Raw genomic sequence first — 111,632 nt, 5'->3', positions numbered from 1 at the left:
GCTGTGGGAAAAGCGCGTGGAACTACCTGACGAGGAGGCGCCCCTGCGCGGCGAGGAAGCCTGCTACTGGCTGCGGGCGCCGCGCTGAGCGAGGATCAGCCGGCGCGGAAGATCAGGTGTTCTTCCCAGTCGTCCTCGGCTACCGAGCCCTCGGCGAGCATGCGGCCGGACTGGGAGATGCGCTCGTGGTGCACGGCATCGGGATCGCCGCAGACCAGGTGATGCCACAGCGGCAGGTCCTTGCCCTCGGAGACCAGGCGATAGCCGCAGGTCGGCGGCAGCCACTGGAACTCGTTGGCCTGGGCCGGCGTGAGCTGGATGCAATCGGGCACCGTTGCACGGCGGTTGGCGTAGTCGGTGCAGCGGCAGGTCTTCAGGTCCAGCAGCTTGCAGGCGATGCGCGTGTAGTAGACGCTGCCGTCGTCCTCGTCTTCCAGCTTCTGCAGGCAGCACAGGCCGCACCCGTCGCACAGCGATTCCCACTCGTCCTGATCGAGCTGGTCGAGGGTCTTGCGTTTCCAGAAGGGTTCGACTTTGGCGGCCATTTTTTGTACAGGGGCTGTTTCACGGGGCGCAAAGTCTAAGCCCGCGGAGCCTCAAGGCCAAGCGCAGGCGACCATTGACCGCGAGGTGCTTGCCAGAGCGTGCCGCGCTGGTTAGTTTGAGCGCCCCACGGGCCCGGTCCACCCGCTCCCCGCAAGAGCCATGCGACCCGCCAGCGGCCCGCCGCCGCGCCGCCCGTTCCCACCGCGATGCCCGGCCGTCCACGGCACCATCGGCATGTCCCAAGCAATCAAGGAGCCACCATGAGCGCCAATCCCCGCGTTGCCGAGCACCCCATCGACCCGCAGTTCATCAATCGCTGGTCGCCCCGCGCCTTCAGCGGCGAAGCCATTCCCGAGACCACCCTGCTGAGCTTCATCGAAGCGGCGCGCTGGGCGCCCTCCTCGTTCAATTCGCAGCCCTGGCGCTTCCTCTACGCGCGCCGCGATACGCCGAACTGGCAGCGCTACCTGAACCTGCTGGGCGAATTCAACCGTGGCTGGGCGCAGAACGCCTCGGCCCTGGTGGTCGTGCTGTCCAAGACCACTTTCGCTCCGCCCGGCTCGACCGAAGAGAAACCGGCGCTCTGGCACAGCTTCGACACCGGCTCGGCCTGGGGCTACCTGGCGCTGCAGGCGAGTCTGGCCGGCTGGCACACCCACGGCATGGCCGGCTTCGACCGCGATCTGGCGCGCAGCGAACTGAAAGTGCCGGCGGACCACGAAATCCATGCGGTGATCGCCATCGGCAAACTGGGCGACAAATCGATCCTCTCCGAGAGCCTGCAAGCCCGCGAAGTGCCCAATGCCCGCCGCCCGCTGGCGGAAATTGTCGCCGAGGGCGATTTCTCGCTCTGATTGGCTTTGCTGTAGGAGCGAGCTTGCTCGCGAACTAGCACATAACGGTGCCATGCGGTTCGCGAGCAAGCTCGCTCCGACTAGAGCCAAAGAAAAAGGCCCCGAATGGGGCCTTTTTCATGTCCGCAGCGATCAGTAACCGCGCGCGAAATCCACTTCGCCGCGCATTTCCTGGCCCGCCCAGAAGCGCGCGAGATTGTCGCGGAACAGATCGATCAGCGGCCCCGGCAGCGTCGGCGCGGCGGTATGCCCGGTGAGCAGCAGGCGCGGCGTGTGCCAGAACGCATGCTGCGGTGGCAGCGGTTCTTCGCGGCAGACATCGATCACCGCGCCGGCGATCTGGTTGCCCTCCAGCGCCGACACCAGGTCAGCATCGACCACCGAGGTGCCGCGCCCGGCATTGATGAACAGCGCAGTCGGCTTCATCCGGCTGAACAGCGGCAGGTTGTAGATATCGCGGGTGTGCTCGGTATCGGGCAGCAGGTTCACCACGTAGTCGGCGGTCTGCAGCAGGCGCGGCAGGTCTTCAATAGCGCCCACCCGGCTGAACGGCAGCAGCGGCCGCGGATTCTTCGCCACGCCCACCAACTCCACACCGAACGGCGCCAGCATGTGCGCCACCGCCTGGCCGATCTCGCCGGTCCCGACGATCAGCACCTGGCGGCCATTGAGCGTGCCGGGCAGGCGGTCATCCCACTGCACGCCGACCTGGCTGGCCAGGCGGCCGAGCATCTGCCGCTCATGGGCAAGCAGATAGGTGAGCAGGTATTCGGTCATGACCTGGCCGAAGATACCTACGGCGCGGGTCAGCGCGTAGTCCTTGGGCAGGTCGTCCGCCAGCAGCGGGGTGATGCCCGCCCAGCTGGACTGGATCCACACAGGGTGTACGCCCTGGCGCAGCAGTTGCGCGGCGAAATCGGGTTGGGCGAGCCAGACGGGGCACTCGGCGGCGGCTTCGAGGAGCTTGTCCGGCTTGTCGCCGGAAACCACCGTAATCCGCGGTTCCGCCGCCATGATCAGGGCGGCGTAGAGGGCATGGTCACGATCGAGAACGAGCAGGCGCATGATTCAGGCCCTTCGCTTGGATCGGTGGAACGTTTCCGGCTGGCGCATCTGGACTCGCTTGAGGAGAGCTTCCCATGGGTATCGGTACTAGTTCGAGGGAAGACAGGAGGCTATAGACACAGCCAGAGGCCAAGCGTTCCGTTCCGTTGAACCCTTTTTCTCTCCGCATAATGCGCTCAAGCCGCGAACTTGCACAGTGCCAGCACTGTACCCGTCCACGGCTCGAGGGGCGTTGCGCGCGAGCGAGCGAGGGATCAGAGCGGATCGTTCATCCGCAGCAGTTCCTCGGGCAGGTGCTCGATGTACTCCTCTTCGGCCGGAGGCATCTGCAGGTGGTAGCCCTGCTTCTCGATGTTTTCCAGGACCTTGTTGATGTCCTCGCGGGCCAGCTGGCGCTCAGGGCTGAGGACCAGGTCGAAGGTGTGCTGCGGCGGGCCGAACGCGGCGATCAGCCCCTCGGGCACGCGGGTCAGCGCCTCGCGCTTGTCGACGTACAGGTACATCTCGTTCTTGCGCGGACTCTTGTAGATGGAGCAGATGCGTTTCATGGTTTGTCTTCCGCGTTATTCATGGGACTGGACGGCGAGGCTGTCCAGCAGGGCCTGGCCCATCAGCTCGCGGCGCCAGCCCTGCAGCGATTCGGGCAGTTGGTAGGGGCCGCTCGGCCAGCCGGTCTTGAGCAGCGCTTCGAGGACCTTCTTGCGCAGCATCAGCTCGGGGGCCATGTTCAGGCGCTCGGCCTCCTTCTGGCCGACTTCGCGCAGTTGCTTGAGCACCGGCGTGACCTCGCGCGGCAGCGGTTCGGGCAGCGTTTCGGGACGATCGGCCTCCGGCAGCTTCGCCGCATGGGCGATCAGTGCGATCAGGGTATCGCCATCCTGGCGCACGGTGCGCGGGTGCATGTCGTCGATGCGCGCCAGGGCGACCTTGTCGGTGGGCTGGAAGCGCGCCAGCGGCCACAGGGTGTGCTCGCGCAGCACGTGGTTGCGCGGCTTGTTGCGCAACCGCGCCTGTTCCTCACGCCAGACGCACAGCTCGCGCAGCACGGCCAGTTGCTGGCGATTGAGCTTCCACGCCAGCTTCACGTCGAGGTAGGCGTCCTGCGGGTCGCTGACGCGGGTCTGGTTGGCGGTCAGGTCCGCACCATCGGCCAGCAGCCACTGCAGCTTCTCGTCGCTCAAGCGCGGCGCCAGCTTCACGTAGACCTCGGCCAGGTGCTGCACGTCCTCGGCGGCGTAGCGCACCTGCATCTCGGTCAGCGGCCGCTGCAGCCAGTCGGAGCGGGTCTCGTCCTTGGGCAGGTCGATGCCGAGGATCTCCAGGACCAGCTTGGAGTAGCCCATCGAGTGCGGCATGCCCAGGTAGGCGGCGGCCAGCTGGGTGTCGAACAGCGGCTGCGGCAGGCTGCCGGTCAGGCGCAGGAAGACCTCCAGGTCCTCGCCGCAGGCATGGAACACCTTGACCACCAGCGGCGACTCCAGCACGGCGGCGAACGGCGACCAGTCACGGATCAGCAGCGGGTCGATCAGCCAAACGCCACTGCCGTCGCCCACCTGCACCAGGCCGGCTCCGGGGTAGAAGGTATCGACACGCATGAACTCGGTATCGAGCGCGAGGTACGGCAGTTCTTTCCAGTCCTGGCACTTGTTCGCCAGGCTGGCATCGTCGCGAATCCACTGAATATCGAGAGCGGTCACGAACATCTCCTTCGTTTCGGTGCGCGCATTATATAGAGATGCATGATGTGCGAGCATTCCACTCGGCCATCGGTCTGTGTCGCACCTCGTGCAGCGACTAGGCTGGGCCCGCCCCATAACAACAATAAGGCAACTCCCCATGAAAAAGCTGTTCGGGCTGGTCGTCCTGCTGGTCGCCGCCCTCGCCATCTACCTGGCGCTCACCCCCAGCCCCATCGATCCGCTGGCCTGGACACCGCCCGAGGCCCCACCGATGACCGGCGTGATGGAGCCCAACGACACCCTGATGAAGGCCGAACTGATTGCCCAGGGGCAGATAGTCGGGCCGGAAGACACCGCCGTGGACAGCCAGGGGCGCCTTTTCGCCGGCCTGGCGGATGGCCGCATCGTGCGCATAGGCGCGGACGGCAAAGCGCAAACCTTCGTCGAAACCGGGGGCCGGCCGCTGGGGCTGGCGTTCGATAAAACCGGAAACCTGATCGTCGCCGACGCCTGGAAGGGCCTGCTGGAGGTCGATCCGCAGGGGAAGATCCGCGTATTGACCGATTCCGCTGATGGCATTCCCTTCGCCTTCACCGACGACTTGGACATTGCCAGCGACGGACGCATCTATTTCAGCGACGCCTCCAGCCGCTTCCACCAGCCGGACTACCTGCTCGACCTGCTCGAAGCCCGTCCTCACGGACGCCTGCTGCGCTATGACCCGGCCAGCGGCAAGACCGAAACCCTGCTCAAGGACCTGTACTTCGCCAACGGTGTGGCGCTGTCGCAGAACGAGGACTTCGTGCTGGTCAACGAAACCTATCGCTACCGCATCACCCGTTACTGGCTCAAGGGCGAGAAAGCCGAACAGCACGAGGTGTTCATCGACAACCTGCCGGGGTTGCCGGACAACCTCGCCAGCGATCGCAAGGGCACTTTCTGGGTCGCCTTGCCGACGCCGCGCAAGGCCGACGCCGACCTGATCCAGCAACTGCCCTGGCTCAAGCGCCAGCTGACCAAGCTGCCGCGCGCCTTCCTGCCCAAGCCGGTGCCCTATGGCCTGGTGATCGCGGTGAACGAGAAGGGAGAGATAGTTCGCAGCCTGCATGACACCAGCGGCCAGCACCTGCGCATGGTCACTTCGGCCAAACCGGTGAATGGCGCGCTCTACCTGGGCAGCCTGGAGAACGACCGTATCGGACGTCTCCAGATCCAGTGACGCCTCAGGCCGGCGTCTGCTCCTCGCGGGCAGGCGCCCGGACAGGCGCGGCAGCGGGCTCCAGCAGCGCCTGCATACGCCCGCGCACCTCTGCCATCAGGGCATCCACGCCCGCCTCGGCGAACTCGGTGGAATCGATCGGCGCGCCGACGTGCACTTCCACCGGCATACCGAGGTTCAGCTTCAGGCCACCGGCCGGCAGCAACTGCTGGATGCCACGGATGGCCACCGGGACGATGACCGCGTCGGTCTGCTGTGCCAGGCGGAAGCAGCCCTTCTTGAACGGCTGCAACCGGCCGTCCTTGGAGCGCGTACCCTCGGGCGCGGCCCAGAGCACGATGCCGCTTTCCATCATCTCCCGCGCCTTGGCCAGGTCGGCCATGGCCTGGTGGCGGTTGTGCCGGTCGATGGACGGGAACTCCGCCGCGCGCATCGCCGCGCCCCAGACCGGCACGGCGAACAGCTCCTTCTTCGCCAGCATGCGGATCGAGCCGGGCATGGTCACGAAGATCGCCGGGATGTCGTAGAAGCTGGAGTGGGTGCAGAGGATCATGTAGCGGCGGCCATCGCCGAAATCCGGCACCTCGCCATGGCGGCTCAAGCGCGCGCCGGTCAGGCGCAGCAGGCTGCCCGACCAGTCGCGGGTGAAACCGTCGACCTTGCTGCGGCGCAGCCGGCCGATGGCGCCGAGCGCCAGCACACGGACGCTGTAGCCCAGAGTGATCAGTACGGTCGCCAGTCCCACCAGGGCGACGCGCAGCGGGCCGGCCTTGCGCGGCTCCGATTGCAGGTTGTGCATTTTCGCCAACTCCCCACCGACAGTAACTTGTTCGCGATACAAGCCTTATGATGCGTCAAAGCCCCGTCACGACACAGGAATGCGCCCATGACCCATGCCCGCCTGCTCACGCCCGAGCAACTGGCCGCCCGCCTCGATGACCCGAATCTTGTCCTGCTCGACTGCCGCTTCTCCCTCGACGATCCCGCCTTCGGGGCACGCAGCTACCAGGAAAACCACATTCCCGGCGCCCACTTCGCCGACCTCAACAAGGACCTTTCCGCGCCCGTCGTCCCCGGCGTGACCGGCCGTCACCCGCTGCCCGACCCGCAACAGTTGCTGGAGCGCCTGCGCACCTGGGGGCTGAACGCGGAAAGCGAAGTGGTGCTCTACGACGACGGCCCCGGCGCCTTCGCCGCCCGTGCCTGGTGGCTGCTGCTGTGGCTGGGCAAGCGCGAGGGCGTCTACCTGCTCGACGGCGGCCTCGCCGCCTGGCGCGCCGCCGGCCTGCGCCTGACCACCGCCGAAACACCCGTGCGCCCCGGCGACTTCCAGGGCAAGCCGGACAACAGCCTGCTGATCGACGCCGCCACCCTCGGCAAGCGCCTGGGCGAACCCGACCTGCCGCTGGTGGACGCCCGCGGACTGCCGCGCTTCCGCGGTGAAGTCGAGCCCATCGACCCGGTTGCCGGCCACATCCCCGGCGCCCAGTGCGCGGCCTTTACCGACAACCTCGGCAGCGACGGCCGCTTCCTGCGTCCGGAGCACCTGCACCAGCGCTTCGCCAGCCTGCTGCGCGGCCGCCCGGCGCAAGACCTGGTGGCCTACTGCGGCTCTGGCGTCACCGCCTGCCACAACCTGTTCGCCATGAGCCTGGCCGGCTATCCCCTGGGCCGCCTGTACGCAGGCTCCTGGAGCGAATGGATCACCGATGCGCGGCGCCCGGTGGCCAAGGGCGACTGACCCGCCATCGCGCAGCGAAAACGGAAAGCAGGTCACGCCATACGCTTGCGTTCCTATGGATAGGTAAACGGGCATGCGGCAGACTCATGCCCATTTTTCAAAGGAGTGAAATCATGACCACCCGCCTTCGCCACACCCTGCTTGCCAGCGCGCTGCTGTGCCTGTGGGCCGCAACACCGATCCAGGCCGCCACCCTGGAGGCCACGCCCTGCGCCATCGCCGACCAGTGGTCCGACCTCTACGGTGACGAACTGGTGGCAGCGGCCAACGCCGGCCACGCCACCGCCCAGTACAGCCTCGGCCTGGAATACGACGCCGGCAGCGACGAGCTTGAGCAGAACTACGAGCAGGCCGCGTACTGGTACCAGAAGGCCGCCGAACAGGGGCACGCCTGCGCCCAGTACAACCTGGGCAACGCCTACGACAGCGGCGACGGCGTGGAGCAGAACGCGGAGAAGGCCGTGTACTGGTACCAGAAGGCGGTCGACCAGGGGGACAAGGACGCCGAATACAACCTGGCGATCATGTACGAGAACGGCACCGGGGTGACCCGCAGCTACAAGAAGGCCTTCGCGCTGTACAGGAAGTCCGCCGAACAGGGCGACGTGGATGCCCAGTTCGCCGTGGCCGAGGGCTACGCCAAGGGCCGTGGAGTGGCGAAGAACCCCGCGCAGGCCCGTCTCTGGTACCAGCGCGCCGCCGAGCAGGGGCACGAGGAGGCCGAGGAGAAACTCGAGGCGATGCCCGAGTTACCGCCCAGCATCTAATTGCCGGACGGAATATGGATTATTCCCGCGCCATCAAAACAATTTAAAAACAGGCCTTTACAGCACAATTATCGCACTACACTTCAAATCGAGCGGCTAAGTCCGCTTCCGGCGGGGCCAGGAAAATCACTAGAAGCTGCCAAGTCGCCCCGCCCCGCCGGTCACCGAGGACGAGGATGTCATGGGAATTGCTGCCAACGACCTGTGCCACTACGTAATCCGACCCACCTTGCTGTACCTGGGGCGGCACAGTGTCGCGGCGGAAGCGCTGCTGCTGGGGGCAGCAGCCTGTCAATCGGCGCTGGGGAGTGCGCTGGGCGACAGCCATGGCCACGGGCTGTACCGCATCGGTGAAAGCCGTCACCAGACCCTCTGGGACTGCTATCTGGCCTGCGACCCGGAGTTGGCCAGCCGGGTTCGCGGGCTGGCCAGTCAGCACGCCTTCCTCGACGCCCCGCACCTGGAGCTCACGGTCAATCTGCGCTACAGCACCGCCATCGCCTGGATGATGGTCGAGGCCGAGCACATCCCCCTGCCCCATGCCGACGATCCCCTGGGCCTGGCCCGGGTATGGCGTCGCGTATTCCATCCCCACGGACGCCTGCACGATTTCGTCGACGCCTGGCACAGCTACGTCGGAAATCTCAGTCAGGTGGCCTGAGCGGAGCCTTAAGTCCTCGAATGACCAATCGGTCAGATTTTTTTGCTTTCCGCGACGAACGGCGACGATGCCGATAGAACGCTTGTTTGAGCTTTAAAGCCCAAACTAGAGCGTTTTCCAGGCACTACCCAAGACTTTCGAATCTTGATAGCGTGCGCGCCGATCAACACAGGAGTTGCTCTTACAATGAAAACAACATGGCTCAAGACCACGCTCGCTCTGACCATTAGCGCCGCCTCTGCCCAGGCCCTGGCCAACGGCATCGCCATCAACGAGCAGAGCGCCAGCGGCGCCGGTACCGCCTACGCAGGCCGTGCATCCTCCGCACTCGACGCCAGCACCATCTACGGCAACCCGGCCGGCATGTCCAAGCTCAAGCGCACCGAAATCAGCGGCGGTCTCGCCGTTGTCTCGGCCAAGGACGACATCAGCCAGGCCCACAGCGCCGCCACCGGTACCAACAAGGGCGACTCCGTCCCGCTGGCTGCCGTGCCCTTCGGCTACATTGCCACCCCGCTGGACGACAAGGTCAGCGTCGGCCTGGGCATCTACGTGCCCTACGGCATCATCAACGACTACGAAGGCAGCTTCCAGGGCCGCTACCATGGCTCCTACAGCAAGGTCCAGGTGATCACCGTCCAGCCGACCATCAGCTACAAGTTCAACGACATGGTGTCCGTCGGCTTCGGTCCGACCTTCAACCGTATCGACGGCAAGCTGGAGAACAACCTGGCCACCAAGGGCCTGTTGGGCGCCAAGGACGACACCGAGATCAGCATCAAGGGCGACGATACCGCCGCTGGCTTCAACGTCGGCGTGCTGTTCACCCCGACCGAGATGACCTCCCTGGGCGCGACCTACCACTCCAAGGTCAAGTACGAACTGGAAGGCCACACCACCGTATCCGGCTCCCCGATGGGCCTGTTCGACAAGCGCATGGATGCCAGCCTGGACATCACCCTGCCCGAGTCCGTGGACCTGTCGATCACCCAGAAGCTGGATGACCGCTGGACCGTCTACGGCGGCACCACCTGGACACGCTGGAGCCGTCTGGGGTCCATCGTGGTACAGAACGAGAACCCGCCGCTGCCGAACTTCGCCACCATCGGTGAAGACCTCAGCTGGCACGACACCTGGTCGGCCGCCATCGGTACCTCCTACCAGTACAACGACCAGTGGGTGCTGCGTACCGGCTTCGCCTACGACCCGTCGCCGACCACCAACGAGCACCGCAACGTTCGTATCCCGGTGGGCGATCGGAAGATCTTCACCCTGGGTGCCGGTTACTCGCCGAACGCCGACATGACCTTCGACTTCGCCTACGCCTACCTGTGGGAATCCACCGCCGGCGTGAACCAGCCCAATGGCGAGAGCCTGGCCGGCGTGCAACTGCAGCCTGCCTACAGCGCCAAGTACGACAACAGCGCCCACGGCCTGACCGCGCAGATGACCTATCGCTTCTGATAGCGGCATCGACGTAGCATGAAAAAGCCGGGCAAATGCCCGGCTTTTTCATGGCGGCACCGCCGCGATTGGCGCATCACACCGCCTCGTCAGGCTGGGCGTGCTCGCGGCAGAGCAACTCGCCTTCGCGGGGCTCCAGTCGCTCACCGGTCAGCCCGCAGAGCGAGCCCTCGTCCAGCTTCTGGTGGAAACGGCAGGTGCGGCACAGGCCGAAGCCCGGCACATTCTCCTGATGCTGTATGCTCGCCAGCAGCTCGCGCAGCAGCGAGGCCAGCAATTCGCTGCGTTCGCCCAGCGCTTCTTCCGCGCGGCTCAGAAAAGCCGGCGGCACCAACGCCTCGATCAGCCCCCGCCCCGCCTCAGTCAGCTCCAGATGTACGCTGCGGCGATCCTGCGCGTCCGGGCGCTTTTCGATCAGCCCCTTGGCCTCCAGCGCCTTCAGCGACTGCGACACCGTCCCCTTGGTCAGCCCGAGGAAGTCCGTGACCGCCAGCGGCGTATTCGAATAGCGGTTGCAGCGCGCCAGGTAGTTCAGCGCACTCAGCTGGATCGGCTGCAGGTCGGCCATCAGCGGCTGCTCACGGGCCCAGGCCCGCATCAGGCTGGCGATGCGCTCGAGATAGTCGTACAGGGTCGTATCGGTCATGGGCAATCCTCCCGATAGATAGTATCGATCAAAAACCAGTTTGACAGAAGTCGAACTTCACTTGCAGACTGAAGTGGTATCGACTCGACACATAACTACTCAGGAGAAGAGTCATGAGCAAAACGGTCTACTACCACGCCGGCTGCCCCGTGTGCGTCGAGGCTGAACGCGCGCTGCTGCCGTTGCTGAACCGGGAAGTGGAAGTGGTGCACCTGGGCGAGCAATCGCCTCGCATCGCCGAAGCCGAGGCCGCCGGGGTGAAATCGGTGCCCGCGTTGGTGGTCGATGGGCAGGTGCTGCACCTGAACTTCGGCGCCGCCCTCGTTGACCTGAAGTAAGGCAAGGCGGCATGAGCGACTACCAGCCGCTGCACTGCGATCTCCATGACTTCCTGGAGATCGCCTGCCTGTACCGTTATTGGCTGCGTATCGAGTTGCGTGAAGGCCTGGTGTTCGACGCCCAGGCCTTCACCACCCACACGCGGCGAAACGCGAACGGGGAGCTGGAGGAGTTTCTGGAAGTGCGGGTGGACGACGCCAGCCGGGAGCTCCGGCTGGACCGTCTGCACGCCGTCACACCGCTGGCGGCGCAGGCGCTATTCGGGAGGGTGGAACTGGGCCCGGCCTGACTCCAGGCCGGGACGACCTCACCACATGAGGTCGTCGGGCACCACGTAATCCTTGTACGGATCGTCCTCGTCCGGCTCGCCACTGGGCTCGTTGAGCAGCACGATACGGCGCTCGTCGCGCTCCTTGATGCGCAGCGCGGCGTCACGCGGGACGATGTCGTAGCGACCGTCGTAGCTGACGATGGCCAGGCTGCCGCGACTGAGCTTGTCGCGGATCATATCGTTCACCGCAATGCGCTTGACCTTTTTCGCGTCGACGAAATTGTAGTAGTCCTCGGTATCCAGCTTCGGAAGACGGGTACCTTCGATCAGTTGTTTGATCTGGGCAGTTCTGGCTTTCTTGTCAGCCTTTTCCTGCTGCTGGCGATTCAGCTCGGCATCACGGGCCTGCTTCTCGGCCTGGGCCTGCAGGGCAGCCTGACGCTGGCTGTCATCCTTCTCCGCCTGGCCCTTGTGCTCCAGGCGTTGCTGCTTCTGCTTCTGCTTGCCGGCCTGCTTGGCCTGCTTCTCGCTGACCAGCCCGGCTTTCAGCAACTGGTCACGTAACGACATGCTCATTCGATAAGACTCTCGACAATCCTTGATTGACGCGGGACAGCTTTACTGATGGCACAAGGCTCCGCGCTCGCGCTCACTGGGGGTATAATCCTCGTGCCTGAGCGTGCGCTGCGCAAGTGCCCAGCTCGATTTCACTCATCCAGGGCTCCCATGATCAAGCTGATTGTTCTCGCGATCCTTGCCATATTCCTCGTCGCCATCCTCTACGTGCACTTGCGCGGCAAGGTGCGACTGCCCTTCCTGCGCCAGGTCGTGAACCACTCCGCCTGGTTCGCCCCGTACAACTCGCTGATGTACCTGAACTCGAGCGTACCGTCCAAGCCCTACCTGGACCGCGAGCGCTTCCCCGAGCTCGACAGGTTGCGCGACAACTGGCAGATGATCCGCGAGGAGGCCGAGAAGCTCTTCGACGAGGGCTACATCCGCGATGCCCTGAACAACAACGAGGCCGGTTTCGGCTCCTTCTTCAAGAAGGGTTGGACCCGCTTCTACCTGACCTGGTACGACGGCCCCCTGCCCTCCGCCCTGCAGCTGTGCCCGAAGACCGTGGAGCTGGTGAGCAGCATTCCCAACGTCAAAGGCGCGATGTTCACCCGCCTGCCGCCGCGCAGCCACCTGAACAAGCACCGCGACCCCTACGCCGGCTCGCTGCGCTATCACCTGGGCCTCGCCACGCCCAACTCCGACGAGTGCCGCATCTTCGTCGACGGCCAGCCCTATGCCTGGCGCGATGGCCACGACGTGATGTTCGATGAGACCTTCGTGCACTGGGTGAAGAACGAGACCGACGAGTCGCGCCTGATCCTCTTCTGCGACATCGAGCGCCCGCTCAAGTCGTCGCTGCTGACCCGCATCAACCGCCGCGTCAGCGCCTTCCTCGGCCGCGCCACCGCGCCGCAGAACGTCGAAGGCGAGCGCGTCGGCGGGATCAACCAAGCCTACTCGGTACTGATTCGCCTCGGCGATGCAGTGGGTAGCAAGGTGAAGGTATTCAAGCGCTCCTATCCGAAGGCATACCGCATCGGCCGGCCGGTGCTGGCGGTGGTGCTGCTGGCGCTGATCCTGCGCTGGCTGTTCGGCTGACCGGATCTATGTAGGAGCGAGCTTGCTCGCGAACCGCATGATACGCCGCTGCCGGAAACTCTGTTCGCGAGCAAGCTCGCTCCTACAGGAAAAGCAAAAAGCCCCGCAATCGCGGGGCTTTTTCATGGGCGCCAATTCAATGGTGGCAGCACTTATCCGCAGCTGATCGGATTCTTCTCGTCGCGCTTGGCGGCGCCCCAGAGTTCGTCCATCTCTTCCAGACTGGTGCCTTCGAGGCTGCGGCCCTGGTCGCGCAGGGCCGTCTCGATGTAGCGGAAACGCCGCTCGAACTTGGCGTTGGCCGCGCGCAGGGCGGTTTCCGGGTCGACCTTGAGCTTGCGCGCCAGGTTGACCACCACGAACAGCAGGTCGCCCACCTCTTCCTCCTGGGCCTCGGTGTCGCCGCCAGCCATGGCTTCGAGCACCTCGTCCAGTTCCTCGCGCACCTTGTCCACCACCGGCAGGGCGTCGGCCCAGTCGAAGCCGACCTGGGAAGCACGCTTCTGCAGTTTGTTGGCGCGGCTCAGCGCCGGCAGGGCGTGGGGCACGTCGTCCAGCAGGGACAGCTGCACCGGTTCGGCAGCCTTGGCGGCGCGCTCCTCGGCCTTGAGCTCTTCCCAGCGCTGCTTGACCGCAGCTTCCTCCAGCTTCGCCGGGTCCGGCTTGCCGTAGAGGTCGCCGTCGGGGAACACATGGGGATGGCGGCGGACCAGTTTGCGGGTGATGCCATCGACCACCGCGTCGAACTCGAAGCGCCCCTCTTCCCGCGCCAACTGCGCGTAGTAGACGACCTGGAACAGCAGGTCGCCCAGCTCCTCGCGCAGATGGTCGAAGTCACCGCGCTCGATGGCATCGGCAACCTCGTAGGCCTCCTCGAGGGTGTAGGGAACGATGGTCGCGTAGCTCTGCTTCAGGTCCCAGGGGCAGCCGTGCTGCGGGTCGCGCAGACGGGCCATCAGGTGCAGCAGGTCGTCGAGCTTATACATCCTTGCCACCCGCGCGGTCGCGGCGCGCCTCGATGATGTTGGGCAACTGCGAGACACGCGCCAGCAGTCGTCCCAGCGCGTCGAGGCCGGGGATCTCGATGGTCAGGCGCATCACGGCGGTGTTGTCTTCCTTGTCCGAGCGGGTGTTCACCGCCAGCACGTTGATGCGCTCGTTGAGCAGCACCTGGGAGACGTCGCGCAGCAGGCCGGAACGGTCGTAGGCACGGATGACGATATCCACCGGATAGGTCTGCACCGGCACCGGCCCCCAGCTCACCTGGATGATCCGTTCCGGCTCGCGGCCGGCCAGTTGCAGCGCGGTGGCGCAATCCTGGCGGTGGATGGTCACGCCGCGGCCCAGGGTGATGTAGCCGACGATCGGGTCGCCCGGCAGCGGCTGGCAGCAGCCGGCCATCTGCGTGAGCAGGTTGCCGACGCCCTGGATCTGGATGTCGCCGCGCTTGCCGTGGCCGATCTTGCTCGGCTTGCGCGGAATCAGTTCGAGCTGCTCGGTGCCGCGCTCGGGCTCCACCAGCTGCTGCGCGTAGTTGACCACATGGGCCAGGCGCAGGTCGCCGGCGCCCAGGGCGGCGAACAGGTCTTCGCCGGTCTTGTAGTTGGCCTTCTCGGCGAGCTTCTCGAAGTCCACCGGCGGCAGCGCCAGGCGACCCAGCTCGCGTTCGAGCATGGCCTTGCCGGCGGCAACGTTCTGGTCGCGCGCCTGCAGCTTGAACCAGTGGACGATCTTCGCCCGCGCCCGCGAGGTGGTGACGTAGCCGAGGTTCTGGTTCAGCCAGTCACGGCTCGGCCCGCTCTGCTTGCCGGTGATGATTTCTACCTGCTCGCCGGTCTGCAGGCTGTAGTTCAGCGGCACGATGCGACCGTTGATCTTGGCGCCACGGCAGTTGTGACCGACTTCGGTGTGCACACGGTAGGCGAAGTCCAGCGGGGTCGAGCCCTTGGGCAGGTCGATGGCGTGGCCGTCGGGGGTGAAGACGTAAACCCGGTCAGGCTCGATATCCACCCGCAGCTGCTCGGCCAGGCCACCGATGTCGCCCAGCTCCTCGTGCCACTCGAGCACCTGGCGCAGCCAGGAAATCTTCTCTTCGTAGTGGTTGGAGCTGGCCTTGACGTCGGTGCCCTTGTAGCGCCAGTGCGCGCACACGCCCAGTTCGGCTTCCTCGTGCATGGCGTGGGTGCGAATCTGCACTTCCAGCACCTTGCCCTCGGGGCCGATCACCGCGGTGTGCAGCGAGCGGTAGCCATTTTCCTTGGGGTTGGCAATGTAGTCGTCAAATTCCTTGGGGATGTGCCGCCAGAGGGTGTGCACGATGCCCAGCGCGGTGTAGCAGTCGCGCATTTCCGGCACCAGCACGCGCACGGCGCGCACGTCGTAGATCTGGCTGAAGTCCAGGCCCTTGCGCTGCATCTTCCGCCAGATGGAATAGATGTGCTTGGCGCGCCCGGAGAGATCCGCCTTGATGCCGGTGGCGGCCAGGGCGTCCTTGAGCTGCTGCATCACGGTGGCGATGTATTGCTCGCGGTCCAGCCGGCGCTCGTGCAGCAGCTTGGCGATCTGCTTGTACTGGTCGGGTTCCAGGTAGCGGAAGGACAGGTCCTCCAGCTCCCACTTGATGTGGCCGATGCCCAGGCGGTGGGCCAGCGGCGCATAGATATCGAACACCTCGCGGGCGACGCGATGGCGCTTTTCCTCGTCGGCGTTCTTCACCGCGCGGATCGCACAGGTACGCTCGGCCAGCTTGATCAGGGCGACGCGCACGTCATCGACCATGGCCACCAGCATCTTGCGCAGGTTCTCGATCTGCGCCTGGGTGCCGAGCACCAGCGACTGCCGAGGGTTGAGACTGGTGCTGATCGCCGCCATGCGCAGCACGCCCTCGATCAGCTTGGCGACCACCGAGCCGAAGCGCTGCTGGACGTCTTCCAGCTTGACCTTGCCCTCGCGCACGCCACGGTAGATCACCGCGGCGACCAGGGATTCCTGGTCGAGCTTGAGGTCCGCCAGGATCTCGGCGATCTCCAGGCCCGTCTGGAAGCTGGAGGTGCCGTCCGCCCAGGAGTTATCGGCCTTGCTGACCGCCTTGTTTTCCACCTCGCGGGCGAATTCGCAGGCTTCCAGCAGGACCTTGCGATCCAGGACCGGGACCAGGGTCTGGACATGGTCCAGCCAGGCCTCGAGGTTGATGCTGCCGTCAGTGTTGACCGGCTGGTGCGCTCTCACCTGTACCATCGTGTCTACCCTTCCCCACGGTGCCCCACGGTGCACCGCTCACAGCGCCGGCCTTTCTTCTTGCTCGGGCCGGTCGGATTGCGCAGGCCGTCCTAGCCTGCCTCGAACAAAGCCATGGCCTCCACATGCGCCGTCTGCGGGAACATGTCGAGGATGCCGGCGCGCCTCAGGCGATAGCCCTGCCGGGCCAGTTCGCCTGCATCGCGCGCCAGGGTCGCCGGGTTGCAGGACACATAAAGTACCCGCTCGGCGCCCAGTGAACGCATTTCCCGTGCCGCCTCGAAGGCTCCGTCGCGCGGAGGGTCGAGCAGCACAGCGGTGAAATCCTCCGCCGCCCAGGGGGCGCCGGCAAGCGGTTTCGCAAGGTCCGCCTGATGGAACTGAGTATTCGCAAGACCGTTGGCCCGGGCATTGGCTGCGGCGCGATCGACCATCGCCTGCACGCCCTCCACCCCGACCACTTCACGCACCTGGCGCGCCAGCGGCAGGGCGAAGTTGCCCAGGCCGCAGAACAGGTCGAGCACGCGCTCATCGGCCGCCGGCTTCAGCCAGTCCAGCGCTTGGACGACCATGGCCTCGTTGACCGGCGCGTTCACCTGAACGAAGTCGCCGGGACGGTAGGCCAGGGTCAGATCCCAGGTATCGAGCCGGAAGCCGAGGTCGGCGTTCCCGGAGTGCGGCGTCGGTTCCCCGTCGCCCTGCAACCACAACTGCACTTCGCGTGCCGAACAGAATTCCAGCAGTCGCGCCAGGTCGCCATCGGACAAAGGTTCGATATGCCGCAGCAGCAACGCACTGGCAGTGCCGTGGAACAGCTCGACGTGACCGAGGGCCTGCGGCTTGGAAAAGCCGCGCAGCAGTTCCGGCAGCTCACGGGCCAGGGATTGCAGTTCGGGCACCAGCACCAGGCAGTCGTCGAAGGCGACGATGGCCTGACTGGCGGCGGCGCGGAAGCCGACCTCCAGGCGCTTGGCCTTGACGTCCCAGCGCACGGCGAGGCGAGCGCGGCGGCGATAGCCAAACTCCGGCCCCACCAGCGGCGCGGCCCACTCTTCCGGGGTCAAGCCGGAGAAGCGTTCCAGTTGCTCGGCGAGGGTGCGCTGCTTGAGCGCCAACTGATCGGCGTGGGGCAGGTGCTGCAGGCTGCAGCCACCGCAGACGCCGGCCACCGGGCAGGGTGGATTGCGACGATTTTCGGCGGCCGTGAACACGCGCTCGCAGCGTGCCTCGACGACCTTGCTGCGTGCGGAAAGCACGCGGGCCTCCACCGACTCGCCCGGCAGTGCACCGGCGACGAACCAGGTCTGGCCATCCTGATGGGCAATGCCGCGGCCGTCATGGGCCAGGCGCTCGATAGTCAGGCGCTGCTTCTTGCCCACCGGTACCGCAGGGCTCCGCGCTCCGCCGCTGGGCTGGAAACGCAGGCCGGTTCTGTGTTTGGCCATGTCAGTGGGGATCGAACACGCCCGAGGACAGATAGCGGTCGCCACGGTCGCAGATGATCGCCACCAGGGTCGCGTTTTCCAGCTCGCGGGACAGGCGCAGCATGGCCGCCACCGCACCACCGGAGGAGACGCCGCAGAAGATGCCCTCTTCACGGGCCAGGCGGCGCATCACGTCTTCGGCTTCGCTCTGCTGCATGTCGACTACGCGGTCGACGCGGGTCGAGTCGAAGATCTTCGGCAGGTATTCCTGCGGCCAGCGGCGGATGCCGGGGATGGCCGAGCCTTCCATCGGCTGCAGGCCGACGATCTGCACGTTCGGGTTCTGCTCCTTGAGGTAGCGCGACACGCCCATGATGGTGCCGGTGGTGCCCATGGAGCTGACGAAATGGGTGATCTCACCGCCGGTCTGCTGCCAGATTTCCGGGCCGGTGGAATCGTAGTGAGCGATCGGGTTGTCACCATTGGCGAACTGGTCGAGCACCTTGCCCTTGCCTTCGCGCTGCATCTGGTCGGCGAGGTCGCGGGCGCCTTCCATGCCCTGTTCCTTGGTTACCAGGATCAGCTGGGCGCCGTAAGCGGTCATGGCGGCCTTGCGTTCGGCGGTGGAGTTGTCCGGCATGATCAGGATCATGCGGTAACCCTTGATCGCCGCCGCCATCGCCAGGGCGATACCGGTGTTGCCGGAAGTGGCTTCGATCAGCGTGTCGCCGGGCTTGATGTCGCCGCGCAGCTCGGCTCGGGTGATCATCGACAGCGCCGGGCGATCCTTCACTGAACCCGCGGGGTTGTTGCCCTCGAGCTTCACCAGCAGAGTGTTGGAAGTATTCCCGGGCATGCGTTGCAGGCGCACCAGCGGGGTATTGCCGACGCAATCGGCGATAGTCGGATACTGCACGGTCATGGAGGCACTCGGATCTGAAACCAGGCCACCTATGATAACGGCAAACCGCGGCGCGCCATACGAAGTTTCCTAACAAGCCGTGTGCAATTGTTCAGAGGCCACCAGCCGCGGGCAATCGCAGATGCACGCGCAACCCCGCCGAGCCACGGTCCGCCCAGAGTTCGCCGCCCTGCATGCGCACCGAACTGCGGGCGATGCTCAGGCCCAGGCCGAAGCCTTCCTCGCTGCGCGCGGCGGACAGACGGGTGAAGGGCAGGAGGATGCGTTCGAGATCGGCCTCGGGCACGCCGGGGCCGTCATCTTCGAGCCACAGGTGCCAGCCCTGGCCCTCACGGTAACCGTCCAGACGAATGCAGCCGCCTGGTGGCGAGTGCCGGATTGCATTGCGCAGCAGGTTTTCCAGCGCCCGCGCCAGACCATTGAGATGGCCGCGCACGCGACACCCGGCCGGCACCTCATAATGAAAGCGCTCCGGCCCCCAGCCCGCTTCGAAGCGGGCGTCGTCCACCAGCAACTCCCAAAGCGATTGCAGGTCGATGTCCTCCTGCTCCAGGTGTGGTCGCTCGGTATCCAGCCAGGCCAGTTCCAGGGAATCGGCGACCAGCCGCTGCATCACCTCCACCTCGCGTTCGACCCGCTGGCGCAGGGCCGCTTCGCTGATCGGGCTGTCGCCCGCCACCCGCAGGCGGCTGAGTGGGGTGCGCAATTCGTGGGAGAGGTCACGCAGCAACTGGCGCTGGAAGCCCACATGGCTGCGCAGGCGCTCCGCCATATGGTCCAGCGCACGGCCCAGCTCGCCCAGTTCGTCGCGGCGCGCGCTGAGTTCGGGGCCGGCCACCGAGCCCAGGTCATCGGCCTGCAAGGCGTTGGCGTGCTCACGCAAGCGCGCCAGTGGGCGCACCAGGGAGCGGTAGAGCAAGGCACACAGCAGCAGCGCCAGCACGACCGGCACCAGGCCGTGGGTCAGCGACTGGTGCATGAGCGTGAAACCGCCGGGCAGGTAGCGCGCCGGCAATTGCAGCACCAGGCGCCCCGCTGCCGGTTCTCCGGGGAACGGAATGCCGATGTAGGGCAGATGCACGGAGCGCGAGCTCGCCGGCCAGTCCAGGCCCCGCTGGAAGGTCAGGTGCGAGACTTCTTCCAGGGTCAGTGGGCCGCTGCCCAGGGCCTGCAGCCGCGCGTCGACCACCGTCATCCAGCTCGCTTCGCGCTGGCGCATCCCCTCCAGCCAGGCATCGACCCCAGCGGCACCGCCCGCGCGCCAGGCCTGCTCCGCCTCGCGAGCGTAGCCACCGAGCACCTCCCGGGCCTCGGTGGACAGGTAGTAGCTTTGCCGCTCGACCTGCTTGCCCCAGGACCAGGACAGCCAGATCAGCAACAGGCAGAACGCCACCAGCGCGACCGCCAGCCTCCAGAACAGCGAGTGACGTCCGGGGACCTCAGCCATCGCCATCGCGGAACACGTAGCCCTTGCCCCACACCGTCTGCAACTGGTGGCGCAGATAGCCGATGACCTGCAGCTTGCGGCGCAGGTGGCTGACATGCATGTCCAGGGCTCGGTCGTGCGGCGTGAAGGCGCGATGCAGGACATGCTGGTAAAGGAAGGCCTTGCTAAGGATCTCGCCCGGGCTGACGAGGAAGGTCTCCAGCAGGCGGAACTCGGTGGCGGTCAGCCCCGCCCAGCAGCCATCGAGGCTGGCGTCGGCCTTTTCGCCATCCAGTTGCAGGCCGTCACTGCTGTCCACGGGCGCCTGCAGGCCGCGCTCCAGCGCCACCCGGCGCAACACCGCATCGACCCGCACGCTCAGCTCGGCCAGGCTGAAAGGCTTGGGCAGGTAATCGTCGGCGCCCTGGGAAAAGCCGGCGATGCGGTCCTGCTCGGCCCCCAGGGCGGACATCAGGATCACCGGCACCGAACGCTCGCGGCGCAGCCTGCGCAGGATATCCAGGCCGCCGATGCCGGGCAGCAGGATGTCCATCAGCACCAGGTCGTAATCGCCAGCGCACGCCTCTGCCAGGCCGGCGTCGCCATCCCGGCACCAGGTGACGTCGAAGCCCCGCTCGCTCAAGTGGGAAGACAGGTGGGCGCCCAGGGTCGGGTCGTCCTCGATGGTCAGCAGGCGCAGCCCCGAGGAGGAAAATGCGTTCATATCAAATAAGAGTGATTAGCAATTGCGCTCAGTATTCCCGATTCCGCGCAATCTCGGCAAGGCAAAGGCCCCTCCCGCAGGCCTGAACCGCTACACTGCCGGGGAAAACCGCACCGGAGGAATCGCGTGTTCAAGGATCTCGGCATCAAGGGACGTGTACTGCTGCTCACCCTGCTGCCCACCAGCCTGCTGGCGCTGGTATTGGGCGGTTATTTCACCTGGGTGCAGTTGTCGGACATGCGCGCCCAGCTGATCGAGCGCGGCCAGCTGATCGCCGAGCAACTGGCGCCGCTTTCCGCCCCGGCGCTGGCGCAGAACAACACCGAGCTGCTGTCGCGCATCGCCACCGAGGCGCTCGACCAGCCAGACGTCCGCGCCGTCACCTTCCTCAATCCCGAGCGGGAACGCCTGGTCCATGCCGGGCCGAGCATCCTCACCCCCATGCCCAGCGGCGACGGCTCGCACCTGAGCATGACCAGCAACCTCGATACCACCCACTTCCTCCTCCCGGTACTGGGCCGGCACCGCAGCCTGTCCGGCGAGCTCTACGGCGACGGCGACAAGCTGCTCGGCTGGGTGGAACTGGAGCTGTCGCACCACGGCACCCTGCTGCGCGGCTACCGCAGTCTGTTCACCAGCCTGCTGCTGATCATCACCGGCCTGGTGGTCACGGCCCTTCTCGCCCTGCGCATGAGCCGCGCGATCAACGCCCCGCTGGGGCAGATCGCCCAGGGCGTGGCGCAGCTCAAGGAAGGCCGCCTGGAAACCCGCCTGCCGGCGCTGGGCAGCCATGAACTGGACGAGCTGGCCGGCGGCATCAACCGCATGGCCGAGGCCCTGCAGAGCGCCCAGGAGGAGATGCAGCACAACATCGACCAGGCCACCGAGGACGTGCGGCAGAACCTGGAAACCATCGAGATCCAGAACATCGAACTGGACCTGGCGCGCAAGGAAGCCCTGGAGGCGAGCCGGATCAAGTCCGAGTTCCTCGCCAACATGAGCCATGAGATCCGCACCCCGCTCAATGGCATCCTCGGCTTCACCAACCTGCTGCAGAAGAGCGAGCTGACCTCGCGCCAGCAGGACTACCTCGGCACCATCCACAAGTCCGCCGAAAGCCTGCTGGGGATCATCAACGAGATCCTCGACTTCTCGAAGATCGAGGCCGGCAAGCTGGTGCTGGAGAACATCCCCTTCAACCTGCGCGAACTGATCCAGGACACCCTGACCATCCTCGCCCCCGCCGCCCACGAAAAGCAGCTGGAGCTGGTCAGCCTGATCTACCGCGACACCCCGCTGCAGCTGGTGGGCGACCCGCAACGCCTGAAGCAGGTGCTGACCAACCTGGTGAGCAACGCCATCAAGTTCACCCACGAAGGCAGCATCGCCGTGCGCGCCATGCTCGAAGACGAGAGCGACGACCGCGCGCAACTGCGCATCAGCGTGCAGGACACCGGCGTCGGCCTCACCGACGCGGACCTGCGCGCGCTGTTCCAGGCGTTCAGCCAGGCCGACAACTCGCTGTCGCGCCAGGCTGGCGGCACGGGGCTTGGGCTGGTCATCTCCAAGCGCCTGATCGAGCAGATGGGCGGCGAGATCGGCGTGGACAGCAGCTCCGGCGAGGGCTCCGAATTCTGGATCAGCCTCAACCTTCCCAAGGCCCGCGACGACGGCGACGACCTGCTGCCGGCGCTGGCGGGCGGGCAGCGCGTGGCGCTCTACGAACCCCATGAACTGACCCGTACCGCCCTGCACCATCAACTCGAAGACTGCGGCCTGGAAGTCAACGAATTCCCGGACCTTGCGGCGCTGGAGCGGGCGCTGGCGGTCGATCCGCAGGGCAAGCCGGCGATCGGCCTGGCCCTGCTCGGCGTGACCTCCGCCACCCACCCGCCGGAACTGCTGCGGCAGTCCATCCGCGAACTCGAACAGCACGGCTGCAAGAGCCTGGTGCTCTGCCCGACCATCGAGCAGGCGCACTACAACGCGGTGCTGCCCGAGTCCCAGGTGCAGAGCAAGCCGGCCTGCACCCGTAAGCTGCAGCAGGCGCTGAACGAGCTGCTGCACCTGCGTCCGACGCGCAAGGAAAAGATCGCCAATGGCGTGCTGGAGCGTGCACCGCACCTGCTGTGCGTCGACGACAACCCGGCCAACCTGCTGCTGGTGAAGACCCTGCTCAATGACCTGGGCGCCCAAGTGATCGCCGTCGACAGCGGACTGGCCGCCGTGGAAGCGGTGCAGCGCGAGCGCTTCGACCTGGTGTTCATGGACGTGCAGATGCCCGGCATGGACGGCCGCCAGGCCACCGATGCGATCCGCCAATGGGAAGCCGACCGCGAAGTCAGCCCGGTGCCGATCATCGCCCTCACCGCCCACGCCCTGGCCAATGAGAAGCGCGCCCTGCTGCAAGGCGGCATGGACGACTACCTGACCAAACCCATCGACGAGCGCCAGCTGGCCCAGGTGCTGCTGAAATGGACCGGCATGCGACTGGGTGCGCCAAGCATGGAGCCGCACAGCGTCGAATCGGGCCTGAGCACGCTGAGCGTGCTCGACCCCGCCGAGGGCCTGCGCCTGGCCGCCGGCAAGGCGGAACTGGCCGCCGACATGCTGGGCATGCTGCTCGCCTCGCTGTCCGCCGACCGCCAGGTGATCCGCCAGGCCCGCGAGCGCAACGACCGCAACACCCTGCTCGAACGCATCCACCGCCTGCACGGCGCCACCCGCTACTGCGGCGTGCCCATGCTGCGCGCTGCCTGCCAGCGCGCGGAGACGCTGCTCAAGCAGAACGACCCGGACGCCCCCACGGCCCTGAACGAACTCGACAAGGCCATGGCCGAACTGGCCAGGGCCACGGAAAACCGCGAGGCCGAGGCCAGCGCGGCGCTGCCGCAAGACATGCACTGAGACCGCGAGACCATGCGCATCATTCTGTTCAGCAACCAGCCCTACGACCACGACAGTTTCCTCGCGGCCAACCGCAACCACGGCTTCGACCTGCACTTCCAGCAGGCGCAGCTGCGCCTGGACACCGTAGCCCTGGCCAACGGCTTCGACGTGGTCTGCCCCTTCGTCAACGACGACCTGTCGCGATCGGTGCTGGAGCGACTGGCCGCCGGCGGAACCCGGCTGATCGCCCTGCGCTCGGCCGGCTACAACCATGTCGACCTCAAGGCCGCCCACACCCTGGGGCTGTCCGTAGTGCGGGTTCCGGCCTATTCGCCCTACGCGGTGGCCGAACATGCCGTGGGATTGGTCCTTGCGCTGTGTCGGCAACTGCACCGTGCCTACAACCGCACCCGCGACGGTGACTTCTCGCTGCATGGCCTGACCGGCTTCGACCTGCACGGCCGCACCGTCGGCATCATCGGCAGCGGCCAGATCGGCGAAGTCTTCGCCCGCATCATGAGCGGCTTCGGCTGCCACCTCCTCGCCTACGACCCTTACCCCAATCGCGCCATCGAGGCCCTGGGCGGCCGCTTCGTCGAGCTGGACGAACTGCTCGCCCAGTCCGACATCCTCAGCCTGCACTGCCCGCTCAACGACGCCACCCGGCACCTGATCAACCCGCGCAGCCTGCAGCAGATGAAGCGCGGCGCCATGCTGATCAATACCGGACGCGGTGCGCTGGTGGACACCCCGGCGCTGATCGAAGCGCTCAAGAGCGGCCAACTTGGCTACCTCGGCCTGGACGTCTATGAAGAAGAAGCCGACATCTTCTTCGCCGACCGCTCCGACCTGCCGCTGCAGGACGACGTACTGGCGCGCCTGCTGACCTTCCCCAACGTCATCATCACCGCCCACCAGGGGTTCCTGACCCGCGAGGCGCTGGCCGCCATCGCCGAAACCACGCTGGACAACATCGGTGCCTGGCAGGCGGGCAAGCCCGTCAACCTGGTCGAAGGTTGATCAGTTGACGCTCGCATCCGAGCGCCGCGCCGCCTAGAATGCCGCGCTTTCCCGGAGGACCCATGGCCCAGCACGATTTCCGCTACACCCTGCTCAACCCGCAATTCACCCTCAACGAGTGCCGCGCGCTGACTCCGGGCCGCTATCAGGTCACCGGCGTCGGCGGCTCGATCCAGGCCGGCGACACCCTGCTGGTCAGCCTCAAGGGCAGCAAGAGCCTGAGCATGAACCTGGAAGTGGAAAAGGTCCGCCACCTGATCAACCCGCCGGGACAGTGGATGGCCGTAGCCAAGGGACCGGTGTTCCGTGAACTGGCCATCCACGAATGGACGGTCAGCTGTGACGGTTGCGCAGCTACACTGGAATTCGAATTCGCCGTTGACGCCAGCCTCGGCAAGGCCGCCCAGCAGCCTGCCGCCGAAGCGCGCATCGGCGAACTGGGTTGGGCGAAAGTCGGCACCCGCCATCTCTGCCCGGACTGTCAGAGCAAGGAGATCGCATGAAAGCCCTGATCGCCGGCGCCTGCATGGCGCTGGCCCTGGCTGGCTGCGCCAGCAAGCCGGTACCTGAATCCGATCAGACCTACCGCATCGAATGGATCGGCGAACGTCCGCTGATCGACTACAGCCACGTCACCCTGACCCTGGACGGCAACGGTCGCGCCTATGGCAGCGCCGGCTGCAACCACTGGTTCGCCAGCTACACGCTGGAGGGCGACAAGCTGACCTTCGGCCATCCCGGCTCCACCCGGAAGATGTGCGCCGAGGGGCTGATGGAGCAGGAACAGCACTTCCTCAAGATGCTCGGCGAAATCCAGCGTTGGGATATCACCGACGAAGGCGAACTGCGCCTGTGGCCGGCTTCCGGCCGCGCCATGCGCATGTGGGCCGAAGGCTGAGAGAGCCTGGCTGCCGTTTCGTCGTGGGCCACACCGAAACGGCAGCAATCCCTGGAACAGGCGGCCCCTAGAACAGGCTGAGCTGCTCGTGCGCCCCGCGCAGGTCGACCAGACGCACCCCCACGCCGATCAGGCGCACCGCCTTGTTGCCGCGCTGGAACGCCTGCCCCAGTAGCAGCCGGTAGCTTTCCAGGTCCCGCGCCGCACCGGCCTGCTCCAGGGTGGTCTGGGTGAAGTCGTGGAATTTCAGCTTGATGAAGGGCTTGCCCGGCCGGTAGCTGGCATCCAGGCGGGTCATGCGTCGCTCCAGCTCGCCCAGCAGTGACGGCAACTCTTCCTGGCACGCGGCAAGATCAGGCAGATCCTGGTCGAAGGTGTTCTCCACGCTGATCGACTGGCGCCGGCTGTCCACCTGCACCGGACGCTCGTCGATCCCCCGCGACAGCCCCCAGAGGCGCTCGCCGAAACTGCCGAACTCCTTCGCCAGTCGGATTCGCGACCAGTCGCGCAGGTCCGCGCAGGTGCGAATGCCCAGGCGCGAGAGCTTTTCCGCCGTAACCTTGCCCACACCGTGCAGCTTCTTCACCGGCAGTTCGGCGACGAAGCCGTCCACCTCGTCCGGCGTCACCACGAACAGGCCATTGGGCTTGCGCCAGTCGCTGGCGATCTTGGCGATGAACTTGTTCGGCGCCACACCGGCCGACACCGTGATGTGCAGGGTCTCCCAGACGCGGCGGCGAATCTCCTGGGCGATCCGCGTGGCGCTGCCGCCACAGTGCTCGCTGTCGCTGACGTCCAGGTAGGCCTCGTCCAGCGACAATGGCTCGATCTGTTCGGTGTAGTCACGGAAGATCGCGTGGATCTCGCGGGAGGTCTCGCGGTACACGTCCATGCGCGGGCGAACGATGGTCAGGTCGGGGCACAGCTTCACCGCCGTGCGCATCGCCATCGCCGAATGCAGGCCATAGGCGCGCGCCTCATAGTTGCAGGTGGCAACCACTCCGCGCTTGTCCGGCGAACCACCCACGGCCAGCGGCTTGCCCACCAGGCTTGGGTCGTCGCGCATTTCGATGGCGGCATAGAAGCAGTCGCAATCGATGTGGATGATCTTTCGTTGCCGCATAGTGCCTGCTAGCCGAACGCGTTTGCCGTCTCGATGAAATACAATTTTTCATGATACAGGCTTCAGAGCAGGTCCAACGCCACCGTTCGCCATGCCTGCAGGAGTGCCTCCCGGTCATGAGCCTCTAGAATCTCCGGCGCCCCCACCGCCATGACGGCCTGCATGACCGCATCCGATGCGCCCTCCCATTTCGGGACAAGTACCTCCATGTGCTCACTGGGATTCTCGTCGTCGGGAACCAGGTGAAATGCGGCCTCGCCTTCCAGCGCTCGCGCCCGCGACTGGAGCAGATCCGTCGCCAATGACAAGCCCCCATGGACCGGTGAGCGCATTTGCCCATTACGTCCCGGAGCCGCAATGACACCCGTCCAGTCTCCGTCGGGCATATCGGCCCAGCGCGACCAGCCACGCCCGTATGCCTCCCATCCCCCTGATGAGCGGGCCTGAGCCAAGGTCTCCGCTTCCGACGCCGACAGCCGGACGACTCGATCCAGAATGCCGAGCACAGCATCACCGTGGGCCCCGAACAAATCAGCCAACGGTAGTTGCTCGACCAGTTCGATGACTTTCGCACGCCGATAACCCGGCTCGGCTATCAACCCCGACATGTCCCCAGGCTCGACGACACGCACACGCCACAGCTCTCCAGGCCATTTTCTTGCCGTCACGATTATCGACGTGATCGAGCCGTCGACCACTAACCACGGCGGGGTGATGGCCGCCTCAACCCTCGCCCCCTGCCGGATCACCTCCGACTCCATGGCGGGATAGAAGTACCAATACCCCTCGTAATGACCTGTCATCTTTGCGCTCCCTGGGACTCGTCCGGCTGCTCCACACGCCAGAAGTGATTGGAACAGGACCTGCAGGATTAACCAACCCAGGCATTGCCAGGCGCTACGGAATCCACCTCAGCCATTACCAGCAAGAATGTTCCCGCTCACTAACCATCTGATTGGAAATGATTTTTTCGGTCCTTTTAATTGACACGGCAGTCAGCCTGCGTAGAATGGCGGCCGCGGGATGGAGCAGTCTGGTAGCTCGTCGGGCTCATAACCCGAAGGTCGTAGGTTCAAATCCTGCTCCCGCAACCAGACACCGTGAAAAGGCCACTCTTCGGAGTGGCCTTTTTCGTTTGCGCGCGATTTAAATTATTGATCAAACACGAAATATCGATTGACAAGACCTTTTGCCCGCGTAGAATGGCCGCCGCGGGATGGAGCAGTCTGGTAGCTCGTCGGGCTCATAACCCGAAGGTCGTAGGTTCAAATCCTGCTCCCGCAACCAGACATCGTGAAAAGGCCACTCTTCGGAGTGGCCTTTTTCGTTTGCGTGTGAATTTAAATTATTGATCAAAAACGAAATTTTGATTGACAACAGCTTTCATCCTCGTAGAATGGACGCCGCGGGATGGAGCAGTCTGGTAGCTCGTCGGGCTCATAACCCGAAGGTCGTAGGTTCAAATCCTGCTCCCGCAACCAGACATCAAGAAGAAAGCCACTCTTAGGAGTGGCTTTTTTCGTTGCGCCCGAGAAACTGCTTCAGCAAATCGTCGCCCCCAGGAAGAAATCCTCCCGAGGGACTTGGGAAATCGCGCTACTGCCCCTACTCTGTCGCGCAAATTCGATGAGGTGCCCGATGAGCGCCAACCCTGCCACACCAGACAGCCCCGCAGCCGGCGAGCAGCCGCAGCGCAGCGGGCTTCTGCACTGGATCAACGCCAATCGCCAGCCGATCGGCCTGGGCGTCACCTTGCTGCTGTTCAGCCTTGCGCTGATCGCCTGTTACCACCTGCTGCGTGACCTCGACGCCTATTCCCTGCACGACGCAATTCTCGACGTCCCCACAGCCTCGCTGGCCGGCGCCTTCGCCGCCACCGTTGCTGGCTTCATCACCCTGCTGGGCTACGAATGGTCGGCCACCCGCTTCGCCGGGGTGAGGCTGTCCCCTTCGGCGCTGCTCACCGGCGGCTTCTCGGCCTTCGCCATCGGCAATGCCGTGGGGCTGTCGATGCTCTCGGGCGGATCGGTGCGCTATCGCCTGTATGCCCGCCAGGGCCTGGGCGCCGCCGAAGTCGCGCGGATGACCCTGTTCGCCAGCCTGTCCCTGGGCTGTGCCCTACCGATACTGGCCGCGCTGGCCGCCCTCAGCGACCTGTCCGACGCCTCCCTGGCCCTGCACCTGCCGAGCTGGCTGGTCACGGTGCTCGCCCTGGGCATCATCGCCTTCTGCATCCTGCTGGTAGTCGGCATCGAACGCCGCCGCCTGCCGGACCAACCGTCCCCGGACAGCCACCTGGTGCGCATCGGTCGCCGCACCGTGCGCCTGCCCGGCCTGCGCCTGTCGCTGCTGCAACTGTTGATCACCGCGCTGGACGTCGCCTGCGCCGCCACCGTGCTTTATCTGCTGCTGCCGGAAGCCCCGCCCTTCGGCGCCTTCCTGCTGGTCTACCTGATCGCCCTGGCGGCCGGCGTGCTCAGTCACGTCCCCGGTGGCGTGGGGGTTTTCGAGGCCGTGCTGCTGGCGGCCTTCGCCGGACAGCTGGGCGCCGCGCCCCTGGCCGCCGCCCTGCTGCTGTACCGCCTGATCTATGTGGTGTTGCCACTGATCGTCGCCTGCCTGCTGCTGTTGTTCCTCGAGGCCCGCCGAGTCCTGGTAGCCAAGCAAGCGGTACGCATCACTTCCGGCTTCGCCGCGCAGATTCTCTCGCTGCTGGTGTTCATCTCCGGCGTCGTGCTGCTGTTCTCCGGCGCCACGCCCTCCATCGACACCCGCCTGGAGGAAATCGGCTTCCTGGTGCCGCACCGCCTCATCGATGCCTCGCACCTGGCCGCCAGCCTGATCGGCGTGCTCTGCCTGCTGCTCGCCTACGGCCTGCGCCGTCGCCTGTCCGCGGCCTGGGCCTTGACGCTCGGCCTGCTGATTGCCGGCGCCGCGCTCTCGCTGCTCAAGGGCTTCGACTGGGAAGAAGCACTGATCCTGAGCTTCACCGCCGCGCTGCTGGTGGTCTTCCGCAGCGCCTTCTACCGCCGCAGCCGCCTGATGGACCTGCCCTTCTCGCCGCTGTATCTGGGGGCCGCCGCCTGCGTCATCGGTGCGTCGATCTGGCTGCTGCTGTTCGCCTACCAGGACGTGCCCTACGATCAGGAACTCTGGTGGCAGTTCGCCCTGGACGCCGACGCTCCGCGCGGCCTGCGCGCCGCCCTGGGCAGTTGCCTGCTGCTGGCCGCGCTGGCGCTGTACTGGCTGCTGCGCACCGAGCCGCCGGCGATCCTCGAACCCAGCCGCGAAGAACTGGACACCGCCGCGGGCATCCTCGCCAACTCGTCTCAACCGGACGGCGGCCTGGCCCTCTCCGGCGACAAGGCGCTGCTGTTCCACGAAGGCAACGACGCCTTCCTGATGTACGCCCGCCGTGGCCGCAGCCTGGTAGCGCTGTTCGACCCGGTGGGCCCGGCGCAGTCCCGCGCCGAGCTGATCTGGCAATTCCGCGACCTCTGCGACCTGCACCACGCGCGCCCGGTGTTCTACCAGGTGCGGGCGGAGAACCTGCCGCTGTACATGGACATCGGCCTGACCGCCCTCAAGCTCGGCGAAGAGGCGCGGGTCGACCTGCGCCGCTTCGACCTGGAGAACAAGGGCAAGGAAATGAAGGACCTGCGCTACACCTGGAACCGGGGTCAGCGCGACGGCCTGAGCCTGGAGTTCCACGAACCGGGTCAGGCGCCGATGGAAGAGCTGCGGGCGATCTCCGACGCCTGGCTGGGCGGCAAGAACGTCCGCGAGAAGGGCTTTTCCCTGGGCCGCTTCACCCCCGAGTACCTGAGTTACTTCCGCATCGTGGTGATCCGCCACGAAGGCCGCGCCGTGGCCTTCGCCAACCTGCTGGAAACCGGCAGCAAGGAGCTGGCGAGCATCGACCTGATGCGCATGGTGCCCGACGCACCGAAGCTGACCATGGAGTTCCTCATGCTCGGCCTGATCCTGCATTACAAGGAAAGCGGGCACACCCGCTTCAGCCTGGGCATGGTGCCGCTCGCCGGCCTGCAGCCGCGCCGTGGCGCGCCGCTGACCCAGCGCCTGGGCGCCCTGGTCTTCCGCCGGGGCGAGCAGTTCTACAACTTCCAGGGGCTGCGCCGCTTCAAGGACAAGTTCCAGCCCGACTGGGAGCCCCGTTACCTGGCCGTGCCCGCCGGACTGGATCCGCTGGTGGCCCTGGCCGATACCGCCGCGCTGATCGCCGGCGGACTGAGTGGATTGGTGAAACGCTGAAATGTTGAAACGTCGCTGGCGGCACCTGCTCGCCCTGCTCCTCCTGGTCATCATCGCTGCAGGCCTGCTGCTGTGGAGCCGCCCCGCCTCCCAGGCGTCCCTGGAACACCGCCAGTTGTCCGACGGCAGCGCCGTCAGCCTGGCCATCCCCGCCAAGCAACCCACCGCACGCGTCCTGCTGGCGGTACAGCCGGACCAGAAACTGGACGACGGCCAGTTGCTGGCCCTGGCCCACGACAGCGGCGCCCGCGTGGTGCAGTTCGTCTTCCCGGACAAGGACTGCGCCGCCCAGCAACAGCGCATCCAGGCCGCCGGCGAGCTGCTGGACGGCCAGCCAACCCTGGTCGCCGGAATCGGCCCGGGCGGCGCCTACGCCTGGCGCTGGCTCGCCGGGCAGAGCGACGACAAGGCCCGCGCCCTGTCGGTCGACTTCTCCCTGGAAAAGCTCGACTGCGCCGCCACGCCCCTGCCGCAGAGCGCGGCCCACGGCCACTGGCTGGCCGCCTGGAACGACAACCCGGATGATCCCAGTGCACGCTTCGCCCGTGGCCTGAAGAACGCCGAGACAGTGATCGCCGACTACGACACGCCGCTGCCCAAGGTCCTCGCCGACCAGTTGCACCACCTGCTGCAAGGCGGCAACGACAACGTGCCGGTGGTCGAGGTCCCCGCCGCCAAACCGTCGGAAACCGTCACCCTGTTCTATTCCGGTGACGGTGGCTGGCGCGATCTGGACCGCGACGTCGCCGCACAGATGGCCGAACTGGGCTATCCAGTGGTGGGCGTCGACGCCCTGCGCTATTTCTGGGAGCACAAGACCCCCGAGCAGAGCGCCGCCGACCTCGCCGTGCTGATGCAGCACTACCGACAGAAATGGGGTGCCAAGCACTTCGTGCTGGCCGGCTACTCCTTCGGCGCCGACGTGCTGCCGGCGATCTACAATCGCCTGCCGGCCGACGCCAAGAAGGATGTCAGCGCGGTGATCCTGCTGGCCTTCGCCCGCAGCGGCAGCTTCGAGATCGAAGTACAGGGCTGGCTGGGCAAGGCCGGCCAGGAAGCCGCCACCGGCCCGGAAATGGCCCGTCTGCCGGGCCCCAAGGTGCTCTGTGTGTACGGCATAGAGGAAAAGGACGAGAGCGGCTGCACCCAGCCGCAATCGGTCGGGGAAAACCTCCAGCTCCCCGGCGGCCACCACTTCGACGAGAACTATCCAGCCCTCGCCAAGCGCCTGGTCGACGCCATCCGCTCCCGCCAGGCGGCCGACAACGAAGGTTGATCCCCATCAAAGGGCCGCACAACGCGGCCCTTTCTTCATGGGCCAGGGGCTGCTTCAGACTGGCTTAAGGCTCTATGCTCACACTGTCAGCCCCGTTGTAGAGCGGGGCCCGCGAAGCCACACAAGGAACCGTCATGAGCCTGACAAAGAAACCCTCCCGTTACGGAAGCCTGTCGATCGCCATGCACTGGCTCATGCTGCTGCTGATTGCGGCGGTGTATGCCAGCATGGAACTGCGCGGGAACTTCCCGAAGGGCAGCGAAGCCCGTGAGCTGCTCAAGCACTGGCACTTCGTGCTTGGCCTCAGCGTCTTCGTGCTGGTCTGGCTGCGCCTGATCGGCCGCTTCATCTACCCGACCCCGCCCATCCTTCCCGCTCCGCCGAGCTGGCAGATGAAGCTGGCCAAGCTGATGCACGTAGCGCTCTACGTCCTGATGATCGGCCTGCCCCTGGCCGGCTGGGTGATTCTCAGCGCCGCCGACAAGCCCGTCCCCTTCTGGGGCATGGAGCTGCCGCACCTGGTGGAGAAGAATCCGGACCTGGCCAAGCAGGTCAGGGAATGGCACGAGACCATCGCCGTGCTGGGCTACTGGCTGATCGGCCTGCACGCCCTGGCCGCGTTGTTCCACCACTACATCAGCCGCGACAACACCCTGGTGCGCATGTTGCCGGGCAAGGGTGAGGCGCGACCGGAATAACGCGGCGCCCCGTAGGAGCAGGCCTTGCCCGCGAATCGCGCCCATGGGGCGCTCCTACAGGTTGAGTCTGGCGTGTTCTCGTAGGAGCGGAGCTTCTCCGCGATCACCGCGATAGCGGTGCCCTCTGATGTCGGCCTATCGGCCGGATCGCGGACAAGGTCCGCTCCTACATAAAGACACCCAAAGAAAAAGCGCGCCATCGGCGCGCTTTTTCGTACTGCGGAACCTCAGATTTCCACCTGCGTCCCCAGCTCGATCACCCGGTTCAACGGCAGGTTGAAGTAGCGCAGGTTGCCGTTGGCGTTCTTCAGCAGGAAGGCGAACAGCCCCTCGCGCCAGCGCGCCATGCCGATCAGCTTGGACGGAATCACCGTCTCGCGGCTGAGGAAGTAGGTGGTGCGCATCGGGCTGAAGTCCAGCTCGTTGAGGTGGCAGAGCTTGAGCGCCAGCGGAATGTCCGGGTCTTCCATGAAGCCGAAGTGCAGCACCACGCGGAAGAAGCCTTCGCCGTAGGCGTCGACCTCGAAGCGGCGGTCCGGGCTGACGCGCGGACTGTCTTCGTTGACCACGGTGAGCAGCACCACCTGCTCATGCAGCACCTGGTTGTGCAGCAGGTTGTGCAACAGCGCATGGGGTACCGCGTCGGAGCGCGCGGTGAGGAACACGGCGGTGCCCTGCACACGGTGCGGCGGCTGCGAACGAATGCTGGAGATGAACAGCGGCAGTGGCAGCGAACCTTCGTCGAGGCGGTCCACCAGCAGCTGGCGGCCCCGCTTCCAGGTGGTCATCAGGATGAACAGGCCGATACCGGCGATCACCGGGAAGGCACCGCCCTGGACCACCTTGGGCAGGTTGGCGGCGAAGAACAGGCTGTCCACCAGCAGCATCATCAGGAAGAACGGAATGGCCAGCCACAGCGGCCACTTCCACAGCAGCCAGATCACCACGCCCATCAGCAGGGTCGTCATCAGCATGGTGCCGGTCACCGCCACGCCATAGGCGGAAGCCAGGGCAGCGGAGGACTCAAAGCCCAGCACCAGCAGCACCACGCCGACCATCAGCGCCCAGTTCACCATGCCGATGTAGATCTGCCCCTGCTCATGGCTGGAAGTGTGCTGGATCACCATGCGCGGCACGTAACCCAGCTGGATGGCCTGGCGGGTCAGGGAGAAGGCGCCGGAAATCACCGCCTGGGAGGCGATCACCGTGGCCAGGGTGGACAGCGCCACCATCGGCAGCAGCGCCCAGCCCGGCGCGGTCAGGTAGAAGGGGTTACGGGCGGCCTCGGCGTTGACCAGGATGGTCGCGCCCTGGCCGAAGTAGTTGAGCACCAGCGCCGGCAGCACCAGGGCGAACCAGGCGCGGGCGATAGGCTTGCGGCCGAAGTGGCCCATGTCCGCGTACAGCGCCTCGGCGCCGGTCAGCGCCAGCACGGTGGCACCGAGGATCGCCACGCCGATGCCGGGGTGAGAGATGAAGAAGTTCAGTGCCCAGCCCGGGTTCATCGCCTTGAGCACTTCGGGCTGCTGCGACACGCCATAGGCACCCAGCGCCGCCAGGGCGAGGAACCACGCCACCATCACCGGACCGAACAGGATGCCGATACGCGCCGTGCCATGCTTCTGGATCAGGAACAGGCCGACCAGCACGATCAGCGACAGCGGCACCACCCAGTGCTCCAGGCCATCGAAGGCGATTTCCAGACCCTCGACGGCCGAGAGCACCGAAATCGCCGGGGTGATCATGCTGTCGCCGTAGAACAGCGCGGCACCGATCAGGCCAGCCACCACCACCATCGCCTGCATCCGCCGGCGACCGGTGGCGGCGCGACGGGCCAGGGCCGACAGCGCCATCACCCCGCCCTCGCCCTGGTTGTCGGCGCGCAGTACGAAGATCACGTACTTGATCGACACCACCCAGATCAGCGACCAGAAGATCAGCGACAGCACGCCGAGCACGCCGTCGTGGTTTGGCTGCACGCCATAGCCGCCGACGAACACCTCCTTGAGGGTGTACAACGGGCTGGTGCCGATATCGCCGTAGCAAACGCCCACGGCACCGACCATCAGGCCGATCGCGGAGCTGGAATGGGGCTGTTCATGCTCAACGGTGCCGGCGCTTGCATCGGACATGTAACAAAATTCCTCAAAAAAATTCGGCGCATCCTGCTCCGACCCTTTCGTCGATGCAAGAGCCGGTCGCATTCGATTTGAAAGACTATAGAGCCTGTTGCCCACAATTACCGGCTGGCCGGCGTTATCAGGGGCCTGCGACAGCTTGTCCCAGGGAGACTGGTCAAGCGCGCGGGCTGCCGCTAGAATTGCGCACTTTTTGATCAGAGGCGCCACCAGCGCGCCCTTCGAGGTTAGCCGCACATGTCCACCGCCACACCCAAAGTAGGTTTCGTCTCGCTCGGATGCCCGAAAGCGACCGTCGATTCCGAACGCATCCTCACCCAGCTGCGCATGGAAGGGTACGAAATCGTCCCCACCTACCAGGACGCAGACGTGGTGGTGGTGAACACCTGTGGCTTCATCGATAGCGCCAAGGCCGAATCCCTGGACGCCATCGGCGAGGCCATCGCCGAGAACGGCAAGGTGATCGTCACCGGCTGCATGGGCGTGGCTGAAGACAGCATCCGCGACGTGCACCCCAGCGTGCTGGCCGTGACCGGCCCGCAACAATACGAGCAGGTGGTCAACGCCGTCCACGAGGTGATCCCGCCCAAGGCCGAGCACAACCCGCTGATCGACCTGGTGCCGCCGCAGGGCATCAAGCTGACCCCGCGCCACTACGCCTACCTGAAGATTTCCGAAGGCTGCAACCACAGCTGCAGCTTCTGCATCATCCCGTCGATGCGCGGCAAGCTGGTCAGCCGTCCGGTGGGCGACGTGCTCAGCGAAGCCCAACGCCTGGTCAAGGCCGGCGTGAAAGAGCTGCTGGTCATCTCCCAGGACACCAGCGCCTACGGGGTGGACCTGAAGTACAAGATGGACTTCTGGGACGGCCAGCCGGTGAAGACCCGCATGCTGGAGCTGTGCCAGGCGCTCTCCTCCATGGGCGTGTGGGTGCGCTTGCACTACGTCTACCCGTACCCCAACGTCGACGACGTGATCCCGCTGATGGCCGAGGGCAAGCTGCTGCCCTACCTCGACATCCCCTTCCAGCACGCCAGCCCGAAAGTGCTCAAGTCCATGAAGCGCCCCGCCTTCGAGGACAAGACCCTGGCGCGCATCAAGAAGTGGCGCGAGATCTGCCCCGAGCTGACCATCCGCTCCACCTTCATCGTCGGCTTCCCCGGCGAGACCGAGGAAGACTTCCAGTACCTGCTGGACTGGCTGACCGAAGCCCAGCTCGACCGCGTCGGCTGCTTCCAGTACTCCCCGGTGGAAGGCGCCCCGGCCAACGACCTGGGCCTGGACGCAGTGCCCGACGACGTCAAGCAGGACCGTTGGGAGCGCTTCATGGCGCACCAGCAGGCGATCTCCGCCGCGCGCCTGCAGTTGAAGATCGGCAAGGAAATCGAAGTCCTGATCGACGAAGTGGATGACGAAGGCGCCGTAGGCCGCTCCTTCGCCGACGCCCCGGAAATCGACGGCGCCGTGTACATCGACACCTTCGATGTGAAGCCGGGCGACAAGGTGCGCGTGCGCATCACCGACGCCGACGAATACGACCTCTGGGCCGAACTGGTCTGATCCGCAAAAGCCCCGCCGATGCGGGGCTTTTCATTTCTGCTGATGGAAAGCTCATGACCAACAACGACGTACTGCGCAGCCTGCGCTACCTGCTCGACATCCGCGACGCCCAGGTCGCCGAGATCACCGCGCTGGCTGGCTTCAATCTCAGCGCCGAGGATGTCGGTGCCTTCCTCGCCCGCGACGACGAGCCGGACTTCAAGCCGTGCAGCGACCGCGTGCTGGCGCACTTCCTCGATGGCCTGATCGTCCATCGCCGTGGCCGCGACGAATCGCGCCCGCTGCCGCCGGTGGAACTGCCGCTGACCAACAACATCACCCTGAAGAAACTGCGTGTGGCCTTCGAACTGCGCGACGACGACATCCTCGCGATCCTCGACAGCGTGGACTTCATCGTCACCAAGACGGAGCTGGGCGCGCTGTTCCGCAAGCCCGGCCACAACAACTACCGGCCCTGCGGCGACCAGCTGCTGCGCAACTTCCTCAAGGGCCTGACCCAGCGCCAGCAGCGCTGAGGCCACCGTGCTCTATCGCCTGGCCGCCGATGCCGTAGTGCTGCTGCACCTGGGGTTCATCCTCTTCGTGCTGCTCGGCGGCCTGCTGGTGCTGCGCTGGCCGCGCCTCGCCTGGCTGCACCTGCCGGCGGCGGCCTGGGGCATGGCGGTGGAATTCCTCCACCTCTATTGCCCGCTCACGCCACTGGAGAACCACTTCCGCGCCCTGGCCGGCGATAACGACTACGACGGCGGCTTCATCGAGCACTACTTGATCCCGCTGATCTATCCCGCCGGCTTGACCGAGGCGACCCAGGTCATCCTCGGCTTGGCGGTGCTGGCGATCAATCTGCCGCCTTACCTGCTGCTGGCTCGGCGACTACTGCGCCCGCACTGACCGCGGATGGCAGATAGGCCAGGCTGATGTCCCCGGTCTTGTGTGCCAGGCGCTGGCCATTGTTCGGCCCGGACTCGATGACGCGGTGATCCGTCGCCAGCCACGCCAGCGGACGCTCGCCGTGTGACGAAGCCTGGGTGATGATCAGGGTCCGCGCCGGGTCCCACTCCTCGCCGGTGCGCTGGCGCAGCCAGGCGAACAGCGCGGCGCTGTCGCCCTGCGGATATCCCGAGCGCACGAAGTGGAACGGATGGGCCTGGGGCGAACCGCGCTTTTCCAGGTACATCGGCAGCCGCGCGTCGTGTTCGCCCAGGATCAGCACCCGCCACTGCGACCAGGGCGCCGTCCGCTCAGCCTGGCTGCGTACGTCGCTGGCGAACCCCGGAACCCCGCCCCCGCCATTGCTCCACGGGTAAGCCACGCCCAGCACCAGCAGCATCACCACGGCCGCCACACCGAGCGCACGCGGCCAGATACGCCCCAGCCCGGCGAGCGCGCGCCGATGGCGGGACTCCACCACCCACCAGGCCGCGAGCAACTGGGCGAATGGCACCAGCGGCAGCACGTAGTAGCTGCGCCGGCTGCCGCTGGCGGTGAAGAACGCGAACAGCAGCGCCAGGGCCCAGACCAGCCAGCGCGCATTGGGCTCCAATTGTTTCCAGTGGCGCCCGGCATACCACAGCCCGATGATCCACAACGGAGCCCAGGGCAAGGTGTAGACCGGTAGGTAAAGCAGGTAGGTATAGATCGGCCCCTCGTGGTCGAAGGGCTGGAAGAAGCGCACCACGTTCTCGCGGAACACCAGGGCAAGGCCGCTCTCGCCGTAGGTGGGCTGGCCGTACAGGTGCGACAGCACGAAAGGAATCGCGTACACGCCGCCAGCGACCAGCAGCGCCGCCACCAGACGCAGGTTGAGGTGCCGCCGCCAGCGCCCGGCGCTGAAGAGGTGCGGCAGCAGCATCAGCACCGGCAGGACGAATCCGATCAATCCCTTGCACAGCGAGGTCAGCGTCAGGATCAGGCAGAACCCCAGGTAGCGCGAGAACCGCGTATCCTCCGGCCCGCGCCAGTACCAGGCGAGCGCCGCCAGCACGCCGAATACCGTCAGCATGTCCGCCGTCGCCACCCGCGCCCAGAACAGGAAGTAGAAAGTGGTCGCCATCAGCCAACCGGCCAGCAGACCGGTGCCCTTGCGCAGCAGATGCTCGCCCAGCCACCAGACCAGCCAGACGCTGCCCAGCCCGGCGAGCACGCTGCTGGCCCGCAGCGTCCAATGATTGAGGCCGAACAGGCTGGCCGGGGCGGTGATCAACCAGTAGGACAACAGCGGCTTGTCGTAGTAAGGCGAACCGCTCAGGTAAGGATCGAGATAGTCCCCCGACTGCAGCATCTGCAGCACGATATCCGCCCAGCGCACCTCCGGCCCCCAGACCTCGCGGCTACCCAGCCCGCACATCAGCAGCACCGTCGAAACGCCCATGAGCCACGCCAACGCCTTGCGCTCTCTGCTCCACCCCTGCATCACCCGGACCCCAGCCACTCGAATATCCGTGGACACTAGGGCAGCAGACGTTATGCGCCGGTTAAGAAAGCGCAGTGCGGGTGTGATGCGTCGCCATTTGCGTTCTCGATAGTGCTCGGAGGCCCTCGGCAATCCCGCTACGGTGAGGCGAATTTCGCAGCCAGGAGAGGCTCATGCACCGCTATTTTTCCCTCGAAGGCAAGACCGCGCTGGTCACTGGCGGTACTCGCGGCATAGGCCGGATGATCGCCCAGGGCCTGCTCGAAGCCGGCGCCAAGGTCATGATCTGCGCCCGCGACGGAGCCGCCTGCACCGAGACCGCCGCCGAGCTGTCGCAGTACGGCGAGTGCATCGGCCTGCCCGCCAACCTCGCCACCGAAGAAGGCGCTCGCGCCCTGGCTGCCGAGCTGAACGAGCACCTGGACCACCTCGACATCCTGGTGAACAATGCCGGCACCACCTGGGGCGCGCCGCTGGAGAGCTACCCTGCCTCGGGCTGGGAAAAGGTCATGCAGCTCAACGTCACCGCCGTGTTCAGCTGCATCCAGCAGTTGCTGCCGTTGCTGAAGAAAGGCGGCAGCGCGCAGAACCCGGCGCGGGTGATCAACATCGGCTCGGTGGCCGGCGTCACGTCCCACGGCGAGAACGCCTACGCCTACGGCCCGAGCAAGGCGGCACTGCACCAGTTGTCACGCATGCTGGCGCGCGAGCTGGTGGGCGACCACATCAACGTCAACGTCATCGCCCCCGGCCGCTTCCCCAGCAAGATGACCCGCCACATCGCCAACGACGAGCAGGCCATGGCCGAGGATACCGCCGTGATACCGATGCGCCGCTGGGGCCGCGAGGAGGAAATGTCCGCCCTGGCCATCAGCCTGGCGAGCGCCGCCGGCGCCTACATGACCGGCAACATCATCCCCATCGACGGCGGCTTCCACCTCGGATAAGCGCCGAATCGGGTACCATGGCGGCCCCTGCAACAGCTTGTGCCGCCATGTCCCACACCGTCTCGCCCATCGGCCACCTCCGCTCCTGCTTCAAGGAGAAGTTCGCCATCCCGCGCCAGCCGCAACTGGCCCCGGCCGCGACCGGCGTGCTGGAGCTGCTGCCGCCGTTCGACACGGGCGATACGGTGGAAGGCCTGGAGCAGATCAGCCACGTCTGGCTGCTGTTCCTCTTCCACCAGGCGCTGGAAGACAAGCCGAGACTGAAGGTGCGCCCGCCTCGCCTGGGCGGCAACCGCTCGCTGGGCGTGTTCGCCACCCGTGCCACCCACCGTCCCAACGGCATCGGCCAGTCGGTGGTGAAGCTGGAGAAGGTCGAGCCCGGCCGCCTCTGGCTGTCCGGCATCGACCTGCTGGACGGCACACCGGTGATCGACATCAAGCCCTATGTGCCCTACGCGGACATCGTCAGCGATGCCCGCAACACCATCGCCGACGCCCCCCCCGCCCCCATCGCCGTGCACTGGAGCGACGAGGCCCTGCGCCAGGCCCAGGAGCACGGCCTGCGCCTCGGCCAGCCAGTGCGCGAGCTCATCGAGCAGTGCCTTGCCCAGGACCCGCGCCCGGCCTACCAGAAGCCGCCGCCTGAGCGCCGCTATGGCGTGCGCCTGTGGGACCTGGACGTGCACTGGCACTACCCCGTCGACGGCGAAATCCGCGTGCTCGACCTCGCCCGCGGCGACGGCTGACGCGCCTCAGCTCACCGGATTAAGGGCGATCACGTCGCTCTCGAAGCATTCCTGTTCGAGGATCAGCGGCTCCACCAGAGGGCGGCTGTCGCGGAAGTGCGCGGTCTGGGTGTGCGCGTCATAGGCCGCGTCGTCGCGGTAGATCTCGTAGAGGTAGATCACGTCCGGATCGACGCGGTCCTGGGACACATCGAACACCAGGCAACCCGGCTCGCTGGCCACCGACGCGGCGGCATTGACCTTGATGGCGTCCAGGAACTCATCGGCGGTTCCGGGCTTTACGCGGGTCTTGATAAAGAGACTGTACACAGGGCGCTCCTTTTGTTTTAAATTTGAAAATAAATTGTATACAAAAAAAGGAATCCCATTCATGTCCGATCTCCCTGCCCGCCCCGGCCGCCTCAACGGCCTGCGACATCTCGCCCTGCTGGTGCCGAACCTGGAAGAGTGCGAGCGCTTCTACGTCGACGTGCTCGGCATGGAGGTGCTCAACCGCGCCAACGAGGACCTGGTGTACCTCACCTGCGGCAACGACAACCTCTCCCTCGGGCGCGGCGTCGGCGCCGCCAACGGCCTGCAGACCATGGACCACTACGGCTTCATCGTCGACAGCGTGGAAGAGCTGGAAGCCTGGTACCAGTACTTCAAGGCCCGTGGCGTGACCCTGCTGGACCGCCCCTTCGACCATGGCGACGGAGCCCGCAGCTTCCACCTGCTCGACCCGGCGGGGAACAAGGTGCAGCCGCTGTACCACCCGGCGGTTTCCGGGCAACGGTTGACCTAGAGCCCATCGCGCATTCCCAGGAGCGATTGCCGACCGCAAAGTCCGTGCCTGCGTGTCCCCCTCACCCCAGCCCTCTCCCAAAGGGAGAGGGGGCAGTCCGCACCGGCTGACACCACAGTTTCATCCTGCACCGAACGGTCCCCTCTCCCTTTGGGAGAGGGTTAGGGTGAGGGCAATGCTGCGCTCCTACGAAAAGCCGCGCTATCGATGCCGGAAAGCAGCCCATAAGAAAACGCCGCGATCCCCAGGGAATCGCGGCGCTCTTTCGACTGAATCGTCGGACGCTGCTTACTTCTCGACGAAGGCGCGCTCGATCAGGTAGTCGCCCGGCTCGCCCATGCGCGGGGAGATCTGCAGGCCGAAGCTGTTCAGCACTTCGCTGGTTTCGTCCAGCATGCTCGGGCTACCGCAGATCATGGCGCGGTCGTCCTGCGGGTTCATCGGCGGCAGGCCGATGTCGGCGAACAGCTTGCCGCTGCGCATCAGGTCGGTCTGGCGGCCCATGCTGTGGAACTCTTCGCGGGTGACCAGCGGGCAATAGATCAGCTTCTCTTTCACCATGTCGCCGAAGTACTCGTGCTCCGGCAGGACCTTGGTGATGAAGTCCGCGTACGCCAGCTCGCTGACCCAGCGCACACCGTGGACCAGGATGACCTTCTCGAAGCGCTCATAGACTTCCGGGTCTTGGATGACCGAAAGGAACGGCGCCATGCCGGTGCCGGTGCTCAGCAGGTACAGGTGCTTGCCGGGCTTGAGGTCGTCCAGCACCAGGGTGCCGGTGGGCTTGCGGCTGACCATCAGCTCGTCGCCCTCCTTCAGGTGCTGCAGACGCGACGTCAGCGGACCATCCGGAACCTTGATGCTGAAGAACTCCAGGTGCTCTTCGTAGTTCGGGCTGGCAATGCTGTACGCGCGCATCAGCGGACGACCGTTGACTTCCAGACCGATCATCACGAACTGGCCGGTCTTGAAGCGCAGGCCAGGGTTGCGGGTGGTCTTGAAGCTGAAGAGGGTGTCGTTCCAGTGGTGCACGCTGAGAACGCGCTCGGTGTACAGGTTGCTCATCAAGGACTCCTAGGAAAATCGTGGCGCACCCCAGCAGATCCCGGACGTAGCGCAATTGCGCGACATTTTATAGGCGGCGACAATATCCGCAAAATAAATTATCTGGATATTGCTAATCCAAAACGCAGATAAGGCCGCTTCATGTCGACGCGAAAGGATACCGTCAGACCTTTCCTAGACCGGGGCGACCGAATGTCGCGCTGCCCTTCCGGAGTCCATCCATGAAATTCACCCTGCGCCAGCTGGAGGTCTTTGTCGCTGTCGCCCAGCAGGAAAGCGTCTCCCGCGCCGCCGAGGCGCTGTCCATGTCGCAGTCGGCCACCAGCACTGCCCTGGGCGAGCTGGAGCGGCAGTTCGACTGCAAGCTGTTCGACCGCTCCGGCAAGCGCCTGACCCTCAACGCCCTCGGCCGCCAGCTGCTGCCCCAGGCGGTGGCCCTGCTCGACCGCGGCAGCGAGATCGAGAACATGCTCAACGGCAAGAGCGCCTTCGGCTCGCTGGACCTGGGCGCGACGCTGACCATCGGCAACTACCTGGCGACCTTGCTGATCGGCACCTTCATGCAACGCCAGCCGGACTGCCGGGTGCGCCTGCACGTGCACAACACCGCCCACGTGGTGCAGCGCATCGCCCACTACGAGCTGGACCTGGGGCTGATTGAAGGCGACTGCCAGCACCCGGACATCGAGGTGCAGCCGTGGATGGAGGACGAACTGGTGGTGTTCTGCGCGCCGCAGCACCCGCTGGCGCGCGAAGGCCGTGCGGGCCTGGAACGATTGATCGAGGAAGCCTGGATTCTGCGCGAACAGGGCTCCGGCACGCGGCTGACCTTCGACCAGGCCATGCGCCACCATGTGGAGCCGTTGAACGTGAGGCTGGAGCTGGAACACACCGAAGCGATCAAGCGCGCGGTGGAGTCAGGGCTGGGGATCGGCTGCATCTCGCGCCTGGCCCTGCGCGACGCCTTCCGCCGCGGCAGCCTGGTGCCGGTGGAAACCCCGGACCTGGACCTGCGCCGGCAGTTCTACTTCATCTGGCACCGGCAGAAGTACCAGACCGCGACCATGCGCGAGTTCCTCGAACTGTGCCGCAGCGAAACGGCCGGGGTTACGCGCAGCGAGGACATCGTGCTGCCGATGATTCCCTGATCAAGCGCTCCTACGGAAACGTCAATGTACTTGTAGGAGCGAGCTTGCTCGCGAACGGGAACACACCGTGACTTGCAGGTTCGCGAGCAAGCTCGCTCCTACAGGCCACGGTTCAGCACTCAGCCGAGCAGGATGCCTGCCCAGGTGACGGTGATGATGGTCAGCGCCACGAACTGAGCCGCGCTGCCCATGTCCTTGGCGTTCTTCGACAGCGGGTGGCGCTCCAGGGAAACACGGTCCACCACCGCCTCGATGGCGGAGTTGAGCAGCTCGACGATCAGCGCCAGCAGGCACACGGCGATCATCAGCGCGCGCTCGCCGCGGGTGACGTCGCAGAAGAACGACAGCGGGATCAGGATGACGTTGATCAGCACCAGTTGGCGGAAGGCCGCTTCACCCTTGAAGGCGGCAGCGAAGCCCGCCAGGGAATAACCGGCGGCGTTGAAGATGCGTTTCAGGCCGGTCTGGCCTTTGAAAGGGGAAGCGGACACGAGCGAATCTCACAGGTAAAAGTCGCGGCACTCTATACCAGTGCGCGTCAAAAAGGGGTCATACGGTTTGACAGGATGTGACGGCGTCACGCCCCCGGGACCGACTCCATCTGCTGCAGCAGCAGAGCCGCCTGGGTGCGGGTGCGCACGTTGAGCTTGCGGAAGATCGCCGTGACGTGGGCCTTCACCGTGGCTTCGGAGACATTCAGCTCGAAGGCGATCTGCTTGTTCAGCAAGCCCTCGCAGACCATGGTCAGCACGCGGAACTGCTGCGGCGTGAGGCTGGCAAGGCCGGCGCTGGCCGCGCGCACTTCCTCGCTCATCTCGGTCGCCGCGTCCACCTGTGGCGGCCACCAGACGTCGCCATCGAGCACCGCGCGCACGGCCTGCTGCAGGGTGCTCATCTCGCTGGACTTGGGGATGAAACCGCTGGCGCCGAACTCGCGGGAGCGCTGCACCACCGCCGCGTCCTCCTGCGCCGAAACCATCACCACCGGAATCTGCGGGTACTGCCCGCGCAGCAGCACCAGGCCGGAGAAGCCGTAGGCGCCGGGCATGTTCAGGTCCAGCAGGACCAGGTCCCAGTCCGACTTCTCGTTCAGCCTGGCCTCCAGCTCCGCGATGCTCGCCGCCTCGGACAGTCGCGCCTCAGGCCCCAGGCCGATGGTCAGGGCCTGGTGCAGGGCACTGCGGAACAGCGGGTGATCGTCAGCGATCAGGATCTCGTAGGAAGCCATGGAAATTCCTTGAAGGCCGCGCCGAAGTCTTGCCGTGGATAACAGCCAAACCTGCGCAGGAAAGGTCGGAGCCGGATAGAGCACTGCCTGTGCATTGTACGCAAAGACGGCGCCCGGTGTCCGCGCGAATGCACCGCCAAAGCCGTGTCGTTGCGCCCGCGCGCAAGGCCGGCCCCTTTCCAACGGCCCGGGCTTGCGGCAGAGTTCCGCTTTTTTCCTGCCGTTCGAGAACAACAAATGAAAAGCCACGCGCTGCGCGCCGATATCCTGATGCTGTTTACCGCGATGATCTGGGGCGTCTCCTTCGTCGCGCAGCGCCTGGGGATGGACGCCATCGGCCCGTTCCTCTACACCGGTCTGCGCTTCGCCCTGGGCGCGCTGGCGCTGTTGCCGCTGCTGGCCTGGTCGCGCAAGCGCGGCGCCCAGCCTTTCAACCGTGGCCTGCTGCTGGCAGGTCTGGCCATCGGTGTCGCGCTGACCCTGGGGATCAATCTGCAGCAGGTCGGCCTGCTGTTCACCAGCGTCACCAACTCCGGCTTCATCACCGGCCTGTACGTGATCATCGTGCCGCTGCTGGGGCTGCTGCTCGGCCATCGCGCCGGCGTGGGCACCTGGCTGGCCGCGGCGCTGGCGGTGATCGGCATGGCCATGCTGAGCATCGGCCCGGACTTCCACGTCGCCTCCGGCGACTGGCTGCAGCTGACCGGCGCCTTCGTCTGGGGCGGCCACATGCTGCTGGTGGGCCTGTTCGCCAGTCGCTACGACCCGATCCGCCTGGCCTTCCTGCAATTCGTCACCTGCTCGGTGGTGAGCCTGGTCCTGGCGCTTGTCTTCGAAGAGATTCACTGGGCCGCCATCGTCCAGGCCGGCCCCGCCCTGCTCTACGGCGGCCTGTTCGGCGTCGCCACCGGTTTCACCCTGCAGGTCGTGGCGCAGAAGCACGCCATCGCCTCCCACGCGGCGATCATCCTTTCGCTCGAAGCCGTATTCGCCGCCATCGCCGGTGCGCTGTTCCTCGACGAATCGCTGCACCTGCGCGGCTATATCGGCTGTGCCCTGATGCTCGCCGGTATGCTGGTGGCGCAGCTATGGCCGAAGAAGGCCGAGGCGCAGGCGGCCTGAACCTGCGGCCCCCCTTTCCCAGTCCGTAGGGCGTACAACCGTTCGCGGTTGTACGCCGATACACCCTGATTGTCAGTTGGCTCGCGGGTTGAGTTCGAAGCCTCGGTAACAGGCATCCGGATTGAAGACCACACGGCCGGAAACCAAGTTGAATCGGCGTATAACGTCGAACGTTATACGCCCTACGAATCCGCCCCCTTGGTGAAGGGCATCAGCGCCTGGTGCGCCGGGCTCTGCTCATCCAGCGGCTGCTGGCGCTTGGAGCCCAGGTAGCGCTCGCTGAACACATCCAGATAGGCATCCAGCGCATCCCCGGCGCGACGGTCGCCGGCCAGCCCCAGGCACAGTGCCGCCACCTCCGCGGTGCACAGGTGCTCGTCGAACTTGGAGCGGCGCAGACGGTAGCGTGACAAGGCGTCCGGAGTGATGCTCAGTACCGGGAAACGGTCGAGGTACGGGCTCTTGCGAAACATCTTGCGCGCCTCGTTCCAGGTCGCGTCCAGCAGGATGAACAGCGGCCGCTTGCCCTCCTGCGGCACCACCTCGGTCACCACCCGCTCCGGCTGGACGAACTCGCCGGGGAACACCACGTAGGGCTGCCACTGCGGATCGTCCAGCAGCACCACCAGGGCCGGGTCGACGTCGATGCGCGACCAGCCGAACGCCCAGGTGTCGGGCACGGTCTCGGCGATCAGCCAGCCGGTGTTGCTGGGTTTGAGCGGCTCGGTGTCGAACATCACCAGGCACATCGCCGCGTTCGACTCGACCTGCGGGCGCAGGCCGCACATGCAGTAGTTCGGCCGCAGGCGGCAGCCGGCGCAACGGGGCGAGCGCGAGCCACGGGCCACGAACGGCTTGACGCAGCGGGCCAGGCGTTCGTCGCGAAGGCGGGCAACGGCGTGGCTCATGGCTGCGCCACCGGGATGCAGGGGAGGGATCGGTACATCGATGGCTCGGATAGAACGATGAATGCGGACCGGCGATTGTACCAGAGCCGTCCCCGCGCCCCGCGTCAGGGCGACCGGCGAATCGTCAATCAGCGGCCGATCGCCACCCGTGTGACAAGTGTTTCTCGGCACGGACGCGCTTTTCAGGGACAATGGCGCCCTGGAAAAACCGGCGAACCCAAATCGGTCCGCACGGTCGAATCGGCACCATTTGTCAGGAGATGCCCATGTTGCGCCTCACCGCCCTCGCCCTTTGCCTCGTCCTCCCCGTCGCGCACGCCGCCTCGAAGAAGGACTACGAACTGACCAAGACCTTGGAAAAGGTCGCCAAGGAAAGCAGCGAAGGCACCCCGCGCGCGATCAACGAGGACATCCTCGACCAGGGCTACACCGTCGAAGGCCCGCAGTTGATCAACCACCTGAGCGTGCGCGCCAGCCATGCCCAGCGCATGCGCGAGAACCCCGACAGCGTGCGCAGCCAGCTGGGCGACAGCGTCTGCAGCAACACTGCCTACCGCCAGCTGCTGGCCAAAGGCGCGATCCTCACCTACAGCTTTACCGAGTACAAGACCAACGCTCCGGTCGCCACCGAACGCTTCGACGCCGGCAGCTGCAAGATCAAGCTGCAGAAGTAACCCCGCCCCGCCATGCTCGACAAGCTGCAGCTGCTGAAGATCGCGCGCACGCCGATGCCCTTCGGCAAGTACCAGGGGCGCATGCTGGTGGACCTTCCGGAAGAGTACCTGCTGTGGTTCCACCGCAAGGGCGAGTTCCCCAAGGGTGAGCTGGGTCAGCTGATGCAGCTGACCCTGGAGCTGAAGATCGACGGCCTCGACGGGCTGCTCAAGCCGCTGAAACGCTGAACCCCGCGCAACCGTCCCCGACGGTTGCGCGCCGCGTATCCCAGCGTCTCAACGCAACAGCGCCGGGTCGCCCTTGCCCGCCACGGCCGCCGCCTCGTCGGGCGTCAGCAGCGCGGTGCGTGGCACGTCCATCAGGCGCGCGCAGGCGGCGAGCACATTGGCCCAGGAGGCGCGGTTGGCGAACAGCATGCCCGCCTCGTCCAGCGTGCCGCCCTGGTTGCGATAGCCCAGTACCGAGGTTTTCAGCGCGTCGGGCAGGATCGGCCAGAGATGCCCGCGCGCCACCTCCGGGCGCATGTGCGTCAGCAACACCCGGCGCTCGCAATGATCGGGGAACAGCCGGGCGGTCAGCGCCTCATCGGCGACCGACTGCAGTTCCCAGTTGTCACGCGGAGCGCGGAAGCGGCCGGGCTCCTGCAGGTACACCAGCCGATACGGATAGCCGGCCTCCTCCAGGCGCAAGGCGGCGCGGCGCATCTCCGCCAATTGATAGCTGCCGTTGGCGATCAGCAGCAGCGGATCGCTGCCCGGATGCTCGTCCAGCACCAGCGCCCCTTCGCGGGCCAGTTGCTCGGCCTGAGCGCGGCTGAACTCCGAAGGACGCTCGCGCTTGGGGATCACCATGCAGGTCAACTGACCACGGCTGCGGTAGATTTCCGGCAGCAGCGCCAGCGCGCTGTTGTGGTCGGCGGGGAAGACCACCCGCACCATGTCGTTCATCTCGCCGAGCAGCGCCTCGCAGAAGGTGGTGTCCTGGTGCGATTGCTGGTTCTTGCCGTTCTCCCAGGTGTGCGAGGTCGCCACCAGGGGCCAGCCGAGCCAGCCGGCGGGGCGGCCGACCTCCTTCTGCTGGCGGGCGAAGATGATGGTCTGGCGCACCGCGCCGAGCATCTTCACGCAGAAGGCTTCGTAGCTCGCCACCAGATTGAGACCGCCCTGGTTGGCCAGGCAGGCGGAGACCACCGCCTCCTCATTGAGGGCGGTGATCACCCGTCCGTCGACCGCCTCCAACTCGCTCTCCGGCTCGCAGACCCGGTGCTTGAGCGCCTTGAGGACGCCCCCCAGGCGATTGCTCGCCAGTTCGTCCGGATTGCCGACGCGGGCGCGCAGGTCGGGGTTCGCCGCGCACAGGTCCACGTAGAAGCGATCCAGCGCCGCCATCGGCGAGCAGAAATCGTTGCGATAATGCAGTTCGGGAATCAACGGCTCGATGGGACGGCGCACCGCCAGCGGGTTGTCCCGCTCCAGCCCCCGGCCGGCACGGGTGGCGGTGAACAGCGCGCAGGCATCGGCCAACGCCTGCGGCTCGACCCAGAGCGGCGCCACATGCTGGTTGAACAGCTCGCGAGCCTGCGCATCCTCGCTCGGGTTACCCGGCAGCGGCAGATTGTGCGCGGCATTGCTGCCGGCGCCAAAGAAGCCGAAACCCTTGACCGTTTCGGCGATGCCGTAGGGAATCGGCAAGGGGTAGTGGAGGATGCCACGGGCCATTTCCTCGACCCGGTGCTCCAGCCGCTGCTCCATCTCCCACAGGGCACAGACGAAGGCCGCCGGGTCTCGTCCGTCGAAGCTGACCGGGTCGAATCCGCAACGGCGCAGGTGTTGCTTGAAACCTTCCAGTCCTTCGTGGGTGCCAAGGTCGGTGCGCTGCTCGATGCGCCGGCCGTTGGCGATCATCACCGGTAGCGCTGCGCCGCAATCCTCGGCACGCCACCAACGGGGAATCCAGTCACTGCCGCGCTGCTCCTCGGCGGCGCCGTCGGAGAGGAAGGCCACCAGGGTCTCTCCCGGCAACGGCATGTGCGCATACATCAGTTCGGCGAAGCCGAGATAGCCGCCTTCGGCAATGCCGCCCGCCGTGTGCGGATTGACGTGGCTGCCCAGCGGTGCGGCAACCCTGCCGTCCGCCGCCTGAACATAGCTGTAGAAGTCCTGCACCAGCCGGTTCAGTCCGTCATCACCCTGCCCGTAGGCCGCGGCCTGTTCCGGATGCAGATTGCCGGTCAGGACGTTCAGCGCATCGATCGCCGCCACGCAATGCCCCTGCCCCATCATCCAGCCGCGCGTCCTGCCGCTCAACGCATTGAGTGCCAGGTAGCCGGCGTAGGCCGGCACCATGTTCAGCGCGCCGCCGGTATGCCCTTCGGGCTGCGCCTTGAAGTCCTCGGCCTGCAACGGCGCACCGTCCGGGCGCACGCGGCGGGCATAGGTCATGTGCGCCACCAGCCAGAGGCCGGCGCAGGTCAGTTGGTCCAGCGCGCTGAACAGCCGATAGACACTGGCCAGGTCAGGCTGGAGACGATACTGGACCAATTGATGAGCCATGCGGAAGACCGCAGCTCGGGTCTGCGCGCTATGCTGAAACGGACCTCGGCCATGCAGCCACTGGGCGTATGCCGGTTCGGCGGCCGCATGGGCGGCAAGCTCTTCCGGACTGGGCAGGATCTGGGACATATCGACTCTCCTCGGATATGACAGGAAGTCTAGGTCGCCAGACCGCAGGGGCGCTGATATGTATCAACGCACCGTCCAGCCTATCGGGCAAGGCTGTAAGAGAATTCCGACCAGGAGGCGATATGGCGCTACTCACCTTCATCGGTGCGATCCAGGAAGTCACCGGTTCCTGTTACCTGCTGGAAACCCACGACGGCGTGCGCGTGCTGCTCGAATGCGGTATGCGCCAGGGGCGCAGCCCGAGCAAAGGCACCCGCGACAATGAGGCCAGCAACTACAAACCCTTCCCATTCGACCCCAAGGCGCTCGACGCGGTGGTGCTGTCGCACGCCCATCTCGACCACAGTGGCTTGCTGCCGCGCCTGGCGAAGGAGGGCTACAAGGGACCGATCTACGCCACCGAATCCTGCTGCGACCTGCTGGAACTGATGCTGATGGACTCGGCGAATATCCACGAAAAAGACGCCGAGTGGGAAAACAAGTGGCGGGCTCGCCTCAACCGGCCGCCGATAAAGCCGCTGTACACTGTGGAAGACACGTCCCGCGCACTGAACCTGCGCCGGCCCGTCAGCTACGGCAGCACCGTCGATGTGGCGCGGGGCATTCGTGTCACCTTCCACAACGCCGGCCACATCCTCGGCTCAGCCATCGTCGAGATCGAGATCAACGAATTCGGCATGACTCGCCGCCTGGTGTTCTCCGGCGACCTGGGCAGCACCTGCTCGCCGCTGATGCGTACGCCGACACCACTGACCCGCGCCGACGTGGTGCTGCTAGAGTCCACCTATGGCGACCGCGACCACCGAGACGCCAACGAAACACTCCTGGAGCTGGCCGGCATCCTCGCTCAGGCCCAGCGTGACGGCGGCAATGTGTTGATCCCGTCCTTCGCCGTCGGCCGTACCCAGGACCTGATCTACTACCTCGGCCGCTTCTACCAGGAGGGGCGACTGCCACAGCAGGTGGTCTACCTCGACAGCCCGATGGCCGCCCAGGCCAACCGCATCTACCTGCAACACATCGGTGAAATCGCCGACGTCGACCGTGAGTACATGCGCGGCACCGGCACGGCGAAGGCAGGCGAATGGCTGCCGATCCTGCGCACCACCCAGAGCGCCGAGGAGTCCATGGCGTTGAACCGTCTGCAGAGCGGCGCGATCATTATCGCCGGCAGCGGCATGTGCACCGGAGGTCGGATCGTCCACCACCTCAAGCACAACCTCTGGCGCAAGGAGTGCCATATCGTCTTCCCCGGCTTCCAGGCCCAGGGCACACTGGGCCGCGCCATCGTCGATGGCGCCGAGACCGTCCGTATCCTGCGCCAGCGCATCAGCGTTAAAGCACAGATCCACACCCTCGGCGGATTCTCCGCTCACGCAGGACAATCGCAATTAATTCAGTGGGTTGGCCACTTCGAGCACAAACCCGAGCTATACCTGATACATGGCGAACGAGAAAAAATGGATGCGTTGCAGAAAGCGCTCCACGAACGCCTGAACTGGAACGCGAACATACCGGAACCGGGGGACCGGATAGCGATCTGAAGTGGAGGTCTCACGGACTGTCACACGCCGAGTGTCAGACTGCACAGGCCTCCTGCATGAGACCTGTGCATGACGCACGCGACATCCGTCCCGGCGCCACCTTGCGTGGACGGCCGCGGCGCATGGACAGGCCGACAGGGGTTGATGAACAAGGAGTATCAACATGCCCTATGAGCCCGACGATTACCTCTCCAGACACTTCCAGACCAGCGGCACGGACCTTGCCCAGAAGATAGAGGAACTGGCCGAACTGGCCGCCCCCGGCGACAGTCAGAACCTGCCGCTCTACCGCGAGATGCTCACCACCGTCGCCCGCATGGCCCAAGCCGACCGCAATCGCTGGGACGCCAAGATCATGCTGCAGACCCTGCGCGAGATGGAGCATGCCTTCAGCACCCTGGAGCAGTTCAAGCGTCGCCGCAAAGTCACGGTATTCGGTTCGGCCCGCACGCCGGTCGATCACCCCGTCTATACCCTGGCCCGCGAACTGGGCGAGACGCTGGCCCGCTACGACCTGATGGTCATTACCGGCGCCGGCGGCGGGATCATGGCCGCCGCTCACGAAGGCGCGGGCCTGGAAAACAGCCTCGGCTTCAACATCACCCTGCCCTTCGAACAGCACGCCAACAGCACAGTGGACGGCACCAGCAACCTGCTGTCATTCCACTTCTTCTTCCTGCGCAAGCTGTTCTTCGTCAAGGAAGCGGACGCCCTGGTGCTCTGTCCCGGCGGATTCGGCACCCTCGACGAAGCATTGGAGGTGCTGACCCTGATCCAGACCGGCAAGAGTCCGCTGGTGCCCGTGGTGCTGCTCGACCAGCCCGGCGGGCATTATTGGAATCATGCCCTGGAGTTCATCAAGGAACAGCTCGAAGACAACGGATACATCCTGCCCAGCGACATGAACCTGATAAAGCTGGTGCACTCGGCAGAAGAGGCCGTCGAAGAGATCGCCCATTTCTACAGCAACTTCCACTCCAGCCGCTGGCTCAAGGACCGCTTCGTGATCCGCCTGAACCATCCACTGAGTCAGCGCGCACTGGAACTGCTGGAACGGGAGTTTGGCAGCCTCTGCGTGACCGATGGCTTCCACCAGCAGCCCTACAGCGAATCGGAACTGGACGAGCCAGAGTTCTCCCACCTCACCCGCCTGGCCTTCGCCTTCAACGGCCGCGACCAGGGCCGGCTGCGCGAGTTGTTGAACTTCATCAACCAGCCAGAAAACTGGGCACGCTGATCACCCGGAAATCGCGGCCCTGAAACAAACAAGGCCCCCTCGCGGGTGCCTTGTTTTCAATCGTGAAGCTCATTCGTCCGAGCGTCGGCCACTCAAGAGCCGACTGATGGCTTCCATCGAGTATCCCCGATAGCTCAGGAACCGCCCCTGCTGGGCCCGCTCGCGGGCGTCCTGCGGCAGCCGGGCGAACTTGCGGCGCCAGACCTCGCGCAGGTTTTCACTCCAATCAACGCCCGATTCGCTCAGGGCACTGTCGATTTCGCCACGGGGCAAACCGCGTTGCGACAGCTCCTCGCGAATCCGCAGCGGGCCGTAACCGGCCCGCGCACGGCTGGCGATGTAGCTTTCCAGGTAGCGGCTTTCATTGAGCAACCCCTCCTCGGCCAGACGGTCGAGGGCGGGGTCGATCAGTTCCTGTGCAGCACCGCGTTGCCGCAGCTTGCGCGAGAGCTCCGCCCGGCCGTGCTCGCGTCGCGCCAGCAGGTCCATGGCGACCCGCCGCACTGCGACGGGGGTATCGAGCTCGACAGACATGGCTATCAGTAGTCGGCTTCAGCTTCCGCTTCGGCTTCCGCCGCCGCGAGCTCGGCCTTGGTAGGCGCCGGCTGGTTGGTCAGCAGTTGCTCACGGATGGCCTTGTCGAGGGTGTTGCAGATCTCGGTGTTGTCTTCCAGGAACTTGGCGGCATTGGCCTTGCCCTGGCCGATCTTGTTGCCCTGGTAGCTGTACCAGGCGCCGGACTTCTCGATCAGGCCCAACTGCACGCCCAAGTCGATGATCTCGCCGGTGCGGTAGATGCCGCGGCCGTACATGATCTGGAATTCAGCCTGACGGAAGGGCGGTGCGACCTTGTTCTTCACGACCTTGACGCGGGTTTCGCTGCCGACCACCTCGTCGCCTTCCTTCACCGCGCCGGTACGGCGGATGTCCAGGCGGACGGAGGAGTAGAACTTCAGCGCGTTACCGCCGGTGGTGGTTTCCGGGTTGCCGAACATCACGCCGATCTTCATGCGGATCTGGTTGATGAAGATGACCAGGCAGTTGGCGTTCTTGATGTTGCCGGTGATCTTGCGCAGGGCCTGGGACATCAGGCGCGCCTGCAGGCCGACGTGCTGATCGCCCATCTCGCCTTCGATTTCGGCCTTCGGCACCAGGGCCGCCACGGAGTCGACGATAATCACGTCAACGGCGTTGGAGCGCACCAGCATGTCGGTGATCTCCAGCGCCTGTTCGCCGGTGTCCGGCTGGGAAACCAGCAGGTCGTCGACATTGACGCCCAGCTTGCCGGCATAGTCCGGGTCCAGCGCGTGTTCAGCATCGACGAAGGCGCAGGTGGCGCCGGCCTTCTGAGCCTGGGCGATAACGGACAGGGTCAGGGTGGTCTTACCCGAGGATTCCGGACCGTAGATCTCGACGATACGGCCCTTCGGCAGGCCGCCGATGCCCAGCGCGATGTCCAGGCCCAGCGAGCCGGTGGAGATGGCCGGAATGGCCTGACGCTCATGGTCGCCCATGCGCATGACCGCGCCTTTGCCGAATTGGCGTTCGATCTGTCCCAGGGCCGCGGCCAGGGCGCGCTTCTTGTTCTCGTCCATTGAAGTCCTCGCGAAGTCAGGGGGCCGGACGGCCACGAACAACTGTATAAGTAGCCAGTATTATTCCACAGGGCAAGCCGCTCGCCTACCCCTGGAGCGGATTTTCCCCGTCCGCCAGTCGCAACAGCCCGGCCAGAGCGGTCGCCACGGTCTGCCGGCGCACCGCCTCCCGATCACCGGCATAAAGGCGGCGTTCGCTGAACACCTGTTCGCCTTTCTTCCAGGCCAGCCAGACGGTGCCTACCGGCTTCTCGGCAGAACCGCCGTCCGGACCGGCAACGCCGCTGACCGCCACGGCGATATCCGCGCCGCTGCGCGGCAAAGCGCCGGCGACCATGGCCTCCACCACTTCACGACTGACGGCGCCGACCTTCGGAAACAGCTCGGCCGGCACATCCAGCTGGCGGGTCTTCTGCTCATTGGAATAGGTGACGTAGCCGGCCTCGAACCAGGCCGAGCTGCCAGGGATGCGCGTGATCGCCTCGGCAATCCCGCCGCCGGTGCAGGATTCGGCAGTGGTGACGCGCAGCTGGTTGGCCGCGAGTCGCGCACCCAGTTGCGCAGAGAGTTCGGTGATCGAGGAATCGGTGAGGGGCACGGTGCGCTCCGGGGTTAAAGAAGGCCAGGCGGATACCGTACACTAGGCGCTTTTGCATGTTGAAGCCGGACAGCCAGAAGCCATGAGTCAAAGCGACCTCTCAGCTCACACACCCATGATGCAGCAATACTGGAGACTGAAGAATCAGCATCCGGACCAGCTGATGTTCTACCGCATGGGCGACTTCTACGAGCTGTTCTACGAGGACGCCAAGAAGGCCGCCAAGCTGCTCGACATCACCCTGACCGCACGCGGCCAGTCAGCCGGCAACTCCATCCCCATGGCGGGCATTCCCTTCCATTCCGCTGAGGGCTACCTGGCCAAGCTGGTGAAGCTGGGCGAATCGGTGGTGATCTGCGAGCAGATCGGCGACCCGGCCACCAGCAAGGGCCCGGTGGAACGCCAGGTGGTACGCATTCTTACCCCCGGCACCGTCAGTGACGAAGCCCTGCTCGATGAGCGCCGCGACAACCTGATCGCCGCCGTGCTGGGTGACGAGCGCCTGTTCGGCCTGGCCGTTCTGGACATCACCAGCGGCCGCTTCAACGTCCAGGAAATAAAAGGCTGGGAAACCCTGCTGGCCGAACTGGAACGCATGAACCCGGCCGAGCTGCTGATCCCCGACGACTGGCCCCAGGGCCTGCCGGCGGAGAAGCGCCGCGGTGCACGCCGCCGCGCACCCTGGGATTTCGACCGCGACTCCGCGCACAAGAGCCTGTGCCAGCAGTTCGGCGTGCAGGACCTGAAAGGCTTCGGCTGCCAGGAGCTGACCCTGGCCATCGGCGCCGCCGGCTGCCTGCTGGCCTACGCCAAGGAAACCCAGCGCACCGCCCTGCCGCACCTGCGCAGCCTGCGCCATGAGCGCATCGACGACACCGTCATCCTCGACGGCGCCAGCCGCCGCAACCTGGAGCTGGACACCAACCTCGCTGGTGGCCGCGACAACACCCTGCAATCGGTGGTCGACCGCTGCCAGACCGCCATGGGCAGCCGTCTGCTGACCCGCTGGCTGAACCGCCCGCTGCGCGACCGCGCCGTCCTCGAAGCTCGCCAGGAGTCCATTGCCTGCCTGCTGGAGCGCTATCGCTTCGAAATCCTCCAGCCGCAATTGAAGGAAATCGGCGACGTCGAGCGCATTCTGGCCCGTATCGGCCTGCGCAATGCTCGCCCGCGCGACCTTGCCCGCCTGCGCGACGCCCTCGCCGCCCTGCCCGAGCTGCAGAACGGCATGACCGAGTTGGAAGCGCCGCACCTGGGCCAACTGGCCGGCAGCATCCGCACCTATCCGGAGCTGGCCGACCTGCTCGCCCGTGCAGTGATCGAGAACCCGCCAGCGGTGATTCGCGACGGCGGTGTGATCGCACGCGGCTACGACGCCGAGCTGGACGAGCTGCAGATGCTCAGCGAGAACGCCGGCCAGTACCTGATGGACCTGGAAACCCGGGAAAAGGCCCGTACCGGCCTACCGAACCTGAAGGTTGGCTACAACCGCATCCACGGCTATTACATCGAACTGCCCCGCGTGCAGGCCGAGCAGGCGCCCGCCGACTACATCCGCCGGCAGACGCTGAAAGGCGCCGAACGTTTCATCACCCCGGAGCTGAAGGCCTTCGAAGACAAGGCGCTGTCCGCCCAGAGCCGCGCCCTGGCGCGGGAGAAACAGCTGTATGAAGAGCTGCTGGAACTGCTGATCGCCCAACTGGCGCCGCTGCAGGACACCGCCGCCGCCCTGGCCGAACTGGATGTGCTGTCGAACCTCGCCGAACGCGCACTGAATCTCGACCTGAACCGCCCGCGCTTCGTCGAAGAATCGGGCATCCTGATCGAACAGGGTCGCCACCCGGTGGTCGAGCAGGTACTGGATACGCCGTTCGTCGCCAACGATCTGAACCTCGACCAGGACACCCGCATGCTGGTGATTACCGGCCCGAACATGGGCGGTAAATCGACTTACATGCGGCAAACGGCGCTGATCGTGCTGCTGGCACACATCGGCAGCTTCGTTCCGGCAGCACGCTGCGAGCTATCCCTGGTGGACCGCATCTTCACCCGTATCGGCTCCTCCGACGACCTCGCCGGCGGCCGCTCCACCTTCATGGTGGAGATGAGCGAAACCGCCAACATCCTGCACAATGCCAGCGACCGCAGCCTGGTGCTGATGGATGAAGTGGGCCGTGGCACCAGCACCTTTGACGGCCTGTCACTGGCATGGTCCGCTGCTGAGCACCTGGCCAAGCTGCGCGCCTTCACGCTGTTCGCCACCCACTATTTCGAGCTGACCGTACTGCCGGAAAGCGAGCCTGCGGTGGCCAACGTGCACCTCAATGCTACCGAACACAACGAGCGCATCGTCTTCCTGCACCACGTGCTGCCCGGCCCGGCCAGCCAGAGCTACGGCCTGGCGGTGGCACAACTGGCCGGCGTACCGGGTGCGGTAATTCAGCGCGCCCGCGAACACCTGGCCCGCCTGGAAACCACCAGCCTGCCCCACGAACCCCCGCGCTCGAACGATCCGAAAAGCCCGGCGCCGCTGCAAAGCGACCTGTTTGCCAGCCTGCCGCACCCGGTCGTCGACGAGCTGATGCGCATCAGCCCCGACGACCTGACACCGCGCCAAGCTCTCGAATTGTTATATGCATGGAAGATGCGAGTCTGACGGACCGCGAAACAAGCTGTTAGAATCGCGCGCGCTTAGCCGCCCGCCTGAGGAGAGAATTAGAAAATGACCTTCGTCGTCACCGACAACTGCATCAAGTGCAAATACACCGACTGCGTGGAAGTCTGCCCGGTCGACTGCTTCTACGAAGGCCCGAACTTCCTGGTCATTCACCCGGATGAGTGCATCGACTGCGCCCTGTGCGAACCGGAGTGCCCGGCCCAGGCGATCTTCTCCGAGGACGAAGTCCCGGATGGCATGCAGGAATTCATCGAGCTGAACAAGGATCTGGCCGACGTCTGGCCGAACATCACCGAGAAGAAGGATTCGCTGCCGGACGCCGAAGAGTGGGACGGCAAGCCGAACAAGCTGCAACACCTGGAGCGCTGATCTCCGAAAAGGCCCGCCTCGCGCGGGCCTTTTTATTTCTGCTTCACTTTTCTGCGGGCAAAAAAAAGGGGCGGGATAACCCGCCCACTCTTTCTTCCCTAATTCATCATCCTGATGAATCGCCATCCTGCGATGTCCTGACCGGCATCCTTACCGGCCCGCGTCTTTCCGTGTACGCGGGGGTGATATTACTCGGCTGCCGCATCGCAGCAACCGGGGCAGTTTGCCCCAGGCAACCCGCTCCCACGCTGACGCAGAGCAATAAAATCCTTATAAAACAACAAGATAAATAATAGCGAAGTTTAGGCGAGCAGCTTTTTAAGCTGAACGCTCACACGCCATGTAAGCGAATGCTTACATCACGACGCATAAAAAAGCCCGGAATCATCCGGGCTTTTTCGAGGTCGAGCCTTTTTACTGGAGCCAGGGGCTACTGGAACAGGGCGTCGCTGGAGAGACCATTCTTCTCGAGGATCTCACGCAGGCGCTTGAGCGCCTCGACCTGGATCTGGCGAACCCGTTCGCGGGTCAGGCCGATTTCCTGCCCAACCTCTTCCAGCGTGCTGCTTTCATGCCCACGCAGGCCGAAGCGACGAATCACCACTTCCCGCTGCTTGTCGGTCAGCTCCGACAACCACAGGTCGATGCTCTCGCTGAGATCATCATCCTGCAGCAGCTCACAGGGATCGGTCGGCCGATCGTCCGTGAGGGTATCGAGCAGCGTCTTGTCGGAGTCCGGGCCAAGCGAGACGTCCACGGAGGTCACCCGCTCGTTGAGGCCGAGCATGCGCTTGACCTCGTCCACCGGCTTCTCGAGCAGGTTGGCGATTTCCTCGGGGGAAGGCTCGTGGTCCAGCTTCTGGGTCAGCTCGCGAGCCGCCCGCAGGTAGACGTTGAGTTCCTTGACCACATGGATCGGCAGGCGAATGGTGCGGGTCTGGTTCATGATGGCCCGTTCGATGGTCTGTCGAATCCACCAGGTCGCATAGGTGGAGAAGCGGAAGCCACGTTCCGGATCGAACTTTTCCACGGCCCGGATCAACCCGAGGTTGCCCTCCTCGATCAGATCGAGCAGCGAGAGGCCACGATTGACGTAGCGCCGCGCGATCTTCACCACCAGACGCAGGTTGCTCTCGATCATTCTCCGCCGGCCGGCCGGGTCGCCCTTCTGCGCAAGGCGCGCAAAGTGGACTTCTTCTTCCGGGGTCAGCAGCGGCGAAAAGCCGATTTCATTGAGATACAGCTGCGTGGCGTCGAGCGCCCGCGTGTAGTCGATGTGCTTGTGTTGCTTGAGAGAGGAGAGTGGTGAGGCTTTGGGAGTGACTTGAAGCGATACCTGCTCTTCGGCAAGCGACTCTTCAAAAATGATGCCAGGCTCCAGAAGGAGCACTTCATCATCGACGTCAAACTCCGGCCCTTCTTTTTTAAGTGCCATGTCGTTATCCCTTGCTGAGTTCGACAACAAGCCCAGGTGCGTCCTTATCCTTAGGACACCGAGGCCCGCTCACCCACGCAGGGGAACAGCAAACGTCAACGACTTGGCAGGTATTGCAGAGGATCGACAGGCTTACCCTGGCGGCGAATCTCAAAGTGCAGCTTCACCCGGTCAGTCCCTGTGGAGCCCATCTCGGCAATGTTCTGCCCGACTTTGACCTGTTGCCCTTCCCGCACCAGCAACCTGCGGTTGTGACCGTAGGCGCTTACGTAGGTATCGCTGTGCTTGATGATCACGAGTTCGCCGTAGCCCCGCAAACCACTACCGGCGTACACAACCGTGCCATTGGACGCAGCCAAGACAGGCTGGCCCAATTGCCCGGCTATATCAATCCCTTTATTCAAACTGCCGTTTGATGCAAAACGCCCAATCAGGGTGCCGTCGGTTGGCCATATCCAGCCGCTGACACCGCCGCCCGACGGAGCCGGAGTTGCGGCGCTGGCGCTGGCCTGCGACGAAGGCGCTGCCGCCGGCGAAGTCGGTTTACTGACACCGGACTCAGTTGAAGTCGGTTTATTGACGACCGCCGGAGCGACGGGCGTAGTATTTTTGGCGACGGACGGCTGGGTCGTGGAGGACCCACCATCGAAGCGGATCGATTGCCCGGGACGGATGGTGTAGGGCGCGGCGATGTTGTTGCGTGCGGCCAGGGCTTTCCAGTCCCAGCCATAGCGGAAGGCGATGGAATACAGGGTGTCACCGCGACGCACCACGTACTGCCCTGTGGTCACCGCCGGCTTGCGCGCGGAGGCGCCGCCGTCGACCACGGTGGTGCCGCTACGTGACGAGGTAGAACAGGCCGCCAGCAGAGAGCAAACGGCAATGGCCAGCACAGCGTGGCCCAGGCCCTTGATCCAGTTCCGTTGTCGCAGGGTCGCTGTCAAGCTCACCCATCCCCCTTATCCATGAATTACGTCCAGCCTGTTGGCCGGTATTGTATCCGCAGCCGTTGCGCTTGTTTCAGCCCAGCGGGCCATTGAGCAGCGGAACGAAGCGTACGGAGTCCAGCACCTGGCGCTGGAAGCCCTCCTCGGTGCGGACGATCAGCAACAGCTGCTGGACCTCGCCGCCGCCCACTGGAATCACCAGCCGCCCACCGGGCGCCAACTGGTCCAGCAAGGCCTGCGGGACTTCGGCCGCCGCCGCGGTGACGATGATGCCGTTGTAGGGTGCCAAAGCAGACCACCCTTCCCAGCCATCGCCCCAACGAAAGACAACATTTCGCAGGTTTAGCTCCGCAAGTCGTTCTTTCGCACGATCCTGCAGCGCCTGGATGCGTTCGACCGAGAACACCCGTTCGACCAGTTGTGACAACACCGCCGTCTGGTAACCGGAGCCGGTGCCGATCTCCAGCACCTTGTCCAGGGGGCCTGCTGCCAGCAGCAGTTCGGTCATCCGCGCCACCATGAAGGGTTGCGAGATGGTCTGGTTGTGCCCGATGGGCAGCGCCGTGTCCTCATAGGCGCGATGCGCCAGCGCCTCGTCGACGAAGAGGTGGCGCGGCGTGCGGCGAATCACTTCGAGCACGTGGGCGTTGGACAGACCTTCCTCGTACAGGCGCTGGATCAGTCGCTCACGCGTACGCTGGGAGGTCATGCCAATACCCCGGCGGGACAATTCATTGGCCATGGTCGAGCCCTCCGATCCAATCGCCAAGGATATTGAACGCCTCTCGGAAGGTCCGGTCCATCTGCAGCGGCGTGATGGATACATAGCCTTGCATCACCGCATGGAAATCCGTGCCTTCTCCACCATCCTCGGCGTCGCCGGCGGCGGCGATCCAGTAGCCTTCCTTGCCACGCGGGTTGACCACCTTGACCGGGGCGGCGGCGCGGGCGCGATGACCCAGGCGGGTCATCTGGATGCCCTTGATGCGTTCGAGCGGCAGGTTGGGGATGTTCACGTTGAGCACGGTGCGCGGCGGCAGGTCGAGCTTTTCGTGGGACTCCACCAGCAGACGGGCGAAGTGCATCGCGGCCGGCAGATTGTCCGTCAGGCGCGAACACAGCGAAAAGGCGAACGCCGGGCGGGACAGGAAGCGTCCTTCCAGGGCGGCTGCCACGGTGCCCGAATAGAGCACGTCGTCCCCCAGGTTGGCACCCAGGTTGATCCCCGACACGACCATGTCCGGCATTTCGTCCAGCAGGCCGTTAAGGCCCAGGTGGACGCAGTCGGTCGGCGTACCGTTGAGGCTGATGAAGCCATTGCCCAGGCGGTGGGGATGCAGCGGCCGGTCCAGCGTAAGCGAACTGCTAGCGCCGCTACGGTCGGCTTCCGGGGCGATCACGACGCAATCGGCATGATCGGACAGCGCGTCGTAAAGCGCGGCGATACCGGGTGCGGTGACCCCGTCGTCGTTGGCAATCAATATGCGCATGGGCTTTCCGTCTGCCCTGCCGGCACGAGTTCGATCAGCTCGCGCACGACCACGGTGGCGAAGCAGCCAGCCGGCAGGACGAATTCCAGTTGCAGAATGTCAGGAGCGGGATAATGCCATGCCAGACTCGGGATGGGGAGGCGCAGAATGCGCCGTTCGTGCGCCAGGTCCGCACTGGCAAGCCACTGGCAAAGCGCCACATCCCCCTGCTGCACGCTGCGCTCGATGTCTCCGGGAGCGCCACTGGCCGGTGAGTCACCCTCGCCCCACAAGGGTCCGGTGGGGTGCAGGTCGAGCAGCGCGAGCCGCGGATCGGCGCACTCCGCCTCGCCGGCGGGGAAGAAACTGCGGCTGTCGGTGAAGGCCAGCAGATCGCCGACCTGGGCCTGGTTCCAGGTCCCTTCCACCACGCGCTGGGCCAGCACCCGGTTGAACAGGTAGCTGCGTGCCGCCGACAACAGACGTGAACGCATGTTGCGGTGTTCAGGCAGCTTGCCGCGTTCGGCGAAGCCCCGGGCATCGAAGACGTTGCCGCCGTCATGGCCGAAGCGCTGGGTGCCGAAGTAATTGGGTACGCCGATGGCCGCAATGGCCTTCAGGCGCGACTCCAACTGTTCCCGGTCCGCCTGCAGCTCGGTCAGGCGCAGGGTGAAGCCGTTGGCCGAATGCGCGCCACGCTGCAGCTTGCGGCGATGACGGTTGCGCTCGAGGATACGCAGGCTGTCGTCCTCGGCGGCCGACAGGTCCGGATCGGCCTTGCCCGGCAGGTGCAGGCTGAACCACTGGCGGGTCAGTGCCTGGCGGTCCTTGAGGCCGGCGTAGCTGATCATCTTCACCGGCACACCGGCGGCGCGAGCCAGGCGGCGCGCCGCCTCTTCGGTGTTCAGGCCGCGCTTCTCCACCCACAGCCACAGGTGTTCACCGTCGCCCGCCAGCGGAATGTCCAGCACCTCGTCGACCTGGAAGTCCTCGGCCACGGCCTTGAGCACGCCACGCCCGCAAGGCTCCCCGTGGGCGCGCGGCCCCAGCAGCTCCTGTTCGGTCATGCGCGGACCAGCAGGGCGACGGCGTGTACCGCGATGCCCTCTTCACGGCCGGTGAAGCCGAGTTTCTCGGTAGTGGTCGCCTTGACATTGACCTGGTCGAGTTCGACCTTCAGGTCCGCGGCGATGGTCTCGCGCATGCTCTGGATGTGCGGCGCCATCTTCGGCGCCTGGGCGATGATGGTGGTGTCGACGTTCTCCACTTTCCAGCCCTTGGCTTCCACCAGGCTCAGCACGTGGCGCAGCAGCGCGCGGCTGTCGGCACCCTTGAATTGCGGGTCGGTGTCGGGGAAGTGCTTGCCGATGTCGCCCAACGCGCAGGCGCCCAGCAGCGCGTCGGAAAGGGCATGCAGCAGCACGTCACCGTCGGAATGGGCGATCAGCCCGAACTTGTGGGGAATGCGCACGCCGCCGAGGGTGATGAAGTCGCCCTCGCCGAAGCGGTGCACGTCGTAGCCATGTCCGATACGCATGAAAAAACGCCCTGTTGGAGTCAGGGCGTCGATTCTACCGGATCGCTGGCGTCAGGGTGTCAGCCACAGAGCACCGCGGCGTGGTGGCGCAGGTGATCTTCGATGAAGCTCGCAATGAAGTAGTAGCTGTGGTCATACCCCGGCTGCAGGCGCAGCTCCAGTGGATGACCAACGGCCGCTGCCGCTTCGCGCAGGGCTTCGGGCTTGAGCTGGACGGCGAGGAAGTCGTCCCGGTCGCCCTGATCCACTAGGATCGGCAAGCGCTCGCTGGCATTAGCCAGCAATTCCACCGTGTCCCATTCGCGCCAGGCGGCCGGGTCTTCGCCGAGGAAACGGCCCAACGCCTTCTGCCCCCAAGGGCAATCGCTCGGGTGAGTAATGGGCGCGAAGGCCGACAACGACAGATAGCGCCCTGGGTTACGCAACGCGCAAATCAGCGCGCCGTGGCCGCCCATGGAGTGGCCAGTGATGCCGCGCCGCTGGGATACCGGGAAATTGGCCTCGACCAGCGCAGGCAACTCCTGCACCACATAGTCGTGCATGCGGTAGTGGCGCGACCAGGGCTCCTGGGTGGCGTTGACGTAGAAACCGGCGCCCAGACCGAAGTCCCAGGCACCATCCGGGTCACCCGGCACCTCGGGACCGCGCGGACTGGTATCCGGCGCCACGATCACCAGACCAAGCTCGGCAGCCATGCGCTGGGCGCCGGCCTTCTGCATGAAGTTCTCGTCGGTGCAGGTCAGCCCGGACAGCCAGTACAGCACCGGCAGGCCCGCCTCAGGCTCGGCCTGGGGGGGCAGGTAGACCGCGAAGACCATGTCGCAGCCGAGAGTCTCGGAGCGGTGGCGGTAGCGCTGGTGCCAGCCGCCGAAGCTTTTTTGGCTGCTGATCAGTTCGATGGAATCCGTCATGGAGTCCTCCTTTTCTGTGAGACCGGGGCCGCGAAGCCCCGGCCACGCGATCAGTAATGGATGACGGAGCGGATGCTCTTGCCTTCGTGCATCAGGTCGAAGGCCTCGTTGATCTTCTCCAGGCCCATGGTGTGGGTGATGAAGGTATCCAGCGGGATTTCGCCCTTCTGCGCCTTTTCCACGTAGCTCGGCAGCTCGGTGCGGCCCTTCACGCCGCCGAAGGCGGAACCGCGCCAGACACGGCCGGTGACCAGCTGGAACGGACGGGTGCTGATTTCCTGGCCGGCACCGGCAACGCCGATGATGGTGGATTCGCCCCAGCCCTTGTGGCAGCACTCCAGGGCCGCGCGCATCAGCTGCACGTTGCCCACGCACTCGAAGGAATAGTCCACGCCGCCGTCGGTCATCTCGACGATGACTTCCTGGATCGGCTTCTGGTGGTCCTTCGGATTGACGAAGTCGGTGGCGCCCAGTTGCTTGGCGATGTCGAACTTGGCCGGGTTGATGTCGATGGCGATGATGCGCGAGGCTTTGGCCATCTTCGCCCCGATGATCGCCGCCAGGCCGATGCCGCCCAGGCCGAAGATGGCGACGGTGGCGCCCTCTTCCACCTTGGCGGTGTTCAGCACCGCGCCGATGCCGGTGGTGACGCCGCAGCCGAGCAGGCAGACCTTCTCCAGCGGCGCCTCCTCGGGGATCTTGGCCAGGGAGATTTCCGGCAGCACGGTGTACTCGGAGAAGGTCGAGCAGCCCATGTAGTGGTAGATCGGCTCGCCCTTGTAGGAGAAGCGGCTGGTGCCGTCGGGCATCAGGCCCTTGCCCTGGGTGGCGCGCACGGCCTGGCAGAGGTTGGTCTTGCCGGATTTGCAGAATTTGCACTCGCGGCATTCGGCGGTGTACAGCGGGATCACATGGTCGCCGACCTTCAGCGAGGTCACGCCCTCGCCCACCGCTTCGACGATGCCGCCGCCTTCGTGGCCGAGGATGCAGGGGAACACGCCCTCGGAATCCTGGCCGGACAGGGTGTAGGCGTCGGTATGGCAGACACCGGTGGCGACGATGCGTACCAGCACTTCGCCTTTCTTTGGCGGCGCCACATCGACTTCGACGATTTCCAACGGCTGGTTGGGAGCGAAGGCGACGGCGGCACGGGACTTGATCATCTGGAAACTCCTGAACGAAGGAAAACGACAACGCCCGCAGCAGCGGGCGGGGTTCGGCAACGGGGCCGAGGAAACAGGCGACGAGGCGATGCCGCGTCGGAGATTGTCCAGGGCAAATGGCGGAAAGAGCGCCCCAAAGCCTTCGAAGTGTAGAAAACCCCGTTTCAGGGAATAATCAGGCAATAATCAAAACATTATTGCCATACAGGGATAATCCAGATGCACCGCTGGGAAGGACTGGACGAATTCGTCGCCGTCGCCGAAACCGGCCAATTCACCGCCGCCGCCGAACGCCTGGGCGTGTCGTCATCCCATGTCAGTCGCCAGGTCGCTCGATTGGAAGAGCGCCTGCAAACTCGCCTGCTCTACCGCAATACCCGCAAGGTCACGCTAAGCGAGGCCGGGCAGACCTTCCTGCAACATTGCCGGCGCTTGCAGGATGCCCGCGAGGAAGCGTTGCGGGCGGTCAGCGATCTGTCCGCCGAGCCCAAGGGTCTGCTGCGCATGACGTGCGCGGTGGCTTACGGCGAGCGCTTCGTGGTGCCGCTGGTGAACGAATTCATGGCGCAGTTTCCGCAGCTACGGGTGGAGATCGAACTGTCCAACCGCCAGCTCGACCTGCTGCACGAAGGCTTCGACCTCGCGATTCGCCTTGGACGCCTGAGCGATTCACGCCTGGTGGCGACGCGGCTGGCACCGCGCGTGATGTACCTCTGCGCCACACCGGATTACCTCGCCCGCCACGGCACACCGCAGAACGTCGCAGAACTGGCGCAGCACAATTGCCTGGTGGGCAGCAGTGACCAGTGGAGCTTCCTGGAGGACGGCCGGGAAACCCAGCACCGGGTGCAGGGCAACTGGCGCTGCAACAGCGGCCAGGCAGTGCTCGACGCGGTGCTGCGGGGGTTCGGCCTGTGCCAGCTGCCGGACTACTACGTGCTGGAACACCTGCGCAGCGGCCGACTGGTGTCCCTGCTGGAAGCACACCAGCCGCCAAACACCGGGGTCTGGGCGCTTTATCCGCAGCAGCGGCACCTGTCACCCAAGGTCCGGCAACTGGTGGATCATCTGAAGGAAGGCTTGCAGCACCTGCAGCCGTCACCCTTGTCCTAGGGCAAGCGCGGACTGACCTGCCCGGCTAGAATGGCGGGCTTTCTCGCAACACAGGTTCATGGACGACAGATGCACGCCTTTCTCTCCTTCCGTGAGCGCTATCTCCTGCGCTTCTGGTCACCACTACCGACGCTGATCGCCCTCGGCGTCGCCTCGGCCTACTACTTCGCCATGACCGGCACCTTCTGGGCGGTTACCGGCGAGTTCACTCGCTGGGGAGGCCACGTGCTGGCCTGGTTCGGCCAGCAGCCGCAGGAGTGGAGTTACTTCAGGATCATCGGCCTGCAGGGCACGCCGCTGGATCGAGTCGACGGCGTGATGATCATCGGCATGTTCCTCGGCGCACTGTGCTGCGCACTCTGGGCCGGCAACGTCAGCCTACGCTGGCCGACCAGCAAGCGGCGCCTGCTGCAGGGCCTGATCGGCGGGGTGATCGCCGGCTTCGGCGCGCGCCTGGCGATGGGCTGCAACCTGGCGGCCTTCTTCACCGGCATCCCGATGTTCTCGGTGCATGCCTGGGCCTTCATGTTCTCCACCGTGATCGGCGCCTGGTTCGGCGTGAAGATCTGCCTGCTGCCCTTCCTGCGCATACCGCTGAAGATCGGCGGCAAAGCTGCGGCGCTACCGAGCGCCGAAGCCCTGGCCCGCCGCGCCAAGCTGCAATGGCGCCTGGGCATGGGCGTGTTGGCGATTGCTGCGCTGTTCGCCGCCTGGCGTTTCGATGCCTCCCTGGTACTGGGCATGGCCTGCTTGTTCGGCCTCCTGTTCGGCGGACTGATCGAGCGCGCGCAGATCTGCTTCACCAGCGCCGCCCGTGACCTGTGGACCACCGGCCGGACCCAGGCCGCCCTGGGCATCCTGCTGGGCATGGCGGCCGCGTGCGTCGGCACCTTCGCCGCGATCCACAACGGCCTGCCGCCGAAGACCTTCTGGATGGGCCCGAACGCCGTCATCGGCGGCGTACTGTTCGGCATCGGCATAGTCCTGGCCGGAGGCTGCGAAACCGGCTGGATGTACCGCTCGATGGAAGGCCAGGTGCACTTCTGGGTGGTCGGCATCGGCAACGTGATCGGCGGCACCCTGGTCGCTGTGTTCTGGGACCAATTGGGCACCCGCCTCGCCCTGCCCTATCCCAAGCTCAACCTGCTGCAGGAGTTCGGCCCTGGCGGCGGCCTGCTGATTACCTTCGCAGGACTTGCCCTGTGCATGCTGCTGGTGCAACTCAACGCGCAACGATTCACCCGAAAACGGAACGCCTCCCATGTCCGACACAAAGACGCCGACGCTGTCGCTTGATCTGCGCGGCGAGCATTGCCCGTACAACGCCATCGCCACCCTGGAAACCCTGGAGACGCTCAAGCCGGGCGATCTGCTGGAGGTGATCACCGATTGCTCGCAGTCGGTACACGGCATTCCGGAAGATACGAAGCGCCACGGCTACCAATGCCTGGCGGTGGAGCAGCATGGGGCGCTTTTCCGTTTCCTGATCGCAGTGCCGATGCCGGGTTGATCCGCCCCTAGGCCGAGTCGCCACGGCCGGCATGCCGGCCGTGGCGATGCAGAAACGCCTGGAGCCTTCCTGGAAAACGCGATCCGACCCAAGCGAACAGCATGTACTTGAGCAACTTGCCGATGAAGATCGCCATCAGTACGCCAAGATACCCATGCGGCACACTGGAGAGCACGATCAAGGCCGGAGTCTGCGGCAATGGCGAAATGCTGACCAAGAGCAGCGTCAACAGACCGTAATCCTGCGTCCATGCCATGACCCGTTGCCAGTTCGCGTCTTGCAGCAATTGCGGAAAATACGCGTACAGGCTGCCCCACCCCATGTGATGCAGGAAGAGCACGAGGATCAGCGCTCCCACTGCGCTTCCCACTGCCGCAGCGAAGGCGATGGCCCTCCAGCGCGCCGGAGCGACCAACACGGCGGGGATTACCACCGAGGTGATTGGATAGGCGGCGAATAGCGTCCCCAGCAATGCGAGCGCCAGGCATAACCAAGGAAGCCGCCAGCCATCGCCCGCCCAGAGCAGGATATGGTGTAGATCGCCTTCGAGCCGGGGCAGGAGTCTCGCAAGGCGCTTCATGGTTGGTCAGCGTGGGCCGAAGTTGCGCTGCAAGCGCTGCAGGTCTTCCGGGGTGGTGACCTTGATGTTGTCGACCCGCCCCTCCACCACGCGCGGCGCATAGCCCGCCCACTCCATGGCCGAGGCTTCGTCAGTGATGGCCGCATCGGCCACCAGCGCATCGGCGAGGGCCCGGTGTAGCGCACCAAGGCGGAACATCTGCGGGGTATAGGCCTGCCAGACCACGCTGCGATCGATGGTTTCGACCACGCGGCCATCGGCGCCAACGCGCTTCAGGGTGTCCCGCGCGGGCACGCCGAGCAGGCCGCCCACCGCGTCATTTCCCAGTTCATCCAGCAGGCGGTCGAGGTCGGCGCGCGCGAGGTTCGGCCGGGCGGCGTCATGCACCAGTACCCAGTCGTCTGTGCCGGCACCCAGTTCGGTCAGGCGCAGCAAGCCGTTGAGCACGGAGTCGGCGCGCTCACGGCCACCTTCGGCACGCTGGATCAGCTCATTGGAAGCGCTCGGCAGGGTCGGCCACCAGGGATCATCGGCAGCCAGGCACACGACCAGCCCTTTCAGGCGTGGATGGCCGAGAAAACAGTCCAGGGTACGTTCGAGAATGCTGCGACCGGCGAGGTCGAGGTATTGCTTGGGGCGGTCGGCGCGCATCCGCGAACCGATGCCGGCGGCCGGGATCACGGCCCAGAAGGCGGGAGTGGTCATTGCGCGAGCTGGTAGAGGGTTTCCTTGTCCTTGACCATGCCGAGTTCGTGGCGGGCACGCTCCTCGACCGTCTCGGTGCCTTTCTTGAGCTCGGCGACTTCCGCCTCGAGGATGCGGTTACGCTCGAGCAGGCGCTCGTTCTCGCCCTGCTGGTCGGCGATCTGCTTCTGCAGGTCGCGCACCTGCGCCAGGCTGCCATCGCCAACCCACAGGCGATACTGCAAGCCGGCCAGCGCCAGGATCAGTACGACGAACAGCCAGTAAGGGCTACGTAACCTCAAACCATCAGCTCCATATGCAAAGGGGTGGCTCCTGCCACCCCTTCACCGTACCAGACTAGGATCAGCCGCGGAATTCCGCGCGACCACGGTACGGCGCCTTGGCGCCCAGTTGCTCTTCGATGCGCAGCAGCTGGTTGTACTTGGAAACGCGGTCGGAACGGCACAGGGAACCGGTCTTGATCTGACCAGCGGCAGTGCCGACGGCCAGGTCAGCGATGGTGCTGTCCTCGGTTTCGCCCGAACGGTGCGAGATCACCGCGGTGAAGCCGGCGGCCTTGGCCATCTGGATGGCTTCCAGGGTCTCGGTCAGCGAGCCGATCTGGTTGAACTTGATCAGGATCGAGTTGCCGATCTTCTCTTCGATGCCGCGCTTGAGGATCTTGGTGTTGGTCACGAACAGGTCGTCACCGACCAGCTGCACCTTCTCGCCGATCTTGTCGGTCAGGACTTTCCAGCCAGCCCAGTCGGACTCGTCCATGCCGTCTTCGATGGAGATGATCGGGTAGCGCTGGGTCAGGCCGGCCAGGTAGTCGGCGAAACCTTCGGCGCTGAACACCTTGCCTTCGCCTTCGAGGTCGTACTTGCCGTCCTTGAAGAACTCGGAGGAGGCGCAGTCCAGGGCCAGGGTGATGTCTTCACCCAGCTTGTAGCCGGCGTTGGCGACGGCTTCGGCGATGGCGGCCAGGGCGTCTTCGTTGGAAGCCAGGTTCGGCGCGAAACCACCTTCGTCACCCACGGCGGTGTTCAGGCCACGGGCCTTCAGCACGGCTTTCAGGTGATGGAAGATTTCGGCGCCCATGCGCAGCGCGTCGGCGAAGTTCTTGGCGCCGACCGGCTGAACCATGAACTCCTGGATGTCGACGTTGTTATCGGCGTGCTCGCCGCCGTTGATGATGTTCATCATCGGAACCGGCATGGAGTACTGGCCCGGAGTGCCGTTCAGGTCGGCGATGTGCGCGTACAGCGGCACGCCCTTGGCCTGGGCGGCGGCCTTGGCGGCGGCCAGGGACACGGCCAGGATGGCGTTGGCACCCAGCTTGCCTTTGTTCTCGGTGCCGTCGAGGTCGATCATCGCGTGATCCAGACCTTTCTGGTCAGCTGCGTCCTTGCCCAGCAGCAGGTCGCGGATCGGGCCGTTGATGTTGGCCACGGCCTTCAGCACGCCCTTGCCCAGGTAACGGCTCTTGTCGCCATCGCGCAGTTCGAGAGCCTCACGGGAACCGGTGGAAGCACCGGACGGGGCGCAAGCGCTGCCGACGATGCCGTTGTCCAGGATCACGTCCGCTTCAACGGTCGGGTTGCCGCGGGAGTCCAGGACCTCACGGCCCTTGATGTCGACGATCTTTGCCATTCTTGATAACACTCCGAAGATAGAGATAAACGGGGCGGCTGGTGAGACTCAGGCGGTCTCGATGGTGGGGAAACTCTTCACCAGGTCGTCCAGCTGCTTGAGCTGGGACAGGAAAGGCTCGAGCTTGTTCAGGCGCAGAGCGCACGGACCGTCGCACTTGGCGTTCTCGGGGTCCGGATGGGCCTCCAGGAACAGGCCGGCCAGGCCCTGGCTCATGCCGGCCTTGGCCAGGTCGGTGACCTGGGCGCGGCGGCCGCCGGCGGAATCGGCGCGGCCACCCGGCATCTGCAGGGCGTGGGTCACGTCGAAGAACACCGGGTACTCGAACTGCTTCATGATGCCGAAGCCGAGCATGTCCACCACGAGGTTGTTGTACCCGAAGGAGGAGCCACGCTCGCAAAGGATCAGCTGGTCGTTACCCGCTTCCTCGCACTTGCGCAGGATGTGTTTCATCTCCTGCGGCGCGAGGAACTGGGCTTTCTTGATGTTGATCACCGCGTTGGTCTTGGCCATGGCCACGACCAGGTCGGTCTGCCGGGACAGGAAGGCCGGCAGCTGGATGATGTCGCAGACCTCGGCCACCGGAGCGGCCTGGTAGGGCTCGTGCACGTCGGTGATGACCGGCACGTTGAAGGTCTTCTTGATCTCTTCGAAGATCTTCAGCCCCTCTTCCATGCCCGGACCACGGAACGAGGTGATCGAGGAACGGTTGGCCTTGTCGAAGCTGGCCTTGAACACGTAGGGGATACCGAGCTTCTCGGTAACCTTCACGTACTCTTCGCAGACCTGCATCGCCAGATCGCGCGACTCCAGCACGTTCATGCCGCCGAACAGCACGAACGGCAGGTCGTTGCCGATCTGGATATCACCGACGCGGATGATCTTCTGGCTCATGCTCAGGCTTTCCCGGCTTGCTTCAGGGCGGCGTTGACGAAGCCGCTGAACAGCGGGTGGCCATCACGCGGGGTGGAAGTGAATTCCGGGTGGAACTGGCAGGCAACGAACCACGGATGATCCGGAGCCTCGACCACTTCGACCAGCGCGCCGTCGCCGGAGCGGCCGGAAATCTTCAGGCCGGCGGCTTCCAGTTGCGGACGCAGGTTGTTGTTCACTTCGTAGCGGTGGCGGTGACGCTCGACGATCACGTCCTTGCCGTAGCAGTCGTGTACCAGGGTGCCAGCGGACAGCAGGCATTCCTGGGCGCCCAGGCGCATGGTGCCGCCCAGGTCGGAAGCCTCGGTGCGCACTTCGGTGGCGCCGGTAGCGTCCTGCCATTCGGTGATCAGGCCGACGACCGGGTGGCCGCTGGACTTGTCGAACTCGGTGGAGTTGGCATCGGTCCAGCCCAGCACGTTGCGGGCGTACTCGATGACGGCCACCTGCATGCCCAGGCAGATACCCAGGTACGGAACCTTGTTCTCGCGGGCGTACTGCACGGCGGTGATCTTGCCTTCCACGCCGCGCAGGCCGAAGCCGCCCGGAACCAGGATGGCGTCGGCGCCTTCGAGCAGGCTGGTGCCCTGCTGCTCGATGTCCTCGGAGTCGATGTAGCGCAGGTTGACCTTGGTGCGGCTCTGGATACCGGCATGGGTCATGGCTTCGATCAGCGACTTGTAGGCGTCGAGCAGTTCCATGTACTTGCCGACCATGGCGATGGTGACTTCACGCTCGGGGTTGAGCTTGGCGTCGACCACGCGGTCCCACTCGGACAGGTCGGCCGGACCGCACTCGAGGCCGAAGCGCTCGACCACGAGGTCGTCAACACCCTGGGCGTGCAGTACGGACGGGATGCGGTAGATGGTGTCGACGTCTTCCAGCGAGATGACCGCGCGCTCTTCCACGTTGGTGAACAGGGCGATCTTGCGGCGGGAGGACACGTCCACCGGATGGTCGGAACGGCAGACCAGGATGTCCGGCTGCAGGCCGATGGAGCGCAGCTCCTTGACCGAGTGCTGGGTCGGCTTGGTCTTGGTCTCGCCAGCGGTGGCGATGTACGGGACAAGCGTCAGGTGCATCAACATGGCGCGGCGCGAACCGATCTCCACGCGCAGCTGGCGGATGGCCTCGAGGAAGGGTTGCGACTCGATGTCACCGACGGTGCCGCCGACTTCCACCAGGGCCACGTCGGCATCGCCGGCGCCCTTGATGATGCGACGCTTGATCTCGTCGGTGATGTGCGGGATCACCTGCACGGTGGCGCCCAGATAGTCACCACGGCGCTCCTTGCGCAGCACGTCCATGTAGACGCGGCCGGTGGTGAAGTTGTTGTTCTGGGTCATCGTGGTACGAACGAAACGCTCGTAGTGGCCCAGATCGAGGTCGGTCTCAGCGCCGTCGTGGGTGACGAACACCTCACCGTGCTGGAACGGGCTCATGGTGCCCGGATCGACGTTGATGTAGGGGTCCAGCTTGAGCATCGTGATCTTCAGGCCACGCGCTTCCAGAATGGCAGCCAAGGAAGCCGAGGCGATGCCTTTCCCCAATGAAGAAACAACACCACCCGTGACGAAGATGTAGCGCGTCATGAAAAGCCCTGAATGTCAGCGTTTAGGCGGCTCGGCCGCCGGGGAAGCGAAGGTGTCGGGTCTAGGACCCGGCTCACGACTTCGTCGTGAAAATAGCGAACTCCCGCTGATTCCACAGGGGATCGGCAGGAGCGATATAAGACGGGAGCGTAGTCTACCGGAAAGCGGCTATCAGCTCAAACCCGAGTCATTCGTCGGAGGTACCCAGCACAGGGTCCATGACGGAGATTCCCCGGCCCGCAGGTCCTGCAGCAGCGCCACACCCAGCAGTTCGTCGGCTCGCCAGAGCAGCGGCAGGCGGCTCCGGAGGAAGGCCGGAATGCCGGCCTCGTTGAGCAGACGCTTGAGATCACGGCGACCACGGCCGGGCAATGCCATGACCTCCCCGCCCTGCCGGTAACGGACCTCCAGCAGGCCGGTCGGCGGTTCGCCCTCGAAGTGCAACGCGCCGTTTCCAGGCAGCACCAGTGATCGAGATGCATCCGTCCAGGGCTGCGTTCGCGGCACGAACGCCAGCCAGGCATTCGCCAGCCACCAGAGCCGGCCATTGGCGCGGCGCAACTCCCCGTCGGCAAGACGCCAGACCGGTTCGGCATCCGCCCGCGCATCGCGCAGATCCCGCCAACCGGCCCAGTGCGCGCTGTCCGGCAGTAGCGCCAGGGAAGCGAGCCAATGGCGCAGGGCATTGCGCTGGCGCGACTCGCTCAGGGAGGCCAGCGGGCCGATCGCCAGGGAAGGCAGCGGCATTCCCCGGTAATGCGCCTGTTGATCCGCCGCCGCCAGATCGGCCTGGGCCAACTCCGCCAGCAGGTCGTTGGCCTCAGTCAGATGCTCGGCAGCACGGGCAATGGTGTCCCCTGCCGCCGGCCAGCGCCGGGTGATGACTGGCAGCACCCGGTTTCGCAGGTAATTGCGGTCGTAGTCGTCGCGGGCATTGGAGGGGTCCTCCACCCAGCTCAGGCCATGTGTGCGGGCATAGCGTTCCAGCTCGCTGCGGGAGATATCCAGCAGAGGGCGCAGCAGAAGCCCGGCGCCCAGCGGACGACAGGCGGACATTCCCGCCAGGCCGCGTACACCGGCGCCACGGAACAGGCGGAAGAGTACGGTCTCCGCCTGATCGTCGCGGTGCTGCCCGGTCAGCAGGCACTCGCCCTCCCCCAGCATTGCCGTGAAGGCGGCATAGCGAGCCTCCCGAGCGGCACGCTCCAGACTGGCACCATCCCGCACCCGCACCCGCTCGATGCGCAGCCGCACTCCAAGCGCGTCACAGAACCGCTGACAGTGTTCCGGCCAGGCGTCGGCGACGGCCTGGAGACCGTGATGGACATGAATCGCGAAAATCGGCGGCAGCACCTCGCGACGGGCGAGCTGTACAAGCAGATGCAGGAGAACGCTGGAATCCAGCCCACCCGACAGCGCCACGCGCCACGCCGGCGCGGAACGCCAGGGAGCGAGTGCAGCTAGAAGCCGGTTTTCCAGCGACAAGGAATCAAGGGACATGGCGCAGGGAGGCGGGACGGATGACGAGGCAAGGATACCTCGTCATCCACGCTGCGCCGAAGACGTCGATCAGGCGACGCCGTAGCTCATCAGGCGCTCGTAGCGGCGCGCCAGCAGCTCTTCGGTGCTCAGTTGCTTGAGAACATCCAACTGGCCGAGCAGGGCCTTGCGGATCGACTCGGACATCGCAGCCGGGTCGCGGTGGGCGCTGCCCAGCGGCTCGGCGATGATGTTGTCGACGATGCCCAGGTCCTTCAGGCGGCTGGCGGTGATACCCATGGCCTCGGCAGCTTCCGGCGCCTTCTCGGCGGTACGCCAGAGGATCGAGGCGCAACCTTCGGGCGAAATCACCGCGTAGGTGGAGTACTGCAGCATGTTCAGTTGGTCGCACACACCAATGGCCAGTGCGCCGCCGGAGCCGCCTTCACCGATCACGGTGGCGATGATCGGGGTTTTCAGGCGCGCCATGACGCGCAGGTTCCAGGCGATGGCCTCGCTCTGGCCGCGCTCTTCGGCGTCGATGCCCGGGTAGGCGCCGGGGGTGTCGATGAAGGTCAGGATCGGCATCTTGAAGCGTTCGGCCATTTCCATCAGGCGGCAGGCCTTGCGGTAGCCTTCCGGACGCGGCATACCGAAGTTGCGGCGCACCTTTTCGCGCACTTCACGACCTTTCTGGTGGCCGATGATCATCACCGGCTGCTCATCCAGGCGTGCGACACCGCCGACGATGGCCGCGTCATCGGCGAAATGACGATCGCCGTGCAGCTCTTCGAACTCGGTGAAGATGTGCTGGATGTAGTCGAGGGTGTAGGGGCGACGCGGATGGCGAGCGAGCTGGGCGATCTGCCAGCTGGACAGGTTGCCGAAGATGTTCTCGGTCAGCGCCTTGCTCTTCTCCTGCAGACGGGAGATTTCGTCGGTGATGTTCAGGGCGTTGTCGTTACCGACCAGGCGCAGCTCTTCGATCTTGGCGTGCAGGTCGGCAATGGGCTGTTCGAAATCGAGAAAATTCGGGTTCATGGGCTATCCGTCGTTCTGTTGGCGGCTGGGCCTGGTCCGTAGGCGCCCTACCTTACGGTATCGGGCGCCGAGGGTCGAGACTGGCGAGCGGGCGGCGTTTGGCCGCCGCCACGCTAGCGGTAGTTCAGGAAGACGTTGTCGCGACCGAACTGGTCACGCAGCGCTTGAATCAGGTTGTCTGCCGGGTCGATCCGCCACTGTTCGCCGAACTGCAGCAAGGCGCGCGCCTGCTCGCCGCTGTAGTCGACGGTGACCGGGCAACTGCCACGGTGACGGGTGCACAGGTCGGCCAGCCAGCGCAGGCGGTCGCCCTTGAGCGCATCGGCGTGCACGCGGACCCGCAGGCTTTCGGCCAGCGAGGTGCGGGCCTCTTCCAGGCCCATCACGCGCTTGGCGCGCAGGCGCAGGCCACCGGAGAAATCGTCCTGGCTGACTTCACCCTCGATCACCACCAGCGCATCGGTCTGCAGCAGCGCCTGGTTGGCGGCGAAGGCTTCGGCGAACAACGAGGCCTCGATCCGACCGGAGCGGTCGTCCAGGGTCACGAAGCCCATCTTGTCGCCGCGTTTGTTCTTCATTACCCGCAGGTTGACGATCAGGCCGGCGACGGTCTGGGTATCGCGCGCGGGCTTGAGCTCGACGATGCGCTGGCGGGCAAAACGCCGCACCTCGCCTTCATACTCGTCGATCGGGTGACCGGTGAGGTACAGGCCGAGCGTGTCCTTCTCGCCCTTCAGGCGCTCCTTGAGGTTGAGCTCCTTGACCTTGCGGTGGTTGGCGTAGACATCCGCCTCGGGCTCGGCGAAGACGCCGCCGAACAGGTCCATGTGACCGCTGTCGTGGCTGCGCGAGGTCTGCTCGGCGGCCTTGACGGCTTCTTCCATGGACGCCAGCAGCACGGCGCGGTTGATGTCGACGTGGGCATGGTAGGCCTTGGGCTCCTCGAAGAAATGCGGGCCAAGGCGATCCAGCGCACCGGCGCGGATCAGCGCTTCGAGGGTGCGCTTGTTGACGCGTTTGAGGTCGATGCGGTCGCAGAAGTCGAACAGGGTCTTGAACGGCCCACCTTCTGCGCGGCACTCGGTGATGGCTTCCACCGGGCCTTCACCGACGCCCTTGATCGCGCCCAGCCCGTAGACGATCTGGTCGTCGTCATCCACGGTGAAGCGGAATTCGGAGTTGTTCACGTCCGGCGCGACGATGCGCAGCTTCATGTGGCGGCACTCTTCGATGAGCGTCACCACCTTGTCGGTGTTCTGCATATCCGCGGTGAGGACCGCGGCCATGAACGGCGCTTTCCAGTGAGTCTTCAGCCAGGCGGTCTGGTAGGACACCAGGCCGTAGGCGGCCGAGTGCGACTTGTTGAAGCCGTAGCCGGCGAACTTTTCCACCAGGTCGAAGATGTTGCCCGAGAGGTTGGCGTCGATGCCGTTGCTGGCACAGCCTTCGATGAAGCCGCCGCGTTGCTTGGCCATTTCCTCGGGCTTCTTCTTGCCCATTGCGCGGCGCAGCATGTCCGCGCCGCCGAGGCTGTAGCCCGCCATAACCTGGGCGATCTGCATCACCTGTTCCTGGTACAGGATGATGCCGTAGGTCGGCTTGAGCACCGGCTCAAGGCCGGCGTACTGGTAATCCGGGTGCGGATAGGAAATCTCTTCCCGACCGTGCTTACGGTTGATGAAGTCGTCCACCATGCCCGACTGCAGCGGACCGGGACGGAACAGCGCCACCAGTGCGATGAGGTCTTCCAGGCAGTCCGGCTTGAGCTTCTTGATCAGCTCCTTCATGCCGCGCGATTCGAGCTGGAAGACCGCGGTGGTTTCCGCCTTCTGCAGCAGGTCGTAGGTCTTCTTGTCGTCCAGCGGGATGCGGTCGATGTCGACCAGATTGGGGTCGCCGGCCTTCTGCTGTTTGCGATGGATGATTTCCATCGCCCACTTGATGATGGTCAGAGTACGCAGGCCGAGGAAGTCGAACTTCACCAGACCCGCGGCCTCCACGTCGTCCTTGTCGAACTGGGTCACCAGGCCGGCGCCCTCTTCATCACAGGCGATGGGGGCGAAGTCGGTCAGCTTGGTCGGCGCGATCACCACACCACCGGCGTGCTTGCCGGTGCCGCGGGTAACACCTTCCAGCTTGAGCGCCATGTCCCAGATTTCCTGGGCCTCCTCGTCGGACTTGAGGAAGTCGCGGAGCATCTCCTCCTGCTCGAAGGCCTTCTCCAGGGTCATGCCCACTTCGAAGGGAATCATCTTCGACAGCTTGTCGGCCAGGCCGTAGGACTTGCCCTGAACCCGTGCCACGTCGCGCACCACCGCCTTCGCGGCCATGGAGCCGAAGGTGATGATCTGGCTCACCGCGTTGCGCCCATAGGCACCGGCCACGTAGTCGATCACCCGGTCGCGGCCCTCCATGCAGAAGTCGACGTCGAAGTCGGGCATGGAAATACGTTCGGGGTTGAGGAAACGTTCGAACAGCAGGTCATAGGCCAACGGGTCGAGGTCGGTGATCTTCAGCACGTAGGCGACCAGCGAGCCGGCACCCGAACCCCGGCCGGGGCCTACCGGCACGCCGTTGTTCTTGGCCCACTTGATGAAGTCCATCACGATCAGGAAGTAGCCGGGGAAGCCCATCTGGATGATGGTGCCCAGTTCGAACTCCAGGCGGTCGACGTAGACCTGCCGCTTCTCTTCGTAGTTGGGCGTGGTTTCCTTCGGCCAGAGCACCGCCAGGCGCTCTTCCAGGCCTTCGTAGGAGACATGGCGCAGGTACTGGTTGATGTCCATGTCGTCGTAGGGGATCGGGAAGTTGGGCAGGAAGTACTTGCCCAGCTGCACCTCGATGTTGCAGCGCTTGGCGATCTCGACGGAGTTTTCCAGCGCTTCGGGAATGTCGCTGAACAGCTCGGCCATTTCCGCCGGGCTCTTCAGATACTGCTGGTCGGAATAGTTGCGCGAGCGGCGCGGGTCATCCAGCGCGCGGCCTTCGCCGATGCACACGCGGGTTTCGTGGGCTTCGAAATCTTCCGGCTTGATGAAGCGCACGTCGTTGGTCGCCACCAGCGGCGCGCCGCTGCGCTCGGCCAGGGCCACGGCGGCGTGCACGTGCTCTTCGTCGTTGACCCGGTTGGTGCGCTGGATATCCAGGTAGAAACGGTCCGGGAAGACGTCCAGCCACTCGGCGAGCAGCGAATCCGCCAGGGCGTTGTCGCCTTCCAGCAGCGCCAGGCCGATCTCGCCTTCCTTGGAGCCGGACAGCGCGATCAGGCCTTCGGCCGCCTCCTTCACCCACTCGCGCTCGATGATGATCTCACCGTTGCGCTGGCCTTCCTGCCAGCCACGGGAAATCAGCTCGGTGAGGTTGCGATAACCCTTGGCGTTCATCGCCAGCAGGGTCAGGCGGGTGAGCGGACCATCGTCGTCCCGGCCAGCCAGCCAGACGTCAGCACCGCAGATCGGCTTGATGCCACCGCCCATGGCCGTCTTGTAGAACTTCACCAGCGAGCACATGTTGCTCAGGTCGGTCACCGCTACCGCCGGCATCCCCGAACCCGCCACCGCCTTGATCAGCGGCTTGACCCGCACCAAGCCGTCGACCAGGGAGAATTCGGTGTGCAGACGCAGGTGAACGAAGGTGGCGGTCATGGTGGTCCTTGGGCAAACACGAAAAACGGCAAGCCCCGGATTGTACCGGGGCTGTCCGCAAAGCTACAGGGATCAATGGGCCAGCCGTCGCACCGGCCTTTCAGTACGCCGACGGATCGCTAACTGGGAGGATTTCCAGAGTAATGACAGCGTGTTACAGGATGCCGCCGGCGTTTTCCAGCAGATCGCGAACCGGCCCGAAGGAGCGCCGATGGATAGGCGTCGGCCCCAGGCGCTTGAGCGCCTCCAGGTGCACCGGGGTCGGGTAGCCCTTGTGGCCGCCGATACCGTAACCGGGATAGAGCGTCTCCATTTCGGCCATTTCGCGGTCGCGACTGACCTTGGCGAGAATCGAGGCGGCCGCAATGGCCGGCACCTGGCTGTCGCCCTTCACCACCGGGGCCGACGGCACCTTGAGCTTCGGGCAACGGTTGCCGTCGATGAGCGCCAGTTTCGGCGTCACGCTCAACCCTTCGACCGCGCGCTGCATCGCCAGCATGGTGGCGTGTAGGATGTTCAATTGGTCGATTTCGTGAACTTCCGCACGGGCGATACACCAGGCCAGGGCCTTTTCGCGTATCTCATCGAACAGCGCCTCGCGGCGAGCTTCGCTGAGTTTCTTGGAGTCGTTCAGCCCCTTGATCGGCCGCGCCGGATCGAGAATCACCGCAGCGGTGACCACCGGACCGCACAGCGGGCCGCGACCGACTTCATCGACGCCCGCGACCAACTCTTCCACCAGGGCGAAATCCAGGCCCATCTGCATCAGCGTTTCTCCACCAGGGCGAGCACGGCCTCGGCCGCCTGCGCGGACGCATCCTGGCGCAGGGCGCGATGGATGGCGTCGAAGGATTCGGTTTGCACGCTGCCGTCGTCCAGCAGTGGCAGCACGGTAGCGGCCAGCGCCTCAGGCGTCGCCGCGTCCTGGATCAGCTCGGGCACCAGCAGGCGGTTGGCCAGCAGGTTCGGCAGCGAGATATATGGACTTTTCACCAGCCGCTTGAGGATGCGGTAGGTCATGGGCGCCACTTTGTAGGCGACGACCATCGGCCGTTTGTAGAGCAGCGCTTCGAGGGTGGCGGTGCCGGAGGCGATCAGCACGGCATTGCAGGCAGCCAGGGCCTCATGGGAGGCACCATCGAGCAACTGCACCGGCAGATTGCGGCCTGCCAGCATTTCTTCGATCTGCACGCGTCGCTCGGGGCTGGCACAAGGCAGCACGAAACGCAGGTCCGGACGATCCTGAAGCAGGCGCTGGGCGGTATCGAGGAACAGCGCGCCGAGCTTGCCGACTTCCCCTCCCCGACTTCCGGGCAGGAGTGCAACGACGCTGGCCTCCTGTGGCAGCCCCAGGCGCTCGCGCGCGCCGGCACGGTCGGCGTCCAGCGGAATGGTGTTGGCCAGCGGGTGACCGACGAAGCGCACCGGGACGGCATGCTCTTCGTAGAAACGCGCCTCGAAGGGGAACAGCGCGAGCATCAGATCGCAGGCTTCCTTGATCTTCAGCACACGCTTCTGTCGCCAGGCCCAGACCGAGGGGCTGACGTAGTGCACCGTGCGGATACCTGCGCGGCGCAGCTTGAGTTCGATGTTGAGGTTGAAGTCAGGCGCATCGATACCGATGAACACGTCCGGCTTGGCCGCGATCAGCATCTGCACCAGATCCTTGCGGCGGCGCAGCAGTTCGCGCAGGCGGCCGAGCACCTCGACCAGGCCCATGACCGAGAGGCGCTCCATCGGGAAATGCGATTGCAGCCCTTCGGCCTGCATGCGCGGACCGCCGACACCGATGAACTCGATGTCGGGGTGACGCTGCTTGAGTGCCTGCATCAGGCCGGAGCCGAGGATATCGCCGGACGCCTCGCCCGCGACCAGGGCGACGCGCAGCTTGCGAGCGGTCGGTTGCATGGTCAGCGGGTGATGCCGCGGGTGGAGCTCTGGATGGAGTCGCGGAATACAGCAACCTCCGGGAACTGCTCCGAAACCTCGACGAGTTCAGCCAGTGCTTCGTCCACCGTCAGCCCCTGGCGGTAAACCACCTTGTAGGCCCGACGCAGCGCCTGGATGGCCTCGGCGCTGAAACCACGCCGGCGCAGCCCCTCGAAGTTCATGCTGCGGGCTTCGGCGGGGTTGCCGAAGACGGTCACATAGGCAGGCACGTCCTTGCCAATCGCACTACCCATGCCGGAGAAGCTGTGCGCGCCGATGCGGCAGAACTGATGCACCAGGGTGTAACCGGACAGGATCGCCCAGTCATCCACGTGAACATGGCCGGCCAGCGCCGTGTTGTTCACCAGAATGCAATGGTTGCCGATCACACTGTCATGACCAATATGCACATAGGCCATGAGCAGGTTGTGGTCGCCGATGGTGGTTTCCGAACGATCCTGGATGGTGCCGCGATGAATGGTCACACCCTCGCGGATCACGTTGTGATCGCCGATCACCAGGCGAGTCGGCTCGCCCTTGTACTTCAGGTCGGGAGTGTCCTCGCCGACGCTGGAGAACTGAAAGATGCGATTGTGCTTGCCGATCTTCGTGGGGCCCTTGAGCACCACGTGCGGACCGATCACCGTACCTTCGCCGATCTCCACATCCGGCCCGACGATGGACCAGGGGCCCACTTCTACGTCGTCAGCCAGCTTTGCGCGCGGGTCGATGATGGCGCGAGGATCGATCAAACTCATAGTTTGCGTTCCGCACAGATGATTTCGGCCGAGCATACCGGCTTGTCATCGACAGTGGCGTGGCAGTCGAACTTCCAGATGCCGCGCTTGACGCTGATGAACTGGGCATGCAGCTGCAGCTGGTCGCCCGGCAGCACCGGCTGACGGAAGCGCAGCTTGTCGGAGCCGACGAAGTAGTACAGGGTGCCGTCGGCCGGCTTCACGTCGAGCATCTTGAAGCCGAGGATACCGGCCGCCTGGGCCATGGCTTCGATGATCAGCACGCCCGGCATGATCGGGTGTTGCGGGAAATGGCCATTGAAGAACGGCTCGTTGATGCTGACATTCTTGTAGGCGCGAATGCGCTTGCCTTCAATGTCCAGCTCCACTACCCGATCCACCAGCAGGAAAGGGTAGCGATGAGGCAGGTATTCGCGAATCTCGTTGATGTCCATCATGTTCAGGGAAGCCTGTTCAGAAAAGGGAAACGCCAAAAAATGCGTGGATCACGCATCTGATGGAGCGTCTCCGCTCGGGGTCACGGCAGCCACGCGCTTTTCCAGCTGCTGCAGACGACGGGCCATGTCATCCAGCTGGCGAATACGTGCGGCGCTCTTCTTCCATTCGCCGGCCGGTTGCATGGCAGTACCGGACGAATAGGAACCCGGTTCGGTAATCGAACGGGTCACCATAGTCATCCCGGTGACGAAGACGTTGTCGCAGATCTCGATGTGGCCGACCAGGCCGACGCCACCGGCGAGCATGCAATGCTTGCCGATCTTGGCGCTGCCGGAAATCCCGCAGCAACCCGCCATCGCGGTGTGGTCACCGATCTGCACGTTGTGGGCGATCATGATCTGGTTATCCAGCTTCACGCCATTGCCCACCAGGGTATCGGACAGCGCACCGCGGTCGATCGTGGTATTGGCGCCGATCTCGACGTCATCGCCCACGGTCACGCCGCCAATTTGCGCGATCTTCTGCCAGACGCCCTTCTGGTTGGCGAAGCCGAAGCCCTCGCCCCCCAGTACGGCGCCGGATTGGATCACCACGCGCTTGCCGATGCGCACGTCGTGGTAAAGGGTCACTCTCGGGGCCAGCCAGCCACCTTCGCCGATCACGCTGCGCGCGCCGACGAAGCAATGGGCACTGACGGTCACCCCGGCGCCGATCTGCGCGCCGGCCTCGACCACCGCGTAGGGACCGATACTGGCGGTCGGATCGACCTGGGCACCTTCATCGACCACCGCGGTGGGATGGATACCGGCGGGCGCCTTGGGCTTGCGGTCGAACTGATGCGAAAGGCCGGCATACGCCAGATAGGGATTGGCCACCACCAGCGCGTTGCCGGTGAAACCTTCGGCATCGGCTGCCGTCAGCAGCACCGCGCCCGCCTTGCTCTCGGGCAGGAACTTGCGGTACTGCGGGTTGGCCAGGAAGCTCAGGTGATCGGCGCCGGCTTCCTGAAGGGTCGCCAGGCCGCGAATGACTTGAGCGGGATCGCCGCGCAGCTCGGCATCGAGCTGCGCAGCCAGTTCAGCGAGGGTAAAAGACTGCTCGGTCATCATCAGCGCAGCTGGTTCATGCGCTCGATGACTTGACGGGTGATGTCGTACTGCGGCTTCACGTCCACCACGGCACCACGCTCCACCACGAGGTCATAGCCACCCTTCTTGATGGTTTCCTCGACGGCCTGGTCCAGCTTCGGCTTGAGCTTCTTCAGCATGTCGCGGTCAGCAACGGCCTTGGCTTCGTTCAGCTCCTTGGACTGGAACTGGAAGTCGCGGGCCTTCTGCTTGAAGTCGTTCTCGGCCTTTTCACGCTCGGACTGGGACATCTTGCTGCCGCCACTGACCAGCTTGTCCTGCAGCGCCTTGGCGTCGCTTTCCAGGGCCTTGAGCTTGTTCAGCTGGGGGCCGAATTTCTTCTCCGCATCCACGGCGTACTGCTTGGCCGCGTCCGACTCGAGGAGTGCCATCTGATAGTTGAGCACCGCGATCTTCATGTCGGCGAACGCAGGGCTCGCCATAAGGGCTGCGGTGATCAGGACGAACTGGGTCAACTTACGCACAATGCACTCCTGCACAAAGCATGGTTGTCTTTACAACGATACGGCCAATTAGAAGGTCTGCCCCAGGGAGAACTGGAAGATCTGGGTCTCGGCGTTGTCCGGCTTCTTGATCGGGGTCGCCAGGGCGAAGCTCAGCGGGCCCAGCGCGGTGATCCAGGTCAGGCCCACACCGGCGGACATGGCCATGTCATTGAACTTGACGCCATCGCAGCCCTGGGTGGTCGAGAGTGGGCAATCGGTATCGAACACGTTACCCATATCCCAGAACACTACACTGCGCAGCTGACGCTGGTCCTTCACGAACGGCAGCGGGAACAGGACTTCTGCACCACCAGTGATCAGGATGTTACCGCCGAAGGCTTGCGGGTCCTGGTCCGGATCAGTCTCGGTCCCATTCTTGCCCGTACTCGGCGTACTACGCGGACCAAGGGTGCTGTCCTTGAAGCCGCGCACCGAGTTGAAGCCACCCGCATAGTAGTTTTCATAGAACGGCAAACGGTCGGTGGAGCCATAACCAGCACCGTAGCCGAGCTCGGTGTGGAAGCGCATGGTGTAGTTCTCGGTGAGCGGGGCAAAGATCTGGCCGCGATAGTCGAGCTTGTAGAACGACAGGTCGCTGCCCGGAATGGTGGATTCCAGCACCAGGCTCTGCGAGTGGCCGCGACTGGCCAGGACGCCCTTGTTCAGGGTCGACTCGGACCAGCCGATGGACGCCTTGTAGTTGGTGAAGCTGTCGCCTTCCTGCTGGATGAAGTCGACAATCTCGTCCACGGTGTAGAGACCAGTATCGATCTGGTCCTTCTGCGCAGTCAGACCGTAGGTCAGACGCGAGGTTTCGCTGATCGGGTAGCCGATGCTGACGCCGGCGCCGTAGCTGTTGACGGAGTAGCTGGAAACGTCGACATCCAGGTCGCTGTAGTCGGTCTTGCGGTAGAAGGCGTTGTAGCCCAGGCTCACGCCGTCGACGGTCCAGTAGGGGTCGACGAAGCCGAAGTTGTAGCGGGTCTGGTAGTCACTCTTGGTCAGGCCGAGGCTGACCTTGTTACCGGTACCCAGGAAGTTGTTCTGGCTGATCGAGCCGCCGAGGATCAGACCGGCACTCTGGGCGAAGCCGATGCTGGCGGTGATGGAGCCGGACGGCTGCTCTTCCACGCTGTAGTTCACGTCGACCTGGTCGTCGGTGCCGGGCACGGCCGGGGTCTCGACGTTGACTTCCTTGAAGTAGCCCAGGCGCTCCAGGCGCTGCTTGGACTGGTCGATCAGGTAGGTCGAAGCCCAGCCGCCTTCCATCTGGCGCATCTCGCGACGGAGCACTTCGTCCTCGGTCTTGGTGTTGCCACGGAAGTTGATGCGGTTGACGTAGGCACGCTTGCCCGGGTCGACCACGTAGGTGATCGAGACGGTCTTGTCGTCGTCATGGGGCTCCGGCACGCCGTTGACGTTGGCGAAGGTATAGCCTTCATTACCCAGGCGGCGGGTGATCAGGTCGGAGGTGGTGGTCATCACCTTGCGCGAGAAGACCTGGCCCTTTTTCACCAGCAGCAGCTTCTTGATTTCGTCTTCCGGCACCTTGAGGTCGCCGGAGAGCTTCACGTCGCTGACGGTGTACTTCTCGCCTTCGTTGACGTTGACGGTGATGTAGACGTGCTTCTTGTCCGGGGTGATGGAAACCTGGGTCGAGGCGATATCCATGTGGATGTAGCCACGGTCCAGGTAGTAGGAGCGCAGACGCTCCAGGTCACCGGAGAGTTTTTCACGGGAGTACTTGTCGTCGTTCTTGAAGAAGGACAGCCAGTTGGTGGTCTTCAGCTCGAACAGGTCGGTCAGGTCTTCCTCGGAGAAGACGGTGTTGCCCACCACGTTGACATGGGCGATGGCCGCCACGGTGCCTTCGTTGATGGTGATCTTCAGGGCGACGCGGTTGCGCGGCTGCGGCACCACTTCGGTCTCGATCTCGGCGGAGTAGCGGCCCTGGGCCACGTACTGGCGCTGCAGTTCGTTGCGCACGCCTTCGAGGGTCGCGCGCTGGAAGATCTCGCCTTCGGCCAGGCCCGACTGCTTCAGGCCCTTCATCAGGTCTTCGGTGGTGATGGCCTTGTTGCCCTCGATCTCGATGCTGGAGATCGACGGACGCTCGACCACATTGACGACCAGCACGTTGCCATCACGGCTGAGCTGGATGTCCTGGAAGAATCCGGTCTTGAACAGGGAACGGGTCGCCTCGACCAGGCGACGGTCGTCGATCTGCTCCCCCACGTTCAGCGGCAGGGCGGCGAATACGCTACCGGCGGAAACGCGCTGCAGACCATTGACCCGGATGTCGGAGACAGTGAAGGACTCGGCGTGAACCTGGGCGATCATCAGCGCGGAAAGGGCCGCGGTTAGCAGAAAGCGTTTCATGGAGTCCTTTTATTCCAACTGACAAATAAAGAATCTGCCGCAAGTGGCGGCAGATCCGAATTTCAATGGTGGGTTACAGCCGACTCAGATCGTTGACCAGGGCCAACAACATGACCCCAACCACCAGGCTGATGCCAATTTGCATCCCCCAAGCCTGGACCCGCTCCGACAGTGGGCGACCTCGCACCCACTCGACCACGTAGAACAGCAGATGCCCGCCGTCGAGGACGGGAATCGGCAACAGGTTGAGAACCCCCAAACTGATGCTCAGATAGGCGAGGAAATGCAGAAAATCCCCTACACCCGACTGGGCTGAAGCGCCCGCCACTTTAGCAATGGTTATCGGCCCGCTCAAGTTTTTTACCGAGAGCTGTCCGAGCACCATTTTCTTTAGAGAATCCAGAGTTAGCAGGCTCATCGACCAGGTTCGAGAGAGTGCCTGCCCGACTGCGTCCACCGGTCCGTAGCTGATTTTGCGAAGCATGTCCGCCGGCCACTGACCACCCGAGACACCCGCCCCCAGGTATCCGGTACGGGCCTTGCCCTCGCCTTTCGCCGCCAGCGTCAGCGCGACGTCCTGGCGCTGGCCGTCACGCTCGACACCCAGCACGACGCGAGCCTCGGGACGCGCGCGGACCTTGTCCACCACCTGCTGCCAATCGTCCACCGCTTGCCCATCGACGCTCAGCAGACGATCCCCGACCTTGAGCCCGGCAGCCTTCGCCGGCCCCTTCTCATCCAGCTCCGCCAGGACCGGCGCGATAGCCGGACGCCAGGGCTGAATCCCCAATCCGGCGATGGGATCGGGATTATCGGCACTCTTGAGCCAGGCATTGAGCTGCAATTGGTGCATGACCGGAACGGAGGAGCCCGACTCCAGCACCGAGACGCTCAGCTCGCCGGTTTCGCCGAGACGACGCACCAATTGAAGACTGACGCCGTTCCAGCCGTCCACGGCCTTGCCATCGACCGCCACCACTTCCTGTCCCGCGGCCAGGCCGCCCAGCGCCGCAGGGCTGTCAGCGACAACGGAGCCGATGACGGGCTTGATCTGCTGGCTGCCGAGCATGGCCAGCACCCAGAAGAACAGGATTGCCAGGAGGAAGTTGGCCACGGGCCCAGCGGCGACGATGGCGATGCGCTGAAAGACCGGCTTGCGATTGAAGGCCTGGTCGAGCAGCTCGGACGGAACATCGCCTTCGCGCTCGTCGAGCATTTTCACGTAGCCGCCCAGTGGAATGGCTGCCACGACGAACTCGGTGCCCTGGCGATCATGCCAGCGCACCAGCGGGGTACCGAAGCCTACGGAAAAACGCAGCACTTTCACGCCGCAGCGGCGTGCCACCCAGAAGTGCCCGAACTCGTGGAAGGTAACCAGCACACCCAGTGCGACCACCAGGCCGACGATCATGTATAGAGCGCTCATCGCTAACTCCTGGGCATCAACGCCCGCGTTCCTGCAACCACGCCTGCGCGGCGTCGCGTGCGCGCCGGTCGGCCGCCAGCACCGCATCGAGGGATTCGACCGGAGCATGCGCCTCGCGGTTCAGCACGTCTTCGATGATAACTGCGATCTCGGTGAAGCGGATGCGCCGCTCGAGGAAGGCCGCCACCGCGACTTCGTTGGCCGCATTGAGCATCGCCGGAACGCTGCCGCCGACTTCAGCCGCTTGTCGGGCCAGGCGCAGGCAAGGGAAACGCCGCTCATCCGGCGGGCAGAAATCCAGCCGGGCAATGGCGAACAGGTCCAGCGGCGAGACACCCGAGTCGATCCGCTGGGGCCAGGCCAGCGCATGGGCGATGGGCGTGCGCATGTCCGGATTGCCCAGTTGCGCGAGCACCGAGCCATCCACATAGTCCACCAGGGAATGAATGACGCTCTGTGGATGAATCACCACCTCGACCTTCGACGGCGGCGCATCGAACAACCAGCAGGCCTCGATCAGCTCCAGCCCCTTGTTCATCATGCTGGCGGAATCGACGGAAATCTTCCGCCCCATCGACCAGTTGGGATGGGCGCAGGCCTGCTCGGGCGAAACGTCCGACAGCGCCTCCAGAGGTGTCTCACGGAAGGGGCCACCAGAGGCCGTCAACAGAATCCGACGCACGCCGACCTCGCCGAGACCGCGCGCGTAGTCCGAAGGCATGCACTGGAAGATCGCGTTGTGCTCGCTGTCGATCGGCAGCAGCACCGCACCACTGGCACGAACGGCATTCATGAACAGGGCGCCGGACATCACCAGCGCCTCCTTGTTGGCCAGCAGCACGCGCTTGCCAGACTCGACGGCAGCCAGCGTGGGCTTCAGCCCGGCGGCGCCGACGATGGCCGCCATGACCGCGTCCACCTCGGGATGGCTGGCAATCTCGCACAGCCCCGCCTCACCGACGAGCACCCGGGTATCCAGCCCCGCCGCCAGCAGCCCGCCCTGCAGGTGCCGGGCCTGATCAGCCTCCGGCACGACAGCGAAGCGCGGACGATGCCGCAGGCAGAGGGCTTCCAGTTCGGCGACCCGGGAAAAGCCGCTCAGGGCGAAGACACGGTAACGGTCAGGGTGGCGAGCGATGACATCAAGGGTGCTGAGGCCGATCGACCCCGTCGCCCCCAGCACACTGATCCACTGCGGACTGCTCACGGCGTCCCCCAGCCCACGATCCACAGCAGCGCGGTGAATACCGGGATCGCCGCTGTCAGGCTGTCGATGCGATCGAGCACACCGCCGTGCCCGGGCAGCAGGTTGCTGCTGTCCTTGAGGCCCGACTGGCGCTTGAACATGCTTTCGGTCAGGTCGCCGACCACCGACAGCGCCACCACGATCGCGGCACACGGCAGCGCCAGCAGCAATTCACGGACGGTCCAGTCGCGATAGATCGCCACGGCGACGGTGATTGCCAGGCTCAGCGCCAGACCACCGTAGAAACCCTCCCAACTCTTGCCAGGACTGACCCGCGGCGCCAGCTTGCGCTTGCCAAAGGCCTTGCCGGAGAAATAGGCACCGACATCGGCCGCCCAGACCAGCACCATCACGGCGACGATCAGCCAGTTGGCCAGCGGCCATTGCTTGAGCAGCACCAATCCCTGCCAGGCCGGCACCAGGATCAACAGGCCGATCAGCAGGCGACGCCAGCGGCCGCCCCAGCTCGATGCGCTATCGGGGTAGGTCAGCACCATGATGGTCGCCAGCAGCCACCAGAGCAGCGCCAGCACCAGCACCGCCCCGGCCAGTTGCGGCAGCCAGGAAAGGATGAACATCAGCGCTGCCACCACGGCGGCGTAGCCAATCCGTGCGGGCTGTTCGTTGTAACCAGCCAGACGCGCCCATTCCCAGGCACCGATGCTGACCACCAGACCGATGAACAGCGAGAACGCCGCGCCATCGAGGAGGAAGAAACCACCCAGCGCGATCGGCAACAGGATCAGCGCCGTGATGATTCGTTGTTTCAACATGTCGGGGGAGCCTCGGCCTCGACCTGCTCGCCGGTCTTGCCGAAGCGGCGCTGGCGAGAGGCGTAGTCGACCAGCGCGGCCTGCATGGCATCGTGCTTGAAGTCGGGCCAGTAGAGATCGGAGAAATACAGCTCGGCATAAGCCAGCTGCCAGAGAAGGAAGTTGCTGATGCGATGCTCGCCGCCGGTGCGGATGCACAGGTCCGGCAATGGCTGGTCGCCCGTGGACAGGCAACCCTGGATCAGCTCCGGGGTGATCTCGTCCGGCGCCAGGTGACCGGCCTGAACCTCGCGGGCGAGGCGCTGGGCTGCCTGGGTGATGTCCCACTGGCCGCCATAGTTGGCCGCCACCTGCAGCAGCATGGTGGTGCCATTGGCTGTCAGGTTTTCCGCCTCGCGCATCGCCGTTTGCAACTCGGGGGCGAAACGGCTGCGGTCACCGATGATACGCAGGCGGATGCCATTGGCGCTGAGCTTGCGCACCTCACGGCGCAAGGCCATGAGGAACAGCTCCATCAGCGCACCGACCTCGTCGGCCGGGCGCTGCCAGTTCTCGCTGGAGAAGGCGAACAGGGTCAGCACTTCGACGCCTGCCTCGGCGCAGGTCTTGATCACCGCGCGGACGGCATCCACACCCGCTTTATGCCCGGCGACACCGGGCATCAGGCGCTTCTTCGCCCAGCGGTTGTTGCCGTCCATGATGATTGCCACGTGCCGAGGCACAGGCGTCACCTGCTTGGTCTTTTCCATGACGAGAGCCCGGCCGTCAGACGGCCATCAGATCCGCTTCCTTGGCCTCGAGGGCCTTTTCGATATCGGCGACGAACTTGTCGGTGATCTTCTGGATATCGTCACCGGCGCGACGTTCGTCGTCTTCGCTGATTTCCTTCTCTTTCTGCAGGTCCTTGAGCTGAGCCAGGGCATCGCGGCGAATGTTGCGCACGGATACACGGGCCTGCTCGGCCTCGGCGCGAGCCTGCTTGGTGAAGCCCTTGCGGGTTTCTTCGGTCAGGGCCGGCATCGGCACACGAATGGTGGTGCCGGCGGTCGCCGGGTTCAGGCCCAGGTCGGAGGTCATGATGGCCTTCTCGACCGCCTGGATCATGCTCTTGTCGAACACGCTCAGGGCCAGGGTGCGGGAGTCTTCCACGTTGATGTTGGCGACTTGGCGCAGCGGGGTGTCGGAACCGTAGTAGGACACCATGACGCTATCCAGGATGCTCGGGTGAGCACGGCCGGTACGAATCTTGGCGAAGGCATGACCCAGGGCTTCCAGGGTTTTGCCCATGCGATCCTGTGCTTCCTTCTTGATCTCGTTGATCATCTCAATCCTCCTCGATCAGGGTGCCTTCAGCACCACCTACAACAATATTCAGCAGCGCGCCGGGCTTGTTCATGTTGAACACGCGCAGCGGCATTTTCTGGTCCCGGCACAGGCAGATGGCGGTAAGGTCCATCACACCCAGCTTGCGATCGAGCACTTCATCGTACGTCAGACGTTCGAATTTCTCGGCATTCGGGTCCTTGAACGGGTCGGCAGTGTACACGCCGTCCACCTTGGTCGCCTTCAGCACTACGTCAGCATCTATTTCAATGGCGCGCAGGCAGGCGGCGGAGTCAGTGGTGAAGAACGGGTTGCCGGTACCGGCGGAGAAGATCACCACCTCACCGCTGTTCAGATGGCGCATGGCCTTGCGGCGGTCGTAATGATCGGTGACACCCACCATGGAAATGGCCGACATGACGATGGCGGTAATGTTGGAGCGTTCCAGCGCATCGCGCATGGCCAGACCGTTCATCACGGTGGCCAGCATGCCCATGTGGTCGCCGGTGACGCGATCCATGCCCGCCGCGGACAGCGCCGCGCCACGGAACAGGTTACCACCGCCGATGACCAGGCCGACCTGGACGCCGATACCCACGAGCTGGCCGATTTCCAGGGCCATCCGATCGAGCACCTTGGGGTCGATACCGAATTCCTCGGACCCCATCAGGGCTTCGCCGCTCAGTTTTAGAAGAATGCGTTTATAGCGAGGTTGACGAGCGCTCAGCTGCTGAGCCATGACCTATTTCTCCTGCGGCGATTGAATGCTTGGCGCCCACGGCGCCTTGGTTTGGAAGCATGGACCCGCCACGCTTACGACGCCCTTAACCCGCCGTGCGGGCCTGCGCCGTGGAAACCGCCCCATTTGGCTTCCCCAGTTTGGCAAAGAGGCCGCGCGCGTTAGCGGGCAGCCTCTTGCGGGGCGACAGTCGTGAGACCGTCTATTACTGCTTGGAAGCGGCTACTTGAGCAGCAACCTCGGCAGCGAAGTCAGCTTCGACTTTCTCGATGCCTTCGCCTACTTCATAACGAATGAAGGAAACGATTTCGGCGCCGGCTTTCTTGGCCAGGTCACCGACCTTGACTTCCGGATCCTTGACGAACGCTTGCTCGACCAGGCTGGCTTCGGCCAGGAACTTCGAGATACGGCCCTTGACCATGTTCTCGACGATGTTTTCCGGCTTGCCGGCGATCTTGTCGGCGTTCAGAGCGAGGAAGATTTCCTTCTCTTTGGCAACGGCTTCTTCGGAAACCTGCGACGGATCCAGGAACTGCGGGTTGCTGGCAGCGATGTGCATGGCGATGTCGCGAGCCAGGTCAGCGTTGCCGCCCTTCAGGGTGACCAGAACGCCGATGCGGTGGCCGTGCAGGTAGGCGCCAACCACGTCACCTTCGGCGCGGGCCAGACGACGGATGTTGACGTTTTCGCCGCACTTGGCGACCAGGGCTTCACGGGCCGGCTCTTGTTCCGCGATCAGCGGAGCAGCGTCGGTCAGCTTCTGGGCAACAGCCTTGTCCAGGCTGGCAGCCACGAAGCCTTTGAAGTCGTCCTGCAGGGCCAGGAAGTCGGTCTGCGAGTTGACTTCGATGATGGTAGCGGCCTTGGCGTCGTCAGCCACTTTAACGGCGATGGAGCCTTCGGCGGCGATGTTGCCAGCCTTCTTGGCAGCCTTGATGGCGCCGGAAGCGCGCATGTCGTCGATGGCCTTCTCGATATCGCCTTCGGCGGCTACCAGGGCCTTCTTGCACTCCATCATGCCCTGGCCGGTACGCTCACGCAGTTCCTTGACCAGTGCTGCAGTAATTTCTGCCATTTCGAAATCCTCTTGAGTTGCTCTCAAAACCAGATCGCCCGGCTACCCGGGCGGAATTTACAGGGTGGCAAAAAGGGGGCCTAGCCCCCTTTCCGCGCACCGCAGGACGTCTGGACGTCCTGGAATCAGCCTTCGGCGGAGTCGGCCGGCGCTTCTTCTACGAACTCGTCAGCAGTCACGCCACCGGCGGACTTGCCACGCAGTACGGCTTCGGCCATGGAACCCAGGTACAGCTGTACGGCGCGGATGGCGTCGTCGTTACCCGGGATAACATAGTCAACGCCTTCCGGGCTGCTGTTGGTATCGACGATGCCGATGACCGGGATGCCCAGCTTGTTGGCTTCGGTGATAGCAATGCGCTCGTGGTCGACGTCGATCACGAACAGAGCGTCCGGCAGGCCGCCCATGTCCTTGATGCCGCCCAGGCTGCGATCCAGTTTTTCCAGATCACGGGAGCGCATCAGAGCTTCTTTCTTGGTCAGCTTGGCGAAGGTGCCGTCCTGAGCCTGGGTTTCCAGCTCGCGCAGACGCTTGATCGACTGACGGATGGTCTTGTAGTTGGTGAGCATGCCGCCCAGCCAACGGTGGTCGACGTACGGCATGCCGCAACGGGCAGCTTCTTCGCGAACGATCTTGCCGGCGGAACGCTTGGTGCCGACGAACAGGATCTTGTTCTTGCCCTGGGCCAGGCGCTCAACGAAGGTCAGGGCCTCGTTGAACATCGGCAGGGTTTTTTCGAGGTTGATGATGTGGATCTTGTTGCGCGCGCCGAAAATGAACTTGCCCATTTTCGGGTTCCAGTAACGGGTCTGGTGGCCGAAGTGCACACCGGCCTTCAGCATATCGCGCATGTTGACTTGGGACATGATAGTTCCTCGATAAGTCGGGTTAGGCCTCCATGCATCCCAACGGCCAACCCTCCGAACCAGTCGAAAGGCACCCAGGCCATCGTGTCGATGCATGTGTGGGTTAATGCCTCGAAACGGCCGTAGCCTTCGAAGCGGGGCGCTTTATACCACAACCTCGACCCCAGCGAAACCCGAACAGATATCCGGCAGCACCCCGCCGACCCGTTTCGCCCTTATATAGAAGGGTTCCAAGTCTGGTAGACTTGCGTATTCCTCTTATTCACCCGCGCCTACGCAGCGCCTGAAGAGAAGTCGCATGACAGTTACCATCAAGACGCCCGAAGACATCGAGAAAATGCGCGTCGCCGGCCGTCTGGCCGCCGAAGTGCTGGAAATGATCGGCGAGCACGTCAAGCCCGGCATCACCACCGACGAACTGGATCGCATCTGCCACGACTACATCGTCAACGTGCAGAAGGCCATTCCGGCGCCGCTGAACTACAAGGGCTTCCCGAAGTCGATCTGCACCTCGATCAACCATGTGGTGTGCCACGGCATCCCCAACGACAAGCCGCTGAAGGAAGGCGATATCGTCAACCTCGATATCACCGTGATCAAGGACGGCTACCACGGTGACACCAGCAAGATGTTCCTGGTCGGCAAGACCCCGGAATGGGCTGATCGCCTTTGCCAGATCACCCAGGAATGCATGTACAAGGGTATCGCCATGGTCAAGCCGGGCGCGCGCCTGGGCGACATCGGCGAGGTGATCCAGAAGTACGCCGAGAAGAACGGCTTCTCCGTGGTGCGCGAGTACTGCGGCCATGGCATCGGCAAGGTGTTCCACGAGGAGCCGCAGGTGCTGCACTACGGTCGCGCCGGCACCGGCATGGAACTGAAGGAAGGCATGATCTTCACCATCGAGCCGATGATCAACCAGGGCCGTCCGGAAACCCGCCTGCTGGGCGACGGCTGGACCGCCATCACCAAGGACCGCAAGCTGTCCGCGCAGTGGGAGCACACCGTACTGGTCACCGCCGACGGCTACGAGATCCTGACCCTGCGCAACGACGAAAGCTTCCCGCGCACTTCCGCTGCCTGAGTCGCGGTTTGCAATCTCGCCGATGGCTGGGTAGAACATAGAAATCCCGGCCCGGCACAGCCATCGGGCCTGGCGCCAAGCGCCCAGGCCCGTTTGCCCTCTTGCCCCTGCCCTCCCCTAAGCCATTGATCAGGAAGGCCGCCATGCCGCAGGTGGATCCCGAGTTGTTCGACCGTGGGCAGTTCCAGGCGGAACTGGCCCTCAAATCCAGCCCTATCGCCGCGTTCAAGAAGGCCATTCGTCAGGCCAACGAGGTGCTCGACGCCCGCTTCAACGGCGGCCGCGACATCCGCCGGCTGATCGAAGACCGTGCCTGGTTCGTCGACCAGATCCTGCAGCAGGCCTGGAACCGCTTCAACTGGGGCGACGACGCCGATATCGCACTGGTCGCCGTGGGCGGCTACGGGCGCGGCGAACTGCACCCGCACTCGGACATCGACCTGCTGATCCTGCTCGACAGCGAGGACCAGGAAAGCTTCCGCGAGCCCATCGAAGGCTTCCTCACCCTGCTCTGGGACATCGGCCTGGAAGTCGGCCAGAGCGTGCGCTCGGTGGCCGAATGCGCCGAGGAAGCGCGCGCCGACCTGACCGTGGTCACCAACCTGATGGAATGCCGCACCATCTCTGGCCCGGACGGTTTGCGCCAGCGCATGCTCGAAGCCACCAGTGCGAAGCAGATGTGGCCCAGCGGGCAGTTCTACCTGGCCAAGCGCAAGGAACAGATCCACCGCCACACCAAGTACAACGACACCGAATACAACCTCGAGCCCAACGTGAAGGGCTCGCCCGGCGGCCTGCGCGACATCCAGACCCTGCTCTGGGTCGCCCGCCGCCACTTCGGCAGCCTCAACCTGCACGCCCTGGTGCGCGAAGGCTTCCTGGTGGAAAGCGAATGCAGCGTGCTGGCCTCCAGCCAGGAGTTCCTCTGGAAGGTGCGCTACGCCTTGCACATGCTCGCCGGGCGCGCCGAGGACCGCCTGCTGTTCGACCACCAGCGGCGCATCGCCGGGATGCTCGGCTACGAAGACAGCGACGCCAAGCTCGCGGTCGAGCGCTTCATGCAGAAGTACTACCGCGTGGTGATGGCGGTTTCCGAGCTGAACGACCTGATCACGCAGCACTTCGAGGAAGTGATACTGCGGGCCGGCGAGAACGGCCAGATCCTGCCGCTCAACAGCCGCTTCCAGTTGCGCGATGGCTACCTGGAGGTCACCCACGCCAATGTCTTCAAGCGCACCCCCTTCGCCCTGCTGGAAATCTTCGTACTGCTGGCCCAGCACCCGGAAATCAAGGGCGTGCGCGCCGACACCATCCGCCTGCTGCGCGACAGCCGGCACCTGATCGACGACGACTTCCGCCACGACATCCGCAACACCAGCCTGTTCATCGAGCTGTTCAAGTGCCGGGAAGGCATCCACCGCAACCTGAGGCGGATGAACCGCTACGGCATCCTCGGCCGCTACCTGCCGGAGTTCGGCCTGATCGTCGGGCAGATGCAGCACGACCTGTTCCACATCTATACGGTCGACGCCCACACCCTCAACCTGATCAAGCACCTGCGCAAGCTGCGCCGCCCGGACATGGCGGAGAAGTACCCGCTGGCCAGCAAGATCATGGAGCGCCTGCCCAAGCCGGAGCTGATCTACATCGCCGGGCTTTACCACGACATCGCCAAGGGCCGTGGCGGCGACCATTCGGAACTGGGCGCGCTGGACGCCGAACACTTCTGCCAGCGCCACCAGTTGCCGCCGTGGGACACCAACCTGGTGTCCTGGCTGGTGCAGAACCACCTGATCATGTCCACCACCGCGCAGCGCAAGGACCTGTCCGACCCGCAGGTGATCTACGACTTCGCCCAGCTGATGGGCAACCAGACCTACCTGGACTACCTCTACGTGCTCACCGTGGCCGACATCAACGCCACCAACCCGACGCTGTGGAACTCCTGGCGCGCCAGCCTGCTGCGCCAGCTCTACACCGAGACCAAGCGCGCCCTGCGCCGTGGCCTGGAGAACCCGGTAGACCGCGAGGAGCAGATTCGCCAGACGCAGAGCGCGGCCATCGACATCCTGGTGCGTGGCGGCATCGACCAGGACGACGCCGAGCAGCTCTGGAGCCAGCTGGGCGACGACTACTTCCTGCGCCACACCGCCGCCGACGTGGCCTGGCACACCGAAGCCATCCTCCAGCACCCGGACGACGGCACCCCGCTGGTGCTGATCAAGGAGACCGCCCAGCGCGAATTCGAAGGCGGCACCCAGATCTTCATCTATGCCGCCGACCAGCACGACTTCTTCGCCGTGACCGTGGCGGCGATGGACCAGCTCAACCTGAACATTCAGGACGCGCGGATCATCACCTCCACCAGTCTGTTCACCCTCGACACCTACATAGTGCTCGACGCCGATGGCGGCTCGATCGGTAACAATCCTGCCCGTGTTGCCGAAATTCGCGAAGGCCTGGTCTACGCCCTGAAAGACCCGGACGAATACCCGACCATCATCCAGCGCCGCGTGCCGCGCCAGCTCAAGCACTTCGCCTTCGCTCCGCAGGTGACCATTTCCACCGACGCGGCCCGCCAGGTCAGCGTGCTGGAAGTCACCGCGCCGGACCGCCCCGGCCTGCTCGCGCGCATCGGCGGATTGTTCCTCGACTTCGACCTGTCGGTGCAGAACGCCAAGATCGCCACCCTGGGCGAGCGCGTGGAAGACGTGTTCTTCATCACCGACGCGAACAACCAGCCGCTGTCCGACCCGGAGCTGTGCAAGCGCGTGCAGACCGCACTGGTCGACATCCTCTCGGACAGCGGCCAATACACCATGCCAACCCGCATCAGTATCTAAAAAGAAAGAGCCTTACCCATGAACCCAGCCCTCGACCAGCTCCAGCCCTACCCCTTCGAGAAGCTCCGCGCCCTTCTGGCCGGCGCCCAGCCGCCGGCGGACCTGAAGCCCATCGCGCTGTCCATCGGCGAACCCAAGCACCGCTCGCCGGACTTCGTCGCCAAGGCCCTGGCCGACAGCCTCGACCAGCTGGCCGTCTACCCCACCACCCTCGGCATCCCCGCCCTGCGCGAAGCCATCGCCGCCTGGTGCGAGCGCCGCTTCAAGGTGCCAGCCGGCTGGCTGGACGCCGCGCGCCATGTGCTGCCGGTGAACGGCACCCGAGAGGCCCTGTTCGCCTTCACCCAGGCCGTGGTCGACCGCAACGCCAAGGGTCTGGTGATCAGCCCGAACCCGTTCTACCAGATCTACGAAGGCGCGGCCCTCCTGGCCGGCGCCGAGCCGCACTACCTGCCCTGCCGGGAAGCCAACGGCTTCAACCCGGACTTCGACGCCGTGCCGGCCGAGGTCTGGGCGCGCTGCCAGATCCTCTTCCTCTGCTCCCCGGGCAACCCCACCGGCGCGCTGGTGCCGCTGGAGACCTTGAAGAAGCTGATCGCCCTGGCCGACGAGCACGACTTCGTGATCGCCGCCGACGAGTGCTACAGCGAGCTGTACTTCGACGAGCAGAACCCGCCGGCCGGCCTGCTGACCGCCTGTGCCGAACTGGGCCGCAGCGATTTCGCGCGCTGCGTGGTATTCCACAGCTTGTCCAAGCGTTCCAACCTGCCGGGCCTGCGCTCGGGCTTCGTCGCCGGCGATGCGCAGGTGCTGAAGAAATTCCTGCTGTACCGCACCTACCACGGCTGCGCCATGCCGGTGCAGACCCAGCTCGCCAGCGTCGCCGCCTGGAAGGATGAGGACCACGTGCGCGCCAACCGCGACATGTACCGCGAGAAGTTCGATGCCGTACTGGACATCCTCGCCGGCGTGCTCGACGTACAGCGCCCGGACGGCAGCTTCTACCTGTGGGCGAAGACGCCGATCGCCGACACCGAGTTCTGCCGCGGCCTGTTCGACCAGCAGCACGTCACCGTGGTGCCAGGCTCCTACCTGTCCCGCGACGTGAACGGCGAGAACCCCGGCGCCAACCGCGTGCGCATGGCGCTGGTGGCTCCGCTGGCGGAATGCGTCGAGGCGGCGGAGCGCATCAAGCGTTACGTGCAGAGCCTCTAAGGTCGCACACCCTGTAGGAGCGAGGGGGACGCCATCATTATTGCTCGCGAACACAGCTATCCGGCAGCTCCAGAGCCAAGCGGTTCGCGAGCAAGCTCGCTCCTACGAAAAGCCGATCTACACCCACCGCCCCGCCTTGCTGGTTACCCAGGCCTCCTGGTTATCCAGCTCCCCCAGCACCCCGCGCAGGGTTTCATCGTCGATCTCGTGCTCCCGGCGCATCCGGTACAGCTCCAGACGCTGGGCCCGCAGCGCCTTGACGCGTAGCGCCTGATCGGCCAGCTCAAGGGCACGGGCGCGCGCTCGGGCTTCCAGGCTGTCCGGAGCCGGGGCCAGCTCCTGCCGGTACTCAGCCATGAGCTTCGCCTTCACCTCCGCCAGCCGCGCCGTTTCCTCGGCGTCGGGACTTTCCTTGAGCGGCAATTCCTCGTTTTCCAGCATATGGATCGCCGCCGCGGCGGTCTTGCGCCACACCTGCTGCACTTCCAGCTCACGGCGGTCATTGCTGGCCACGGGCAAGCCGCGCAGCAGGATCGGCAGGCCGATGGTCGCCGCCAGCAGCGAAATCAGGATCACCCCTGCGGCAATGAAAATGATCAGGTCACGCTGCGGAAACGGCGAACCGTCCCCCAGCAGCAACGGCACCGAGAGCACGCCGGCCAGGGTCACCGCACCGCGCACCCCGCCCAGCGCGGAAATTGCCGACAGGCGCAGGGTCGGCTCACCCGGCCGGCCGCCCAGCTCGACGCCCCACCAGCGCTCGAAGCGCACCGAAACCTTCCAGTAGCACCAGACCCAGGCGAAGCGCAGCGCCAGCAAGGCAACGAAGACCGCCAGCACGTAGAACAGCAGCAGCGACGAGCGCCAGAGCATGTCGTCGGCGTGGTGCGCCACCGACTTGAGAATGTCGGGCAACTGCAGGCCGAGCAGGAGGAATACGACCCCGTTGAAGGCGAACTCCAGCATCGACCACACGCTGCGGTTGAGCAGCCGGGTATTGGTCTGCCGTGGCAGCAGATCGGCCCAGCTCTGCATCATGCCCGCCGCCACTGCGGCGAGGATGCCGGAGACGCCCGCCTCTTCGGCAACCATGTAGGAAGCGAACGGCAACAGCAGCATCAGCACGACATGGGTCGCCGGGTCGTCCCAGCCACGGCGGATCATCCAGCCGCGGATACGCCCCAGCAGCCAGCTCAGCAGCACCCCGCAGGCCAGGCCGCCCACCGCCACCAGCAGGAAGGACAGGCTGGCGTCCACCAGCGAGAAGGTACCGGTCATCGCCGCGGCGATGGCGAACTTGAAGGCCACCAGGCCCGAGGCATCGTTCATCAGCGCCTCGCCCTGGAGCACGTGCATCAGGCGTCTGGGCAGGCGATTCTGGGCGATGGCCGAAACCGCCAGCGCGTCGGTGGGCGACAGTACCGCCGCCAGGGCGAAGGCCGCGGCCCAGGGAATCTCCGGGATCAGCAGATGGATGAAGGCGCCGCCGACCACCACCGTAATCAGCACCAGGGCGAACGCCAGGGCCAGGATCGGCCCGCGCATCTTCCAGAACTCGCCCTTGGGCATGCGCCAGCCGTCGACGAACAGCAGCGGCGGGATGAACAGGAACATAAAGAGCTCGGGGTCCAGCGCCACGTGCAATCCCAGGCTCGGCCAGGCCAGCGCAGCGCCGGCGGCGATCTGGATCAGCGGCAGCGGCAGCGGGATCAGCTGCGCGGCGAGCCGCGTACCGCCCACGGTCAGCAGTAGGATCAGCACGGTGTATACGGTTTGCATCGACGAACTCCCGGCACAGTGCTCCATTGAACCATCGGCACAGTGGCGGATCAGCCACCGGATCGGCAACAGACTGTTGCAATCCGCCGGTTTCCCACCGGCATCCCGCAAGGCATCGGGAAGTGGCATAATCCCGCGCCTGAAGAAAAGCATGAAAAAGGAGACGCGCCCCGTGAGCCAGCGGACGCTGTATGGAATCAAGGCCTGCGACACCATGAAGAAAGCCCGCACCTGGCTGGACGAGCATGGCGTCGACTACGCATTCCACGACTACAAGGCCAGCGGAATAGACCGCGCGCACCTGGAGCAATGGTGCGCCGAACACGGCTGGGAAACCGTCCTGAACCGCGCCGGCACCACCTTCCGCAAGCTCGACGACGCGCAGAAGGCCGATCTCGACCAGGCCCGGGCCATCGAACTGATGCTCGCCCAGCCGTCGATGATCAAGCGCCCGGTGCTCGACCTGGGCGGCCGCACCCTGGTCGGCTTCAAACCCGACAACTACGCCACCGCGCTGGCCTGAGCCGTCCCGCCATGAGCATCGCCTGGGCCCTGTTCCTCCCCGCCTGCTTCGCCCTGAACCTGGCGCCGGGGCCGAACAACCTGCTGTCGCTGAACAACGCAGCCCGTTTCGGCCTGTTGCGCGCGACCCTGGCGGGCAGCGGCCGCCTGCTGGCGTTCGCCGGCATGCTGGCCCTGGCCGCCTCCGGCCTGGCCCTGGTGCTGCAGGCTTCGGCCTGGCTGTTCCTGGTGATCAAGGTAGTAGGCGCCACCTACCTGCTGTGGCTGGCTATCCAGCTCTGGCGCGCACCGACCGCCGACCTCGGCATCGACGGCGCCCCGGCGCCCGCCAGCAGCCTCTGGCGCCTGACACGCCAGGAATTCTGGGTCGCCGCCGGAAATCCCAAGGCGATCCTGATCTTCACCGCCTTCCTGCCGCAGTTCGTCGATCCGAACCAGGCCGTGGGCGCGCAGTTCGCCCAACTCGGCACAGCCTTCCTGTTGCTGGAATGGCTGGCCATCGCCCTCTACGGGCTCGCCGGGGTCCACCTCGGCAAGCTGCTCGCCGGCGCTCGCGCCCGGCGCCTGTTCAACCGTGGTTGTGCCGCGCTGCTGGGCAGCGCCGGGCTGGGCCTGCTGCTCAGCCGCCGTCCGGCCTGACCGAATACTTTCTTCGAGATTCTCTTTTTTAAGGAAGCACCCACATGTCGAAATCCCTGTTCAGCCTGGCCTTCGGTGTCGGCACCCAGAACCGCCAGGGCAACTGGCTGGAAGTCTTCTACGCGCAGCCGCTGCTGAATCCGAGTGCCGAACTGGTCGCCGCCGTTGCCCCGCTGCTGTCGTACCAAAACGGCAACCAGGCGATCGCCTTCACCGCCCACCAGGCCTACCAGTTGGCCGATGCCGTCAAGAGCGTCGACGCAGCCCAGGCCGCCCTGCTCAACCGCCTGGCCGAAAGCCAGAAGCCGCTGGTCGCCACCCTGCTGGCCGAAGACGCCGCCCCCAGCTCCACCCCGGAGGCGTACCTCAAGCTGCACCTGCTGTCCCACCGTCTGGTCAAGCCGCACGGCCTGAACCTGACCGGCATCTTCCCGCTGCTGCCGAACGTGGCCTGGACCAACCAGGGCGCCATCGACCTGGCCGAACTGGCCGAGCTGCAGCTCGAAGCGCGCCTGAAGGGCAAGCTGCTGGACGTGTTCTCCGTCGACAAATTCCCGAAGATGACCGACTACGTGGTCCCGGCCGGCGTGCGCATCGCCGACACCGCCCGCGTACGCCTGGGCGCCTACATCGGTGAAGGCACCACTGTGATGCACGAAGGCTTCGTCAACTTCAACGGCGGCACCGAAGGCCCGGGCATGATCGAAGGCCGCGTCTCCGCGGGCGTCTTCGTCGGCAAGGGCTCGGACCTGGGCGGCGGCTGCTCCACCATGGGCACCCTGTCCGGCGGCGGCAACATCGTCATCAGCGTCGGCGAAGGCTGCCTGATCGGCGCCAACGCCGGCATCGGCATCCCGCTGGGCGACCGCAACATCGTCGAAGCCGGCCTGTACGTCACCGCCGGCACCAAGATCGCCGTGCTGGACGACCAGAACAACCTGGTGAAAGTGGTCAAGGGCCGCGACCTGGCTGGCCAGCCGGACCTGCTGTTCCGCCGCAACTCCCAGACCGGCGCCGTCGAGTGCAAGACCAACAAGACCGCGATCGAACTGAACGAAGCGCTGCACGCGCACAACTAAGCTTGCGCGCCCCGCTCTCGCTGGGTTCGCACTAAGCTTGAAAAACGGGGGCTGCGGCCCCCGTTTTCCATTTTCCGCAACCGGCCATACGTCCATGTCCATTCCCTCGCCCTGGCGCTCTGACTTCCCGGCCCTCGCCGCCTTCGAGGCCGAAGGCCAGACCTACCTCGACAGCGCCGCCACCGCACAGAAGCCCCAGGCCATGATCGATGCCCTGGCCGGCTACTACGCCAGCGGCGCCGCCAACGTGCATCGCGCCCAGCACCTGCCCGGCGAACGCGCCACCCGCGCCTTCGAGGCCACCCGCACCCTGGCGGCCAACTGGCTGAACGGTGGCAGCCCGGCGCAGATCGTCTTCACCGGCGGCGCCACCGAAGCGCTGAACCTGCTGGCCTATGGGCTGGAAAGCCAGTTCCAGGCCGGCGACGAGATCGTCGTCAGCGCCCTGGAGCACCACGCCAACCTGCTGCCCTGGCAGCAACTGGCGCTCAGACGCGAGCTGAAGCTGGTGGTCCTGCCACTGGATCGCAGCGGGCGCATCGACCTGGAGCGTGCCGCCGGCCTGATCGGTCCGCGCACGCGGCTCCTCGCCGTCAGTCAGTTGTCCAACGTGCTCGGCACCTGGCAACCGCTGCCGGAGCTGCTGCAGATGGCCAGACAGCACGGCGCGCTGACGGTGGTCGACGGCGCGCAAGGCGTGGTCCACGGCCGGCACAATTTGTCGGCGCTGGGCTGCGACTTCTACGTCTGCTCCAGCCACAAGCTCTACGGCCCGGAAGGCCTCGGCCTGCTCTGGGGCCGTCCGCAAGCGCTGGACCGCCTGGCCCACTGGCAGTTCGGCGGCGAGATGGTGCGCGTGGCGGACTACTTCGATGCGCAATTCCACAGCGCGCCCATGGGCTTCGAAGCGGGTACTCCCGCCATCGGCCCGGTGATCGCCCTGGGCGCGACACTGGAATGGCTGGCCCAGCGCGACAGCGCCGAAATCAGCGCCCACGAGGACTTCCTCCACGCCCGCCTGCTCGCCGGGCTGCGCGCCCGTGACGGCGTGCGCGTGCTGGGCGAACCGGACGTGGCGCTGGCCAGCTTCGTGGTCGAAGGCGTGCATGTCGCCGACCTCGGCCACCTGCTCACCGAACAGGGCATCGCCGTGCGCGCCGGACACCACTGCGCCATGCCGCTGATGAAGACCCTCGATGTCGCCGGCGCCCTCCGAGTCTCCCTCGGCCTGTACAACGACGGCGCCGACCTGGAGCGCTTCTTCCACGCCCTCGACGGAGCCCTGGAGCTGCTGCGATGAGCCTGCCCGCCGCTGCCGGCGAAGCGCTGCAGGCCTTTACCGCACTGCAGGGCTGGGACCAGCGCGCCCGCCTGCTGATGCAGTGGGGCGAACGCCTGGAGCCGCTGGGCGATACCGAGCGCAGCGACGAGCACCGTGTGCACGGCTGCGAGAGCAACGTCTGGCTGGTGGCCGATCCGCACGGCGGCCACTGGCACTTCCGCGCCTACAGCGATGCGCGCCTGCTGCGCGGATTGCTGGCCTTGCTGTTGGCGCGAGTGGATGGCCTGCCCGGCTCCGAATTGGCCGCCATCGACCTGCCGGACTGGTTCAACCAACTGGGACTGGGGCGGCAACTGTCGCCGTCGCGCAGCAATGGATTGAATGCAGTGCTGAAGCGGATGCAGGAACTGATCGAGCCTTAGGACGTATAACGGTCGACGTTATACGCCGCTTGACCTTGGCCCCCGACCACTCCGACTTCAAGCTGGAAACCCGCCGCAGAGCACTTCGACCTCGGCCGAGCTGCCCGCCAACAATCCCGGCGTAACGGCGTACAACCGCGAACGGTTGTACGCCCTACGTGGCGCTGCGCTCCGAAGGCCGCCGCGCCCCGGCAACGATCTTGTCCACCGCCCGCGCCGCCGCGACCATGCCGAAGGTCGCGGTGACCATCATCACCGCGCCGAAGCCACCGGCGCAGTCCAGTTTCACCCCTTCGCCGACGAAGCTCTTGGACTGGCACACCGTGCCGTCCGGCTTGGGATAGCGCAGCTGCTCGGTGGAGAACACGCAGGGCACGCTGTAGTGGCGGCCCGGCGTGCGCGAGAAGTTGTAGTCGCGGCGCAGCATGGAGCGGACCTTGGCGGCCAGCGGGTCGTTGAAGGTCTTGTTCAGGTCGGCGACCTGGATCTGCGTCGGATCGACCTGCCCGCCGGCGCCGCCGGTGGTGATGATCTGCAGCTTGCGGCGCTTGCACCAGGCAATCAGCGCGGCCTTGGCGGCGACGCTGTCGATGCAGTCGATCACGCAGTCCATCTCGGCGGTGATGTAGTCGGCCATGGTCTCGCGGGTGACGAAATCCGCCACGGCGTGGACAACGATGCCCGGGTTGATCGACTTCAGGCGTTCGGCCATCACCTCGACCTTGGGCTTGCCCACGGCGCCCTGCAGCGCATGGACCTGGCGATTGGTGTTGGTGACGCAGACGTCGTCCAGATCGAACAGGGAAATCTCGCCCACCCCGCTGCGCGCCAGTGCCTCGGCCGCCCAGGAGCCGACGCCGCCGATCCCGACCACCGCCACATGGCTGGCCGCCAGCCGCTCCAGGCCCTCGCGGCCGTACAGCCGTGCGATACCGCCGAAACGCTGTTCATCCAGTTCCATTCACCACACCTCGCATCGAAACGGCCGGCATTCTATAACCATCCGGCGGCGCCGTCGGCACGCCTGCAACAAACCTGATTTTCCGCAGTCTCACTCACGCGCCTACAGCCCATTCTAAACTGTCGGAGGCCTGTGTCCGACGCCCCCTGCGGCGGCTCGCCGGCAATCTGTACAGTCCCCGGAGTGCGGGGTAGGATGCGCCCCGACCGGACGCCATTCCGGCCCCTCCCCGTTCCACCCTTTGGAACCCGATCGCACCATGCCTGCACGCAAGTTCGGCCTCAACCTGGTGATCTTCGTCGCCCTCGCGGCGCTCTTCACCGGCTTCTGGGCCCTGTACAACCGTCCCGTCAGCGTTCCCGACTGGCCGGAAAGCATTTCCGGATTCTCCTTCTCGCCCTTCCGCCTGAACCAGAATCCGCAGAAGAACCAGTTCCCCAGCGACGACGAGATCCGTTCGGACCTCGAACTGGTGTCGAAGCAAACCGACAACATCCGCACCTACTCGGTGAAGGGCTCGCTGGCCGACATTCCGCGCTTGGCCGAGGAGTTCGGCATGCGCGTCAGCCTGGGGATCTGGATCGGTCCGGACGAAGCCGAGAACGAGGCCGAGATCGAGCGCGGCATCGAAATCGCCAACAACTCGCGCAGCGTAGTGCGGGTCATCGTCGGCAACGAAGCGCTGTTCCGCCGCGAGGTGACGGTCGAGCAGCTGACCGGCTACCTGGACCGCGTGCGCAAGTCGGTGAAGGTGCCGGTCACCACCGCCGAGCAGTGGCACATCTATGAGAAGTTCCCGGCGCTGGCCAAGCATGTCGACCTGATCGCCGCCCACGTACTGCCCTATTGGGAATCCACCCCGATGGACACCGCAGTGCCGTTCGTCCTCGAACGCGCCAAGGAGCTGCGCGCCAAGTTCCCGCGCAAGCCGCTGCTGCTGGCCGAAGTCGGCTGGCCGAGCAATGGCCGCATGCGCGGCGGTGCCGACGCCACCCAGGCGGATCAGGCCATCTACCTGCGCACGCTGACCAACGCGCTGAACAAAAAGGGCTACAACTACTTCGTCGTCGAAGCTTTCGACCAGCCGTGGAAGGTTGGCGACGAAGGTTCGGTGGGCGCCTACTGGGGCGTCTACAACGCCCAGCGCCAGCCCAAGTTCAACTTCACCGGGCCGGTGGTGAACATCCCGCAGTGGCGCGCCCTGGCGGTGGCCTCGGTGGTGATGGCGCTGCTCGCCCTGACCCTGCTGATGATCGACGGCAGCGCCCTGCGCCAGCGCGGCCGAACCTTCCTTACCGTGGTCGCCTTCGCCGGTGGCTCGGTGCTGGTGTGGATCGCCTACGACTACAGCCAGCAGTACAGCACCTGGTTCAGCATGACCGTCGGCGGCCTGCTCGGCATCGGCGCGCTGGGCGTGTTCATCGTATTGCTCACCGAGGCCCATGAACTGGCCGAGACCGTCTGGGTGCGCAAGCGCCGCCGGCCGTTCGACCCGGTGCTGACCGACTCCAGCTACCGCCCCAAGGTTTCGGTGCACGTGCCCTGCTACAACGAACCGCCGGAGATGCTGAAGAAGACCCTGGATGCCCTCTCCCGGCTCGATTACCCGGACTTCGAAGTCCTGATCATCGACAACAACACCAAGGACCCGGCCGTCTGGGAGCCCGTGCGTGACTACTGCGAGGTGCTCGGCCCGCGCTTCCGCTTCTTCCACGTCGCGCCGCTGGCCGGCTTCAAGGGTGGCGCGCTGAACTACATCCTGCCGCACACCGCGCCGGACGCCGAAGTCGTCGCGGTGATCGACGCCGACTACTGCGTCGAGCCGAACTGGCTCAAGCAGATGGTGCCGCACTTCAGTGATCCCAAGATCGCCGTGGTGCAGTCCCCGCAGGACTACTACGACGGCGAGGAGAATGTCTTCAAGAAGCTCTGCTACGCCGAGTACAAGGGCTTCTTCCACATCGGCATGGTCACCCGCAACGACCGCGACGCGATCATCCAGCACGGCACCATGACCATGATCCGCCGCACCGTGATGGACGAACTGAAGTGGGCCGACTGGACCATCTGCGAGGACGCCGAGCTGGGCCTGCGGGTATTCGAGAAGGGCTATTCGGCCGCCTACTCGCACCAGAGCTTCGGCAAGGGCCTGATGCCCGACACCTTCATCGACTACAAGAAACAGCGCTTCCGTTGGGCCTATGGCGCCATCCAGATCATGAAGGGCCACGCCCGCGCCCTGTTCCAGGGCAAGGACAGCAAGCTCACCCTGGGCCAGCGCTACCACTTCATCGCCGGCTGGCTGCCGTGGATCGCCGACGGCATGAACATCTTCTTCACCGTCGGCGCGCTGCTCTGGTCCTCGGCCATGATCATCGTGCCCAAGCGGGTCGACCCGCCGCTGCTGATCTTCGCCATCCCGCCACTGGCGCTGTTCTTCTTCAAGTTCGGCAAGATCATGTTCCTCTACCGCCGCGCGGTGGGCGTGAACCTGCTGCGCTCGTTCCAGGCGGCGGTGGCGGGCCTGGCGCTGTCGCACACCATCGCCAAGGCGGTGCTCTACGGGGCGTTCACCAAGACCATCCCGTTCTTCCGCACGCCGAAGATGGCCTCCAACCACGGCATCCTCGTTGCACTCGCCGAGGCGCGGGAGGAAGTGTTCATCATGCTGCTGCTGTGGGGCGCCGCGCTGGGCATCGTGCTGGTGCAGGGCGTGCCTAGCCGCGACATGATGTTCTGGGTGGCCATGCTGCTGGTGCAGTCCCTGCCGTACCTCGCCGCCCTGGTGATGGCACTGCTGTCTTCGGCGCCGGGCCCGCAGGAGGCGCCGGCCGCCGACACCGCGCCGGCCAACTGAGTCCTCCTACACGTTGAACCACGCCACTTGTCTGCTCCCAAGAACGCCGGCCATTCGCCGGCGTTTTTGCTTTAAGATGAGCGCCTTTTTCCGTTCCACCCCCAGGAAGCCCTCAATGTCCCTCTCGCCGACACTGGCCCTCGCCTGCGAGCTGATTCGCCGCCCCTCCGTCACGCCGGTCGATGCCGACTGCCAGCAGCTGATGATGCAGCGCCTGGACGCCTGCGGCTTCGCCCTGGAGCCCATGCGCATCGAGGAGGTGGATAACTTCTGGGCCCTGCGCCAGGGCCGCGACGGCGCCAATGGCCCGGTGCTGTGCTTCGCCGGCCACACCGACGTGGTCCCCACCGGCCCCGAGCAGGCCTGGCAGCACCAGCCCTTCAACGCGCTGATCGACGCCGATGGCATGCTCTGCGGTCGTGGCGCGGCGGACATGAAAGGCAGCCTGGCATCGATGATCATCGCCACCGAGCGTTTCGTCGCCGATCATCCGGACCATCGCGGCAGCATCGCCTACCTGATCACCAGCGACGAGGAAGGCCCGGCCCATCACGGCACCAAGGCCGTGGTCGAGCGCCTGAAGGCGCGCAACGAGCGCCTGGACTGGTGCATCGTCGGCGAACCGTCCAGCACCACCCTGGTGGGCGACATCGTCAAGAACGGTCGCCGTGGCTCCCTCGGCGCCACCCTCACCGTGCGCGGCAAGCAGGGCCACGTGGCCTACCCGCACCTGGCGAAGAACCCGATCCACCTCGCCGCCCCGGCCCTGGCGGAACTCGCCGCCGAGCACTGGGACAACGGCAACGACTACTTCCCGCCGACCAGCTTCCAGATTTCCAACATCAATGGCGGCACCGGCGCCACCAACGTGATTCCGGGCGAGCTGAAGGTGATCTTCAACTTCCGCTTCTCCACCGAATCCACCGTGGAAGGCCTGCAGCAGCGCGTTGCCGCCATCCTCGACAAGCACGGCCTGGAGTGGCACATCGACTGGGCGCTATCCGGCCTGCCGTTCCTCACCCAGCCGGGTGAACTGCTCGACGGTGTGGCCGCCGCGATCCTCGCCGTCACCGGCCGCGAGACTACCCCGTCGACCTCCGGCGGCACCTCCGACGGGCGCTTCATCGCCACCATGGGCACCCAGGTGGTCGAACTCGGCCCGGTGAACGCCACCATCCACCAGGTGGACGAGCGCGTACTGGCCAGCGACCTCGATGTACTGACCGAAATCTACTATCAGACCCTGGTGCGACTGCTGGCATGAGTGGAACCAACAAGAACTTCTGCCTCGGCGCCACCCGCCCCGACACCCCGCCGCCGGCCCCGGCCGCCGAGCGCCGCTACGCCCTGCGCGTCTACCAGATCGCCCAGCGCCGCCGCTCGCTGCCGACCGTGCTGCGCAACGACCTGCCGCAGCCGCTGGGGCCAGGAAAGAAATGATGCTGATCTGTCCGCTCTGCCGCGAGGCACTCGCTGACGTCGACAACGGCGTCGCCTGCTCCGCCGGGCACCGCTTCGACCGCGCACGCCAGGGCTACCTGAACCTGCTGCCGGTGCAGCACAAGAAGAGCCTCGACCCGGGCGACAACGCCGCCATGGTCGAGGCGCGCCGCTACTTCCTCGGCGCCGGGCACTATGCGCCGCTGGCCAAGCGCCTGGCCGAGTTGGCCGCCGAGCGCAGCCCCGGCCGCTGGCTGGATATCGGTTGCGGCGAGGGCTATTACACCGCGCAACTGGGCGAGGCGCTGCCCCAGGCCGACGGCTACGCGCTGGATATCTCCCGCGAGGCGGTCAAGCGTGCCTGCAAACGCGCCCCGCAGCTGACCTGGATGGTCGCCAGCATGGCCCGCGTGCCGCTGGCCGATGCCTCCTGCCAACTGCTGGCCAGCGTATTCAGCCCGATCGACTGGAAGGAAGCCGCGCGCTTGCTCACCCCCGGCGGCGGCGTGCTGCGCCTGGGCCCGGCCCGCGACCACCTGCTGGAGCTGCGCCAGCGCCTGTATGACGAAGTGCGCGAGTACGTCGAGGACAAGCACCTCGCCGACTTGCCCGAGGAGCTCCAGCTGGCGCACACCGAACAACTGAGTTTCAAGCTGCCGCTGGAAACCCGCGAAGCCCGCGAGCACCTGCTGGCGATGACGCCCCATGGCTGGAGGGTCAACCCCGAGCGACGCGAGCGCATCCTCGCCGAGCCCTTCGAGGTGACGGTCGCGGTACGCTACGATTGGCTTGAACGCCAAGAACCCTGAACCGGTTCGATACCGGCCCTGAACAGGCTTACGAGGACGCCATGCGCCAACCGGACATCGAGATCTACATCAAGGACGCCGACCAGGCCGCCGTCGGCGCCTGGCTGGAAAAGGCACTTGGCCCCTGCTCCGAATGGCGCGCCCAGGGCGAGACCTTCAAGTGCAGCGC

107 protein-coding genes and 3 tRNA genes (2 of these 110 cut by a window edge) are annotated in these 111,632 nt (G+C 65.1%); 50 read left to right on the top strand and 60 right to left on the bottom strand.

Going from position 1 to position 111,632, the window contains the following annotated elements; all coding sequences use genetic code 11:
* Window positions 1–88 carry the final stretch of a CPCC family cysteine-rich protein gene (locus tag ACNFBT_RS02885; protein WP_416746270.1) on the top strand. The gene continues 254 nt to the left of window position 1, outside the view, so only the last 88 of its 342 coding nucleotides appear in the window; its start codon lies beyond the left edge, outside the window; it ends in the stop codon at window positions 86–88.
* A gap of 7 nt (window positions 89–95) precedes the next feature.
* On the opposite strand, the gene ACNFBT_RS02880 is transcribed toward ACNFBT_RS02885, so the two are convergent.
* Complete coding sequence (locus ACNFBT_RS02880) at window positions 96–545, bottom strand: YcgN family cysteine cluster protein (RefSeq protein ID WP_275608162.1); 450 nt, start codon at window positions 543–545, stop codon at window positions 96–98.
* A gap of 261 nt (window positions 546–806) precedes the next feature.
* Here ACNFBT_RS02880 and ACNFBT_RS02875 point away from each other — a divergent pair, with 261 nt between their 5' ends.
* Entirely contained in the window at window positions 807–1,400 is a 594-nt protein-coding gene (locus ACNFBT_RS02875; protein WP_416746268.1) for a nitroreductase family protein, read from the top strand.
* Window positions 1,401–1,532: 132 nt separating this feature from the next.
* Here ACNFBT_RS02875 and ACNFBT_RS02870 read toward each other — a convergent pair whose 3' ends face one another.
* From ACNFBT_RS02870 to rnd, 3 genes are all read right to left on the bottom strand, one after another.
* The gene (locus tag ACNFBT_RS02870; RefSeq protein WP_416746266.1) at window positions 1,533–2,465 is read right to left on the bottom strand and encodes a D-2-hydroxyacid dehydrogenase; all 933 of its coding nucleotides are present in this window, start codon (window positions 2,463–2,465) and stop codon (window positions 1,533–1,535) included.
* A 254-nt stretch (window positions 2,466–2,719) separates the two neighbouring features.
* The gene (locus ACNFBT_RS02865) at window positions 2,720–3,013 is read right to left on the bottom strand and encodes a YcgL domain-containing protein (RefSeq protein ID WP_275608165.1); all 294 of its coding nucleotides are present in this window, start codon (window positions 3,011–3,013) and stop codon (window positions 2,720–2,722) included.
* Between the two features lie 15 nt (window positions 3,014–3,028).
* Complete coding sequence (rnd, locus tag ACNFBT_RS02860) at window positions 3,029–4,162, bottom strand: ribonuclease D (RefSeq protein WP_416746264.1); 1,134 nt, start codon at window positions 4,160–4,162, stop codon at window positions 3,029–3,031.
* A gap of 139 nt (window positions 4,163–4,301) precedes the next feature.
* On the opposite strand from rnd, the gene ACNFBT_RS02855 reads away from it, so the two are divergent.
* Window positions 4,302–5,363, top strand: coding sequence for an SMP-30/gluconolactonase/LRE family protein (locus ACNFBT_RS02855; protein WP_416746262.1), 1,062 nt, complete (start codon window positions 4,302–4,304; stop codon window positions 5,361–5,363).
* A 4-nt stretch (window positions 5,364–5,367) separates the two neighbouring features.
* Here ACNFBT_RS02855 and ACNFBT_RS02850 read toward each other — a convergent pair whose 3' ends face one another.
* On the bottom strand, window positions 5,368–6,162 hold the full coding sequence (locus tag ACNFBT_RS02850) for a lysophospholipid acyltransferase family protein (protein WP_416746260.1): 795 nt from the start codon (window positions 6,160–6,162) through the stop codon (window positions 5,368–5,370).
* An 87-nt stretch (window positions 6,163–6,249) separates the two neighbouring features.
* Between ACNFBT_RS02850 and ACNFBT_RS02845 the strand changes: the two genes are divergently transcribed.
* From ACNFBT_RS02845 to ACNFBT_RS02830, 4 genes are all read left to right on the top strand, one after another.
* On the top strand, window positions 6,250–7,104 hold the full coding sequence (locus ACNFBT_RS02845; protein ID WP_416746258.1) for a sulfurtransferase: 855 nt from the start codon (window positions 6,250–6,252) through the stop codon (window positions 7,102–7,104).
* A 113-nt stretch (window positions 7,105–7,217) separates the two neighbouring features.
* Window positions 7,218–7,871: a tetratricopeptide repeat protein gene (locus ACNFBT_RS02840; RefSeq protein WP_416746256.1), complete on the top strand. Its 654-nt coding sequence runs from the start codon at window positions 7,218–7,220 to the stop codon at window positions 7,869–7,871.
* Window positions 7,872–8,052: 181 nt separating this feature from the next.
* A complete protein-coding gene (locus tag ACNFBT_RS02835) occupies window positions 8,053–8,532 on the top strand; it encodes a hypothetical protein (RefSeq protein WP_416746254.1) in 480 nt (159 codons plus the stop codon).
* Between the two features lie 186 nt (window positions 8,533–8,718).
* Window positions 8,719–9,996, top strand: a complete 1,278-nt coding sequence (locus ACNFBT_RS02830; protein WP_416746252.1) for an outer membrane protein transport protein — start codon at window positions 8,719–8,721, stop codon at window positions 9,994–9,996.
* A gap of 76 nt (window positions 9,997–10,072) precedes the next feature.
* Here ACNFBT_RS02830 and ACNFBT_RS02825 read toward each other — a convergent pair whose 3' ends face one another.
* The gene (locus ACNFBT_RS02825) at window positions 10,073–10,642 is read right to left on the bottom strand and encodes a MarR family winged helix-turn-helix transcriptional regulator (protein ID WP_416746250.1); all 570 of its coding nucleotides are present in this window, start codon (window positions 10,640–10,642) and stop codon (window positions 10,073–10,075) included.
* Window positions 10,643–10,755: 113 nt separating this feature from the next.
* Here ACNFBT_RS02825 and ACNFBT_RS02820 point away from each other — a divergent pair, with 113 nt between their 5' ends.
* The gene (locus ACNFBT_RS02820; protein ID WP_416746248.1) at window positions 10,756–10,980 is read left to right on the top strand and encodes a glutaredoxin family protein; all 225 of its coding nucleotides are present in this window, start codon (window positions 10,756–10,758) and stop codon (window positions 10,978–10,980) included.
* 11 nt (window positions 10,981–10,991) lie between these two features.
* Window positions 10,992–11,270 carry a Rho-binding antiterminator gene (locus ACNFBT_RS02815; RefSeq protein ID WP_416746246.1) on the top strand — a complete coding sequence of 93 codons (279 nt, stop codon included), beginning with the start codon at window positions 10,992–10,994 and terminating at the stop codon, window positions 11,268–11,270.
* 18 nt (window positions 11,271–11,288) lie between these two features.
* On the opposite strand, the gene ACNFBT_RS02810 is transcribed toward ACNFBT_RS02815, so the two are convergent.
* Window positions 11,289–11,828, bottom strand: coding sequence for a DUF2058 domain-containing protein (locus ACNFBT_RS02810; RefSeq protein WP_416746244.1), 540 nt, complete (start codon window positions 11,826–11,828; stop codon window positions 11,289–11,291).
* 150 nt (window positions 11,829–11,978) lie between these two features.
* On the opposite strand from ACNFBT_RS02810, the gene ACNFBT_RS02805 reads away from it, so the two are divergent.
* Window positions 11,979–12,911, top strand: a complete 933-nt coding sequence (locus tag ACNFBT_RS02805) for an aspartyl/asparaginyl beta-hydroxylase domain-containing protein (RefSeq protein ID WP_416746242.1) — start codon at window positions 11,979–11,981, stop codon at window positions 12,909–12,911.
* 152 nt (window positions 12,912–13,063) lie between these two features.
* Here the strand turns inward: ACNFBT_RS02805 and mazG are convergent, their stop codons facing one another.
* From mazG to ACNFBT_RS02775, 6 genes are all read right to left on the bottom strand, one after another.
* Window positions 13,064–13,897 (bottom strand): nucleoside triphosphate pyrophosphohydrolase, encoded by an 834-nt coding sequence (mazG, locus tag ACNFBT_RS02800; RefSeq protein WP_416746240.1) that lies wholly within the window; start codon window positions 13,895–13,897, stop codon window positions 13,064–13,066.
* A complete protein-coding gene (gene relA / locus ACNFBT_RS02795) occupies window positions 13,890–16,148 on the bottom strand; it encodes a GTP diphosphokinase (RefSeq protein ID WP_416746238.1) in 2,259 nt (752 codons plus the stop codon). The genes mazG and relA overlap by 8 nt, the downstream gene beginning before the upstream one ends.
* Before the next feature lie 92 nt (window positions 16,149–16,240).
* The gene (gene rlmD / locus ACNFBT_RS02790) at window positions 16,241–17,593 is read right to left on the bottom strand and encodes a 23S rRNA (uracil(1939)-C(5))-methyltransferase RlmD (protein ID WP_416746236.1); all 1,353 of its coding nucleotides are present in this window, start codon (window positions 17,591–17,593) and stop codon (window positions 16,241–16,243) included.
* Between the two features lies 1 nt (window position 17,594).
* On the bottom strand, window positions 17,595–18,494 hold the full coding sequence (gene cysM, locus ACNFBT_RS02785) for a cysteine synthase CysM (protein ID WP_416746234.1): 900 nt from the start codon (window positions 18,492–18,494) through the stop codon (window positions 17,595–17,597).
* Between the two features lie 91 nt (window positions 18,495–18,585).
* Window positions 18,586–19,947, bottom strand: coding sequence for a histidine kinase sensor domain-containing protein (locus tag ACNFBT_RS02780; protein ID WP_416746233.1), 1,362 nt, complete (start codon window positions 19,945–19,947; stop codon window positions 18,586–18,588).
* Window positions 19,934–20,644, bottom strand: a complete 711-nt coding sequence (locus ACNFBT_RS02775) for a response regulator transcription factor (RefSeq protein ID WP_416746231.1) — start codon at window positions 20,642–20,644, stop codon at window positions 19,934–19,936. The genes ACNFBT_RS02780 and ACNFBT_RS02775 overlap by 14 nt, the downstream gene beginning before the upstream one ends.
* Before the next feature lie 126 nt (window positions 20,645–20,770).
* Here ACNFBT_RS02775 and ACNFBT_RS02770 point away from each other — a divergent pair, with 126 nt between their 5' ends.
* From ACNFBT_RS02770 to ACNFBT_RS02755, 4 genes are all read left to right on the top strand, one after another.
* On the top strand, window positions 20,771–23,551 hold the full coding sequence (locus tag ACNFBT_RS02770) for a response regulator (RefSeq protein ID WP_416746229.1): 2,781 nt from the start codon (window positions 20,771–20,773) through the stop codon (window positions 23,549–23,551).
* Between the two features lie 12 nt (window positions 23,552–23,563).
* Window positions 23,564–24,553, top strand: a complete 990-nt coding sequence (locus ACNFBT_RS02765; protein WP_416746227.1) for a 2-hydroxyacid dehydrogenase — start codon at window positions 23,564–23,566, stop codon at window positions 24,551–24,553.
* A gap of 62 nt (window positions 24,554–24,615) precedes the next feature.
* Window positions 24,616–25,056 carry a hypothetical protein gene (locus tag ACNFBT_RS02760; RefSeq protein ID WP_416746225.1) on the top strand — a complete coding sequence of 147 codons (441 nt, stop codon included), beginning with the start codon at window positions 24,616–24,618 and terminating at the stop codon, window positions 25,054–25,056.
* The gene (locus tag ACNFBT_RS02755) at window positions 25,053–25,451 is read left to right on the top strand and encodes an META domain-containing protein (RefSeq protein WP_416746223.1); all 399 of its coding nucleotides are present in this window, start codon (window positions 25,053–25,055) and stop codon (window positions 25,449–25,451) included. Before ACNFBT_RS02760 ends, ACNFBT_RS02755 begins: the two co-directional genes overlap by 4 nt.
* Window positions 25,452–25,518: 67 nt before the next feature.
* On the opposite strand, the gene dinB is transcribed toward ACNFBT_RS02755, so the two are convergent.
* Both dinB and ACNFBT_RS02745 read right to left on the bottom strand, forming a co-directional pair.
* Entirely contained in the window at window positions 25,519–26,574 is a 1,056-nt protein-coding gene (dinB, locus tag ACNFBT_RS02750; RefSeq protein WP_416746221.1) for a DNA polymerase IV, read from the bottom strand.
* A 62-nt stretch (window positions 26,575–26,636) separates the two neighbouring features.
* Complete coding sequence (locus ACNFBT_RS02745; protein ID WP_416746219.1) at window positions 26,637–27,377, bottom strand: hypothetical protein; 741 nt, start codon at window positions 27,375–27,377, stop codon at window positions 26,637–26,639.
* Window positions 27,378–27,591: 214 nt separating this feature from the next.
* On the opposite strand from ACNFBT_RS02745, the gene ACNFBT_RS02740 reads away from it, so the two are divergent.
* From ACNFBT_RS02740 to ACNFBT_RS02715, 6 genes are all read left to right on the top strand, one after another.
* Window positions 27,592–27,668 (top strand) — tRNA-Met (locus ACNFBT_RS02740).
* 116 nt (window positions 27,669–27,784) lie between these two features.
* Window positions 27,785–27,861 (top strand) — tRNA-Met (locus tag ACNFBT_RS02735).
* Window positions 27,862–27,978: 117 nt separating this feature from the next.
* Window positions 27,979–28,055 (top strand) — tRNA-Met (locus ACNFBT_RS02730).
* Between the two features lie 145 nt (window positions 28,056–28,200).
* On the top strand, window positions 28,201–30,846 hold the full coding sequence (mprF, locus tag ACNFBT_RS02725) for a bifunctional lysylphosphatidylglycerol flippase/synthetase MprF (RefSeq protein WP_416746217.1): 2,646 nt from the start codon (window positions 28,201–28,203) through the stop codon (window positions 30,844–30,846).
* A gap of 1 nt (window position 30,847) precedes the next feature.
* Window positions 30,848–32,122: a virulence factor family protein gene (locus ACNFBT_RS02720; protein ID WP_416746215.1), complete on the top strand. Its 1,275-nt coding sequence runs from the start codon at window positions 30,848–30,850 to the stop codon at window positions 32,120–32,122.
* 134 nt (window positions 32,123–32,256) lie between these two features.
* A complete protein-coding gene (locus tag ACNFBT_RS02715) occupies window positions 32,257–32,820 on the top strand; it encodes a cytochrome b (RefSeq protein ID WP_416746213.1) in 564 nt (187 codons plus the stop codon).
* 227 nt (window positions 32,821–33,047) lie between these two features.
* Here the strand turns inward: ACNFBT_RS02715 and ACNFBT_RS02710 are convergent, their stop codons facing one another.
* On the bottom strand, window positions 33,048–34,952 hold the full coding sequence (locus ACNFBT_RS02710) for a potassium transporter Kup (protein ID WP_416746211.1): 1,905 nt from the start codon (window positions 34,950–34,952) through the stop codon (window positions 33,048–33,050).
* 243 nt (window positions 34,953–35,195) lie between these two features.
* Between ACNFBT_RS02710 and rimO the strand changes: the two genes are divergently transcribed.
* Genes rimO through ACNFBT_RS02695 form a run of 3 tightly spaced genes read left to right on the top strand, consistent with a single transcriptional unit; the run spans window position 35,196 to window position 37,409 of the window.
* Complete coding sequence (gene rimO / locus ACNFBT_RS02705) at window positions 35,196–36,518, top strand: 30S ribosomal protein S12 methylthiotransferase RimO (protein WP_416746209.1); 1,323 nt, start codon at window positions 35,196–35,198, stop codon at window positions 36,516–36,518.
* Between the two features lie 53 nt (window positions 36,519–36,571).
* Window positions 36,572–37,033 (top strand): DUF1456 family protein, encoded by a 462-nt coding sequence (locus ACNFBT_RS02700; RefSeq protein ID WP_416746207.1) that lies wholly within the window; start codon window positions 36,572–36,574, stop codon window positions 37,031–37,033.
* Window positions 37,034–37,040: 7 nt separating this feature from the next.
* Window positions 37,041–37,409, top strand: coding sequence for a DUF2784 domain-containing protein (locus ACNFBT_RS02695; RefSeq protein ID WP_416746205.1), 369 nt, complete (start codon window positions 37,041–37,043; stop codon window positions 37,407–37,409).
* Here ACNFBT_RS02695 and ACNFBT_RS02690 read toward each other — a convergent pair.
* A complete protein-coding gene (locus tag ACNFBT_RS02690; protein WP_416747184.1) occupies window positions 37,357–38,931 on the bottom strand; it encodes an ArnT family glycosyltransferase in 1,575 nt (524 codons plus the stop codon). The genes ACNFBT_RS02695 and ACNFBT_RS02690 overlap by 53 nt on opposite strands.
* Window positions 38,932–39,104: 173 nt before the next feature.
* Here ACNFBT_RS02690 and ACNFBT_RS02685 point away from each other — a divergent pair, with 173 nt between their 5' ends.
* Together ACNFBT_RS02685 and tsaA are read left to right on the top strand one after the other, a co-directional pair.
* A complete protein-coding gene (locus ACNFBT_RS02685; RefSeq protein ID WP_416746204.1) occupies window positions 39,105–39,878 on the top strand; it encodes an SDR family oxidoreductase in 774 nt (257 codons plus the stop codon).
* Window positions 39,879–39,925: 47 nt separating this feature from the next.
* On the top strand, window positions 39,926–40,624 hold the full coding sequence (tsaA, locus tag ACNFBT_RS02680; RefSeq protein ID WP_416746202.1) for a tRNA (N6-threonylcarbamoyladenosine(37)-N6)-methyltransferase TrmO: 699 nt from the start codon (window positions 39,926–39,928) through the stop codon (window positions 40,622–40,624).
* Between the two features lie 6 nt (window positions 40,625–40,630).
* Here tsaA and ACNFBT_RS02675 read toward each other — a convergent pair whose 3' ends face one another.
* Window positions 40,631–40,933: a putative quinol monooxygenase gene (locus tag ACNFBT_RS02675; RefSeq protein ID WP_416746201.1), complete on the bottom strand. Its 303-nt coding sequence runs from the start codon at window positions 40,931–40,933 to the stop codon at window positions 40,631–40,633.
* A 61-nt stretch (window positions 40,934–40,994) separates the two neighbouring features.
* Between ACNFBT_RS02675 and ACNFBT_RS02670 the strand changes: the two genes are divergently transcribed.
* Entirely contained in the window at window positions 40,995–41,408 is a 414-nt protein-coding gene (locus ACNFBT_RS02670) for a VOC family protein (RefSeq protein ID WP_416746200.1), read from the top strand.
* 288 nt (window positions 41,409–41,696) lie between these two features.
* Here ACNFBT_RS02670 and fpr read toward each other — a convergent pair whose 3' ends face one another.
* Window positions 41,697–42,473 (bottom strand): ferredoxin-NADP reductase, encoded by a 777-nt coding sequence (gene fpr, locus ACNFBT_RS02665; protein ID WP_017517998.1) that lies wholly within the window; start codon window positions 42,471–42,473, stop codon window positions 41,697–41,699.
* Between the two features lie 221 nt (window positions 42,474–42,694).
* Here fpr and ACNFBT_RS02660 point away from each other — a divergent pair, with 221 nt between their 5' ends.
* Window positions 42,695–43,621, top strand: a complete 927-nt coding sequence (locus ACNFBT_RS02660; RefSeq protein WP_416746198.1) for a LysR family transcriptional regulator — start codon at window positions 42,695–42,697, stop codon at window positions 43,619–43,621.
* Window positions 43,622–43,740: 119 nt separating this feature from the next.
* Here the strand turns inward: ACNFBT_RS02660 and ACNFBT_RS02655 are convergent, their stop codons facing one another.
* Both ACNFBT_RS02655 and erdR read right to left on the bottom strand, forming a co-directional pair.
* Window positions 43,741–44,112: a diacylglycerol kinase gene (locus ACNFBT_RS02655; protein ID WP_024765290.1), complete on the bottom strand. Its 372-nt coding sequence runs from the start codon at window positions 44,110–44,112 to the stop codon at window positions 43,741–43,743.
* 86 nt (window positions 44,113–44,198) lie between these two features.
* Complete coding sequence (gene erdR / locus ACNFBT_RS02650; protein ID WP_416746196.1) at window positions 44,199–44,849, bottom strand: response regulator transcription factor ErdR; 651 nt, start codon at window positions 44,847–44,849, stop codon at window positions 44,199–44,201.
* Window positions 44,850–45,086: 237 nt separating this feature from the next.
* On the opposite strand from erdR, the gene ACNFBT_RS02645 reads away from it, so the two are divergent.
* Window positions 45,087–45,971: a DMT family transporter gene (locus tag ACNFBT_RS02645; RefSeq protein ID WP_416746195.1), complete on the top strand. Its 885-nt coding sequence runs from the start codon at window positions 45,087–45,089 to the stop codon at window positions 45,969–45,971.
* A 182-nt stretch (window positions 45,972–46,153) separates the two neighbouring features.
* Here ACNFBT_RS02645 and ACNFBT_RS02640 read toward each other — a convergent pair whose 3' ends face one another.
* Window positions 46,154–46,879: a tRNA-uridine aminocarboxypropyltransferase gene (locus ACNFBT_RS02640; protein WP_416746193.1), complete on the bottom strand. Its 726-nt coding sequence runs from the start codon at window positions 46,877–46,879 to the stop codon at window positions 46,154–46,156.
* A gap of 266 nt (window positions 46,880–47,145) precedes the next feature.
* Between ACNFBT_RS02640 and ACNFBT_RS02635 the strand changes: the two genes are divergently transcribed.
* Window positions 47,146–47,553 carry a quorum-sensing-regulated virulence factor family protein gene (locus tag ACNFBT_RS02635; RefSeq protein WP_416746191.1) on the top strand — a complete coding sequence of 136 codons (408 nt, stop codon included), beginning with the start codon at window positions 47,146–47,148 and terminating at the stop codon, window positions 47,551–47,553.
* A 12-nt stretch (window positions 47,554–47,565) separates the two neighbouring features.
* Window positions 47,566–47,781: a DUF3820 family protein gene (locus ACNFBT_RS02630; RefSeq protein WP_275608206.1), complete on the top strand. Its 216-nt coding sequence runs from the start codon at window positions 47,566–47,568 to the stop codon at window positions 47,779–47,781.
* Between the two features lie 48 nt (window positions 47,782–47,829).
* On the opposite strand, the gene ACNFBT_RS02625 is transcribed toward ACNFBT_RS02630, so the two are convergent.
* Window positions 47,830–50,235, bottom strand: coding sequence for a xylulose 5-phosphate 3-epimerase (locus ACNFBT_RS02625; protein ID WP_416746190.1), 2,406 nt, complete (start codon window positions 50,233–50,235; stop codon window positions 47,830–47,832).
* Window positions 50,236–50,357: 122 nt separating this feature from the next.
* Here ACNFBT_RS02625 and ACNFBT_RS02620 point away from each other — a divergent pair, with 122 nt between their 5' ends.
* Window positions 50,358–51,779: an MBL fold metallo-hydrolase RNA specificity domain-containing protein gene (locus ACNFBT_RS02620; RefSeq protein ID WP_416746189.1), complete on the top strand. Its 1,422-nt coding sequence runs from the start codon at window positions 50,358–50,360 to the stop codon at window positions 51,777–51,779.
* 163 nt (window positions 51,780–51,942) lie between these two features.
* Window positions 51,943–53,016, top strand: coding sequence for an LOG family protein (locus ACNFBT_RS02615; RefSeq protein WP_416746188.1), 1,074 nt, complete (start codon window positions 51,943–51,945; stop codon window positions 53,014–53,016).
* A gap of 69 nt (window positions 53,017–53,085) precedes the next feature.
* On the opposite strand, the gene recX is transcribed toward ACNFBT_RS02615, so the two are convergent.
* From recX to ACNFBT_RS02600, 3 genes are all read right to left on the bottom strand, one after another.
* Window positions 53,086–53,550, bottom strand: a complete 465-nt coding sequence (recX, locus tag ACNFBT_RS02610) for a recombination regulator RecX (RefSeq protein ID WP_416746187.1) — start codon at window positions 53,548–53,550, stop codon at window positions 53,086–53,088.
* 5 nt (window positions 53,551–53,555) lie between these two features.
* A complete protein-coding gene (recA, locus tag ACNFBT_RS02605; RefSeq protein WP_152224972.1) occupies window positions 53,556–54,611 on the bottom strand; it encodes a recombinase RecA in 1,056 nt (351 codons plus the stop codon).
* Between the two features lie 85 nt (window positions 54,612–54,696).
* Window positions 54,697–55,209, bottom strand: coding sequence for a CinA family protein (locus tag ACNFBT_RS02600; RefSeq protein ID WP_416746186.1), 513 nt, complete (start codon window positions 55,207–55,209; stop codon window positions 54,697–54,699).
* Window positions 55,210–55,291: 82 nt separating this feature from the next.
* Here ACNFBT_RS02600 and mutS point away from each other — a divergent pair, with 82 nt between their 5' ends.
* Both mutS and fdxA read left to right on the top strand, forming a co-directional pair.
* On the top strand, window positions 55,292–57,865 hold the full coding sequence (gene mutS, locus ACNFBT_RS02595) for a DNA mismatch repair protein MutS (RefSeq protein ID WP_416746184.1): 2,574 nt from the start codon (window positions 55,292–55,294) through the stop codon (window positions 57,863–57,865).
* Between the two features lie 66 nt (window positions 57,866–57,931).
* Window positions 57,932–58,255, top strand: a complete 324-nt coding sequence (gene fdxA, locus ACNFBT_RS02590) for a ferredoxin FdxA (RefSeq protein ID WP_207885413.1) — start codon at window positions 57,932–57,934, stop codon at window positions 58,253–58,255.
* 430 nt (window positions 58,256–58,685) lie between these two features.
* Here fdxA and rpoS read toward each other — a convergent pair whose 3' ends face one another.
* From rpoS to ACNFBT_RS02550, 8 genes are all read right to left on the bottom strand, one after another.
* A complete protein-coding gene (rpoS, locus tag ACNFBT_RS02585; RefSeq protein ID WP_416747182.1) occupies window positions 58,686–59,690 on the bottom strand; it encodes an RNA polymerase sigma factor RpoS in 1,005 nt (334 codons plus the stop codon).
* Between the two features lie 95 nt (window positions 59,691–59,785).
* Complete coding sequence (locus ACNFBT_RS02580; protein WP_416747180.1) at window positions 59,786–60,604, bottom strand: peptidoglycan DD-metalloendopeptidase family protein; 819 nt, start codon at window positions 60,602–60,604, stop codon at window positions 59,786–59,788.
* Between the two features lie 106 nt (window positions 60,605–60,710).
* Complete coding sequence (locus ACNFBT_RS02575) at window positions 60,711–61,346, bottom strand: protein-L-isoaspartate(D-aspartate) O-methyltransferase (protein WP_416747178.1); 636 nt, start codon at window positions 61,344–61,346, stop codon at window positions 60,711–60,713.
* 22 nt (window positions 61,347–61,368) lie between these two features.
* Window positions 61,369–62,127: a 5'/3'-nucleotidase SurE gene (gene surE / locus ACNFBT_RS02570; RefSeq protein WP_416746183.1), complete on the bottom strand. Its 759-nt coding sequence runs from the start codon at window positions 62,125–62,127 to the stop codon at window positions 61,369–61,371.
* Complete coding sequence (gene truD / locus ACNFBT_RS02565) at window positions 62,115–63,173, bottom strand: tRNA pseudouridine(13) synthase TruD (protein ID WP_416746182.1); 1,059 nt, start codon at window positions 63,171–63,173, stop codon at window positions 62,115–62,117. The genes surE and truD overlap by 13 nt, the downstream gene beginning before the upstream one ends.
* Window positions 63,170–63,643 carry a 2-C-methyl-D-erythritol 2,4-cyclodiphosphate synthase gene (gene ispF / locus ACNFBT_RS02560; RefSeq protein WP_416746181.1) on the bottom strand — a complete coding sequence of 158 codons (474 nt, stop codon included), beginning with the start codon at window positions 63,641–63,643 and terminating at the stop codon, window positions 63,170–63,172. The genes truD and ispF overlap by 4 nt, the downstream gene beginning before the upstream one ends.
* A 59-nt stretch (window positions 63,644–63,702) precedes the next feature.
* Window positions 63,703–64,554, bottom strand: a complete 852-nt coding sequence (gene fghA, locus ACNFBT_RS02555; protein ID WP_416746180.1) for an S-formylglutathione hydrolase — start codon at window positions 64,552–64,554, stop codon at window positions 63,703–63,705.
* A 50-nt stretch (window positions 64,555–64,604) separates the two neighbouring features.
* A complete protein-coding gene (locus ACNFBT_RS02550) occupies window positions 64,605–65,717 on the bottom strand; it encodes an S-(hydroxymethyl)glutathione dehydrogenase/class III alcohol dehydrogenase (protein ID WP_416746179.1) in 1,113 nt (370 codons plus the stop codon).
* A gap of 219 nt (window positions 65,718–65,936) precedes the next feature.
* Here ACNFBT_RS02550 and ACNFBT_RS02545 point away from each other — a divergent pair, with 219 nt between their 5' ends.
* From ACNFBT_RS02545 to yedF, 3 genes are all read left to right on the top strand, one after another.
* On the top strand, window positions 65,937–66,830 hold the full coding sequence (locus ACNFBT_RS02545) for a LysR substrate-binding domain-containing protein (protein ID WP_416746177.1): 894 nt from the start codon (window positions 65,937–65,939) through the stop codon (window positions 66,828–66,830).
* A 69-nt stretch (window positions 66,831–66,899) separates the two neighbouring features.
* A complete protein-coding gene (gene yedE / locus ACNFBT_RS02540) occupies window positions 66,900–68,126 on the top strand; it encodes a selenium metabolism membrane protein YedE/FdhT (protein WP_416746175.1) in 1,227 nt (408 codons plus the stop codon).
* Complete coding sequence (gene yedF / locus ACNFBT_RS02535; RefSeq protein ID WP_416746173.1) at window positions 68,092–68,340, top strand: sulfurtransferase-like selenium metabolism protein YedF; 249 nt, start codon at window positions 68,092–68,094, stop codon at window positions 68,338–68,340. The genes yedE and yedF overlap by 35 nt, the downstream gene beginning before the upstream one ends.
* 7 nt (window positions 68,341–68,347) lie before the next feature.
* On the opposite strand, the gene ACNFBT_RS02530 is transcribed toward yedF, so the two are convergent.
* The 24 genes from ACNFBT_RS02530 to rpsB all read right to left on the bottom strand — a co-directional run bounded on the left by ACNFBT_RS02530 (window position 68,348) and on the right by rpsB (window position 94,531).
* A complete protein-coding gene (locus tag ACNFBT_RS02530) occupies window positions 68,348–68,920 on the bottom strand; it encodes a hypothetical protein (protein WP_416746172.1) in 573 nt (190 codons plus the stop codon).
* Window positions 68,921–68,926: 6 nt separating this feature from the next.
* Window positions 68,927–69,625: a 2-C-methyl-D-erythritol 4-phosphate cytidylyltransferase gene (ispD, locus tag ACNFBT_RS02525; RefSeq protein ID WP_416746170.1), complete on the bottom strand. Its 699-nt coding sequence runs from the start codon at window positions 69,623–69,625 to the stop codon at window positions 68,927–68,929.
* Window positions 69,622–69,906: a cell division protein FtsB gene (gene ftsB, locus ACNFBT_RS02520; RefSeq protein ID WP_017521200.1), complete on the bottom strand. Its 285-nt coding sequence runs from the start codon at window positions 69,904–69,906 to the stop codon at window positions 69,622–69,624. Before ftsB ends, ispD begins: the two co-directional genes overlap by 4 nt.
* A gap of 61 nt (window positions 69,907–69,967) precedes the next feature.
* Window positions 69,968–71,257, bottom strand: coding sequence for a phosphopyruvate hydratase (eno, locus tag ACNFBT_RS02515; protein WP_416746167.1), 1,290 nt, complete (start codon window positions 71,255–71,257; stop codon window positions 69,968–69,970).
* Window positions 71,258–71,305: 48 nt separating this feature from the next.
* Entirely contained in the window at window positions 71,306–72,151 is an 846-nt protein-coding gene (gene kdsA, locus ACNFBT_RS02510; RefSeq protein WP_416746165.1) for a 3-deoxy-8-phosphooctulonate synthase, read from the bottom strand.
* Window positions 72,152–72,153: 2 nt separating this feature from the next.
* Complete coding sequence (locus ACNFBT_RS02505) at window positions 72,154–73,782, bottom strand: CTP synthase (protein ID WP_207885427.1); 1,629 nt, start codon at window positions 73,780–73,782, stop codon at window positions 72,154–72,156.
* A 171-nt stretch (window positions 73,783–73,953) separates the two neighbouring features.
* Entirely contained in the window at window positions 73,954–75,282 is a 1,329-nt protein-coding gene (tilS, locus tag ACNFBT_RS02500) for a tRNA lysidine(34) synthetase TilS (RefSeq protein ID WP_416746162.1), read from the bottom strand.
* Window positions 75,283–75,351: 69 nt separating this feature from the next.
* Entirely contained in the window at window positions 75,352–76,302 is a 951-nt protein-coding gene (gene accA / locus ACNFBT_RS02495) for an acetyl-CoA carboxylase carboxyl transferase subunit alpha (RefSeq protein ID WP_416746160.1), read from the bottom strand.
* A 113-nt stretch (window positions 76,303–76,415) separates the two neighbouring features.
* The gene (gene dnaE / locus ACNFBT_RS02490; RefSeq protein WP_416746158.1) at window positions 76,416–79,946 is read right to left on the bottom strand and encodes a DNA polymerase III subunit alpha; all 3,531 of its coding nucleotides are present in this window, start codon (window positions 79,944–79,946) and stop codon (window positions 76,416–76,418) included.
* Between the two features lie 154 nt (window positions 79,947–80,100).
* Entirely contained in the window at window positions 80,101–80,712 is a 612-nt protein-coding gene (rnhB, locus tag ACNFBT_RS02485; RefSeq protein ID WP_416746156.1) for a ribonuclease HII, read from the bottom strand.
* Window positions 80,712–81,854 carry a lipid-A-disaccharide synthase gene (gene lpxB / locus ACNFBT_RS02480; protein WP_416746154.1) on the bottom strand — a complete coding sequence of 381 codons (1,143 nt, stop codon included), beginning with the start codon at window positions 81,852–81,854 and terminating at the stop codon, window positions 80,712–80,714. The genes rnhB and lpxB overlap by 1 nt, the downstream gene beginning before the upstream one ends.
* A gap of 2 nt (window positions 81,855–81,856) precedes the next feature.
* Entirely contained in the window at window positions 81,857–82,633 is a 777-nt protein-coding gene (gene lpxA / locus ACNFBT_RS02475; protein WP_275608231.1) for an acyl-ACP--UDP-N-acetylglucosamine O-acyltransferase, read from the bottom strand.
* The gene (gene fabZ / locus ACNFBT_RS02470) at window positions 82,630–83,070 is read right to left on the bottom strand and encodes a 3-hydroxyacyl-ACP dehydratase FabZ (RefSeq protein ID WP_152225019.1); all 441 of its coding nucleotides are present in this window, start codon (window positions 83,068–83,070) and stop codon (window positions 82,630–82,632) included. The genes lpxA and fabZ overlap by 4 nt, the downstream gene beginning before the upstream one ends.
* A gap of 48 nt (window positions 83,071–83,118) precedes the next feature.
* A complete protein-coding gene (lpxD, locus tag ACNFBT_RS02465) occupies window positions 83,119–84,180 on the bottom strand; it encodes a UDP-3-O-(3-hydroxymyristoyl)glucosamine N-acyltransferase (protein ID WP_416746151.1) in 1,062 nt (353 codons plus the stop codon).
* Window positions 84,180–84,683, bottom strand: coding sequence for an OmpH family outer membrane protein (locus ACNFBT_RS02460; protein WP_207885435.1), 504 nt, complete (start codon window positions 84,681–84,683; stop codon window positions 84,180–84,182). The genes lpxD and ACNFBT_RS02460 overlap by 1 nt, the downstream gene beginning before the upstream one ends.
* Before the next feature lie 48 nt (window positions 84,684–84,731).
* The gene (bamA, locus tag ACNFBT_RS02455) at window positions 84,732–87,083 is read right to left on the bottom strand and encodes an outer membrane protein assembly factor BamA (RefSeq protein WP_416746148.1); all 2,352 of its coding nucleotides are present in this window, start codon (window positions 87,081–87,083) and stop codon (window positions 84,732–84,734) included.
* Window positions 87,084–87,156: 73 nt separating this feature from the next.
* The gene (gene rseP / locus ACNFBT_RS02450) at window positions 87,157–88,509 is read right to left on the bottom strand and encodes a sigma E protease regulator RseP (RefSeq protein ID WP_416746146.1); all 1,353 of its coding nucleotides are present in this window, start codon (window positions 88,507–88,509) and stop codon (window positions 87,157–87,159) included.
* 16 nt (window positions 88,510–88,525) lie between these two features.
* Window positions 88,526–89,716 (bottom strand): 1-deoxy-D-xylulose-5-phosphate reductoisomerase, encoded by a 1,191-nt coding sequence (gene ispC / locus ACNFBT_RS02445; protein WP_416746144.1) that lies wholly within the window; start codon window positions 89,714–89,716, stop codon window positions 88,526–88,528.
* Window positions 89,713–90,528 carry a phosphatidate cytidylyltransferase gene (locus ACNFBT_RS02440; RefSeq protein ID WP_416746142.1) on the bottom strand — a complete coding sequence of 272 codons (816 nt, stop codon included), beginning with the start codon at window positions 90,526–90,528 and terminating at the stop codon, window positions 89,713–89,715. Before ACNFBT_RS02440 ends, ispC begins: the two co-directional genes overlap by 4 nt.
* Window positions 90,522–91,277 carry a polyprenyl diphosphate synthase gene (uppS, locus tag ACNFBT_RS02435; RefSeq protein ID WP_416746140.1) on the bottom strand — a complete coding sequence of 252 codons (756 nt, stop codon included), beginning with the start codon at window positions 91,275–91,277 and terminating at the stop codon, window positions 90,522–90,524. Before uppS ends, ACNFBT_RS02440 begins: the two co-directional genes overlap by 7 nt.
* A 16-nt stretch (window positions 91,278–91,293) precedes the next feature.
* Entirely contained in the window at window positions 91,294–91,851 is a 558-nt protein-coding gene (gene frr, locus ACNFBT_RS02430; RefSeq protein WP_416746138.1) for a ribosome recycling factor, read from the bottom strand.
* Window position 91,852: 1 nt separating this feature from the next.
* Window positions 91,853–92,590, bottom strand: coding sequence for a UMP kinase (gene pyrH / locus ACNFBT_RS02425; protein WP_207885442.1), 738 nt, complete (start codon window positions 92,588–92,590; stop codon window positions 91,853–91,855).
* 205 nt (window positions 92,591–92,795) lie between these two features.
* Entirely contained in the window at window positions 92,796–93,665 is an 870-nt protein-coding gene (gene tsf, locus ACNFBT_RS02420) for a translation elongation factor Ts (RefSeq protein ID WP_416746136.1), read from the bottom strand.
* 125 nt (window positions 93,666–93,790) lie between these two features.
* Window positions 93,791–94,531 (bottom strand): 30S ribosomal protein S2, encoded by a 741-nt coding sequence (gene rpsB / locus ACNFBT_RS02415; protein ID WP_207885444.1) that lies wholly within the window; start codon window positions 94,529–94,531, stop codon window positions 93,791–93,793.
* 283 nt (window positions 94,532–94,814) lie between these two features.
* Here rpsB and map point away from each other — a divergent pair, with 283 nt between their 5' ends.
* The 3 genes from map to dapC all read left to right on the top strand — a co-directional run bounded on the left by map (window position 94,815) and on the right by dapC (window position 99,673).
* Entirely contained in the window at window positions 94,815–95,615 is an 801-nt protein-coding gene (gene map, locus ACNFBT_RS02410; RefSeq protein ID WP_416747176.1) for a type I methionyl aminopeptidase, read from the top strand.
* 143 nt (window positions 95,616–95,758) lie between these two features.
* Entirely contained in the window at window positions 95,759–98,458 is a 2,700-nt protein-coding gene (locus ACNFBT_RS02405) for a [protein-PII] uridylyltransferase (RefSeq protein WP_416746133.1), read from the top strand.
* Between the two features lie 18 nt (window positions 98,459–98,476).
* Window positions 98,477–99,673, top strand: coding sequence for a succinyldiaminopimelate transaminase (dapC, locus tag ACNFBT_RS02400; protein WP_416746131.1), 1,197 nt, complete (start codon window positions 98,477–98,479; stop codon window positions 99,671–99,673).
* Between the two features lie 117 nt (window positions 99,674–99,790).
* Here the strand turns inward: dapC and ACNFBT_RS02395 are convergent, their stop codons facing one another.
* Window positions 99,791–101,452 (bottom strand): Na+/H+ antiporter, encoded by a 1,662-nt coding sequence (locus ACNFBT_RS02395; protein WP_416746129.1) that lies wholly within the window; start codon window positions 101,450–101,452, stop codon window positions 99,791–99,793.
* Between the two features lie 151 nt (window positions 101,453–101,603).
* Here ACNFBT_RS02395 and ACNFBT_RS02390 point away from each other — a divergent pair, with 151 nt between their 5' ends.
* The 5 genes from ACNFBT_RS02390 to ACNFBT_RS02370 all read left to right on the top strand — a co-directional run bounded on the left by ACNFBT_RS02390 (window position 101,604) and on the right by ACNFBT_RS02370 (window position 105,396).
* Window positions 101,604–101,975, top strand: a complete 372-nt coding sequence (locus tag ACNFBT_RS02390; RefSeq protein ID WP_416746127.1) for an ArsC family reductase — start codon at window positions 101,604–101,606, stop codon at window positions 101,973–101,975.
* 11 nt (window positions 101,976–101,986) lie between these two features.
* A complete protein-coding gene (locus ACNFBT_RS02385) occupies window positions 101,987–102,613 on the top strand; it encodes a LysE family translocator (RefSeq protein WP_416746125.1) in 627 nt (208 codons plus the stop codon).
* Between the two features lie 44 nt (window positions 102,614–102,657).
* Window positions 102,658–103,692 carry a 2,3,4,5-tetrahydropyridine-2,6-dicarboxylate N-succinyltransferase gene (dapD, locus tag ACNFBT_RS02380; protein ID WP_416746123.1) on the top strand — a complete coding sequence of 345 codons (1,035 nt, stop codon included), beginning with the start codon at window positions 102,658–102,660 and terminating at the stop codon, window positions 103,690–103,692.
* Window positions 103,693–103,786: 94 nt separating this feature from the next.
* Window positions 103,787–104,992 (top strand): aminotransferase class V-fold PLP-dependent enzyme, encoded by a 1,206-nt coding sequence (locus ACNFBT_RS02375; protein ID WP_416746121.1) that lies wholly within the window; start codon window positions 103,787–103,789, stop codon window positions 104,990–104,992.
* The gene (locus ACNFBT_RS02370; protein WP_416746119.1) at window positions 104,989–105,396 is read left to right on the top strand and encodes a SufE family protein; all 408 of its coding nucleotides are present in this window, start codon (window positions 104,989–104,991) and stop codon (window positions 105,394–105,396) included. The genes ACNFBT_RS02375 and ACNFBT_RS02370 overlap by 4 nt, the downstream gene beginning before the upstream one ends.
* A gap of 154 nt (window positions 105,397–105,550) precedes the next feature.
* On the opposite strand, the gene tcdA is transcribed toward ACNFBT_RS02370, so the two are convergent.
* On the bottom strand, window positions 105,551–106,357 hold the full coding sequence (gene tcdA / locus ACNFBT_RS02365) for a tRNA cyclic N6-threonylcarbamoyladenosine(37) synthase TcdA (protein WP_416746117.1): 807 nt from the start codon (window positions 106,355–106,357) through the stop codon (window positions 105,551–105,553).
* Between the two features lie 259 nt (window positions 106,358–106,616).
* Between tcdA and ACNFBT_RS02360 the strand changes: the two genes are divergently transcribed.
* The 5 genes from ACNFBT_RS02360 to ACNFBT_RS02340 form a co-directional block, all read left to right on the top strand.
* Window positions 106,617–109,214, top strand: coding sequence for a glycosyltransferase (locus ACNFBT_RS02360; RefSeq protein ID WP_416746115.1), 2,598 nt, complete (start codon window positions 106,617–106,619; stop codon window positions 109,212–109,214).
* A 76-nt stretch (window positions 109,215–109,290) separates the two neighbouring features.
* Window positions 109,291–110,478: a succinyl-diaminopimelate desuccinylase gene (gene dapE / locus ACNFBT_RS02355; RefSeq protein ID WP_416746113.1), complete on the top strand. Its 1,188-nt coding sequence runs from the start codon at window positions 109,291–109,293 to the stop codon at window positions 110,476–110,478.
* The gene (locus tag ACNFBT_RS02350; RefSeq protein WP_416746111.1) at window positions 110,475–110,654 is read left to right on the top strand and encodes a hypothetical protein; all 180 of its coding nucleotides are present in this window, start codon (window positions 110,475–110,477) and stop codon (window positions 110,652–110,654) included. The genes dapE and ACNFBT_RS02350 overlap by 4 nt, the downstream gene beginning before the upstream one ends.
* A complete protein-coding gene (locus tag ACNFBT_RS02345) occupies window positions 110,654–111,463 on the top strand; it encodes a putative RNA methyltransferase (RefSeq protein WP_416747175.1) in 810 nt (269 codons plus the stop codon). The genes ACNFBT_RS02350 and ACNFBT_RS02345 overlap by 1 nt, the downstream gene beginning before the upstream one ends.
* Window positions 111,464–111,504: 41 nt before the next feature.
* A protein-coding gene (locus tag ACNFBT_RS02340; RefSeq protein ID WP_416746109.1) for a hypothetical protein crosses the window boundary here: on the top strand, window positions 111,505–111,632 show its 5' portion. Its footprint extends 244 nt past the window's final position; the window shows 128 of its 372 coding nt (coding positions 1–128); it begins with the start codon at window positions 111,505–111,507; its stop codon lies off the right edge, out of view.

The organism is Pseudomonas sp. NY15181 (genome assembly GCF_048068055.1).
Taxonomy (GTDB): domain Bacteria; phylum Pseudomonadota; class Gammaproteobacteria; order Pseudomonadales; family Pseudomonadaceae; genus Pseudomonas.
Note: the sequence above shows the minus strand (reverse complement) of the source record. Positions and strands in the feature narration are given on the sequence as shown.

Bases quoted from the DNA above. Each gene is read 5' to 3' on its own strand.
- ACNFBT_RS02880 (WP_275608162.1), bottom strand. From the start codon at position 545: ATGGCCGCCAAAGTCGAACCCTTCTGGAAACGCAAGACCCTCGACCAG.
- ACNFBT_RS02875 (WP_416746268.1), top strand. From the start codon at position 807: ATGAGCGCCAATCCCCGCGTTGCCGAGCACCCCATCGACCCGCAGTTC.
- ACNFBT_RS02870 (WP_416746266.1), bottom strand. From the start codon at position 2,465: ATGCGCCTGCTCGTTCTCGATCGTGACCATGCCCTCTACGCCGCCCTG.
- ACNFBT_RS02865 (WP_275608165.1), bottom strand. From the start codon at position 3,013: ATGAAACGCATCTGCTCCATCTACAAGAGTCCGCGCAAGAACGAGATG.
- ACNFBT_RS02855 (WP_416746262.1), top strand. From the start codon at position 4,302: ATGAAAAAGCTGTTCGGGCTGGTCGTCCTGCTGGTCGCCGCCCTCGCC.
- ACNFBT_RS02850 (WP_416746260.1), bottom strand. From the start codon at position 6,162: ATGCACAACCTGCAATCGGAGCCGCGCAAGGCCGGCCCGCTGCGCGTC.
- ACNFBT_RS02845 (WP_416746258.1), top strand. From the start codon at position 6,250: ATGACCCATGCCCGCCTGCTCACGCCCGAGCAACTGGCCGCCCGCCTC.
- ACNFBT_RS02840 (WP_416746256.1), top strand. From the start codon at position 7,218: ATGACCACCCGCCTTCGCCACACCCTGCTTGCCAGCGCGCTGCTGTGC.
- ACNFBT_RS02835 (WP_416746254.1), top strand. From the start codon at position 8,053: ATGGGAATTGCTGCCAACGACCTGTGCCACTACGTAATCCGACCCACC.
- ACNFBT_RS02830 (WP_416746252.1), top strand. From the start codon at position 8,719: ATGAAAACAACATGGCTCAAGACCACGCTCGCTCTGACCATTAGCGCC.
- ACNFBT_RS02825 (WP_416746250.1), bottom strand. From the start codon at position 10,642: ATGACCGATACGACCCTGTACGACTATCTCGAGCGCATCGCCAGCCTG.
- ACNFBT_RS02820 (WP_416746248.1), top strand. From the start codon at position 10,756: ATGAGCAAAACGGTCTACTACCACGCCGGCTGCCCCGTGTGCGTCGAG.
- ACNFBT_RS02815 (WP_416746246.1), top strand. From the start codon at position 10,992: ATGAGCGACTACCAGCCGCTGCACTGCGATCTCCATGACTTCCTGGAG.
- ACNFBT_RS02810 (WP_416746244.1), bottom strand. From the start codon at position 11,828: ATGAGCATGTCGTTACGTGACCAGTTGCTGAAAGCCGGGCTGGTCAGC.
- ACNFBT_RS02805 (WP_416746242.1), top strand. From the start codon at position 11,979: ATGATCAAGCTGATTGTTCTCGCGATCCTTGCCATATTCCTCGTCGCC.
- mazG (WP_416746240.1), bottom strand. From the start codon at position 13,897: ATGTATAAGCTCGACGACCTGCTGCACCTGATGGCCCGTCTGCGCGAC.
- relA (WP_416746238.1), bottom strand. From the start codon at position 16,148: ATGGTACAGGTGAGAGCGCACCAGCCGGTCAACACTGACGGCAGCATC.
- rlmD (WP_416746236.1), bottom strand. From the start codon at position 17,593: ATGGCCAAACACAGAACCGGCCTGCGTTTCCAGCCCAGCGGCGGAGCG.
- cysM (WP_416746234.1), bottom strand. From the start codon at position 18,494: ATGACCGTGCAGTATCCGACTATCGCCGATTGCGTCGGCAATACCCCG.
- ACNFBT_RS02780 (WP_416746233.1), bottom strand. From the start codon at position 19,947: ATGGCGATGGCTGAGGTCCCCGGACGTCACTCGCTGTTCTGGAGGCTG.
- ACNFBT_RS02775 (WP_416746231.1), bottom strand. From the start codon at position 20,644: ATGAACGCATTTTCCTCCTCGGGGCTGCGCCTGCTGACCATCGAGGAC.
- ACNFBT_RS02765 (WP_416746227.1), top strand. From the start codon at position 23,564: ATGCGCATCATTCTGTTCAGCAACCAGCCCTACGACCACGACAGTTTC.
- ACNFBT_RS02760 (WP_416746225.1), top strand. From the start codon at position 24,616: ATGGCCCAGCACGATTTCCGCTACACCCTGCTCAACCCGCAATTCACC.
- ACNFBT_RS02755 (WP_416746223.1), top strand. From the start codon at position 25,053: ATGAAAGCCCTGATCGCCGGCGCCTGCATGGCGCTGGCCCTGGCTGGC.
- dinB (WP_416746221.1), bottom strand. From the start codon at position 26,574: ATGCGGCAACGAAAGATCATCCACATCGATTGCGACTGCTTCTATGCC.
- ACNFBT_RS02745 (WP_416746219.1), bottom strand. From the start codon at position 27,377: ATGACAGGTCATTACGAGGGGTATTGGTACTTCTATCCCGCCATGGAG.
- mprF (WP_416746217.1), top strand. From the start codon at position 28,201: ATGAGGTGCCCGATGAGCGCCAACCCTGCCACACCAGACAGCCCCGCA.
- ACNFBT_RS02720 (WP_416746215.1), top strand. From the start codon at position 30,848: ATGTTGAAACGTCGCTGGCGGCACCTGCTCGCCCTGCTCCTCCTGGTC.
- ACNFBT_RS02715 (WP_416746213.1), top strand. From the start codon at position 32,257: ATGAGCCTGACAAAGAAACCCTCCCGTTACGGAAGCCTGTCGATCGCC.
- ACNFBT_RS02710 (WP_416746211.1), bottom strand. From the start codon at position 34,952: ATGTCCGATGCAAGCGCCGGCACCGTTGAGCATGAACAGCCCCATTCC.
- rimO (WP_416746209.1), top strand. From the start codon at position 35,196: ATGTCCACCGCCACACCCAAAGTAGGTTTCGTCTCGCTCGGATGCCCG.
- ACNFBT_RS02700 (WP_416746207.1), top strand. From the start codon at position 36,572: ATGACCAACAACGACGTACTGCGCAGCCTGCGCTACCTGCTCGACATC.
- ACNFBT_RS02690 (WP_416747184.1), bottom strand. From the start codon at position 38,931: ATGCAGGGGTGGAGCAGAGAGCGCAAGGCGTTGGCGTGGCTCATGGGC.
- ACNFBT_RS02685 (WP_416746204.1), top strand. From the start codon at position 39,105: ATGCACCGCTATTTTTCCCTCGAAGGCAAGACCGCGCTGGTCACTGGC.
- tsaA (WP_416746202.1), top strand. From the start codon at position 39,926: ATGTCCCACACCGTCTCGCCCATCGGCCACCTCCGCTCCTGCTTCAAG.
- ACNFBT_RS02670 (WP_416746200.1), top strand. From the start codon at position 40,995: ATGTCCGATCTCCCTGCCCGCCCCGGCCGCCTCAACGGCCTGCGACAT.
- fpr (WP_017517998.1), bottom strand. From the start codon at position 42,473: ATGAGCAACCTGTACACCGAGCGCGTTCTCAGCGTGCACCACTGGAAC.
- ACNFBT_RS02660 (WP_416746198.1), top strand. From the start codon at position 42,695: ATGAAATTCACCCTGCGCCAGCTGGAGGTCTTTGTCGCTGTCGCCCAG.
- erdR (WP_416746196.1), bottom strand. From the start codon at position 44,849: ATGGCTTCCTACGAGATCCTGATCGCTGACGATCACCCGCTGTTCCGC.
- ACNFBT_RS02645 (WP_416746195.1), top strand. From the start codon at position 45,087: ATGAAAAGCCACGCGCTGCGCGCCGATATCCTGATGCTGTTTACCGCG.
- ACNFBT_RS02640 (WP_416746193.1), bottom strand. From the start codon at position 46,879: ATGAGCCACGCCGTTGCCCGCCTTCGCGACGAACGCCTGGCCCGCTGC.
- ACNFBT_RS02635 (WP_416746191.1), top strand. From the start codon at position 47,146: ATGTTGCGCCTCACCGCCCTCGCCCTTTGCCTCGTCCTCCCCGTCGCG.
- ACNFBT_RS02630 (WP_275608206.1), top strand. From the start codon at position 47,566: ATGCTCGACAAGCTGCAGCTGCTGAAGATCGCGCGCACGCCGATGCCC.
- ACNFBT_RS02625 (WP_416746190.1), bottom strand. From the start codon at position 50,235: ATGTCCCAGATCCTGCCCAGTCCGGAAGAGCTTGCCGCCCATGCGGCC.
- ACNFBT_RS02620 (WP_416746189.1), top strand. From the start codon at position 50,358: ATGGCGCTACTCACCTTCATCGGTGCGATCCAGGAAGTCACCGGTTCC.
- ACNFBT_RS02615 (WP_416746188.1), top strand. From the start codon at position 51,943: ATGCCCTATGAGCCCGACGATTACCTCTCCAGACACTTCCAGACCAGC.
- recX (WP_416746187.1), bottom strand. From the start codon at position 53,550: ATGTCTGTCGAGCTCGATACCCCCGTCGCAGTGCGGCGGGTCGCCATG.
- recA (WP_152224972.1), bottom strand. From the start codon at position 54,611: ATGGACGAGAACAAGAAGCGCGCCCTGGCCGCGGCCCTGGGACAGATC.
- mutS (WP_416746184.1), top strand. From the start codon at position 55,292: ATGAGTCAAAGCGACCTCTCAGCTCACACACCCATGATGCAGCAATAC.
- fdxA (WP_207885413.1), top strand. From the start codon at position 57,932: ATGACCTTCGTCGTCACCGACAACTGCATCAAGTGCAAATACACCGAC.
- rpoS (WP_416747182.1), bottom strand. From the start codon at position 59,690: ATGGCACTTAAAAAAGAAGGGCCGGAGTTTGACGTCGATGATGAAGTG.
- ACNFBT_RS02575 (WP_416747178.1), bottom strand. From the start codon at position 61,346: ATGACCTCCCAGCGTACGCGTGAGCGACTGATCCAGCGCCTGTACGAG.
- surE (WP_416746183.1), bottom strand. From the start codon at position 62,127: ATGCGCATATTGATTGCCAACGACGACGGGGTCACCGCACCCGGTATC.
- truD (WP_416746182.1), bottom strand. From the start codon at position 63,173: ATGACCGAACAGGAGCTGCTGGGGCCGCGCGCCCACGGGGAGCCTTGC.
- ispF (WP_416746181.1), bottom strand. From the start codon at position 63,643: ATGCGTATCGGACATGGCTACGACGTGCACCGCTTCGGCGAGGGCGAC.
- fghA (WP_416746180.1), bottom strand. From the start codon at position 64,554: ATGACGGATTCCATCGAACTGATCAGCAGCCAAAAAAGCTTCGGCGGC.
- ACNFBT_RS02550 (WP_416746179.1), bottom strand. From the start codon at position 65,717: ATGATCAAGTCCCGTGCCGCCGTCGCCTTCGCTCCCAACCAGCCGTTG.
- ACNFBT_RS02545 (WP_416746177.1), top strand. From the start codon at position 65,937: ATGCACCGCTGGGAAGGACTGGACGAATTCGTCGCCGTCGCCGAAACC.
- yedE (WP_416746175.1), top strand. From the start codon at position 66,900: ATGCACGCCTTTCTCTCCTTCCGTGAGCGCTATCTCCTGCGCTTCTGG.
- yedF (WP_416746173.1), top strand. From the start codon at position 68,092: ATGTCCGACACAAAGACGCCGACGCTGTCGCTTGATCTGCGCGGCGAG.
- ACNFBT_RS02530 (WP_416746172.1), bottom strand. From the start codon at position 68,920: ATGAAGCGCCTTGCGAGACTCCTGCCCCGGCTCGAAGGCGATCTACAC.
- ispD (WP_416746170.1), bottom strand. From the start codon at position 69,625: ATGACCACTCCCGCCTTCTGGGCCGTGATCCCGGCCGCCGGCATCGGT.
- eno (WP_416746167.1), bottom strand. From the start codon at position 71,257: ATGGCAAAGATCGTCGACATCAAGGGCCGTGAGGTCCTGGACTCCCGC.
- kdsA (WP_416746165.1), bottom strand. From the start codon at position 72,151: ATGAGCCAGAAGATCATCCGCGTCGGTGATATCCAGATCGGCAACGAC.
- ACNFBT_RS02505 (WP_207885427.1), bottom strand. From the start codon at position 73,782: ATGACGCGCTACATCTTCGTCACGGGTGGTGTTGTTTCTTCATTGGGG.
- tilS (WP_416746162.1), bottom strand. From the start codon at position 75,282: ATGTCCCTTGATTCCTTGTCGCTGGAAAACCGGCTTCTAGCTGCACTC.
- accA (WP_416746160.1), bottom strand. From the start codon at position 76,302: ATGAACCCGAATTTTCTCGATTTCGAACAGCCCATTGCCGACCTGCAC.
- dnaE (WP_416746158.1), bottom strand. From the start codon at position 79,946: ATGACCGCCACCTTCGTTCACCTGCGTCTGCACACCGAATTCTCCCTG.
- rnhB (WP_416746156.1), bottom strand. From the start codon at position 80,712: ATGCAGATGGGCCTGGATTTCGCCCTGGTGGAAGAGTTGGTCGCGGGC.
- lpxB (WP_416746154.1), bottom strand. From the start codon at position 81,854: ATGCAACCGACCGCTCGCAAGCTGCGCGTCGCCCTGGTCGCGGGCGAG.
- lpxA (WP_275608231.1), bottom strand. From the start codon at position 82,633: ATGAGTTTGATCGATCCTCGCGCCATCATCGACCCGCGCGCAAAGCTG.
- fabZ (WP_152225019.1), bottom strand. From the start codon at position 83,070: ATGATGGACATCAACGAGATTCGCGAATACCTGCCTCATCGCTACCCT.
- lpxD (WP_416746151.1), bottom strand. From the start codon at position 84,180: ATGATGACCGAGCAGTCTTTTACCCTCGCTGAACTGGCTGCGCAGCTC.
- bamA (WP_416746148.1), bottom strand. From the start codon at position 87,083: ATGAAACGCTTTCTGCTAACCGCGGCCCTTTCCGCGCTGATGATCGCC.
- rseP (WP_416746146.1), bottom strand. From the start codon at position 88,509: ATGAGCGCTCTATACATGATCGTCGGCCTGGTGGTCGCACTGGGTGTG.
- ACNFBT_RS02440 (WP_416746142.1), bottom strand. From the start codon at position 90,528: ATGTTGAAACAACGAATCATCACGGCGCTGATCCTGTTGCCGATCGCG.
- uppS (WP_416746140.1), bottom strand. From the start codon at position 91,277: ATGGAAAAGACCAAGCAGGTGACGCCTGTGCCTCGGCACGTGGCAATC.
- frr (WP_416746138.1), bottom strand. From the start codon at position 91,851: ATGATCAACGAGATCAAGAAGGAAGCACAGGATCGCATGGGCAAAACC.
- pyrH (WP_207885442.1), bottom strand. From the start codon at position 92,590: ATGGCTCAGCAGCTGAGCGCTCGTCAACCTCGCTATAAACGCATTCTT.
- tsf (WP_416746136.1), bottom strand. From the start codon at position 93,665: ATGGCAGAAATTACTGCAGCACTGGTCAAGGAACTGCGTGAGCGTACC.
- rpsB (WP_207885444.1), bottom strand. From the start codon at position 94,531: ATGTCCCAAGTCAACATGCGCGATATGCTGAAGGCCGGTGTGCACTTC.
- ACNFBT_RS02405 (WP_416746133.1), top strand. From the start codon at position 95,759: ATGCCGCAGGTGGATCCCGAGTTGTTCGACCGTGGGCAGTTCCAGGCG.
- dapC (WP_416746131.1), top strand. From the start codon at position 98,477: ATGAACCCAGCCCTCGACCAGCTCCAGCCCTACCCCTTCGAGAAGCTC.
- ACNFBT_RS02395 (WP_416746129.1), bottom strand. From the start codon at position 101,452: ATGCAAACCGTATACACCGTGCTGATCCTACTGCTGACCGTGGGCGGT.
- ACNFBT_RS02390 (WP_416746127.1), top strand. From the start codon at position 101,604: ATGAAAAAGGAGACGCGCCCCGTGAGCCAGCGGACGCTGTATGGAATC.
- ACNFBT_RS02385 (WP_416746125.1), top strand. From the start codon at position 101,987: ATGAGCATCGCCTGGGCCCTGTTCCTCCCCGCCTGCTTCGCCCTGAAC.
- dapD (WP_416746123.1), top strand. From the start codon at position 102,658: ATGTCGAAATCCCTGTTCAGCCTGGCCTTCGGTGTCGGCACCCAGAAC.
- ACNFBT_RS02375 (WP_416746121.1), top strand. From the start codon at position 103,787: ATGTCCATTCCCTCGCCCTGGCGCTCTGACTTCCCGGCCCTCGCCGCC.
- ACNFBT_RS02370 (WP_416746119.1), top strand. From the start codon at position 104,989: ATGAGCCTGCCCGCCGCTGCCGGCGAAGCGCTGCAGGCCTTTACCGCA.
- tcdA (WP_416746117.1), bottom strand. From the start codon at position 106,357: ATGGAACTGGATGAACAGCGTTTCGGCGGTATCGCACGGCTGTACGGC.
- ACNFBT_RS02360 (WP_416746115.1), top strand. From the start codon at position 106,617: ATGCCTGCACGCAAGTTCGGCCTCAACCTGGTGATCTTCGTCGCCCTC.
- dapE (WP_416746113.1), top strand. From the start codon at position 109,291: ATGAGCGCCTTTTTCCGTTCCACCCCCAGGAAGCCCTCAATGTCCCTC.
- ACNFBT_RS02350 (WP_416746111.1), top strand. From the start codon at position 110,475: ATGAGTGGAACCAACAAGAACTTCTGCCTCGGCGCCACCCGCCCCGAC.
- ACNFBT_RS02345 (WP_416747175.1), top strand. From the start codon at position 110,654: ATGCTGATCTGTCCGCTCTGCCGCGAGGCACTCGCTGACGTCGACAAC.